A 113394-nucleotide genomic window follows, 5' to 3' on the forward strand; every position below is an offset into this window, starting at 1 on the left:
TCGAATCAGACGAAATTGGCCTGTCAGGAATCAACCCGGTCTAAAACGTCAGGAATCAGCCCGGTTCATACCGTGGCGGCCCCTCACCCCAGCCCTCTCCCCGTAAGAACGGGGAGAGGGAGCGGACCGTCGCTCTGGCAAGAGCGTCGCATTCCACTCGTCGCAGGCGATTTCAGCGCCGTGCTAAAATTTCCGCTGGACCGCAAATAGCAGCGCCGGCCGCGATGCGCCCCCTCTCCCCGTTCTTCACGGGGAGAGGGTCGGGGTGAGGGGCCGCCGCACGGGAAGCGTCAATTCGGGCCCAACTAACTCTCCTGGATCAAGGTGAAGTTGAACAGACAGGAATGGAGTTTAACTACTCGCACCGCCCGTGTGGCTGCCCCTCACCCCAGCCCTCTCCCCGTAAGAACGGGGAGAGGGAGCGGACCGTCGCTCTGGCGAGAGCGTCGCGCCCTATTTGTCGGGACTTACGCCGCCTTCTTCGCCTTCGCATCGCGGATCGCGGCCCACACCTTTTCCGGCGTCAGCGGGGTCTGCAGGTTGGTGATGCCGAGCTCGAAAAGCGCGTCCATGACGCCGTTGGTGACGCAGGGCGGGCCGCCGATGGCGCCGGATTCGCCGCAGCCCTTGGCGCCGAGCGGGTTGGTCTTGCACGGCGCGGAATCGTCGAGCGTGACCACGATCGGCGGCACGTCGTCGGCGCGCGGGATGCAGTAGTCCTGATAAGTCGCGGTCAACAGCTGGCCGTCGGCGTCGTAGGCGACGTTCTCGTACAACGCCTGGCCGATGCCCTGGGCGACGCCGCCGTGGATCTGGCCCGCCACCAGCATCGGATTCACCGCGACGCCGACGTCGTCGACCGTGGTGTAGCGCACGACGCGGCTGATGCCGGTGTCCGGATCGATCTCGACCTCGCAGATATGCGTGCCGTTCGGCCAGCTCGGTCCGTCGACCTCGCCCTCGCTGTCGACCGACAGCTTGGCGCCCTGCTCCTTCCCGGCGATGTCGAACAGGCTGATGCGGCGGTCGGTGCCGACGACGGTGAGGACACCGTCGCGATACTCGATGTCCTCGACGGCCGTCTCCAGCAGGTTCGACGCTTTCTCGCGGGCCTTGGTGATCAGGTCGTTCGACGACACCGCGACCGCCGTGCCGCCGACGAACAGCGAGCGCGAGCCGACGCTGCCGAAGCCGGTGGCCAGGTCCGTGTCGCCCTGCACGACGTCGATCTTGTCCAGGGGAATGCCGAGCGTGTCAGAGATCATCTGCGTGTAGGTGGTCTGCAGCCCCTGCCCCATCGCCATGGTGCCGGAATGCAGGATGACGCGGCCCTCCGACGTCGCATGCAGCGACACCTTCTCGGTGTGGGCGCGGCCGCCGGTCCATTCGATGTAGCTGGTCAGGCCGCGGCCATAGAGCATGCCGCGCTTCCTCGCCTCGCGCTTGCGCGCGTTGAAGCCGTCCCAGTCGGCGAGCTTGGCGGCGCGCTCCAGCATGTGGGCGAAGGCGCCGGAATCATACACCTGGCCGACGGCGTTGGTGTAGGGCAGCTGCGCCGGCTTGATGTAGTTCGCTTTCCGGATGGTGCGCGGATCGATGCCGATCTGGCGCGCGGCGGTGTCGAACAGCCGCTCGACGATGAACACCGCCTCGGGACGGCCGGCGCCGCGATAGGCACCGACCGGCGCCGTATGCGTCATGACGGTCTTCACCTCGAAATGCACCAGCGGCAGGTCGTAGACCCCGGTCTGCACGAACGGTCCGAGCACCAGCGGGATGATGTTGGCTGCGCCCGACGAATAGGCCCCGGTGGCACCGATCGAGCGCACGCGATAGGCCAGCACCTTGCCCTTGGCATCGAGCGCGAACTCCGCGGTCGAGGTGAGGTCGCGGCCATGGGTGCCGCCGACGAACTCATCGGTGCGCTCGGCGCGCCAGCGGATCTTCTTGGACAGCTTGGTCGCGGCATAGGCGACGATGCCGTCCTCGGGATAGAGGTTGGTCTTCTGGCCGAAACCGCCGCCGATGTCGCCGACCAGCACGCGGATGCTCTCCTTCGGCCGCTTCAGCACGGCGTCGGCGAGAACGTCGCGGGTCGAGGCCGGGGTCTGCGACTGCACGTACAACAACAGCCGGCCGGTCTTCTTCTCGATCTCGGCAATGGTCGAGCGCGGCTCCATCGCGGAGGGCACCAGACGCTGGCTGGTGATGTCGAGCGACACTTTGTGCGGGGCGCTGGCGAAGGCCTGCTCGACCTTGGCGGCATCGCCATAGCTCATGGCGGCGACGATGTTGTCGGGTGCCTCGGCCCAGACCGCGGGCGCGCCCGGCTCAATCGCCTTCACGGGATCGGTCACCGCCGGCAGCACCTCGTAGTCGACCACGATCGCCTCAGCCGCCTCCTGCGCGATCACGCGCGACGTGGCGACCACGGCCGCGACGGCCTCGCCGGTGTAGCGCACGATCTCATGCGCGAGCAGGCGGCGCGGCGGCACCGTCATCGGCTTGCCGTCGGGACGCTTGAAGATCGCGAGCGTGGGGATGCTGCCGATGTCGTCGGCGACGAGATCCGCGCCGGTGTAGATCGCCTCGACGCCCGGAATGTCGCGGGCGGCAGCGCTGTCGATCGAGAGGATCTTGGCATGGGCATGCGGCGAGCGCAGCACGTACAGCCAGAGCGCGCCGTCTTCCGGCTTGTCGTCGATGAACTGTCCCTTCCCGGTCAGCAGCCGCTGATCCTCCAGACGTTTCACGGGCTGCCCCGCACCGAAGCGCATGTTGTTGGGAAGAATGTTCATTCGAGAATCCTTGGCCAGTTCAATGTAATTGCATGGGGTTTTAGCGGATTTGCCGGACGACACAACCACCGCCTTGACGCTGCGGGGTCCTCGCAGATGAGGATCCCAGCTTGAGTTCGGCTCTCTCCACACTGTCATGGCCGGGCTCGTCCCGGCCATCCACGTCGTTCGACATGCGCGGAAGGACGTGGATGCCCGGGACAAGCCCGGGCATGACGACGTGGAGGAAGACGGGCAAGAACTCTTCAAACCCGCCTGACGGCGAGGACACGGCGTATGGATTCCGGGCTCAGCCCTTCGGGCTGCCCCGGAATGACGGCGGAGAGAGCGGGGCCGTCATCTGAGTGTCACCCCAGGGCGAGCAGCACCTCTTCGACGACCTTGCGCTGCTCTGATGTCAGCGCCGCCTGCGGCGGCACGGGGTCGCCGACGTCGTAGCCCTGGATCGACAGGCCGGCCTTGATGCAGGCGGCGAGGTTGAAGCGGGCGAAGGCCTCGTTGACGCGCCACAGCCTCTTCTGCAGCGCTAGCGCATCGTCCCAGCACGCCGCCTTGCAGAGATTGTAGAGCTCCACGCTCTGGCGCGGGATGATGCAGGCCGGTCCCGCCATCCAGCCCTTGCCGCCGATCAGCATCACGGCTGCCGGAATGTGGGAGGAGGCCGCGAACACCTTGATGGCATCACCGCAGCGATTGATGATCGACAGCAACCGCCCGGTGTTGGTCGAAGCGTCCTTGATGTAGTTGATGCGCGGATGCTCGGCGAGCCGGGCGATCACGTCGAGCGACAGGTCCGAGCGCTGGAATTGCGGATTGGTGTAGATCACGACGGGAACGTCGACGGCATCGGCGATCGCCCGGAAATAGGCTTCGATGCCGGCATCGCTGACCGGGAAATAGGCTTCCAGCACTGCGAGAATCCCGGTCGCGCCGCGCTTCTGGTAGGCCTTGGCCTGCGCCACCGCATCGGCGATCGCGGTCGAGGCCACGCCGGCGATGACGGGAACGCGCCCCTTGGCTGCCTCGATGGTCGCCTCCACCACCGCCATGCGCTGGGCGCGATCGAGATAGGCAAACTCGCCGGTCGAGCCGAGCGGCGTCAGCCCGTGCACGCCGGCATGGATCAGGTCGTCGCAGAGCCGCCCGAGCACGTCGGTGCGGATCGTGCCCTCGGCATTGATCGGAGAGGCGAGATAGGGAAAGACGCCATGAAATTCGGTCATGCGGAGGGTATAGCGGCCGGGCCGCCGCTTCGGCAAGCAGACCGCCTGCCCCCACCTCGCGCTGGGAAGCCCGATGCGCCTCCGGCGTGATGACGGCCGGTCAGCCAGCGTCGTTGAATCCGGCTTCAAACCTTCTCCTCGGCAGGAGTGAGAGCGGAGGTCGGGAGCCGGTCCGAGCAACACGATTCAATCTCCGATTGCGCTCATCACGACGAGGATGTACGCGCGCGACGGTTCCGAGCTCGGCAGAAATGGCTGCCGAGTTCGCCATTTTCAGTCATTTTTCCGCCGGATTGACCGATCATCATGCCAAGCGGAAACAGTTAGTTCGAGTGCTCCAGCGTAAATTCGCCGTAGGATTTTCGATCGGAGACGAAGGAAGCCTGCAGCGAGTGCGACCATGAAGACGCTTTACGATTTACTCGGAGCTCTTCCGGACGATGACGCTGAGGACATCCGGGCGGCCTTCCGCAAGGCGGTCAAAGAGAGCCATCCTGATATCAATCCCGGCGATCCCGACGCCGCGCTGCGGTTTCGCCAGATCATCCGCGCCAACGACATTCTCGGCGACAAGGAGCAGCGCACGGCCTACGACCGTCTGCTCGGCGCGGCGCGGGACGAGCATCGGCAGGAGTCCAAGCTGGTCGTCGCGGCCAGGGTGCACAAGGTGGCCTCCGGCGTGATGGCGGTGGCCGGCGCCTCCGCCATGGCGCTGACAGGCTATCTGCTCTTCACCCATATGTCGGCGGCGTCCGTCGCGCCCCTCGAGCCGATCGTGGTCGCGACCAACAAGGTCAAGCCGCACGAGGTGCCCGCCAACCCGATCGAAAGCGCATCCGTCGCGCCGACGGCAGGCGAGGCGGCTGCGAATGCCGGCAGCGAGCCGGCGGCCGGCGTCACCACCGGCAGTGCCGCCACCGCAGCCGAGCCGCTGCCAATCCGGGTCAGCAAGGTCGACGCGGTCTCTTCGGCCGAGCAGGAGCATGCGTCCTGCGGCCAGGCAACGACTGCCGCCTGCGTCTCGGACGCAACCCTGCCCGGCGGCACGACGTCCAACGAGGCCCGGGCCTATCGCGACCGCGGCATGGCGTCGTTCCAGAAGGGGGATTTGAACGCCGCTTTGGCTGACCTCGACGCCGCGATTCAGCTCGATCCGCGCTACTACGACGCCTACATCGATCGCGGCATCGTGTTCTACCGCATGCGCAAGTTCGACCGCGCCTTCGCCGATGTGGCCGCGGCCAAGCGGATCGAGAAGACCAACCGCGCCGTCCTGGACGCGATGGCCAAGCGCCAGCCGCTGCGCCCCCTGAAGCTCGACCCGCCCAAGCCCGACATCCGGGCCGACGCCAAGGCGGACATCAAGGCGGACGCCCCGAAGGCGGATACGCCGAGAGTGGCAACGGCGGCGACGATGTCGCCGCGGATGTCGACGGCGACGCCGATCTATGCGACGAGTGACCCCAGCCGCGCTCCGTGAACCGGACCGGAGACGCATTGACGAAGATTTAAGGTAATTGCGAACCTGCGGCGCGGAGAGCGGCCGCGGCCATCAACTGTTAGGAAAGCTGTCTCATGGTGGCGCCATGGGACATGGGCTGCTCGCAAAATTCATCCATCCGAATCCGGCGATCCGGCGCGAGCTCGTCGATCTCCTCTACACGTCCCTGCCGCAGGTGATGTCGATCAACGCGGCCGCGATCACCGGGTCGGTGACGCTCGCGGTCATGCATCGCGACCCCGGCTATATCGCGATCACGTTCGCGATCATCGTCAATGCGATCGGTCGCGTGGTCAGCCTGCTCCGTTACAAGCAGCATGGCGGGCGCCTGTCCGACCCCGACGTGATTCTGTGGGAGAAGGTCTATGCGGCCGGCGCCGCGGCCTTCGGCCTTGCGCTCGGCGCCCTCACCTTCCGCGCCTTTCAGCTGAACGACGCGCCCGGCGCGTGGATCGCCTTCGGTCTGTCGATGTCCTATTGCGTGGGCATGGTGTCCCGCGCGGCGATCCGCCCGTGGGTCGTCCTGACGACGACGGCCGTGCTGTTCGCACCCACGCTGATCGCCGGGCTGATGCGTCCCGAACTGCCCTATCAGCTCGGCGCGGCGATGCTCGTGCTGTTCTGGTTCTCGATCCGCGAGGCATCGCGCCATCTCAGCACCGCCTTCATCGAGCGGCTGGAAGCCAAGCACGCGCTGGCGCGCCAGGCCAACCACGATTTCCTGACCGGGCTGCCGAATCGGGCGGCGTTTCTCACAACGCTCGAACGGACGACTGGCAGCGTCGCCATCGTTGCCATCGATCTCGACGGCTTCAAACCCGTCAATGATCGGCACGGCCATCATGCCGGCGACGAGCTGCTGCGTCAGGTCGCGATCCGGCTGTCGGACTGCGTCGGTTCGGGTGGCCTTGCCGCACGTTTCGGCGGCGACGAGTTCATGCTGCTGCGGCCGGTGGCCGGCGGCGCCCAGGGACGCGACGACGCGCTGGAGCTGGCGCGCGAGGCCGTCCGCGCGCTGTCGATGCCGTTCCTGCTCTCTGATATCCCGGTGCTGATCGGCGCCAGTGCCGGTCTGCTGGTCAGCGATCAGCCGCTGACCGATGAGGCGGTCGACGAGCTGCTGCGGCGGGTCGACGATGCGCTCTACGTGGCCAAGCGCGCCGGCGGCGGCGGGTGCACCTGGGCCGAGGCCGGCGCGACGACGCTGCGCCGGGCGGGCTGAGCACGACCATCCTCTCACGCGGATCTACGACTCCTCCACACCTCGCAGGAGAGCGTCCAGCTCGTCCGCATCGAACTCTCCCTCGCGTCCGATCAGCACGAGCTGCGCCGTGAGCCCGTCGGCCGGCGACACCGGCGAGGGCGCCAGGGTGCCGCGCGTCGCCACCGACTGGAACAGGATCGGCTGAGCGGGATGTTCGGTGAACAGCAGAACGCCCTTGATGCGCAAGGTGCGGGGCGCGATCCTGCCGATGACCTGCTGGAAGCGCGCCAGCGACAGCGGCGCTTGCGACGTCCAGGTGACGGTTGCGAACGCGAGCGGCGAGCTCGGCGCGCGCGGCGGCAGCGTCCGCGGCGCGCGCAGGTCGCGGCTGAACAGCAGGTCCGGCGCAACGTCGCCATGCGCAATGTCGAAGATCGCCGATTGCGGCTTGTAGCGGCCGACGACGGCGCGGACCTCGTCGAGCGCGTCGCGTGCGATGAGATCCGCTTTCGTCAGCAGCACGAAGTCGGCGGCGCGCAGCTGCGAGCGCCACAGCCCATCCTGCTCCAGCGCCGGCTCGTCATGCAGCCGCTGCGGATCGACCAGGGTCACCACGGTCTCGAGCGGCGCGACTTTGAAGATGACGGGGTCCATCAGGTTGCGGATGATCTCGGCCGGATCCGAGATGCCCGACGTCTCGATCGCAATGGCATCGGGCGCCGGATCGCGCTTGATCACCGACGACAGCGTGCGCAGCAGGTCACCCTGCAGCGAGCAGCAGATGCAGCCGTTCTTCAGGCTGATCACCTCCTCGGTCACGGTGCCGAGCAGCTGCGCATCGATGTCGACGGCGCCGAAATCATTGACGATGGCGGCGATGCGCCGGCCGTCCGGATTGGCGAGCAGATGGTTCAGCAACGTGGTCTTGCCGGCGCCGAGCGCGCCGGCGACGAGCAGGACCGGGACGATCATGACAGCACGGGCCGGCGCACCGCGCGTCCCGGCCGCGCATCGCGCACGAGATCACCGTCGCTGATGACGGACGCGCCGTTGACGAGCAGATGCCTGACGCCTTCCGATGCCCGGTTCATGTTGAGGAAGTCGGCGCGGTCGCGCACGCTCTCGAGATCGAGCACGGCGATGTCAGCGTCGCAGCCGGCCTGCAGCCGGCCCTTCCTGCGCATCGCGGGTGTCGATGTCTCCAGGATCTGCGCCGGGATCAGCGTGCACTTGGCGATGCCGTCCATCAGCGACACCGTCTTGCGGTCCAGCACCCATTCGCGCAGGAATTTCGTGAAGGTCGCCGATGAACGCGGATGCGACACGGCGTCGTCAGGCAGCGGCCACGCGTCGCCGGTGTAGTCGGTGCCGTTGGCCAGAATCCACGGCATCGCATCGGAGGCGATGGCGCCGCCCGGGAACAGCACGGAGACGTCGAGCAGATCACGGTGGCGCTGGTTCACGGCGACGTCGAGGAAATGGATCAGCACCAGCGCGCCGGGATCCTCCTGCTGCCGTTGCAACAACTCGTCGCGGCTGCCCAGGCGATGCCGCTCGGCCACCATCTCGATGGCGTCATAGCCGGTGCCCATGCGCTGGCAGAACGCGGGATCGGCGAAGAAGCCGGCGCCGACCACCGTCGAGCCGGTGCCGTAGGGATAGGCCTCCGTCGTGACCTTGAGGCCCTGCCTCTGCGCGGTCTGCACCAGCTCGGCGCAGCGCTCGACGTCCTGCAGGCTGGTGCTGTTGAAGTGACAGATGTGCATGTGCGCGCCGGTCGAGCCGGCCAGGCCGATCAGCCGGGTATAGGCATCGACCGAGCTGCGCGGGTCGACATTCGACATGTAGGCGATGTGGGTGTAGGTCGGTACGTCCTGCTTCGCCGCGAGGCTGCACAGCTCGGACAGCTCCTTCATGCCGGTCCCCGGCGCGTAGGCGTTCGGGAAGGCGATGCCGAGGCCGCCCTGGTCGAGGGCCTGCTTGGTGCGCTCGACGATCTCCGCGGTCTCGGCCGGTGTCGCGACCTCCTCGACCCAGCGCTTGTCGCGCATCGCCTCGCCCATGCCGCCGATGGTCGACGCGGTCTGCTGCGTCGTCATCGTCGCGATGCGCGCGAACACCCAGCCCGCTGCCGCGCCGTAGTTGAGCGTACGGCCGATCGCCGCCTGTTCATCATACCAGCGCGCCACCGGCATCACGCCGACCTCGAGCTCCAGTGTCGTGGTGACGCCGTCGAACGCCTGCATGCGATCCGCCGGCAACGACTGGCCGTGCGCGTGCAGATCGATGAAGCCGGGCACGACCGCGAGGCCCGCCGCGTCGATCACCCGATCGGCCGCACTGCCGACGTCGCCGACCGCGGCGATCGCGCCATCCTTGATGGCGACGTCCGCCGTCGTGTCGAGGTTCGTTTCCGGGTCGAGCACACGCCCGCCGCGAATGATCAGATCGTAATGAGGCATGAAATCAGCTGGGCTCGCGAAGTGGAACTGCTGGAAGCCCTAACATAGATGCGCCGCGATGAGAACGCGGCGGGAGAGATCGATACGCGCCGAGCCATGCGTCGCGCACCTATCAGTTCGTCCCTGCGGCGACGCTCTTCCCCTGACGCAACGGATCGGTCAGGATCGAGTGCGACAGAGGAGACACCGAATGGCTTCGTCCAGCCACCGCATCGCCGACTTCACCTGCGAAAAGCAGCCAGCGACCGGCGCGCGCGGCATGGTGGTGACCAACCATCCGCTGGCTTCCAGCGCCGGCGCCGAGATGCTGATGCGCGACGGCAATGCGATCGATGCCGCGATCGCAGCCCTGTTCGCGCTCACCGTGGTCGAGCCGATGATGGTCGGCATTCTCGGCGGCGGACTGTCGCACATCCGGCTCGCCGACGGCCGCCACATCGTGCTCGACGGCCTCAGCACCGCGCCGCGGCGCGCCAGCGCCGACATGTATGATCCGGTGTCGGACGAGATCGCGCTGGCCCGCGAGACGCGCGACCGCCGCAACGCGGTCGGCGCGTTGGCCGTCGCGGTGCCGGGCGCGCTGAAAGGCTGGTGCGAGGCACTGGCGCGATTCGGCCGGCTGCCGCTGCACGAGGTGATGGCGCCCGCGATCCGGCTCGCCGAGCATGGCTTCGTCGCAAGCGCCTATCTCAACGACTGCGTCCGGCAGGTCGCGAGCGATCTCACCCGAGATCCGAATCTGTCGGCGCTGTTCCTGCCGGGCGGCGAGGCAGTCAAAGCCGGCACGCGCGTGATCCAGAGCGACTACGCCGCGACGCTGCGGCTGATCGCCGGGCACGGACCGGATGCGCTCTATGATGGACCGCTCGGGACCGCGCTCGCCAACTACATGACCGGCCAAGGCGGTCTGATCGATCTCGCAGACCTCAAAGCCTACCGCGTGATCGAACGGGAGCCCATTCGCGGCTCCTATCGCGGTTATGAAATCCTCGGCCCGCCGCCGCCCTCCTCGTCCGGCGTGCACATCGCGCAGATGCTCAACATCCTCGAGGGCTTCGACGTCGGGGCGCTCGGCTTCGGCTCGGCCGACGGAACGCATCTGCTCGCCGAGGCCCTGAAGATCGCCTTCGCCGATCGCGCGGTCGCGACCGCCGATCCGGCCTTCGTCGACGTGCCGGTCGACCGCCTGACGTCGAAGGCCTACGCCGCCGAGCGGCGTGCGCAGATCGATATGGCCCGCGCCCAGAGCTTCACCCCCGGACTGTCGCCGACCGAATCCGCCAACACCACGCATGTCACGGTGGCCGATGCCGAGGGCAATGTCGTCGCGTCCACCCAGACCATCAACGGCCTGTTCGGCGCCTGCGTGCAGATCCCGGGCACCGGCATGACCGCCAACAACTACATGTACAATTTCGATCCGCATCCGGGCCGCGCGCTGTCGATTGCGCCCGGCAAGCGCGTCTTCACCTCGATGGCGCCGATGATGGCGCTGCGCGACGGCAAGCTGCGTTATGCGCTTGGTCTTCCTGGCGGCCTGCGCATCTTCCCCTCGGCGTTCCAGGCGCTGGTCAACCTGATCGACCACGGCATGTCGCTCCAGGAGGCGGTGGAGGCGCCGCGGCTGTGGACGCAGGGCGGCGTGCTGGAGCTGGAGCCGGCCTTTCCCGATGCCGTCGCCGCGGCGCTCGCCGCACGCGGCCACGAGATCAAGCGCGAGCCGGTCGTCGCCGGCGGCATGAATGCGATCGCGTTCGGCGACGACGGCACGATGACGGGCGCCGCGTGCTGGCGCGCCGACGGCACGCCGATCGCGATCTCCGGCGGCCGCGCCCGCGCCGGCCTGCGGTTCGCGATCGCGTGAGGTTCAAGGTCAGCGGCTGCATCACCTGCCACCGGACGCCCTCTCTCCATCGTCATTGCGAGGAGCGCAGCGACGAAGCAATCCAGGGCCACGCATGCGGCCCCTGGATTGCTTCGCTGCGCTCGCAATGACGTCGTGGAGAGACCCCGGCCGCTCCTTCACGGTCCGGTGGGCGGTGCCGCCGGCTTTAGCCCCTCATGGTGAGGAGCGCCGAAGGCGCGTCTCGAACCATGAGGCCCGCGCTGTGGCCTAGCCCTTCGAGACGCCCGCCTTCGGCGTGCTCCTCAGGGTGAGGAGTTCCCATGAAGCTCGTCAGCTCACCTCTGCCGCATCCTCCGGGCGATCGCCTCGCCGATCACGACCGTCGTGAAATGCGTGTTGGCGCGGCAATCGGACGGCATGATCGAGGCGTCGGCGACGCGCAGGCCGGCGATGCCCTTGACGGTGCCGTCCGGATTGACCACGCCGGCATCGTCGTCGAAGCCGCTCATGCGGCAGCTTCCCGCGGCGTGCTGGATGTCGCCGGTGATCTGGCGCAGCAGCGCGTCGAGCTCGGCATCCGGCAGCGCGGCCGCCTGCGGCAAGGTGAGTGGCGTATCGCCGAGGCGGATCCAATCCGCAACGCCCTGCAGCGCCGGCTGTGTCGTGATCACGGCCAGCCGCTTCACCGCATCGCGCATCCGTGCGATGTCCCTGACATCGGCCAGCATGTTCTCCTCGACGATCGGGTCGACGGCCGGGTCGATCGAGGCGAGCTTCAGAGTGCCGCGCGAGAAGGCGTTGAACAGGCCGGCGCCGATCGCGCCGGGCACGCCGATGCCGCGATGGTTGAAGGCAATCAGGATCATGTCGCGCTTGCCGCCGCCGGCCAGGCCCGACGAATAGGTGACGCAGCAATTGGTGTGGCGGGTGTCGCGGTCGGTCGGACGCAGCGCCTCGCGCAGCTGGATGGTGGTGCGGAACAGCGGATGATCGAAGAAGTGCCGGCCGACGGGAAGATCGCGGATGACGCCGACGCCCATCGCCTGCAGATCCGCCGCCGGCCCAATGCCCGAGCGCAGCAGGATGGCCGGGCTGTGAATGGCGCCGGCGCACAGCACGATCTCGCGCGCGGCGATGTCCCTTGTGCCCTCGGCTTCGAGATGGACGCGCACGCCGGTGGCCCTGGAATCGCTGATCAGCAGTCGATCGACCAGCGCGCGGCCGCGGATCTCCAGATTGGCGCGGCTCCGCGCCGGCTCCAGATAGCCCTCGTTGGTGGAGATGCGGCGGCTGTCGCGGCTGTTGATCGGATAGCAGGCGACGCCCTCGCCATCGGGTCCGTTGAGATCGTCGCACCAGGGATAGCCGCTCGCCAGCGCCGCATCGCGCAAGGCCCGATCGATCGGGCCCCATTGCTCCGGCGGCGCGCGATACACCGGCAGCGGACCGCCGCGGCCATGTCCGCCGCGGTCGCCGAAGGCGAGATCATCCTCGATCACCGAGAACAGCGGCATGATCTCCCGCGCCGACCATCCGGAGCAACCATTGGCGGCCCATTCGTCGAACGCATCGGCCACGCCGCGAATCGCGATCTGGCCGTTCATCATCGAGCTGCCGCCGAGGCCCTTGCCGCGCCAATAGAACCGCATGTCCTGCCCGGCCACCCGGCGCGACATCAGCTGCGGCCACTGCCATTTCTCCTGGAATGCGCGGTCATGAATGATCGGAATCGGGTTCGGCGTCGCAATCTCCCAGGGCACGTCGGCCGCGCGCCAGTCCGCTCCCGCCTCGAGCAGCAGAACCCGCCTTTCGGAATCGTCCGACAGGCGCGCAGCGACGGCTGCTCCCGCGGAGCCACCGCCGACGACAATGACGTCATACATGGATCTGCTTCTCGCTGTGCACGGTCACCGTAACCATGACGGCACCTTGCGCCGGATGATCCGATCCGTGAAGTGCTGGAAATGTCAGGCCACCAGCATGCCAACGCAGGGCTGCGCCGCGTCCTCGGCAACCAGGCAGGACGCCACCGCGATCACCTCGCGCGCCGACTTCCACGCGCCGCCGCCACCCGCCGGTCCGTTGGTGTAGAGCGTCTCGACCTCGTTGCCGATCCTGACCGCCTCGGCCATCGTCTCGGTCCGTCCTGCGACACGAACGCGCACCTCGGAGGGCTCGCGGCCTTGCGCGAGCCTCTCTCCATGCAACGCATCGAGCCCGATCAGATCGCAGCGCAGCTCGCTCGTGGCCACGCCCGTCAGCGCCAGACGCGCGCGGACGATATCGAGCGCGAGCCGGCCGCGCGCGACGGCGCCGGGGCCGGCATAGGAGATCTGGCCCTCGCCGACATATGAATCGAGATAGCCGACCGAGGTCTTCAGCAAGCCGGTCTTGGGTTTGCCGCGGCCCCCGACAACCTTGACCCGATCGGAGCCGATCGCCTCGACCGTGACTTGCGAGAAATCCGCCACCACGTCCGGTTGATAGTAGGCCGCGGGATCATGGATCTCATAGAGCAGCTGCTCCTTCACGGTGGCCGGCGTGACACAGCCGCCGGAGCCTGCAACCTTGGTGACGATCAGCTCGCCATCCTCGCGCACCTCTCCGATCGGAAATCCGAGGCGGGCGAGCTCGGGCACATCCTTGAAGCCGGGGTCGGCGAAATAGCCGCCGGTGATCTGGCCGGCGCATTCCAGGAGATGGCCGACGACGGTCCCCTGCCCGAGCCGGTCCCAATCATCCATCGCCCAGCCGAACTCGTGAATCAGCGGGCCGAGGAACAGCGCCGGGTCGGCGGCGCGCCCGGTGATCACGACATCCGCGCCGGCCGCGAGCGCCTCGGCGATGGCGCGCGCGCCGACATAGGCATTGGCGGAGACGATGCGATTGCCGAGACCGGTGATCGTGTCGCCGGTGTCGAGCGTGGCGTCAGCCGCTTTCAATCGCGCCAGCACGTCGTCGCCGGTGACGGCCGCGATTCTGAGCCCTGTCAGTCCGAGCTTGCGCGCGATCGCGCGGGTGGCTTCGGCTGCGGCGACTGGATTGGCCGCGCCCATGTTGGTGACGATGCGGACCTTGTTGGCGCGGCAGAGCGGCAGCACCGCCTGCATGCGCGCAGCCAGCAGCGGATCGTAGCCGGTCTGCGGGTCCTTCAGCCGCGCCTGCTGCGCCAGCGCGATGGTGCGCTCGGCGAGGCATTCGAACACGAGATAGTTCAGCCCGCCTTTGTCGGCGAGCTCGATGGCGGGCTCGATGCGGTCACCGGAATAGCCGGCGCCGGCGCCGATCCTGACGCTTCGCATGAACGCTCCTCCCGCCTGTCATGATCATTGCGTCGAGGATAGCGATCCAGCGACGGCCTCGCCAGTACCGGCCGCGCAATGGCCTTACAGCGCAGGCGCCAGCGCGGGTGCCTCGCGACAGCGCGCCCCTTCGCCGGAAGCCGTTTCGGCATCGGCCCATCGCCACTGATGGCCGCCGGCGCGCTTCGCGGCGTAGAGCGCACGGTCGGCCCGGTCGAGCAGCGCCTCCGTTTCCGCCGCCCGGTGCTCGGCGAGGAAGATGCCGGCGCTGGCGCCGATCTGCACGACGCCCCCCGTCAGCGAGAACGGATGCGCGAGCGACGCCACGACCACCCTGGTCAGCGCGAGCGCCGCATCTCGTCCAGAGGAGCCTGCCGGGACCGGCAGCAGCAGCATGAACTCGTCACCACCGAAGCGGGCCGCAAGGCCGCTCTCACCGAGACAGTCCAGCAGCCGCTCGCCGACCTGGCACAGCAGCGCGTCGCCCGCCTGATGGCCGAAGCGGTCGTTGACCCCCTTGAAGCCATCGAGATCGACCGCGATGATCGCGGCCGGCTGGTCGAGCTGGCGAAGCGCCTCGATGAAGGCTGCACGGTTCGGCAACCCGGTGAGGAAATCCTGATGCGCCTGTCGGCGGAGCGCCTGCTGTGCCGTGATCCGCTCGGTGAAAGCCGCCGTGAGACGATAGGACGTGCCGCGCAAGGTGATCCAGAACAGCACCACCATTCCGGCCCCCATGCGATACACCGGCTCGGGCTGCATCAGGCAGGCGATCACGGTCGGAATCAGCAGCACGGCCGACGAGCTCATCACGATCCAGGGGCTGACCCGCGACACGATGCCGACGCAGAAGGCCATCGACAGGCCGAAGCACATCCAGATCCCGGGACCATCGCCGATCTGAAATGCGCGCGCCGACAGGGCGCCGACGGCAAGACCGAAGGCGGCGGCACCGAGCCCGTAGAGACGCTCCCAATAGATGATGGCATCGTGATCGAGCTGATCGAAGCGCGCCGCGAACATCAGCAGCTTGATGACGCGCAATGCACCGATCACGAGCAGCGCGGCCGTGATCGCGGCGTAGCCAGGATCACGTGCGACCCAGGCCATCACGGTCCCGATCACGACGGCAGCAGCCGAAATCGTCCCGACCAGCGGCATCGAGCTGTACAGCAGATGCGCGAGCTCGCGACGAGTGTCGGGGTCCAATCGTTGCATCGCAATTCCATTGCATGAATTGCGCGCACTATCGTACCCACGCCTTAACGAAATATCGCTGCACCCGCGAAGGTCTGCCATGCACCTGCGATGCTTAAGAGAGTCTCACCTGCAAGACGACAATCCGAAGCGCCTGTACTTCCCGCCGGCGACTAAAGCGCGATGAGATCAGGATGAATCGTCACCGCGCTTTAGATTGTTGTTTGCGCATGATCTTTTCGGAAAACCGCTGCGCACTTTTCCGGATCATGCTTTAGCTCGCCCAGCTGTCGCGGAATTCGCCGAACAGTGTGATGCCGCCGCACGCATAGATCGTCTGCCCGGTGATGTAGCTCGCTTCGGACGAGGCGAGAAAGGCGAACACGCCGGCGATCTCCTCAGCGCTCGCAACCCGCCCCATCGGGATGTGCGACTCCACGACCGCGCGCTTGGCCGGGTCACCGGTCCACGCTGCGTTGATCGGCGTATCCACCGCGCCGGGCCCGACCGAATTGACGCGGATGCCGCGGCCGGCGAATTCGAGCGCCAACGTGCGGGTGAGACCGGCCATCGCGCTCTTGCTGATCGAGTAAGCGAGATAGCCGGGCTTTGGAATGATCTGATGCACGCTCGACGTATTGATGATGTTGCCGGCCCCGCGCACGACGAAATGCGCGAGCGCATGGCGCGCGCACAGCACGGCGCCATTGAGATTGACCTCGAGGATGGCGCGATAGGTGTCGACGTCGAGCCCCTCGCTGGGAGACTCCCGCTGGAAGCCCGCATTGTTGACGAGGCAGTCGAGCCGCGGCCAACGCCGTAGCACCGTCTCGAACATTGCGGCGATGTCGGCTTCCACGCCGATATCGGCTTTCACCGTGAAGTGATCGCGCGCAGCATGGCCGCGCGCGGCCGACGCCGCCTGCGCCAGCGCAAGTGTCTCATCTCCCGAGGGCGAGGGGCCGCCAAAATTGATCGCGACATGCGCCCCTTCCTCGGCAAAGCGCACCGCGATCGCACGGCCGATGCCCTGCGCGGCGCCGGTCACCAGCGCGTATTGTCCAACGAGACGCGCGGCGCGCTCGGTCGATGGAACGGTTGGCTGCATCTCTCGACTCCTCGGAATGATCCCGCTTGGCGCGGATGGCATGTCGCGGCCCGGATGACAAGGCTATCAGGAGTCTGGTATCGCTCCAGTCCTGATCCGTCACGACGCGCGAGCGTGAGGCGCCATGTATCTCGGCATCGATCTCGGCACCTCCGCGGTCAAGACGATCCTGGTCGACGATGCGCAGCGCGTGGTCGCGAGCCGCAGCCACGCGCTGACGATCGATGTGCCGCAGTCCGGCTGGGCGGAGCAGGATCCTGCGGCATGGATCGCCGCCGTGTTCGCAACGCTGGATTCGCTCAAGGCGGATCACCCCCACGAGATGGCCGCAGTCGAAGGCATCGGCCTGTCCGGCCAGATGCACGGCCCGGTGCTGCTCGATGCCGACATGAATCCGCTGCGGCCCTGCATCCTCTGGAACGATGGCCGCTCCGCACGCGAGTGCACGGTGCTGGAACGGCGGTGGCCGGCGTTGCGCGCGACCACCGGCAACAAGGCGATGCCCGGCTTCGCCGCGCCCAAGCTCCTCTGGATCGCGGACCATGAGCCGGAGATCTTCGCGGCCACCCGCCTCGTTCTGCTGACCAAGGCCTATGTCAGGCTGGTGCTCTCCGGCGAGGCGATCGAGGACGTCTCGGACGCATCGGGCTCGCTGTGGCTCGACGTCGTCAGGCGGGACTGGTCCGACGAGGGCCTCGCCGCTACCGGCCTCACGCGCACGCAGATGCCGCGCCTCGTCGAGGGCTGCGCCGAGGCGGGTCGGTTGCGCCACGACCTCACACAGCGCTGGGGCATGTCGAAGCGGCCACTCATCGCGGGCGGCGCCGGCGACAACCCGGCCGGCGCGATCGGTATCGGCGCCGTCCGTCCGGGCGCAACGTTCATTACCCTCGGCACGTCCGGCGCCGTGATCACGCCGGTCGAGTCCGTCACCGCCAATCCCGGCCGGATCGTTCACACCTTCTGTCATGCAATCCCGGCGATGTGGCTGCAGGCCGGCGCGATGCTGTCGGCAGGCTCGTGCCTCGCCTGGATCTCACAATTGCTCGGCGCCTCCGAGGCCGAGCTGCTGGCGCCGCTGGGCTCCCGGCCCGCCGCACCATCGCCGGTGAGCTTCCTGCCCTATCTCGCGGGCGAGCGGACGCCGCATGACGACACCAATGTCCGGGGCCTGCTCGACGGCCTGAGCCACGCCACCGGCCGCAGCGCCATCGTGCAGGCCGTGCTCGAAGGCGTCGCCTTTGCATTGGCTGATTGTCGTGACGTGCTGACGGACACGGGGCTGATCATCGCGGAGGCCGATGCAATCGGCGGCGGCTCGCGCTCCGATCTCTGGCTCGCGATCCTGGCCAATGTCTTGAACATCCCGATCCATCGCCTCGCGGAAGGCGAGACAGGCGCTGCATTCGGCGCCGCCCGCCTGGCGCGACTGGCCGCGACTGGCGAGGCGATCGCCAGCGTGTGCATCGCGCCAGCCCGCACCGCGACGTTCTCGCCGGAGCCTGCGCTGGCGGCAGCCTATGCCGAGCGGCTGCCGCATTGGCGCCGGCTCTATCGTCCCAGCCATTAGATCTGCGCCCGGCGCGCGACGTTCAATCGCGTCGACGTGTTGCAGTTGCGTCTCTTCCATATTGTATTCGGCGACAGCCTCTAGTTTAATGACTTCCCCGCGCCAGCGATCAACGAGCCGCGGAAACGAGACGACGTGCATTGGGAGGCACGATGAGCGGTCCGATCCTCGAGATGCGCGGGGTGTCGAAGTCATTCTTCACCATCAAGGCCCTGCAGAAGGTCGACCTCACCGTCTATGCCGGGGAAGTCCACGCGTTGATGGGCGAAAATGGCGCCGGCAAATCCACGCTGATGAAGATTCTGTCCGGCGCCTATCGCCCCGATCCCGGCGGTGAGATCCGTATCGAAGGCAAGGTGGCGCGCATCGAAGGGCCGATGGGCGGCCGAAACGCCGGCATCTCCATCATCTACCAGGAGTTGTCGCTGGCGCCGAACCTGACGGTCGCCGAAAACATCTATCTCGGGCGCGAGCTGTCGCAGACGGGCCTGCTTTCGCGCAGCGCCATGCGCGAGGGTGTCGGCCCGATCCTGCAAAGACTCGGCGCGGATTTCTCGGCATCGACCTTGGTTGCCGAGTTGTCGATGGGCCAGCGGCAGCTGGTCGAGATCGCCCGCGCGCTGCATGCGCGCTCCAAGATCCTGATCATGGACGAGCCGACGACGTCGCTGTCGGCCGGCGAGAGCGAGAAGCTGTTCGCGCTGATCCGCCAGCTGCGCAGCGAAGGTCTCGCGATCATCTACATCTCGCACCGCATGGACGAGGTCTATGCGCTGGGTGACCGCGTCACCGTGCTGCGCGACGGCAGGCTGGTGGGCTCGCTCGACAGGCCGGAGATCCGCGCCGACAGCATCGTCCGCATGATGGTCGGCCGCGACGTCTCGTCCTTCTACAAGAAGGACCACGACCCGCACGCCAAGCGCGACCGCGCGGTCCTGACGACCGTCGATCTCGGCGACGGCCGCCGTGTCAGGAACTGCTCGCTGACCGTTCATGCCGGCGAGGTGGTCGGCCTCGCCGGACTGATCGGCGCGGGGCGCACCGAGCTCGCGCATCTGATCATCGGGGCTGCGCCGAAGACGACCGGACACATCGAGCTCGACGGCGAGCGCATCGACATCGACACGCCGCGCGACGCGCTCGATGCCGGCATCGCCTATCTCACCGAGGATCGCAAGGCACTCGGCCTGTTCCTCGACATGTCCTGCGCCGACAACATCAACCTCGCCGTGATCGGCCGCGACGCGAAGCTCGGCGGCATTCTCGACCGCGACAAGGCGAAGACACGCGCCGACGAGGCATTCGCGGCGCTGGGCATCCGCGCGCCCAATCCCGGCGTCACGGTCGGCGGCCTGTCGGGCGGCAATCAGCAGAAGGTGCTGCTGTCGCGGCTGCTCGCAACGGCGCCGAAAGTGCTGATCCTGGACGAGCCGACCCGCGGCGTCGACGTCGGCGCCAAGTCCGAGATCTATTCGATCATCGACAATCTCGCCAAGTCCGGCACCGCGATCCTCGTCATCTCGTCCGACCTGCCGGAGATCCTCGGCATCTGCGATCGCGTGCTGGTGATGCGCGAGGGACATCTCGCGGGCGAGCTGCAGCAGAGCGCGACATCGCCCATGACCCAGGAAGACATCATGGCGCTGGCCACGGGGACGGAGCACGTCGATGCCTGACAACAGTCCAGCTCAAGCCGAGACCGCACCTTCATCCGGCCTGCCGTCCGCATCCGACAACAAGCAGCAGCGGCTGCGGCTGATGATCCGCGCTGCCGGCATGCTGCCGGTGCTGCTGATCTTGTGCATCGGCTTCCACATGCTGTCGGAAGGACGCTTCTTCACCGGACAAAATCTCGGAATCGTGCTGCAGCAGGCAGCGGTCAACACCGTGCTCGCTGCCGGCATGACCTTCGTCATCCTGACCGGCGGCATCGATCTTTCGGTCGGCTCGATCCTCGCCGCGGCGGCGATGGCCGGCCTGACATTGTCGAAGATGCCCGAGCTCGGCGCGCTCTGGCTGCCGGCGGCGGTGCTGACGGGGCTGGCCTTCGGTGTCGTCAACGGGGCGCTGATCGCGCTCCTGCGGCTGCCGCCCTTCATCGTCACGCTGGGATCGCTGACCGCGGTGCGCGGCCTCGCCCGGCTGATGGGCGGCGACACCACCGTGTTCAATCCGTCGATCCCCTATGCGTTCATCGGCAACGCCTCGCTGACGATCATCCCCGGCATCGTCTCGATCCCCTGGCTGGCGGTGATCGCGCTGCTGGTGATCGTGGCGTCGTGGCTGATCCTGCGCCGCACCGTGCTCGGCGTTCACATCTATGCCGTCGGCGGCAATGAGAGCGCGGCGCGGCTCGCCGGCATCAAGGTCTGGGCGGTGCTGATCTTCGTCTACGGCATGTCCGGCCTGCTCGCCGGGCTCGGCGGCGGTATGCAGGCGGCGCGGCTGTATGCGGCGAACGGCCTGCAGCTCGGCCAGTCCTATGAGCTCGACGCCATCACCGCCGTGATCCTCGGCGGCACCTCCTTCGTCGGCGGCATCGGCTCGATCTGGGGCACCCTGGTCGGCGCTCTCATCATCGCGGTGTTGTCGAACGGGCTTATCCTGGTGGGCGTGTCCGACATCTGGCAATACGTCATCAAGGGCCTCGTGATCATCGGCGCCGTCGCGCTCGACCGCTACCGGCTGCAGGGCTCGGCGCGCACCTGAGAGACATCGGCGGGCGCCGCAAGCGCCTTGCCGCAACGGATTCTTCCACGGCCACTGGTCCGCCGTGCGTAGACCAACAGAAAGGGCCAGGGAGGAAACAGATGTTCAAGTCGATGTTATCAGCCGGTGCCGCGCTGGCGCTCGTCATGAGCTCCGCGCCGTCATCAGCCAAGGAGCTGAAATCGATCGGCGTGTCCTTGGGCTCGCTCGGCAACCCGTTCTTCGTCGCATTGTCGAAGGGCGCCGAGTTCGAGGCCAAGAAGACCAACCCCAACGTCAAGATCACCGCGGTCGGCTTCGAGTACGACCTCGGCAAGCAGGTCACGCAGATCGACAATTTCATCGCCGCCGGCGTCGACATGATCCTGCTCAACCCCGGCGATCCCAAGGCCATCGGACCCGCGATCAAGAAGGCGCAGGCCGCCGGCATCCTCGTGGTCGCCGTCGACACCGCGGCTGAAGGCGCCGATGCCACGGTCACAACCAACAACGTGCAGGCCGGCGAGATTTCGTGCCAGTACATCGTCGACAAGCTCGGCGGCAAGGGCGACGTGATCATCCAGAACGGTCCGCAAGTCTCCGCCGTCATCGACCGCGTCAACGGCTGCAAGAGCGTGCTCGCCAAGGCTCCTGGCATCAAGCTGCTGTCGAGCGACCAGGACGGCAAGGGCTCGCGCGAGGGTGGCCTCACGGTGACGCAGGGCTATCTGACGCGCTACCCGAAGATCGACGCGATCTTCGCCATCAACGATCCGCAGGCGATCGGCACCGATCTCGCCGCCCGCCAGCAGCAGCGCACCGGCATCATCATCACCGCGGTCGACGGTGCCCCCGACATCGAGGCGGCGCTCAAGGATCCGGCCGCGCAGCAGATCCAGGCCTCGGCCTCGCAGGATCCGTTCTTCATGGCCCGCCGCGCCGTGCAGATCGGCGTCGGTCTGCTGAACGGCCAGAAGCCGGCTTCGACCGTCGAGCTGCTGCCTTCCAAGCTGATCACGCGCGACAATGTCGCCCAGTACAAGGGCTGGACCTCGGAGCGGAAGGAATAGATCCACCCGCTCTTGCAGCCGACGTCTTCAGCAGCGCCGCCCGTCACCGGGCGGCGTTTTGCTGGGGAACTCAGCGTTGCATCGATGCAGGTCAGAATTGAAAGGCGACTGGCGACGGACTCGCGCGTGTGCAGGAGATATGGCAAACAACGCCTTGGACGAAGGAATTTCGATCTGCGGCGGCGAGTTGAAGCCGGCAGTTCCTTTGGGGTGGATGCCGATGGCTACGAAGCTCGACGACCTCTTGCCTGCGATCACCAAGGCCGGCGACGCCGGGCTGAGCCTCTCCCGGATCAAGACCACCTTCCTCGGCAAGGCGGCGGCGAAAAAGGGCTCGCCTGAACTGCGCGACAAGCTCGCCGCACTGACCCGCGACGGTGCGATCTGGGGACCGTTGAAGCAGGGTGTCGCCCAGCTGTACTTCGCAAGAGGCTACGGTCCTTCAATCGAGACGGCGAGCCAGGCGATCGTCAAGCTCATCGCGTCCTCCGGCATCAAGCTGATCTCGAAGCCGAGTTTGCAGAAGAAGATCACCGGGATGAACAAGAAGTTCTTCCCCGACGGTCTCAAGCACGCCATCGCCAGCCAGGCCATCGTCGAGCTGACCTGCGGCAGCTCGAAATATTATCTGCATCGCGACGTCGCCGCGGACTATTTCGGCTTCGATGCGATGGCCTCGGAGCCGGCTTTGACCACGCCCGAGCTGCATGACGGCGCAGCCGCGATCACCGCCTCGCTTACGTTGGACGACCTGCTGCCCGCCTATCGCCGGCTCAAGGCCGAGCAAGGCGGCTTCTCGGCCGTGAAGATCTTCGATCTCATCAGGGCGAGCGGCGAGTCCAAGGAGGAGCTGCATCGCCTGCTGATCGAGGAGACCAAGGCGGGACGCGTCACGATCCATCCGACGACGACCGTCGATCTTCCAAAGGAGGAGATGGACGCCGGCATCAGGCTCGCCGGCTTTCCCGAGCCGTTCGTGACCGTCGTGGTCAAGCACGAGCCATGACCAACCCTTACGCCGACCTCCAGGTCAACCCGTTCGAGGACGCCATCGTCCGCGAACCGCGCGATGTGACGTTTTCGGTCAGCGGTCTCAACGACGCTCCCCTGCAACGTGTTCTGGCGAAGTTCGCCGCGCTCGACGGCGGCGAGCTGCCGCGCAGCAGTCCGATCAAGGCCGACCGTGCCCAGCTCGTGGTGTCGCCGGATCGCGGTTATGGCAAGTCGCATCTGCTCGGCCGGCTGTTCACGGCGCTCGGCCGCAAAGCGACCAAGGTCTATCTCCGTCCGTTCCAGGATCCCTCCAAGGCGTGGCAGTCGATCCTATTGCTGACCTTGCAGGAGCTCGATCGTCCGGACGACGACACGGCGCAGTCGCCGAGCCAGCTGAGCTCTCTGGCCGTGGGGACGTTGGCCCATATCGTTGCCGACTTTGCCCAGAACGGCGCTCCAGAAATCGCCGCAGCAGTGCCGGCGTTGCGACGTCTGGCGAGCGGAACGCTTCCCGCCGCCGAGATGTCCGGAAGGCTCGCATGGTTGAGCGCGCTGTTCGCCGGCAACGGCCCCATCAACCGGCTGTCCAGCCTTCTCGGAAGCCGGCACATCGACCTTCACGGGCGGGAAAAGGCCTGGCTCAAGGTGCTCGTCGCCTGCGCATTCGGCGAGGCCGATGGCGAGCGCCGGCGCGCCGCGCTCAAATGGTTGCGGTCCGAGCCGCTGGAGCCGGAGGAAGTCGAACAATTGCGGCTGGAGCAGGCCGACAATGACGGACGCGGCGACGTCACGCCGCAGGAGATCAACGCCCTCAGCTTTCGCCGCCTGCACGGCCTGTGTCAGCTCGCGTCCTATTACCGTCCGTTCGTGTTCTGCTTCGATCAGACCGAGTGCTATGCCAGCGATCCCCTGCTGATCAAGGCGCTCGGCAACTGCATCGAGCAGCTCTATGCGGAGCTGCGCAATCACCTGACGGTCGTGACCGCGAACCAGCGGAACTGGGTCGACGACATCAAGCCGCATCTCGAGCCGGCCCATCGCGACCGATTCTCGCAGGAGATCGCGCTGGAAGGCATCAACAAGGCCGGCGCACGCGAACTGATCGAGGCGCGCTTGGCCGATTGCGGCATGCCGGCCACGGGCATCGCGCGATTTTTCGCCGACAGCTGGCTCGACGATCTGTTCTCGACGCTGGTCGAGCTCGGCGTACGAGCGCTCCTGATGCGCGCGGAGGACCGGTTCAGGGGGCTGGCGCGTCCCCATGCGGCGGCCCCTCCGCCGCAAACGCTCGACGATCTGTTCCAGGTCGAGCTCAACGGCATCCGCGCGCAGAAGGCGCTGCAGGCCTACAATCAGGATTGCCTGATGTGGTTCGCCAGGGACGTCGGGCAAGCGATGACCGGCGTGAAGGTCGGCCGCACCTCGGGGCGGCGCTACTTCTCGTTCGAATGGCGCTGGCCGGACCGCAGCGTGTACTTCGCCTTCGAGGGCGGCGATCACTGGCGGCGGTGGAAGGCGATCGCGGACGAGGCGATCGCCTTGGCCGGAGGCCAGGCTGGCCGCCGCACGCTCACCTATGTGTTCCGCACGCCCGACCTCGCCCGCGTGCCGCGTGCGTCATGGGCGGTCGCCAAGGCCACGATGGATGCCGCCAGCGGGCACGGCTTTCGCATCGTCGAGCTGACTGCCGATCAGGTCTGCGAGCTGCATGCCGCGCGAGAGCTCTATTCCAACGCGCTCCAGGGCAACATCGCGTTTTCCGGTCCCGCGACTCTGGCCTGGCTGCAGGCGCGGTTCGCCCCGTTCCTCGCCGACATCGCCGCCGCCGGACTGCCGATCCAGGTCCGCAGCGTCGACGCCGGCGGACCTGCCGCGACCGAGCCGCGAACGACGGAACGGAGCACGGCCACGCCCGACATGCTCGATGGCGACAGGCTGCGCGCCGTCCTCGACCTCGTCCGCGAGCAGCGCATCGTCGACATCTCCGTCGTTCTCGCCAAGCTCGGCAGCGCGCAGCTGCGCGATCCGCTCTTGCGCAGTGTCGAGGCGCATCCCAATCTCAAGGCTCATCCCGGACCTCAGACCATCTTCCTGCAATGGCGCATCACAGCATAACGGCGACCGAACTCACCTTCGCCGTTCTCGATCCGGAATGGCGCGCCCGATGGCTCCGCGGCGAGAAGCCCTCGACCAAGAGCTTCGCACCGACAGGAACGGTCCGCGCGATGGGCGTGCAGTTCCACAAGGAGGTGGAAAATCTGGTCGCGTGGCTGACCGGCCGCAACAGCTGGAAAGCTGCAGCGCTGATCAGCTCCGCCGATGCCCTGGTCGATCACGTCTGGCGCACGTCGTTGCAGGATCTCACCGACAGGCTGTTCGCGGCAGGGCGCGGCGAGGACGCCGCCGTCTTCACGGAGCGCATGCGCCACTTCTGCGCGCGGCTGATCGAGCTGAGAAAGCGGACCCGCGATTTCGAGACCTGGCAGGACGTCTTCGTCGGCGCCGAGCAGGATCTGGCGCGCATTCCCGTGCCGCTTGGCGACATCGTCGTCGACATTCGGGGCCGCGTCGACGCCATCCGCATCCATCCCGAGCGTCATCTCGAGGTCGTCGACTACAAGCTCAGCCAGGGCGCGCGCCAGAAGGCCGATCTCGTGCAGCTCGCGATCTACGCGCATCTGCTGCCGATCTGGCGTCCGGGCTGCGCGTTCTCGGGCACGCTGGAATATTATCTGCCCGCATTCCACGAGGTCGCGGTCGCACCGGACGAGCTGAGGGACATCTTCGAAGGCATGGTCGTGCCGGTGCTGCAGGAGATGTTCGGCGACAAGGGCAAGCCGGCGCGCATCGCGGCGCCTCCTGCCGCGGACACCGCGACGGGTGGCGAGAGCCAGACCAATGCCGCAACCGACTCGCACGCACTCGGCAAGGCCGTCACCGAAGCTTTCCGCAGCTTCAATCTCGCGGTCGAATGCGCTGCCGTCATCGAAGGACCGCAGCTGATCCGGCTACGGCTGACGCCGGGCTCGGGCGTGAAGGTATCGTCGCTCGCCAATCGCGCCGCCGACCTGCAGGTCAAGCTCGGCCTCGCCGAGCCGCCGCTGATCAAGGCCGGCAAGGGCTTCGTCATCCTCGACCTGCCGCGGGCTGATCCGAAGCCGTGTCTGCTCAAGGACGCGCTGGCCGGGCCGCTCGCCTCCGCCGTGAAGAGCACGGTGAGCTTTCCGATCGGCATCGACGTCGAGGGCCACATGATCGTTGCCGACTTCGCCGATCCCAACACCTGCCACGCGCTGGTCGCGGGTTCGACCGGCAGCGGCAAGAGCGAATGGCTGAAGGCGATGGTCGCAAGCATGCTGCTGCGCAGCTCGCCGGAGCAGGTCAAGATCGCGCTGATCGATCCGAAGATCCTCACCTTCGCCGGCGTCGAGGGCAGCCCGTATCTGTGGCGCCCGGTCGCCACCACGCTGACCGAGGCGCTGAGAATCCTGCGTGACGCGGTGAAGGAGATGGATGCGCGCTACGCCATTCTCAAGCGTGAAAACGTGGTCAATCTCGGCGAGTACATCCAGGCGGGCAAAACCGACCTGCCGTTCCTGATCCTGATCTTCGACGAATTCGCCGACCTCATCCTGACCGGCAAGGACGACAGGAAGGAGTTCGAGGCGCTCGTCGCGCGCATCGCCGGCAAGGGCCGCGCCGCCGGCATCCATCTCGTGCTGGCCACGCAGCGCCCGGACCGCGCCGTCGTCACCGGCCTGATCAAGTCGAACCTGCCGCTGAAGGTCTGCCTCAAGGTCGCCAATGCCGTGAACGCCCAGATCGTGCTCGACGAGCCCGGCGCCGAGAGCCTGTTCGGCAAGGGCGACCTGCTGTGCGATCTCGGACGCGGCCTGGTCCGTGCGCAAGGCTTGTTCATTCCGCAGCCGGAATTCCTCGCCGCGCTCGGCCGGAAATAGCTCCGCGGCAGCCGTCGCATTGTCGCGTGTCCGACAACGATCGTCGGTTTGTGCGTGTTTTCCGCTGGTCCGGAACTTGCGTGAGCCAGCCTGACGTCACCATTCCCCGGGCGATCCGATGGCTTTCACTGCAGTCTGTCCGACAAGCGCCATATCCGAAGGCGGCATGGGCCTGTTTCAGGTCGGCAAGAAGAGCGTGCTGCTGCTCTGGCCCGCGGGCGGCGAGCTGAAGGCGTTTCGTGGCCGCTGTCCGCATGCCGACGTGCCGCTGACCGAGGCGACCTTCGACGGCAAGACCATCACCTGCCCGCACCATCAATGGGGCTTCGACGGCGTCAGCGGCAAATGCGTCACGCATCTGGTGCGCAACACGCTGCACGCCTATCCGCTGCAGGTCGAGGGCAGCGAGATTCAGGTCGATGTCGGGCCGGTCAAGCCTCTCCGGGCACCGGCCTGACGCAGAGAGGATGGGGGCCGCCGGGGGGCGGCGCCTGCAAGGGCGCCACGGCAGAACGGCAGCATCGACGAGATCAGCAGCATGACCAGCGCCGGCGGATGGGTGATCTGGAACGGATCGATGGGGATCGTCGACGAGGTCCGGCTCGGCCGCATCGTCGACGGCGCAACCGGACGGCTCGCATCGCTCGCGCCGCCGTACGACGTCGTCGGACCGTTCAGCCTCGACGAGCTGGAGACACAGGGCCGCATCACGTTCGGCGCGTGTCTGGTGATGTCACAGCAGCGCTGGCGACAGGATCAGGATGCGCTGCGCATCGCGGCACGGGCCGCGCGTCGCGCTCTGCTGGATCAGTTCGCACGCGGCGAGGATGATGAAGCCTTCCGCGCCGTCCTCGAACTGCCGTTGCAGGGCCGCCTGACGGCGTCCGACATCAAGACCGCGTTCCGTCGGCTGGCCAAATCAGCCCATCCCGACGCGGGCGGCAGCAGCGAGCTGTATCGGCGCATCTCCGAGGCGCGCGAGGCGCTGCTGGCGGAATTGGGCTGAGGTCGCGGCCACCGGCCGACGGGACGCCGTTCGGCGCCCCGTCCCGCCTCGCCCGCCGAGCCGCGCCCTCAGAAGAAGCCGAGCTTCTTCGGGCTGTAGCTGACCAGCATGTTCTTGGTCTGCTGGTAGTGGTCGAGCATCACCTTGTGGGTCTCGCGTCCGACACCCGACTGCTTGTAGCCGCCGAACGCCGCGTGCGCCGGATAGGCATGGTAGCAGTTGGTCCAGACGCGGCCGGCCTGGATGGCGCGGCCGAAGCGGTAGCAGGTGTTGGCGTCGCGGCTCCACACGCCGGCGCCGAGGCCGTAGAGCGTATCGTTGGCGATCGAGAGCGCCTCGTCCTCGGTCTTGAAGGTCGTCACCGACACCACCGGCCCGAAGATCTCCTCCTGGAACACGCGCATCTTGTTGTGTCCCTTGAACACCGTCGGCTTGACGTAGTAGCCGCCGGCGAGATCGCCGCCGAGCAGATTGCGCTCGCCGCCGATCAGGAGCTGCGCGCCTTCGTTCTTGCCGATGTCGATGTAGGACAGGATCTTGGACATCTGCTCGGCGGAGGCCTGGGCGCCGATCATGGTCGCGGGATCGAGCGGACTGCCCTGCACGATCGCGCCGACGCGCTGAAGTGCGCGCTCCATGAAACGCTCATAGATCGATTCGTGGATCAGCGCGCGGCTCGGGCAGGTGCAGACCTCGCCCTGGTTGAGCGCGAACATCACGAAGCCTTCGATCGCCTTGTCGAGGAAGTCGTCGTCCTCGGCGCAGACGTCCTTGAAGAAGATGTTCGGCGACTTGCCGCCGAGCTCGAGCGTGACGGGGATCAGGTTCTGCGAGGCATATTGCATGATCAGCCGCCCCGTCGAGGTCTCGCCGGTGAAGGCGATCTTGGCGATGCGGGGCGAGGACGCCAGCGGCTTGCCGGCCTCGAGGCCGAAGCCGTTGACGACGTTGAGCACGCCGGCCGGCAAGAGATCGCCGATCAGCTCCATCCACACCATGATCGAGGCCGGGGTCTGCTCGGCCGGTTTCATCACCACGCAATTGCCGGCGGCAAGCGCCGGCGCAAGCTTCCACGCCGCCATCAGGATCGGGAAGTTCCAGGGAATGATCTGGCCGACGACGCCGAGCGGCTCGTGGAAGTGATAGGCGATGGTGTCGTGGTCGATCTCGGCGATCGAGCCTTCCTGGGCGCGGATGACGCCGGCGAAATAGCGGAAATGATCGATCGCGAGCGGGATGTCAGCCGCCGTCGTCTCGCGGATCGGCTTGCCGTTGTCCCAGGTCTCGGCGAGCGCAAGCTTGGCGAGATTGGCCTCCATGCGGTCGGCGATCCGGTTGAGGACCATCGCCCGCTCCGTGACGCTGGTGCGCGCCCAACCGTCCTTGGCGGCGTGCGCGGCGTCGAGCGCGGCCTCGATGTCGGCGGCATCGGAGCGCGCGATCTGGCACACCGGCTGACCGGTGATCGGCGAGATGTTGTCGAAGTACTTGCCGGCGCTGGGGGCCTTCCAGCCACCGCCGATGAAGTTGTCGTAACGCGCAGCGAACGGCGGCTTGAGCGCCGCATTGACGTCAACCTTGGTCATCTGTCTCTCCCATTCACGCCGATGCACACGGCGTTGAGGAGAGGCTCGGTCAAACGCGCTCGACAGACCAGAGGCTGGAATGATCTCGTCTTCGGATGTGTCGCAGTTCTGCGACAGGTCGGCTGCGAATAGCCGATTGCGTCGCGGTCATCGCTCGAGGCCGAGCCGCTTCATCTTCCGGTGCAAGGTGGCGCGGGACATGTCGAGCTCCTTCGCCGCCTTCGACACGTTGCCGCCAGCGCGCGCCAGCGCACGTTTCAGCACGGCGCGCTCGGCGGCGTCGATGTCGTCGCCGTGGGCCTGCGCGCCCTTGATCAGGTCGCCGGCCGGAACCGGACGCGCCAGCGCCGATGGGGACAGACCGAGCGCGCGGCGGGCCGCGCGCGTGGCGCCGACCACGAGATCATTGCTGTCGACCGCCAGCATCGAGTTGATGTCGCGCTCGCTGTCCGGCGTCAGAACGATGCGTGCACGCGGAAAGGCCTGGCGGAAATTCTCGGCTTCGATCAGGCGCGCAGCATCCGCCACCGTGGTCGCGATCAGCCGGCCAAAGCCCTCGGTGAGATCGGCACGGCACGATGACACGTCGAGCGCCGCCTTGAGCTGGCCATGCTCGTCGAAGATTGGCGCCGTCGTGCAGAACAGCCGCGCATTGCGCGCCAGATAATGCTGGTCGCGGTCGATGGTCAGCGGCCGCTTTTCGACCAGGCAGGTGCCGATGGCATTGGTCCCCTCGTGCCGCTCGCTCCACACCGCCCCGGTCCACAGGCCCCAGGCGTCGAACGTCGTGTCATCACCGCGCGCGCCGCGGCGGTCGACGACCGTGCCATCGGCATCGGCCAGCAGCACCGAGCAGCCGACGCCGCCGACGGCGAGGAACAGCCGGTCGAGGCTCGCTTGCGCGATCGCGAGCAGCCGCCCGAGCCGCTCACGCGCCGCCGCGATCTCGGTCGCCGTCAGCCGGCAGGATGGCGCATGGGTGGCAGGATCGAGTGCGTGCAGATGTCCGGAACGGCGCCACGACGCGGCCAGCGCAGAAACCGCCGGCGCTCCCTTGGCGACGACGTCGAGCACGCGGTCCGAATGGGAATTTCCGGGCGAACGCCCCATCTCCCTGCTCCGGCTTTCTCCCCTGCCCCTGCGGCTCACAACAACCCCGCGGGTGTTTGTCGTCATATTGCAACGACTACAGCACCCGGCCTTGATCCGCGTCAAGGTGATTGGCCCCCGGCTGGCGGGTCTGCGCCAGGTCGACGGCGCGGGAGCGGCAGCGCGCAGGGGCGCGGCTCGGATGTTGCCAAGCCCGCGATCTTCGTGGCAAGCACTGCCCGCGGCGCTCACGGACGGCAAATTCGGACCTTCGTCGTTGCGCTGCCCCCGAACCGGAGTCTCTTCATGAGCCGCCTCGTCTACGTTCTCAACGGACCCAATCTGAACCTTCTCGGCAAACGCCAGCCGCACATCTACGGCCATGAGACGCTCGCCGACGTGGAGCGGGATTGCAGGGCCCTGGCGGCAGAGCTCGGGCTGGAGATCCGCTTCCACCAGTCGAACCGCGAATACGAGCTGATCGACTGGATCCATGAGGCGCGCGAGACCGCCGGCGGCATCGTCATCAATCCCGGCGCGTTCACGCATACGTCGGTCGCGATCCTCGATGCGCTGAATGCGTTCGACGGAACGGTCATCGAGGTCCACATTTCCAACGTGCACAAGCGCGAGGAATTCCGCCACCACTCGTTCGTCTCCAAGCGCGCCGACGGCGTGATGGCCGGCTTCGGTACGCAGGGCTATCAGCTGGCATTGCGGCGCGTTGCCCGGCTGCTCGACGACAGCAAAGCCAGCTCCTGATGGCCCGCCCCGTCCGGCTCGCGGTCGCCGGGGCAGGTCTCATCGGCCGGCGTCACATCGAGCACATTCGCGCGCGTCCCGAGGCAGTCCTGACGTCGATCATCGACCCGGCGCCGTCGGCCCGGAACCTCGCACAGACGCTCGATTTGGACTGGTTTCCGTCGCTCCACGACATGCCCACCCAGAACCGGCCCGAGGGAGTGGTCATCGCCACCCCGAACCAGATGCATGTTGCCCACGGCCTCGCCTGTGTCGACGCCGGCCTTCCCGCGCTGATCGAGAAGCCGCTGGCCGATGACGTCGCGGCGGCGCAGGTGCTGGTCGAAGCGTTCGAGGGCGCCGGCATCGCATTGCTGACCGGCCATCACCGCCGCCACAATCCGATGATCCAGCGTGCCAAGGCGGAGATCGACGGCGGCCGGCTCGGACGGATCGTCGCGGTCAACGGCATGTTCTGGCTGATCAAGCCGAGCGACTATTTCGACGTTGCCTGGCGCCGCGAGACAGGCGCGGGGCCCGTCCTCGTCAATCTCATCCACGACGTCGATCTGCTGCGCCATCTCTGCGGCGACATCGCCGCGGTGCAGGCGGCGCAATCCAACCAGGTGCGCGGTCATGCCGTTGAGGATACCGCCGCGATCATTCTCCACTTCACCTCCGGCGCACTCGGAACGTTCAGCGTCTCCGATACGATCCAGGCGCCATGGAGCTATGAGTTCACCAGCGGCGAGAACCCGGCCTACAGCCGGACGCCGGAGAGCTGCTACCAGATCGGCGGCACGCAGGCGTCGCTGGCGATTCCGCAGCTCGACCTGTGGCATCACCCGGACGCAGCGAGCTGGTGGGCGCCGATCGCGCGCGAGCGGCTGAGCTACGAGATGCACGACCCGCTCGGCCTGCAGATCGCCAATTTCTGCGCGGTCATCCGCGGCACGGCCGCGCCGGTCGTCAGCGGCCGCGAGGGGCTGAAGACGCTGCGCGTGATCGACGCGATCAAGCGCGCGGCCGAATGCGGGACGCGCGTGCCCGTGTGACCCGCTCCGCAGCGGCTGCCCCCGGATCGCCGGCGCGGTTCAATGATGGGCCTGATCAGTCGCACAACTGCCAAGAGTTACTCCGCCATGTCGGGATTGTCCCGCCATGACGGAGTGGAGACAAGGGCACCAATCGAGAGCGCCCCCGATGCGACCGCCCTGCCCTCGACAGCAAGGGCTTCGTCGGTGTCAGCCGCCGGCGACCACGGCCACGGCCGGCACGGGCTGTTCGGGCGATAGATTCTCGGCCGCATTCAGCTCGCCCTCCCATGTCGCCACCGCCGCCGTGGCGATGCCGTTGCCGATCACGTTGGTCATCGTGCGTCCCATGTCGAGGATCTGGTCGATCCCCATGATCAGGAGGATGCCGCCGATCGGCAGGTTGAACAGCGGCAGCGTGGCGGCGACCACGACCAGCGAGGCGCGCGGCACGCCGGCGATGCCCTTGCTGGTGACCATCATCACCAGCAGCAGCGCGATCTGCTGCATGATGCCGAGCTCGATGCCGTAGGCCTGGGCGATGAACAAGGCGGCGAAGGCCTGATACATCATGGAGCCGTCGAGGTTGAACGAATAGCCGAGCGGCAGCACGAAGCTGGTGATGCGGCCCTTGACGCCGAACTTCGTCAGCTGCTCGATCATCTTGGGATAGGCCGCCTCGCTGCTCGCGGTGGAGAACGCCAGCAGCATCGGCTCGCGCAGCAGCCTGATGAGGCGAAACACCGGTGTTCCCAGCGCAACCAGGCCGGCGAGGATCAGCACCGTCCAGAGCACGAGAAGGCTGAGATAGAACGTGGCGATGAACTTGCCATAGGTCACGAGCACGCCAAGGCCCTGCGTGGTGACGACGGCGGCGATGGCGGCGAAGACGCCGAACGGCGCGAAGCGCATCACGAAGCTGGTGATCTGCAGCATGACGAGGACGAGCTCGTCGATCGAGGTTGCGAGCGTCCGGGCATAGCCGGTCCTGAGCCGGCTCAGCGCGAGGCCGAAGAACACCGAGAAGACCAGGATCTGCAGCACCTCGTTGGTCGCCATTGCCTGCGCGGCGCTGGTCGGCACGACGTGGGTGATGAAGTCCTTCAGGTTGATGCCGACGGTCTGCAGATTGGCCGACGCATCGGCGCGAGGCAGCGGCAGCATCAGATCATGCCCCGGCGCGAACAGGTTCGCGAAGATCATGCCCAGCCCCAGCGAGACCACGGATGCGGAGACGAACCAGCCCATCGACCGCGCGGCGATGCGTCCGACGGCGCGGCCTTCCGCGCCGAGGCTGGTGATGCCGGAGGCGATGGTCGCGAACACCAGCGGCGCAATGATCATCTTGATGAGCCGCAGGAACACGTCGGTGATGATCGAGAAATAGCCGGCGATGGTCTTGGCCATCTCCGGAGTCGCCGCCATGGTATGGCAGACATAGCCCGTCACGATGCCGAGCAGCAGGCTGACGATCAGGGCATGGGTCAGGCGTTTGGAATGCATGGTGGAGCCATCTGCGGCGCTCGTCATGGTCGTCTTCATCTCCCTTGGTTCTTCTTAGTTCAGCTTCGTCGTGAGCGGCCGCAGGCCGTCCATCGCGCAGTCCTTGCGGCGATCCCGGAGGGATGGCCGCATCGCGTCCTCACCGCCGGCAGGAGCGATGATGCTCTGCGGCCGGGTGAGGTTCTCGGGCTTGAGAACCTCGGCGAGCTTCTCGTCCGAGAGCAGGCCGCGCTCGCGCACCAGCTCGGCGACGCCGCGTCCGGTGGCATGGGCCTCGATCGCGACGGCGGTCGCGGCGGCGTAGCCGATATACGGATTGAGCGCGGTGACGAGGCCGATCGAGTTCTCGACACCGGCCAGCAGCCGCTCGCGGTTGGCGGTGATGCCGTTGACGCAGCGCTCTTCCAAGGTGAGGCACGCCTGCCGCAGATGGCTGACACTCTTGAACAGGCTGTGGGCGATGACCGGCTCGAAGGCATTGAGCTGGAGCTGACCGGCTTCCGCCGCCATGGTCACCGTCAGATCGTTGCCGATCACCTCGAACGCGACCTGGTTCACGACCTCCGGAATGACCGGGTTGACCTTGCCCGGCATGATCGAGGAGCCGGCCTGCACCGCCGGCAGATTGATCTCGTTGAAGCCGGCGCGCGGCCCGCTCGACAGCAGCCGAAGGTCGTTGCAGATCTTGGAGATCTTCACCGCGATGCGCTTCAGCACGCCCGACACCTGCACGAAGGCGCCGCAATCCTGCGTCGCCTCGACGAGATCGGGCGCAGTCATCAGCGGCAGGCCGGTGATTGCGATCAGGTGCTTGCAGACGATGCGGGCATAGGCCGGGTGCGACGCGATCCCGGTGCCGATCGCCGTCGCGCCCATGTTGATCTCCTGGATCAGGAGCGCGGCCTCGTGCAGGCGCTCCTGATCCTCGCCGAGCATCACCGCATAGGTGTGGAATTCCTGGCCGAGCGTCATCGGCACCGCATCCTGCAGCTGGGTGCGGCCCATCTTGAGCACGTCCTTGAACTCGTCGGCCTTGCGCGCGAAGGCGAGGCGCAGGATGTCCATCGCCGCGGCGAGGTCGCGCAGGGACCGGCAGGTCGCGATCTTCAACGCCGTGGGATACACGTCGTTGGTCGACTGGCTCATGTTGACGTGCTCGTTGGGATGCAGCCGCGCATAGTCGCCCTTGGCATGGCCGAGCAGCTCCAGCGCGCGGTTGGCGATCACCTCGTTGGCATTCATGTTGGTCGAGGTGCCGGCGCCGCCCTGGATCGCGTCGATCAGGAAGTGCTCATGCAGCTTGCCGGCGCGCACCTCCTTGCAGGCCGCGACGATCGCCTGCCCCCTCGAATCGTCCAGCAGGCCGAGCTCGATGTTGGCCAGCGCAGCCGCCTGCTTGATCGCGGCGAGCGCGTTGATCAGCTGCGGATAGCTCGATATCGCTATGCCGGTGATGCGAAAGTTCTCGGCTGCGCGCAGCGTATGCACGCCATAATAGGCCTCCGCGGGCACCTCGCGGTCCCCCAGCAGATCATGCTCCGTACGCATGGGCTCTCCCTGGTCCTTGTCGTTGCCGGACGCGCGGCGACGGTGCGTCGCAGCTCGCGGCCGGATGCGGCGGATGTTTTGTTCAGGACGTGGCAACGATCCAATGCTATGTGCGCACCCGTCATTCCGAGTTTGCATGAAATCAAGCACTGCAACCGGGCATGCGACCGCCGATGCGCCCGTCCTCTTTCGATCGCGCCCCGGCGCAGGGGGGATGCGAGGTCGGATCATGGAATTGAAATGGCTCGAGGATTTTCTCAGCCTCGCGCGCACCCGCAGCTTCTCGCGATCGGCCGAGGAGCGGCATGTCACGCAATCCGCCTTCAGCCGCCGCATCCAGGCGCTCGAGCTCTGGCTCGGCGTGTCGCTGATCGACCGGAGCAGCTACCCGACGACCCTGACCGCCGAGGGCCGGCTGTTTCTCGAGACCGCCGAGGAGACCGTGCGTATGTTGCATGCCAGCCGCGTGTCGCTCCAGGCCAACATGCGGCCGACCACGCAGATGGTCTCGGTGGCCGCGCTGCATACGCTGTCGCTGCGCTTCTTCCCGCGCTGGTTTCGCAGCATCGAGGCGCAGGTCGGGCAGGTCGGCAGCCGGCTCCTGCCGGACGATTTCCATAGCTGCCTGCAGGCCATCGTCGAGGGCAGCTATGATTTCCTGCTCACCTTCCACCATCCCAACGTGCCGATCCCGCTGGAGCCGGAGCTCTATCCGCATCTCGTGGTCGGCACCGACAGCCTGGTCGCGGCGCGCAGTCCGCAGCTGGCCTGCGGCGAGGACGACACCTCGCCGCTGCCGCTGCTCAGCTATGCCACGAGCTCGTTCCTCGGACGACTCGCGACCTTCGCACAGGCCCAATTCGCCCAGGCCGAGGCCGGCGCGCCGCCGGTGCAGGTCGCGCATACCAATGAGAACGCGATGGCCGACGCGCTCCGATTCATGGCGCTCGAAGGCCATGGCCTCGCCTGGCTGCCGCGCAGCCTGATCGCCCGGGATCTCGACGAGGGCTCGCTAATCCTGCTCGGGCCGGAGATCCCGCTCGACATCCGGCTCTATCGCAGCGTCCGGCGCACCCGCCCGATCGTGGAGCGGGTCTGGAGCGCCGCGCGGCAGCTCGCCGGCGAAACTATGACGAATTGGAATGGCGCTGTCGGTCTCGGCATTGGATCTGGCGAGGCCGATCCCGCATCATGAGCGGGACGGGAGGAAATGAGACGATGATGCTTGGCGTTCTCGGCGGTATGGGCCCGATGGCGACGGTTGATTTCATGGGCAAGGTGATCCGGAACACGCCGGCGGCCTGCGACCAGGACCATATCGAGATGGTGGTCTGCTCGGCTACGTCCGTGCCCGACCGCACCGCGGCGATCCTCGATCAGGGCTGCGATCCCCTCCCCGCGATGCTCGACGCGCTGAAGCGGCTGGAGCGCTCCGGCGCGACCTGCATCGCCATCCCCTGCAACACGGCGCATCATTGGCACGGCGAATTGCAGGCGCGCACCGCCGTGCCGATCCTGCACATCGTCGACGCGCTCGCCGACGCCCTGGCCGAGCGCGGCCTGCAGGGCGCGACGATCGGCGTGCTCGCGACCGACGGCACCGTTCGCGCCGGCGTCTATCAGCGCCGCCTCGCCAAGCGCGGCTTTTCCTGCGCGATGCCCGATGTCAGCGGACAGGCCGAGGTGATGCGCGCCATTCGGCTCGTGAAAGCCGGCGATGTCGACGCTGCGACCACGATCCTGAGCCGGGAGGCGCAGGCGCTGGTGGCCGGCGGCTGCTCGCAGGTGGCGATGGCCTGCACCGAGATTCCGCTGGCGCTGGCCGCGGTCACGGGCGAGTTGAAGCCGCGACTGCTCGATCCGACCGACACGCTGGCGCGGGCCTGCGTCCGAACATGCCTCGCCGTGCCGCAACGCCGGGTGGCCTAGCCTCGCGGGCAGACGACGCCACAAGACGACGAAGGCCGCCTGGATGAACCAGGCGGCCTTGTCGTGATGAACGATGAGTCTCAGCGTCCGCGTGACAGCATCTCGAAGCGGTAGTTGATGCCGACCAGCGCGGTGTGGATCTGGGTCTTCTGGCTCACGACGTTGGGTCCGCCGGTGATCGCGGCGGCGCCGGGCACGACGCCGGTCGCGGTGCCGAAATCGGCGTAGTCGTATTCCGCGAAGGCCGACCAGTTGCGCGCGAACATCCACTCGACGCCGGCGCCGACCGTCCATCCGGTGCGGTTGAACGCCGCGCTCGCCGATTGGCCGGTGGCATTGCTGACCACCGCGACGCGAGTCCGCGTCCAGGCCGCACCGGCCCTCGCATAGAGCAGGATCTCCGGCGTCACCAGATAGCCCGCGCGCAGCGTGGCGGTGTAGAGGTTGCTCGTCCGCGTATCCAGCGTCAGCGACGGCCCGAGCGGGGACGACGCGTTGATGATGCCGAGATCGGCCATCGCCTGGACGCCCAGCACGAGGCGGTCGATCTGGTAGTCGCAGCCGACCTGGATGCCGCCGATCGCATCGCTGCCGTTGGTGGAGACCGCCGCCGGGAGCTGCAGCGCCACGTTGGGCAACGGCGCCACGCCGCCGCCGCCGCCGACGACGGGCGGGTTCTGCGGCTGGCCGCCGCCATTATTGCCCTGCGGCGGCGGGTTCGGCTGGCCCCCGCCATTGTTCGGCGGCGGATTCTTCGGCGGCCAGCCGGGCTTCACCGGCGGCTTGTAGCCGCCATGATGGTCGTGCTTGCCGTCGTGCTTCTTCCAGTCGTCCTTGTCCTTCTGCCAGCCGTCCTTCTTCCAATCGTCGTTGTCGTGCTTGTCGTAGCCGGTCTGCTTCTGCCAGCCGTCGCCGCCGTGCTTGTCGTTGTGGTTCTTGTCGTCGTCCTTGTCCGGCTTCAGCCAGGCATAACGATCGTACTCGCCCTTCGACGGCTGCTTCGACCAGCCGAAGACCTGCTTGTCGTGGTCGCCGTCCTTGTCCTTCTTGCCCCAGCCGCCGCCGTGCTTGCCGTCGTCATCGTGACGCAGCCAGCCGTAGCGGTCCGAGTAGCCGTTCGAATGCAGCTGCGACCAGCCGCCGGCGACGTGCTTGTCGTCTTTATACTTGTCGTCCTTGTCCGGCTTGGTCTGCCACGGCCAATCATGATCGGCGTGCTTGTTGTAGCCATCCTTTGCCCCGAACTTCGGCCAATGATAGCCATCATCATGGCCGGGCTTGTCGTGCTTCTGGTCGTGCTCGGTCCATTTGTGGTCTTTGTAGTTGTTGTCGTGCTGATACTTGCCCGGCTGCCACCAGCCCTTGTCGCCGTGATGGCCGTAGACCGGCGGCTTATAGGGGGGCTTGTACGGCGGCTTGCCGCCGCCATTGTTCCCGCCGGGGTTGTTCGGCTGCGGCGGCTTCGGGACGGGGTTCGCGACCACCGGCGGCGGGTTGACGACCGGCGGATTGGCAACGGGCGGATTCGCGCCGGGCGCATTGCCGACAGGCGCAGCGCCCACCGGCTGCACGGCCCCGCCGGCATTGGCGACCTGGCTCCAGGTCTGCTGCTGGCGCGACCACGCCATGCCGCCATTGGCGCCGGCATGGCAGCCACTCCACCTGTAGGCGAACACGTCGGGCGGCGGGAGCGGTGGGGGCAGGGCGAGATCAGTCGCCCAGACCGATGACGTACTTCCTGCGAAAGTCGATAGACAAAGACACACGCCAAATACGCGACGCATCGAACTCATAACTCCTGAACACGTGCCGCAACAAACGACGGCCGCATCAGGAGGGTCAGAATGTGTCGCGAACTGAATTGAAAAATGTCATTCGGAAGGAATGCAGATCGCGACGCCAGCGCGATGAAAATTCACTGTTGAGTGTTGCACGCAAGATGCAGGATTCTGGCGAAAACAAGCAGGCCGCAAAGCGGGAGCGCGGCGCCGCCGTCGCGCGATGCCGTTGCCGTCGACGTTCGTGCACGAACATGCGCGGCGCGATGTCGTGCGGCGCCTTGCCAGAAGGGGTTTGACGACATCGCGCTCACGCCGCGCGCGAGCGCCTTGCGTGCCGCGCGATCCGTTGCACGCGTTGATTGCACGCCTTGTGGTGTCGATGCGTCGTGCCGTCCGCCGCATTTCGATGGCGCCTCGCACCGTCACGGCCGTTGACCGGCGTAGCGCGTCCGCCCATCGGCGCGGCGCTCCCACACATGCGGCGCCATCGATCGGGAGAAAACACGGCGCGCCTTGCCGCAATCAGCGCGAATGCGGCGACAAGCAGCCGCCGCAGCGGCAACTCATCAGCAATGAAGGCGTGGTGACGTCGAAAATCCGGCTGACACAGCATGGGTCGCCGGAGCGCGGTGCGCGTGGGCGGCCGCGGAGGTCGCGGCTGGCCACGCGCACCGCATGAGGCTCAGGGATTGCGCCGCGAGAACGAGATGGCGTAGGCGCCGTTGCGGATGTCGATCATCGGATCGTCCGACGTTTCGATGCCGTCGGTGAGCTGGCCCGGCAGGAACAACAACGTCTTCTGTGCCGCGTCGCTGTCGGCGACCGCCTTGTCGATCGTGAGCGTGCCGAGCTCGACCAGCTTGCGGTCATCCGGCCACGGCTTCGACGGATCCTTCGTGGAATCGCCTTCGGCCGCCAGCTGCGCCTTGAAGCGGAACACGACCGGCCCCTGCTTCAGCCGCGCCGGCAGCTCGGCCATCAGGAAGTCCGGCGCGCGCTTGGCGGCCTCGGCCTTGTCGAGATGCACGACCTTCTCCGGCAGCATCTGCCAGCGCACCGCCTGTTTCTCGCCGGCCTTGTTGACGAGCACGAAGGCGTTGACGCCGAAATACGCCTCGCTGGCCAGGCTCTCGGGCGTCGCGATGGTGCCGAGCGCCGCCGGCACGGACGGGTGGCCGGCCACGAACTGATCGAGCCTGGTCGGCTTGGCCGCGCCCGGCCCGCTGTCGGCGATCGCCAGGAACAGATCGCGCAGCTCCTCCGCGGTCGCCACCGGAAAGAACTTCAGCGAGTTGATCACGATGTCCATGTCGCTGCCGCCGGGGAGATGAAACTTCACCGCCATGCCGTGCGGATTGGCGTCGTCGGAGCCGTCCGGCAGGTTCGGCACGCCGGTGGAATTTGAGAACCGCACCGTCACCGGGATCTCGCCGCCGCTGAACAGCACCGCCTTGCTCAGGCCCGCCGCCTCGGCGGACGGCTTGAACTTGCCTTCGACCACCACGCCCTTGGCGTGATTGGCGCGAAAGCCGGCGTGGACGCCGAACACCTTGTTCATGGCATTGACGAGCTGCTCCTCGACCGGCGCGTCCTGGGCGTAGGTCACGTGAGGCAAAGCGAAGGCCAGCGCGGCAACCAGCATGCGTATCTTCATCGCGACATCTCCTGTATGAGGCGATGCAACATAGCAGTGTCGCATGATCTCAGAGCGACTTTCGGCGGGTGATCGACAATCGCCCGATCGCCGCCAACTTGGGAACTCCGAGCCCACCACATAGCACGTCGTCATTCCGGGGCGCGCGCAGCGCGCCCCGGAATGACGGAGTGCGGACGAGAGAGCGGCGCCCAACACACCGCCGCCAGGCGGCTTGCGATGCGCGGCGGAATGTCCCTATTGTATCCTCGCGTGCCCGCCTCCGTATCGGCGATCGCAACTGTCCGACCGCCGCATCACGCCCGCGCACGCAAGACGGAGTATCGCCAGTGTCCGCCCCGGAAAGCTTCCCCATCGACAAGATCCACGTTCCCGACAAGAAGCGCAAAGCGCTCAAGCAGGACGTGGTCGACGCGCTGGCCGAGAGCATCCTGGAGTCCGGCCAGCGCGAGCCGATCCTCGTCCGCCGTGACAAGGACCATTTTGTCCTGGTCGAAGGCCTGCACCGCCTCGAAGCCTGCAAGGCGCTCGGCGAAGCCGCCGTCAAGGCGCTGCTGATCTCGGCCGAGGAGGCCCGCCAGCGCGAGCTGCCGCCGCCGCCGCCCGATCCGGAACGCGAGAAGATGGAGCGGCTGCGCAAGCTGCGGCTGGAGAAGGAGGAGGCGGACAAGCTGGCCGCGGCCTCGCGCGGCAGCCCCGGTGCCCATGCAGCGATGCGTCCGCATGCGGGGTCGACCGGCGGAGGCGGCCGCTCCGGCGCGGCAAAGCCACAGCGCCCCGCCGCGGGAGCAGCCCCCAAGCAGACCTTGTCGGATTGGATCAAGCAGCAGGAACGCAGCGGCGGCCGCTACTGACGATCAAGCCCGCGAGCGCGCCACCGAAGCTTCATCCGAGCGACAGTCCGTAGGGCGGATCAGCGCAGCGTGATCCGCCGCCGCGCCCACCGTTCCTCACCATCACCATCATCGCTCCGCCGAGCCGGCGCAAGACGTTTGGCAAGCCTGTTCGAGCAGGACAGTTTGACGCGCCTGCGCGGCTCGCCCCGCCGGGAACGGCCGCTGTGCCCAACCGTTGCCCTCACACACGACGCGGAAGCCGGAACGACAGCGCCTCGCTGCCGCGGCGCCGAATCCCTGCGCGCCTCCCCGGCGACCGCCTCACCTCTTCCCCACAATGAACTGGAGTTCCCCATGCGAGCCACCATCGCGACCCTCTCCGCCATCCTTCTCGTCGGCACCGTCGGTGCCTCAGCAGCGCCGATGGCCGCCGCCACGACGCAAAGCGAAACGGCGGCGTCGCCGATGCGCCTTGCGCAGCGCGATCACCGCGACCGCGACGGCCGCTGGCAGCACGAGCAGCGCCGCCACCATCATCGCGGCTACGAGCGGCGTCATGGCCCGCCGTCCGGCTGGCATCGCTACCGCTACCGCCCGCACGACCATCACCGCCGCGGCTGCATGCAGATCGGCCCGGCCTGGTTCTGCCCGTAGGCCCGCGCGAGTCCGTCGACGGCTCCGTCTCGCATGCGCCTCCGCGGAGGCGCGTGCGCGACGAACCGCCGGGCGCCCCAGCTCAGGCCGCTCCGCCGCGACGCGGCACGACGGCTCCGGCCAGCAGCACGGCCATGCCGACCGCTGCGGCGCGCCTCCGCCCAGGATTGCACGGTCGCGCCGCTGCCACTATCCTCACATGAGATCCGCGCTGGCCCGCATCCCAAACAGGAGCGCCCCATGCCGACCGCGACTCAAACTCTGGCGCCCCTGGACGAGACCATCACCATCGCGGAGCTCGCGCGCGATCCCTACCCGATCTATCAGCGGCTGCGGCGCGAGGCGCCGGTGCTGCGGGTCAAGTCGGTGGGCCGGACGTTCCTCACCAAGGCGGCCGACACCAAATATGTGAAGGACAATGCGGCGCTGTTCTCGTCCGACGATCCGAACACGCCGATGAAGCGCGCCTTCCTCGCGCATACCCTGATGCGCAAGGATCACGACGAGCACCGCGCCGAGCGCATGGCGATGATGCCGGCCTTGATGCCGAAGACGATCGAAGCCGTCTGGGAGCCGCTCTACACCAAATTCGCCACTGATTATCTCGACCGGCTGCCGCGCGGCGAGATCGTCGATCTGTTCCCCGCCCTCGCAGGCCCCTTGGCCGCGCGCATCCTCGCTGAAGTGATGGGCATCCCGGACGCCAGCGATGCCGACATGCAGCGCTGGTCCCAGGCGCTGATCGACGGCGCCGGCAATTTCGGCTGGACGCCGGGGCCGTTCGACGCGACCGACGTCGCCAATGCCGAGATGGACCGCTGCATCCGCGCCAACATGGCGCGCGTGAAGGCCGCGCCGGATTCCTCCGCGCTGTCCTTCATGGTCAACGCCAAGAACCCGATCCCCGAGAGCCAGATCATCGCCAACATCAAGATCGCGATCGGCGGCGGCATCAACGAGCCGCGCGACGCGCTGCTGACGATCCTCTACGGCCTGCTGACCAACCCGGACCAGTTGGAGGCCGTGCGCGCGCAGGACAAATGGCGCTCCGCCTTCGAGGAAGGCGTGCGCTGGGTGGCGCCGATCCAGGCGAGCTCACGCCTGGTGATGGAGGACACCGAGATCCGCGGCTGCCTGATCCCGAAGGGCGACACCGTGATGACCATCCAGGCCTCCGCCAACCGCGACGAGGAGCTGTTCACCGACGGCGAGCACTACAACGCCCTGCGCGACCCCAACCCCCACCAGGCCTTCGGCAACGGCCCCCACCACTGCGCCGGCGCCCACCTCTCCCGCCGCACCGTCGGCGCCATCCTGCTGCCGATGCTGTTCGAGCGGTTTGCACGGATGGAGCTGGTGGATGCGGCGAGCGTGCGGTGGCACGGGTTCGGGTTTCGGGGGCCGCTCAATTTGCCGGTGCGGCTGTAGTAGGATCGGGACGAGCGCGCAAGCTGCATCCCCTGAGATCGCCCCCTCCTGCACGCTCCTCGCGTGCCAGGCCATCGCAACCGGGGCCGCGGTCTCGCCCGTCGCTTTCGCCGTCTGCTTGGCCAGCGCCTTGACCTCCGATGGACAGCACCATGACGCGCGACGAGTCGTTGGGCACAGGAATGAAGTTGCAGTGAATGGATTTACAACCTTACGATATTTGTGTCTGAAAGTTACCTTGAAGTCACAGTCACGGGTAACACCGTACGTTAGGCTATCTGACGTTCTCCGTGCACTGAGTTGAGCACGAGCCTCCGGGTGCAAGGGACGAACCGGCGCGCTGCTGCCTTTCCGGCGCATCATTTGGCGACGCATGTCCCGGCTGATCCGGATGGAGGTTCAGGTTCGTATGATCCAGGTTCGTATCATGTTGGACGATCGTGCGGCCGATGCGCGCCGATTGCGGCGGCGGTGTCGTCGCCTGCCGGCCGGCAGACCGCTCGCCTCGCGGCTTGCAGCATGGAGCGTCCACCCGCAAGCGGGCTTTGCATGCTGCGCCGCCATTGCGATCGCCGCGCTGATGACGGCGCCTGCTCAGGCACAAACGGCGACCGGCCTCAGCAGCACGGCCACCGGCATCGGCAGCACGGCGAGCGGCGACTACAGCACGGCGACCGGCAAAAGCAGCACGGCGAGCGGCTACGCCAGCACGGCCACCGGCTTTTCCAGCGTTGCGAGCGGCCTCCAGAGCACGGCCAACGGCGTCGCCAGCGCGGCCACAGATGACGGAAGCACGGCGATCGGAGACCACAGCACGGCGAGCGGCTTTGTGAGCACGTCGATCGGGCAGGCCAGCAGGGCGATCGGCTTGGCGAGCACGGCGCTCGGCGCGGGCACCAGGGCGGACGGCGAATACAGCACGGCGCTCGGCATCGGCGCCAGGGCGACCGTGAACGAAAGCACGGCGATCGGCTCCTACTCCGTCGCGATCGCCACCAATTCGGTTGCGCTCGGCGCGAACTCCGTGGCGGATATCGCCGACACCGTGTCGGTCGGAAGCGTCGGCAGCGAGCGCAGGATCGTCAACCTCGCCGCGGGAACGATCGCCGCCAACAGCACCGACGCGATCAACGGCGGCCAATTGATGACGGCGAACCAGCGCGTCGCCGCGGCCTTCGGCGGCAACGCCGGGGTGGACGCCAACGGGCAGTTGACGATGCCGAGCTACATCATCCAGAGCGTCGCCTACGACAATGTCGGGGGGGCGCTGGGCGCGGTCGACAGCGCGCTGACCGCCAACGCGGCCAGCATCGCCAACCTGCAGACCCAGCTCAACAGCGGCGCGATCGGCCTGGTGCAGCAGAATGCCGCGACCCGGATCATCAGCGTCGGTGGCGCGACGGACGGCACGACGGTGAGCGTCGCCGGCAGCTCCGGCAATCGCACCGTCACCGGCGTCGCCGCCGGCGCGCTGAATGCGACCAGCACCGACGCGGTCAACGGCAGCCAGCTCTATGCCACCAACCAGCAGATCGCGTCGCTGTCCGGCCAGGTCGCCACCAACACCACCGACATTGCCGCGCTCAGCGCGACCATCAGCGGCATCTCGCAGGCCGGACGCTACACCAAGATCAACAGCACGGCTGCGGCGGCAACGGCCTCGGGCGCCGATGCGATCGCGATCGGCGGCAACGCCCAGGCGACGCAATCGGGATCGATCGCGGTCGGGCTCGACGCGGCGTCGACCGGCGTCAATGCCATCGCGATCGGCACCGGCGCCGTGGCCACCGGCTCGGTCGCGGTCGGCGCTGCCGCCTCGGCGGCCAATGGCGGCGCAGCCTATGGCGACGGCGCCGTGGCGACCGGCTCGCTGGCCACCGCCATCGGTCCGAATGCGTCCGCCACGGCAGCGAATGCCGTCGCCATCGGATCGGGATCAACCAACACGGTGGCCAACACGGTGTCGTTCGGCTCTGCGGGAAACGAGCGCCGGCTGACCAATGTCGCCGCCGGCATCAGCCAGACCGACGCCGTCAACGTCGGGCAGCTGCAGTCGGTCGCGGCGGGCCTGCAGAACGAGATCACCGACACGCGCCGCGAGGCGCGGCGCGGCATCGTCGCCGCCGTCGCGGTGGCACCGGTGCTGATGCCGTCGGCGCCGGGCAAGACGTCGGTCGCCGTGGGGACCGGCTACTACCGTGGCGAGACCGGCGTCAGCGTCGGCGTGTCGCATCGGCTGAACCTCGGCATTCCCACACTGATTTATGGCAGCTATTCCAATGGCGGCGGCAACGAGCATGTCGGCCGCGGCGGCGTGGCGGTGGAGTTCTGATGCCGACGAGGCCGACCGACCGCCGCGACCGGGAGCGCCTTCGATCCCGCACCACGCTGGCCGCCTTGTGCCGCTGGTTCATGCGAACCGCGGCAGGTCCGCTCGTCATCGCCGCCCTGCCGCAGCCCGCGACCGCCCAGCAACAGCCGGCTCCCATGCAGGCCCAGGTCCCTGCCCAACCACCGCAACCGGCCGCACCTCAATTCCAGCCATCGCTGCAATGGACCAACCTGCCGAAAATGGTTCTCGAACGGCAGTTCTCCGGCCCGCTGCAGGACACCGTGATCCAGCGGCTGCGCGATCCCGTCGATGGCACCGTGTGCTACGTCTATCTGCCGATCTCGGCGCCGCATTCGCCGACCACGGCGACCGGCTTCGTCCAGTACGGCCCCAACACCGTCGGCAACATATCGTGCATGCCGGGCCGCTCCGGGCCTCCCGTTTCCTCCGTGAATGGAGCGCCGGCGCAAAGGAGATAGAGGGGAATCGGGGATTGATCTGGAGACTGTCCTCGCCCGCGGCTCGCAGGTTTCGCGCACCGTCACCCGTCAAGGTGCCGGACAAGTGGCGCGCCGCCTTCGAGGACCGCGTGCGCTGGGTGGCGCCGATCCAGGCGAGCTCACGCCTGGTGATGGAGGACACCGAGATCCGCGGCTGCCTGATCGCGAAGGGTGACACCGTGATGAGGATCCAGGCCTCGGCCAACCGGGGCCGATGACCTGTTCGGCGACGGCGAAACCACCAGCGCGCCGCACGCCCCCAACCCCACCAGGCCTTCGGCAACGACCCCCACCCCAGCGCCGGCGCCCACCTCTCCCGCCGCACCGTCTGCGCGATCCTGCTGCCGATGCTGTTCGAGCGGTTTCCGCGGATGGAGCTGGTGGATGCGGCGAGCGTGCGGTGGCACGGGTTCGGATTTCGGGGGCCGCTGGGGTTGGCGGTGAGGGTGGGATAAATGGGCGTGGAGCGTTGTTACAGGTACTGCTCGAGATGGAGAGTATCAAAAAACCGCTGCTCTCGCACTGAAGCACGCAACAAGAGCAGCGCGGGGAGTCGCATCTCCGTCATATCGCGACTGAGCGGCGCGTAGGTGAGTGAAGACGCGGACAGAAGCTAAGCATGAGACCAGCTAAGATACGCTCGTTTTCGATCATCGTCGGACAGACATTCGCGCTCCTGTCGAAACACCAACGCTTCCCGAATTGTCAGATTCTCCCAAATGTCAAAATAGAAATTCTCAAGGATAAATTTGATGAAGGTATCAAAAGTTAATGGCGACTTTGCCGGCACTCTGCAGGAAGGGTCATTCAATGTAATGTGGGACGCGGGGTGAATGGCTGCCGTTTGGTCTGGCGCAAAATCAAACCTGATCGGTGTACGCATTAGAACGCTGTCTTCCAGACGATCCATAAAGGAATTCTGGATAAGCTCCAGTAATCCACCTTCGAAATCGCGAATGTCGCGAAAGGTTAGCGCAAACGGACACGGATGATAACATAGACGATGACGTTCAATCTCCGCCCCGTCAAACACATACGATATCTGAAATACCCCTCCATCTCGCATCAAATAGGAGTACTCTTGATTTTCCAAGATGGTCAGGTAGTCAGCTAATCGTGCTGGATTTCCGCTCATTAGCGAATTTAGAGGGTCTCTGACCCACATAAGCGTCTTTCGACTTCCCGAGAGACGCTCCACCTTATGTTGACGAGCATCCAGCGCAAAATCATTAGCCAGCAGTCGGAAACCAAAATCGGTTACGCGCCGACAAAGCGCTTCGACACTCATTTTTTGCCCTTGCTACCCTTGGTGTCAGCACCGCGCCGAGTTACCGCAACAAGGCTTTTCTGAAGATCAGGAGGCAATGCCTCCAGTGGCAAATCGCCGTCAATTACGGCGCGGAAAAGTTCTCCCGCATCACTTATCTTGCGCTCCCAATCTTTCCGCTCCTCGTCAGTCATGTCCCGGTGAACGCGCGCGAGCTTCTTCAGCTCCTCTTCAGTAGGGTATTTAAACTCAAGCGCAAATTGTCGCTTACGAACCTCATCAACTTCCTGCTTCAGCGCAACCATGAGAGAGCCAACGCCAAATAAACGGACCCAGCATCTAGAACGCGTTATCCCCGTGAAAAGAATATTTCGCTTTCGACTAAGCTCAAATCCTACTTGGCAAAACTCAGCGTTTACGATGTAGACCATGGGCGCTTCGTTTCCCTTGGCACGAAAAATGTGTGTCACCGCGACGGAGTTAGGGGAAAACACCTCATCTCTACTAGTCGTCACCCCCACCAAGTGGGCATTGACTTTCCGAGAAGCTAGAGCCGCCATGACACTGGCGCCGGTTTTGCGAGAGGTATATGCACTAGGGAGCACAACCAAAATATCGGTAGCATCCAATTCGTCTTCATGGATGTTGGTCCAAATTGCATCAGCTAGAGCATTGTATTGTTCTTCTGCGGTACTAAACGCCTCGCATCTAATGGCGTCATCAGCTTTCAAAAGCTCCACGAAGTAGCTCGGATACGACTCGGAACTTCTTCGCACGGAAACCGACTGACCGAGCTGCAACCGGCCCTTCACTACCTCGTAGCCAATCCGAGGCCAGATCGAGGGCTCCTCAAACATCTGAACCAAACCCTGCGGCCTATACAGCCCAAAGCCAAGCGCATGAGCAGTTGCTAGCGTCCACGGCGTATTTCTATAGCAGACAGGAAGCACAATATCTTCCTTTGGACGATCAGCCTCGTTCCGCAGCGTGACCAAGGGGCGCCCCGCAGAATCTGACCCGAACAACTCGTGCTCAGAGCGCATCTCGTAGTCACCCAAATTCTGAAGGTCGTCATAGGCCCACATAATGCGATGCGGATCCGGGACAACGTTATAGATCATCCGAAAAAACGACGTTGGAAAGTCTTGAGCCTCATCGATAAGAACCGCATCAAATAACTTCTTAGGTCCCGCTTGGTTGATGACGGCGTTTAGCTCATCACAAGCACCCTCGAACGCTCGACTACCGTACTTCGCGTCCGCCGTCCTCCAGTCCATGGCACCAACATCATACAGATTACATATAGACGAATAGACTCCTTGATCTCGACTACTACCCCATGCATGCATGACCCGCAGACTTGCCCAATCCGGCTCATCTTCAATCTGATCGAACATGAACCTACGTATCAAGTCTCGAAATTGTTGATAGAGAGACCTCGACTGAAATGTTACAGCAATCTTCCATTCCGGGTGCCGGGCGTGCAGATACGCCGCCTTCAATGCCAATACGACGGTCTTGCCCGACCCGGCCAGCCCGCGAATACGTTGCGGACCATTTGCATATTCGATTGCCCCGCGATTTTGCCATTGATCGAGATTGGCAATCTCCTTCTCGATCCTCTTTAGAATAGCGCCACGCGAGTCAGATTTGGTGACATTTTCCCTGCGCTTCAGCGGTCGAAGAGTCGAAACGCGCTGCACCGCCGCGTTAAGCGGAGGCAGGAGAGCGGCGTCGATCGGCTCAAATCCCTCGAACACCGCCTCAAGTTCGCTGGGCGGACATATGACAACGTCTTCTTCCTGAATAGTCCGCTCTAGGGAGGGATGGCAGGTAAGGACATTGATTGTAACGCCCAGATTCCTTCCTTTGCGAAGGTCGCGGTGTGTATTCAGCTTGTTGTAAATTGAGGCGTAAATTTGATTTTGGCGCTCGGTAATTTCCGCGATCTGATCATCACTCGGATGAGGATTCACGTGCGACGAGAGATCAAAAGCGACGAGACCGTGCGACCGACTCACAAGCAATGCATCAACAAAAACTTTCGAATCAGCAGTCGAAAGGACTGGATAACCCAGGTAGAGTGTGCCCGATATCTCAAGCCTCTTCAGTGCGTCTCGCAATGAGTGCGCGGCAATAGTGTTAGAGTTCTCGCCAAAAATGATATCCACGAATCTTGATCCCGGGCCGGAGGGGTTACTCTGCGTTCGCTTCAAGCTGCAATTGCCAGGAGAGCATGTCAAATGACGAAGCTAAGATGCAGCAGTCGCACCCTTCACTTGAGATGACCCAAAACAGCGACGGCAGCAGAATTATCAGTTGAGGAGCCGAGAACTTCAGTTCTTCGAGCATTATCGGGCGGCACGACTATTAAGATCTCGCAGGACACGCCCGAAGCACTCTTGATAGTGATCGTGCTGTTTCCACCCCCTAAAGTCTCCAATATTCCGGTCCGCCCTCAGCTTTGACGCCCACGCTTCCTTTGTGTCCATGACGGCGTCGTCTAAGCGGAGCGGAAATAGCACCGTCTGCCTCCGCCGACGCTCCTCCTCGTAGGCTGTTTTAACTTCATCTTCAACCCAATCGCTCGCAATAGAATGCTCGGACAGAATAAGGACCACCTTGTCGCGCAATCTGATAGCCGCATCTATCTCGTCGAGCATTCTCGCTCCAATAGGCAAATCGTGAGGCGCGAACCAGCATCGAACACCATTGTTCTGCAAATCCGCATGAAGCCGCTTAGCAAAATCGTCGTCTTTAGTTGAATAACTGATAAAGCATGAGAAGTACTCAATAGGCTGCGTGAGCATTGAAGGGAGATACTCTATAACAGCATCGGGCAGACCGACTCCCCGGAGAAATGCTAGCGGTAAAGGACCCGATCTCTCCAGGGTCTTGAAGTCGACAATACTCGGACCACTATGTATACACATGTCCAATCCAGACGCGCTTCCTAGATTTGAGTTAGAAAAAACGGTGTCTATGAAGTGGGCGGCAGCCAAATCTGCACGATCCAAAACTACGTTGCTCAGGTTAGCTCCAACAAACCTAACGTTGGTCAGAATAGCGTCGCTGAGATTCGCCCCTCTCAGATTTGCCTCACTTAGATTCGAGTCGCAAAGCCTAGCTTGACTTAAGTCGACACCGATAAGGATTGCATTGCTCAAGTCGGATTTTTCCAGAATGCTGCCCGTCATGCGAGCGCGCGTGAAGTTCGCACGACTAAGATTGGCTCCTTGCAGCTGAGCGCCACAGAGGTCAACTTCATTCAGATTGGCGTCATGCAAGTCGACGCGACTCATTTCAGCGCCCGCAAAACTTGAGCCGTCGAAGTTCACGGCACCAAGACTGGCTCCGCTAAGATTGCTATTAGTTAGTCGCACACCTTTTGCTATGCTTGAAAACAAACAAGCACCGCGCAGGTCGGCGTTACTCAAGTGAGCGCCCGTCAAGTCCGCGCCCCTTAGATCAGCAACACTAAGTGATGCATAATTCAGATTGGCACACGTTAGATTGGCAGATCGCAGGTTCGCCCCCTCCAAGTTGGCTCGCCGGAGGTCGGCGAAAGCTAGGTTCACATTGCTAAGATCGGCCCCCTTTAGTGTCTCGCCTTCAAGTTGAGCATAGCTCAAATCTATCGGCGTTTCGCAGCTAGACCGCCAGTGGCTCCAGTCCGAGTTCCGAAGATGCTCTAGATGAGTTTCGTTGACCACGACCCCTTACCACCTCTAGCTGAATCGAAGGCGTAGCTATCATATGCGTTGGGGAGCTTTGTTTAAACAGCATTAGCTACCATGCGTGCTTGCGGCTTCATGGGCGGAAATATTGTGCGGCGCACACAGCGATTTCTCACCCAGCTGGACAAGCTAATAACCTCGAACCTCTGCACTCGATGGCCTTGAAACCGGTTGGATTGCGACCGATCACCATAACCGTCCCCAAACTGCCCGTCGTGCCAGTTTGCCGCATTCCGTCGGGCAAATCCGGCCTTGTGTCGTCGGGCAAATCAGATCGATCCTCCCCGCGTCTTCCGCTCACTGAAGGGGCGTTTCGCGATCGTCACGGACCGTGGAGCGGGAGATGCGGTGGCCGCCCGGGGTCGCAGTGCGCGTTTCGCGTGCGGACGAACGAACCCCGGACGGACGGTCAAGCCGTGTGGTCCCGACACCCCGACGCTGGTGTCTTGGTCGGCGACGATGTCGATGACGGGGGCAAGCAAGCCCGGTCCCCTGGGAGAGCACGGAGCAGCCGTTCAAACCATCGCGCAGGGAAGGCCGGTTGTTCGGCCAATCCTGTGGTGACTGCCGCCTGCTTTTCTTTCTGCAGGCGGGCCATGGGTGCGGCCTGCACCCGGCCTTCCCTGCGCCCTTCTCTTAAGAGGGCGTGCCTGAGAGCAAAGCTCGGACGCGGAAACGCGCCGCGAGGCTGAGGAGCCGCGCGTACAGATCAGAGTTAAAAGGTTGAGCGCCGGGAATGGCGCTCCCTAGGGGAATCGAACCCCTGTTTCAGCCTTGAGAGGGCCGCGTCCTAACCGCTAGACGAAGGGAGCGTGAGGTGAACCGCATAGCCTCGAAATCGCCGCGCCGCAAGACGGCAGATGCAATTTTCGCATGCGACGTTGCGGACGGGTTGTCGGCGCCGGCCTCACGGCGCCTGGAGCTGGGCCATCAGCGCGGCGCCCGAGGCGGGATCCATGCGATACAGCACGGTGCCGGACATCGCGCCGGACAGACCCGACCTCGGGGGCATCAAGGCGCCGCTGCCGCCGGCATAGGCCTGGTTCAGCAGCACTTGGCCGGGCGGGCCATAGGGCGTCGCGCCGAGGCACAGATAATAGACCTGCCCGGCCTCGACCTGAATCTCGGTCTCATAGGGCAGCGAAATGCCGGAATTGACCGACAGCTCGTAGGTGCCGGCCGGACGATCGACGAACAGATAATAGCCGTTGCGCAGCGCGCCGACGGCCTTGCCCGCGACCTTGACGTCGGCGGTGCCCGCCGTGGTGCCCATGGCGCCGACCAGGCCCTTCTCGCGCAGGAAATAGATCCGCGCCATCCGGCCGTCGCGCTGCTTGGTCTGCGATTCCAGCGCCGACGTGGCGGCGCAGGCGGTCAGCAGCAGCGCCACGGCGAGCAGGCTCAGCGCGCGCGAGAGATGTCCGGTCATTCCACCCCACTCCAGAGTTCCCCGGAGGGGTTTAGAGCAGAGATGGAACCGGGGGACAATCATACCGGCAGTTGCGGAGCGGCTCCGTGCGCGGGATGGTCGATTCGCGGCAGGAAGCCGAGGCGGCAGAGGCCTCATGGTTCGAGACGCGCCGCTTGCGGCGCTCCTCACCATCAGCCGTCAGTGGCGGAGCGGCCGCTGCACACTGGAGCCTACGCTGTCAGCGTAGTCATAGAGAGCAACCTTGTGGAGAAGCAGGAAGCCAATCGACCTCGCCGCGGGCGCGATGGCCGTGACTGCGCCCTCGCCCCTTGTGGGAGAGGGCATGGATGATCGCGCAACGATCTCGGTCGGGTGAGGGGTCTGCCTCAACGAGTTGCAATCGCGGAGAGAACCGCTCACCCGACCGAGCCTGCGGATCGGCCGGCGCTGCCCTCTCCCACAAGGGGCGAGGGCGCTGCATCGCGCAGCGATGCGGAGGTTGCAGGCCGGTTCGAACGATATCATCAGAGGAGACCGCCGCAGGCAGTCGTCTCGAAGGCGGCGGCGGGAGGATGGGCTCCGCCCCTACCCTTACGGCTCGACCGCGAAGCGGAGGCGACCGGTGGGTTTGAGGGTTTTGGCGTCGAAGGTGCGGATCTCGGTGGTGCCCCCCACATCCAGAGTGACGGCCAGGCGGTCGCCGGCGGTGCCGGTGGAGACGATGCGGGCGCCCTTCGGGAGCATGGCGGTGAGGTCCGGGCCTGAAGCTGTGCTTCCCTCGCCGCGGAAAAGGCGGTAGCCGATGGCGACCAGAAGCACTGCGATCGCGATCGAGGTGGTCACGCCCGCGATCATCATCATGCGCCGCAGCCGCGCCATCAGCTGGGCCTGCTCGGGCGAGGACGGCTCGGGCGCAACGGTAGTATTCATGGACATCTCGACTTCACAATCCCACGGTCTGATGACGGTCATTGTCGCCGGCGACGAAGGCTCGCCGCGGCTCGATCGCGTGCTGGCAGCCAGGCTGCCGGAGCTGTCGCGATCCCGGCTGAAGGCGCTGATCCTGGCCGGACAGGTGTCGCTTATTAAAGGTAGCCTTGGCGCGGCGGCGGTGCGGGACCCCGCTTATCACGTCACGGCCGGCGACACGATCACAATCGACGTGCCGGAGGCGGTCCCGGCCGAGCCCGCCGCCGAGGCGATCCCGCTCACAATCGTCTACGAGGACGACGACATCGTCGTCATCGACAAGCCCGCGGGCCTCGTGGTGCACCCCGCTGCCGGGCACGAGACGGGAACGCTGGTGAACGCGCTGATCGCGCATTGCGGCGCCAGTCTTTCGGGGATCGGCGGCGTCAAGCGGCCGGGCATCGTGCACCGGCTGGACAAGGACACCACGGGGCTGATGGTGGTCGCCAAGAACGATCACGCCCACGCCTCCTTGAGCGCGCAGTTCGCCGATCACGGCCGCACCGGCGCGATGGAGCGCGGCTATTTCGCCTTCGCCTGGGGCCTGCCGCACCGGCCGCATGGCACCATCAACGCCGCCATCGACCGGCATCCGCATGCCCGCGACAAGATGGCGGTGCGCCCGCGGGGGCGCGAGGCCATCACCCATTACGAGGTGATGGAGAGTTTTACCGGCCGCGACGGCAAGCCGGTGGCGTCGCTGATCGCCTGCCATCTCGAGACCGGGCGCACCCACCAGATCCGCGTGCATCTGGCCCATCTCGGACATCCGCTGATGGGCGACGCCGTCTATGGCCCGCATTTCAAGACCAAGGCGAACCAGCTGGCGCCGGGCGCGCGGGCGGCGCTCGACCAGTTGGGGCGGCAGGCGCTGCACGCCTATCTGCTGGTGATCGAGCACCCGCGCACCGGAGAAATCATGCGCTGGGAATCGGAGCTTCCGGAGGATCTTTCTCTCTTGGGCGAGGCCCTCCGAGCGGCGCTATGACGCAGGACGTTCAGAAAAACGCAATCATGTCAAAATCTTAATGCGGCCACACGGGGTCGTGACCCCCGGAATCCTTCCACGGAGGACGAATTTTGGTGTATGTTGCGCCTGCGTCGAATGGTCGACGCATGGAACGTCGCAAACCGGCCGGCTTTAACCAAGCGACCGCTTTGCCTGGCCCGCCGCTATCGGGGGCCTGAACCAACTGGAGGGCGCTCGATGGCCCGTACAGCTACACTACCGGTTCTCAACGGAGAATCCGGCCTTGCTCGCTACCTCTCCGAGATCCGCAAGTTCCCGATGCTGGAACCGCAGGAGGAGTACATGCTCGCCAAGCGTTGGCGCGAGCATGACGACAGCGACGCAGCACATAAACTCGTGACCAGCCACCTCAGGCTCGTGGCCAAGATCGCCATGGGCTATCGCGGCTACGGCCTGCCGATATCCGAAGTGGTGTCGGAAGGCAATGTCGGCCTGATGCAGGCGGTGAAGAGGTTCGAGCCCGAGAAGGGCTTTCGCCTCGCCACCTACGCCATGTGGTGGATCAAGGCGTCGATACAAGAGTACATCCTGCGTTCGTGGTCGCTCGTGAAGATGGGCACCACCGCGAACCAGAAGAAGCTGTTCTTCAACCTGCGCAAGGCCAAGAGCAAGATCTCGGCGCTGGATGAAGGCGATCTGCATCCGGATCAGGTCAAGCTGATCGCGAAGCGCCTCGGCGTGACCGATCAGGACGTGGTCGACATGAACCGCCGCCTCGGCGGCGACGCCTCGCTGAACGCGCCGATCCGCGACGACGGCGAAGCGGGCGAATGGCAGGACTGGCTGGTCGATAACACGCCCAACCAGGAAGCCATCATGGCCGAGCACGAGGAGTACGACCACCGAAGGCAGGCGCTCAACGGCGCGATCGGCGTGCTCAACGCCAGGGAGCGCCGCATCTTCGAGGCGCGGCGCCTGGCCGACGAGCCGATGACGCTCGAGGACTTGGCGGCCGAGTTCGGCGTGTCGCGCGAACGCGTCCGCCAGATCGAGGTGCGCGCGTTCGAGAAGGTGCAGTCCGCCGTCAAGGGCGCCATCGCCAAGCAGGAGGCGGCGGCGCTGGAGGCCGCGCATTAACGGCGCGGCTTGCTTGAAGGTGGTTTTGATGCGATCGGAGCCGGCGGAGACGCCGGCTTCTTGTTATGATCAGTCCGCCATGGCGCGCGCGAGCTCGGCGAGCGCACAGCCCTCGCAATAGCGGGCGTCCTTGTAGTCGATCCAGTTGTGCGCATAGATCCGCTCCCGCGGGATCTGATAGCGCAGCCGGAGCAGCTTCGAGAGAATGCGCCACGCGGCGATCTGGGCTTGCGTCGGGGGCGCAGTGACGTCGGGATAGTTGCCGGCGAACTCGACGCCGATGGAATTGTCGCGCACGACCTTGCGGTAGGTCGGGCCGTTGTCGATATAGCGGTTGTCGTTGCGATTGGCGCCGTCGCCATGCAGCGTCACCAGGGTTTCCGGTACCGCCCAATACACCGTGCCGTCGGTTTCCACCCACAGGGTGACGCCGCGCCTCTTCGGGTTCTTGGCCTGCGCCAGCGCGCCGGCCTTCGCCGATCCGGCCGGACCCTCGGTCTGGTGGACGATGATGTTGGTCCAGGGATGCGCCTTGGCCGGATCGCCCCACGGCGCCAGCCAGACCATCTTCAGGCCGGGAACGTCCGGCGTGCCCGACGAGCGGGCGAGCGTAGCGAGGTCCTCGGCCATCGCCGGCTGGGAGAGAAGGAGACGCAGCGCGAGCGCTGCCTGGAGAGAGTTCGAGACCGGCCTCATGGCCGAACGATAGCACCGACTACTCCGCCGCGGCATCCTGCCGGGGCTGGGATGTGACGATCGCCTCGACCTGATCCGGCGCCAGCGCCGGCGTGTCGTGCTGATAGACCGCAAAGCCGTTCTTGCCGTCCTTCTTGGCCGCATAGAGCGCCTGATCCGCCCGCGCCATCACCCGGTCCGGGAACGCGCCGACATCCGGCGTCCACTCGGCGACGCCGATGGAGACCTCGATCGGAACGTCCGCGCCGGCACAGGCTTCGGCGTCGTCGCGGCAGACCTGCAGAATGCGCCGCGCGATCATCGCGCCCTCGCGCAGCGACGAGGACGGCAGCAGGATGCAGAACTCGTCGCCGCCGGTGCGGGCCAGCATGTCGCCGGGCCGCAGCCGGGTCTGCGCCATCAGCGTGAAGTGCTGCAGGCAGGCGTCGCCGGCCGCATGGCCATGGGTGTCGTTGATGAGCTTGAAGCCGTCGAGATCGATCACCAGCAGCGCAAACGGCTGTCCCGACCGCTCCGCCCGTGCGCATTCCTCGGTGAGCCTCTGCATCAGGTGACGACGGTTGGCGACGCCGGTGAGATCGTCAAGCAGCGCGAGATCGGCGACCTCGTTGCGCAGCCGGTCCACCGCCATCAGCAGAAATCCGAAATTCAGCGACATCGACAGGAAGATCAGCAGCAGCACTGCAGCCGCCTGGCCGATGGTGGAATGGCTGAAATTGAAATCGGCGCCCATCAGGGTCGCGATGGGCCGGGCGGCGAAGACGGCGATGATCAGGAGCGACAGCAGGCCGGCCAGCCGGGCGCCCGGATTGACCGGCCCATGGCGCGAGTCCAGCACCAGCCGCGCGATCATGGCCATCGGAACGGCCTGCCCGAGCGAGTAGCACAGGATGCGCAGCGGGCTGCTGTCGTAGGCGTAGAAGAAGAACGCGATCGACGCACAGGTCAGACCGACGACGATAAGGCTCAGCCGCCAGGAGGCCTTCCGGCCATAGAAGCGCTCCACTCCCATTGCCGCAAGGCAGATCGCAAACGTCATCAGCGAGCCGCCGGCGAGCAGCGGCGCGAACGAGCCGAAATAGAACCGGCCCAGCGCGAACAGCGCGGCCGGCGCACACATGAAGGCTGAGGCCGTCCAATAGCGGGCCGAAACCAGGTTGGGATAGCTGCGCATCACATAGGCCCAGATCAGGCCCAGTGCGAGGAAGTTGACCACGAAGGCCGTCCACAGCGTCGGAACGTTCAACATCCCGGCCGCAGGACGTCACGAGTCCTGTCCTCAATGATCAATAACGCAGCGCTCATGACCTTCCCTGTGGTTCGCGGTAACATGAGCGCCGCGCACTTAATGCTTCCTCAATTGCGCAACCAAGATTGCGCCTTGGTTTTGAATCAATGAAGACATCATTTGCCCGGCGTTAACCGCGCCGCACCGCGCGTCGGGGCCCGCGTGGCGCTGCTGAGTGCAGCGAGCTGTGGATAAGCGCAGGTGCCCTGGTGACGGCGTAAGGCAGAGCTTCGCGAATCTGCTGGGATTGCGTCCCGAGGCTGATGCATGGCTGGCCTGCGCCAGCGAGCCTCGAAGTCGCGTTGCAATCCATCAACTCCTGACGAGGATTCCATGGCGAAGAAGGCGAAGAAGGCCGCGAAGGCGACCAAGAAAGCGGCGAAGAAGACCAAGAAGGCCGCCAAGAAGAAGTAGTTGCACTCCCCGGGTGGGAGCGCGGCTTCCACCCGGTCTCTGCTGATGCCGCGTCCTCCGCCTCACCCCGCGATTCCCCGCTCTTCGCGCTTTCAGAAATGGGATCAGCGACCCAGGCCGTCAAGGAGTGACGACCTTCCTATTCCCCGAGCCTCCGCTGCAGCTCCGGCGCACGCTCCAGCGTCACCTCGGCCTCGCGCAGCACGTCGAGCGGCGCCCATGGCTTGCTCCAGAACTTGGCATTGCCGGGCAAGGGTTGCGACAGCGGCCGTCCCGAGGTGACCACGATGTTGATGTGGGGGTGACGCGCACGGGCGATGTGCGCCAGCTCGACGCCGCTCATGCGGCCGGCGAGATTGACGTCCGTCATCAGCAGCACGACGCGATGGCCCGGCTTGTTCAGGACCAGCTCGGCCGCCTCGGCGCTCTCGCACGCGATGACATCGTAGTCGCTCTCCTCGAGCAACAAAGCGATCATCTCGCGCTGGGCCGGATCGTCCTCCACGATCAGCGCCGTTGCGCGAAAGGGCTGCGACTGTCCCATGCAAATACCTCCAAGAATCTGTCTTCCCAAAAAGCCACGTGGGTTAAAAGCAAAGCCGCCGGATGGTTCGGTTCCAATGCGAAAAAGTGACGCAATACGCACAAGACTTTTGGAACCGGCCCACGCGAGCAAAACCATCAGGGGGAGGACACCACGATGACGGCACTTCACGGAGCGGCGGCGGTGACGGGCGCGGCCGGCGGCATCGGCCGGGCGCTGGCGCTGGAACTGGCGGGGCGCGGCTGCGACCTCGCGCTCGCCGACCGCGACGAAGCGGGGCTGGCCAGTGTCGCGGCCGAGCTCGCATCCCGCGGCCGCAAGGTCACCACCCACCGGCTCGACGTCAGCGATCCCCTGGCCATCGCGCAATTCGCCGATGCCGCGACGGCCGCGCATCCCTCCCTCAACATCGTCATCAACAATGCCGGCGTCGCGCTGTTCGGCGGGTTCACCGAGATCGACCAGGCCGAGATGGAGTGGCTGTTCAACATCAATTTCTGGGGCGTCGTGCACGGCACCCGCGCCTTCCTGCCGCATCTGTCGCGCCAACGCGAGGCGCATGTCGTCAACCTGTCCTCGATCTTCGGCATCATCGCGCCGCCCGGCCAGTCGGCCTATGCGGCGGCGAAGTTCGCGGTGCGCGGATTCTCCGAGAGCCTGCGTCATGAGCTTGCGATGGCCAACAGCCCGGTGAAGCTGTCGGTGGTGCATCCCGGCGGCGTCGCGACTGCGATCGCGCGCAATGCCCGCGCAGGCCACGGAATGACCGACAATGCGCGCCGCGTGCAGGCGATCGAACGCTTCGAGCGGCTTGCGAAAACCAGCCCGCGCGACGCGGCGCTGCGCATCATCGCGGGCATCGAGCGCAACGAGCCGCGCATCCTGATCGGCGGCGATGCGCGCTTCATGGATCTGTTGCAGCGGTTCATGCCCGGCACCTATTGGAAGGTGATGGCGAAGCGGCTGGAGAAGGCGGCCGCCAAGGACGCGTGAACCTGCGGTGGAGCGAAGAAAGCCTCGCGGCGCGTGAAGCGTCCGAGTTGTGCCATTCGCCGCCCTCGTTAAGAGGGAGGGCGCAGGGAGAGCCAGGCCTCGGCTGAGGCCTGCGGCCCGCGTGCGAAAGAAAATGCACGCGGCGGTTACCACAGGTTCAGCCGGACAGACCCGGCCCTCCCTGCGCGATGGTCTGACGCCTTATACGTGGTCTCCCTGGTGCGCCGGGCTTGTTGGCCACCATGCGCGACAACGCGCTTGCGCGCGTTGCGCGGGACACCAGCGTCGGGGTGTCGGGACGCCACGATTTCGGCGTGCGCATCGCTCCGTTCGTCGGCGCGGCCTTGGCCACGCTGCGGAGCTCTACGCCCATCGCATCCAACGGCCCACGCCTCGTGACGATCGCGAAACGCCCCTCCGGCGGGCCAGGACATCAGGAAATGTGCGGCTGATTTGCCCGACGTGGCAAGGGCGGATGCTGCGACAAACTAACACGACGGGCAGTTTGCGCAGGGCCGGTATGTGCCCCTCTCTCCCCGTTCGTCATTCCGGGGCGTGCGCGAGCCACGAACCCGGAATCCATAACCACCACCGGCTGTACTGAGAGAAGGCTGTCGCTCCAGCATTCGCCTAACAACGTTTCATGGCCATGGATTCCGGGGCTCGCGCTGCGCGCGCTCCGGAATGACGTGCTAAAAACACCATCCCCGGTGAGGCGATCGAGAGATGCCCCCTATCGTCCCACCAACTGATCGGCGTAGTAGCCGATGGTCTTGCGGTAGATCACCGCCCTGTTCCACTCGCGCATTGCGTCGAAGTTCGCCGAGCCCTCGTCATAGGGCTGGCCCATCTTGAAGCCGTTGGTCTTCAGCAGGTTGGCGGTGGAGGCCAGCACGTCGGCGGTGGAATGGCGGAGATCGACGCGGCCGTCGCCGTCGAAGTCGACGCCGTATTTGATGTAGGAGGACGGCAGGAACTGGGTCTGGCCGATTTCGCCGGCGAATGCGCCCACGAGGTCGCGCAGGGTGAGATCGCCGCGCTGGACGATCTTCAGCGCCGCCATCAGTTCGCCCTGGAACAGTTCGGTGCGACGGCAATCATGCGCCAGCGTCGCAAGCGTGCGGATCACGGGCAGCTTGCCCATGTCGCCCTTGCCGAAATCGGTCTCCAGCCCCCAGATCGCGACCAGGATCTGCCGCGGCACGCCGTATTGCTGCTCGATCTTCGACAGCAGCGCCGCGTGCCGCTGCAGCATCGCCCGGCCGCCATTGATGCGTCCGGCGCCGACGCGGGTCGAGACGTACTGCTCGAAACTCTTGTTGAAGGTGTAGCGCTGGCGGCGATCGAAGGCGAGCACGGCCGGATCGAGCGTCACGCCCGACAACGCCTGGCTGATCACGCCGCCCGACACGCCGGCGCTCTGCGCCTCCGCGGAGAAGCTCGCGATGAAGGTGTTGAAGTCGCCGCCGCAACGCGCAGCGAAGGCAGGCGAGGCAAAGAAGAGGATGGCGGCAATGACGAGAGATCGAAAACACAGCATGAGGAGAGAGATCCCTGCATGAGAGCATGATGATGGCAGGACGGCGCCGAGACGCAGGCACAATGCCCGATTTGGCGGTGGCAGGCCAGCCGGCAAGGATCGCCATCGCGCGACGCGGGTCCGTCATCCTGTTTGAACGCAACGCGTCCTCGCCGGCACTCATGCAAGGCGCCCCGTCTTCAGCGGCGCGTTGCGCGCCGTACCCGTCGACGTCCCGCGCCTCAACCATGCCGGCGTTGGCCAGCCATCTGTCAGAGGTCCCCATGAGAATGACGTTCCGGCTCGGTGCACTGGTGCAAGCGGTCCTCCTCACCGCTCTCGTCTTCCACACGCCCGCAACCGCCCAGCCCGGCGATGTCCCGGGCGCACGGGATGTTCCGGGCATCGGCCGTTTCGCCGGCAGCGTGATCACCGGCTATGTCGCCAAGGATTTCGATGCGGTGCGCGTGCAGGCAGCGCCGTTCAAGGCCGACAAGGCGACCGATGAGCGGCGCTTGGAAGGCCGCATCACCCGCATTGCCTATCGCACCGCGCCCGGTCCCTCGATCCTGGAAGTGTCGCGCAATTTCGAGAGCCAGCTCGCCAAGGCGGGTTTCGAGACGCTCATCGCCTGCGACACCGATGCCTGCGGCGGCATTCCCTTTACCGAGGCGATCGACCTGCTGCCGGTGCCGCAGATGTGGGTCGACGGCTTCGACTACCGCTACTTTGCCGGCCGCAAGACCGCCGGCGGGCGCGAGACCTATGCCAGCCTCCTGGTCAGCCAGAACAATCAGCAGATCACCGCGCAGCTCACCATCGCCGAGCTCGGCGCGATGGAGAACAAGATGGTCAGCGCCGCCGAGATGGCGAAGGGCCTCGGCGACAAGGGCCACATCGCGCTCTACGGCATCTATTTCGATACCGACAAGGCGACCCTGAAGCCGGAGAGCCGGCCGACCCTGGAGCAGATCGCGCAACTGCTCGGCGGCCAGCCGCAGCTCAACGTTTTCATCGTCGGCCACACCGACAACCAGGGCAGCTACGACTACAATCTCGATCTGTCGCGGCGCCGCGCCGAGGCCGTCGCCGCGGAGCTGTCGCGCAGCTACCGGGTTGCGCCGGCGCGGCTGCGCACCGCGGGCGTCGGCCTGCTCGCCCCGGTCGGCAGCAATGCCACCGATGCGGGCCGCGCGCTCAACCGCCGGGTCGAGCTGGTGGCGCCCTGAGACGGTGGCGCGCAGTCGCGGCCGCTTGATCCTCGTCAAGACGGTGCCATCACGGCTCCCTAAGCTCCGCTGCCAAAAAAGGAGACGACGCCATGATCGGGATTACGCTGACCGCCGACCAGATCCGCTCGGCGCCACCGGAGGTGCGACGCTGGATCGAGCATCAGGTGTTATCGGGGCTCGGGCTCGGCCCGGAGACGCCGCCGGCGCCCAGCCTGCCGGTGCAGGGCGCGCATCTCGTCGCCTGCACCAATGACGATGCGGCCAAGATCCTGGCGCAGATCCAGGGCGTGCTGCCGGCGATGAACGTGTTCTTCGAGTTCAGCCGCCCGGGCATCGCGCTGGGCCAGCCGCCCGTGATGATCTACCGGCTGATCGACATCCTGCATCACACCCGACTGCAGAACATCGGCCAGGTGATGGCCTCGCTGGAGATGATCAACAAGGCGCTGATCGAGACCCGGCACGATCCGTCGGCGCGCTTCTGCGGCTTCGACCACGAGGGCCATTGCCTGATCGCGCCGGAAACGCAGCGCGCCATCGCCAGCGTGTGGCAGGGCGTGATCGCCAAGCAGCACGGCGTCGCCGAGGGCGAAGCGGCGTGAGGGCTGAGGCGGGGCCGAGGCCGCTGGTCGGTGCAAGTCCTTCATTGAACGGCGAGCGCTCTCGCCTTGCTTCGTCATTCCGGGGCGCCCGAAGGGCGAGCCCGGAATCCATAGCCTCAAGCGGCCGTGATGAGACGCGGCTGCCGCTCCAGCATTCGCCAAACACACAGTCGTGGTTATGGATTCCGGGCTCGCGCTGCGCGCCCCGGAATGACGAAAGGAGAGTGCATCGCAGGGCATCATGCGCACAGTTGGGGATGACAGCTCTTCCGAGATGAGGGACTCAGACGACGACCCGCCGCCTTGCGCCGACCACTCATGCCCGCTGTCCCAAAACGATCCGCCTTCACCGCGCCACAGCCATGTCCGCTCCGGGCGGCTCCGGCCTTGAGCGGCGCGTGATCGGTGCTACGATTCAACTGTCGTTCACGATCCCAGTGGAGATCGCCGATGCCGCCCCACCGCCAGCGCCGACTGCTCCAGGTCCCCCTGTTCCGCCTGCTCGCGATCAACCTCGCGCTCGGGCTCGGCATGGCCGTGGTGCTGGTCGGCGGCCTGCTCGTGCTCGATCCCTGGGGCCTGCGCCACCTGATCTTCGCCGACCATTCGCCCGGCGTCGCCATCGGCCTGCTGCTCGGCTCGTTCTTCGTCACCTTCGGCTCGACCGCGATGGGCACCGCGATCATGGCGCTCGGCCGCAGCGACGATGACGATGCGCCGCGCGGCGGCACGCGGGCGCCCGCGCGGGTGACGGTGCGGAGGCGGTAGGGCCTAAGCGTGCACACGCCTCACCAATGCCCTTTCCACTTGTTCCAGGCGAACAGCCCGTCCGCGAAGCGGTCGTAGCCGAACCGCGTCAGTGGCCGCGTCAGGCGGTTGCCGAACAGCGTGGCGAGCCAGCTTTCGCCCGGCGTCAGCTTCCACAGCAGCAGCGCGACGTCGGCGCCGGTGATCAGCTGTCCCTCCTCGTCGGTCGCATGCAGGCGGCGGCGGACGTCGTCGACGTCGGCGCCGAACGCGGCCAGCGCCTCCGGCTGCTCGTTGATGTCCTTGAAGGCGACGCGGCCCGACTTGACCAGCGCCAGCAGCTTGTTGCGCTGCCAGTCGATGCCGGCGTCGCAGACCGGGCAGCGCGTGTTGTACCAGATGGTGAGTTGCGGCATCGACATGGGCTGGATGACGGGCTGGATGATAGGCTGCATTCGCGGCGGCGTGAGACGTCCGCGATGAACGCACTTTCATCCGGCAAAATCGAGGAGTTTCGGACGCCGCTGGCCGGCCCCTGCTCGCTTGGCCAGCTTGCCGATTCCACGAAAACCATATGACGAAAAAGTCAAATTCGGGCAGCGGATAAGCATTTTCCGGCATTGACCGGACCGCCTCCGCCGCCGTAAAGCGCCCTCATGGCGAAAAAACCCGGCTCCAATCCCAAAGGCGAATTCGCCTTCTTCAACGTCACCTATGAGGACGGCTCGCAGCGCTCCAACCGCCGCGTCCCGGCCGAGCTGCTCGGCGGCCTCGACGGCGACGAACCCGCGCGCGGCTTCATCATGGAGCAGGACCGCGACATCGCCGAGAAGTCCGGCCGCCCGCCGCTGGCGATCAAGTCGCTGGAACGGGTTGGCGCGAAGAAGAAGTAGGTCAGCTGCCGTAGGTGGGCAAAGCGCGCAGCGCGTGCCCGCCATCAGGTCCCGCCGCGAAACAGGATGGGCACGGCGCGCGACACCGCCGCCAGCCTCAACACTGTGCAGGCGCCTTTGCAACCGCCACGTGGCGAGCATGAGCGCCACCGCCATGCCGCTGAACAGGCAGGCCCAACCCTGCTACACTCCGAAGCGAATGAACTCGTAGAGGAACGCGGTCCACGGCGCGTAGGCCGCGCGCGCCGCGAGGCGGGCCTCTGCGCTGCGCCAGATGGAAACTCGTCGTCGTGCATGGGAGTCCGCGTCCGGTGAGACCGCCAATCCCTGGCAATCGATCGCCCGACGCCGTCTGCGCAAAGTTCGGCCCCTTGCGGCAACGACATGGACATTTGCGGACAAGCGGCCTTGTTGGCCAACTCCGGCACCTCGGCGCCGTCTTCCCAAACCTTCCTGCAGCCTCCCCACTGCCGCACGATGCGGTGCCCTCGCCCCTTGTGGGAGAGGGCAGCGCTGGCGGAGCCGCGGGCTCGGTTGGGTGAGGGGTTCTGTCCGCGAGCGCGACTTGGGGAGATAGACCCCTCACCCGACCGAGGTCTTTGCACTGTCCTACATGCCCTCTCCCACAAGGGGCGAGGGCGCAGTCACAGCCGCTGCGTCTGCGGCACGATCGATTGGCTCCCCGCTTCTCGATGAGCGCTCCTTATTGGACCTGTCGACCGCTGCAATACGCCTGCCACATCGTGCGATAGGCCGCTTCGACGGCCCTGGTGTAGATAGCAGGACCACAGCGTGCGGCGATCAGGTCGGGAAGCTGGTGGCGGAGCGTGCTGAGCCGTTCCGGCGTCGACCGTAACGCGATCTCCACATACTCATCATCAGTCGTGGCGACCCAGTCGGCCAGGCCGATCGCCGACAGGATCGCACCGCCGGCCCGGCTGCACATCCCGTTGCCGAGCTTCGACACGACCGGCACCCCCATGTGCAGGGCTTCCCAGGCCGAGACGCCGCCGCCATTGGGAAATGGATCGAGCCAAATGTCGATGAGCCGGTGGGCGGCCAGATGCTCGTCGCGCGAGGTCGGGCCGAGCAGGTCGATGCGATCCGGCGTGATGCCGCGCGCGGCGAAGTCGGCCAGCAGCCTGGCCTGGATCGCAGCATCGCTGAGCAGATAATCCTTGACCAGCAATCGGGCGCTGACGTCGGCACGCAGGATGCGGGCCCAGACGTCGATGACGGCGCTGGACAATCGGTTCGCCCTGGTGAACGCGCCGTAAGTCACATGACCATTGGACGTCACCGGCGCCTCGGGACTGCGCAGCCCAGAAGGAGGCGGCTCGATGATGATCAGGCACGGCAGATCATAGACCTGCTCCGTGAACAGGTGACGCACCTCGAGCGGCGCCATGACCGGATCGCCAAACAGGTAGTCCATCGTCGCCAAGCCTGTGCTGGTCGCATGGCCCCAGGCGGTGACCTGGATGGGGGCCGGCTTGCGCGCGAAGGTGCCCAGCCGATTGCCGCGAGAGTGTCCCGACAGGTCGACGAGAATGTCGACCTGGTCGGCCCGGATGCACTCCGTGAGCTGATCGTCGGACCATTGCATCACGTCGCGCCATCGATCGGCAACCGCCCGGAACGTCTCCGTGATCTCGTCCTGGACCGGTGAGTTCGAATAGCAGATCACCTCGACCCGAGATTTGTCGTGGTTCTGCAGCACGGGCCGGATCGTGCGGGCGGCAGAATGCTCCTTGAAGTCGCCCGACACGTATCCCACGATGATCCGTCTGTGAGGGTCGAGATCATTGGTGTGACAAGGCGGATGCATCTCTGCGATCCTGGATCCGATCCGGCGCCACCACTCCGCTCGGGCCGCCTGGTGCTCGGCATAGCCGACATCGCAGAAGTCCAACGAGAAGATGCGGTTCGCCAGCGCGATTTCGTCGGCCGGGTCGATCGCGAGCGCGCGATCGAAAAACGCGACCGCGGCCTCCGCATCGCCCAGCAACGCATGACATTGACCGATCTGGCTCAGCGCTTTCGCGGAGTTCGGCTCGATCGCAACCGCGCGCCGGCAGGCGTCCAGCGCCTCGCTCACCCGCTTGTTCAGCATCAAGACGTTGGCGCGGCCGAGCCAGCCCAGTGCAAATTGCGGATCGAGCGCGATCACCCGGTCGAAATCAGAAAGCGCGTCGTCGTTGCGCTTGAGCGTGAGGAACGTCTCGCCGCGATTGATCAGCGCCGTCGTGTCGTCGGGCGAAAGCGCCAGCGCCCGGTTGAATTCGGCGATCGCATCATCGGATCGACGCAGATCCTTGAACGCGCAGCCCCGATTGATCAGGGCGGCCAGATGCATGGGATTCGCCGCGAGAATCCGATCGTAGCACGCGATCGCGTCGGCGAACCGGCCGAGATAGTGCAGCGCCTCGCCCTGGTTCATCAACACGTCCAGTCGCTGCGGCTCGATCCGGATGGCGTTGTCGAAACTGACGACCGCTTCCGCGAAACGCTGGAGTCGTGACAACAGTTTGCCGCGTTCCAGATGCGCATCGAAGAATTCCGGCTTCAAGGCGAGAAGGCCGTCGAAGCCGGCCAGGGCCTCGCCGTCCCGCTGCAGCGCGGACAGGACGACCGCCCGCGCATAGCGCGCCTCGACGGATTGCGGCTCGACCAGCAGCGCCCGCTTCAGAAGACGCTCGGCCGCGACCGAATTGTTGCTCTGGTGTTCGGACAGTCCAAACATATAGAGCGCGCCGAAATGGTTCGGCCGCTTCTTGAGGATCTTCGTGTACCCGGCCTTGGCCTTGACCAGATCGCCGGAGCGGTGAAACGCACTCGCTTGGGCGAACAAATCGGCGATCTCATCGCCTTTCCGCAAGGCTGGCTGCATGCTGAAAACGTCCAGGGATCAGCCACCATCGCCATGTTCTGTCACGACGGAGCAGAGTGCCGGAATGCGAGCGTCATTCGGTCGCCCGCCGGAGCTTCGATGAGAAGCGTAAACAATTCATTGACCATGTTTCTGCGGGATTTGCGGGGGCAATACGATCATGCGCCCTTCCGCAGCGCAGTCGGCTCCACGTCGGTCGCCGTCATGGGACCAGCTCCAGTGCGCAGGCTGGGCCCCCCCTGGCCTTCACGAGCCGCAAGCAAAAACGGCGAACTTTTCGGTCCGCCGTCCTGGTCTGATGGATTGCCGGGTCAAGCCCGGCAATGACAACTGGGGGTAAGCGATCAGTTGTCCAGGAACGACCGCAGCTTCCGCGACCGCGACGGATGCTTCAGCTTGCGCAGCGCCTTCGCCTCGATCTGACGGATGCGTTCGCGCGTGACCGAGAACTGCTGGCCGACCTCTTCCAGCGTATGATCGGTGTTCATGCCGATGCCGAAGCGCATGCGGAGCACGCGCTCTTCGCGCGGGGTGAGCGAGGCCAGCACACGCGTCGTCGTCTCGCGCAGGTTCGACTGGATGGCGGCGTCGATCGGCAGAATCGCGTTCTTGTCCTCGATGAAGTCGCCGAGATGGCTGTCCTCTTCGTCGCCCACCGGCGTCTCGAGCGACAGCGGCTCCTTGGCGATCTTGAGGACCTTGCGCACCTTCTCCAGAGGCATGCCGAGCTTCTCGGCGAGCTCCTCGGGCGTCGGCTCGCGGCCGATCTCGTTCAGCATCTGGCGCGAGGTGCGGACGATCTTGTTGATCGTCTCGATCATGTGCACGGGGATGCGGATGGTGCGGGCCTGGTCGGCGATCGAGCGGGTGATCGCCTGCCGGATCCACCAGGTGGCGTAGGTCGAGAACTTGTAGCCGCGGCGGTACTCGAACTTGTCGACCGCCTTCATCAGGCCGATGTTGCCTTCCTGGATCAGGTCGAGGAACTGCAGGCCGCGGTTGGTGTACTTCTTGGCGATCGAGATCACGAGCCGGAGGTTGGCTTCCACCATCTCCTTCTTGGCCTGACGGGCCTCTCGCTCGCCCTTCTGCACCGAGTGCACGATCTTGCGGAATTCGCCGATCTCGAGACCGGTGAGGGCGGCCAGCGACTGCACCTCCTGGCGCAGGTCCTTGATGCGGTCCTTCTCGTAATGGACGAAGTTCTTCCAGCCCTTGGCCGACAGCTTGGAGACGCGGTTCAGCCAGCGCGGATCGAGCTCCGAGCCCTGGTAGTTGCGCAGGAAATCCTCACGGGCAACGCCGTGGGAGTCGGCGAGACGCATCAAGCGGCTCTCGAACGAGACCAGCTTCTTGTTGATGTCGTAGAGCTGCTCGACCAGTGAATCGATGCGGGCCTGGTTGAGGCGCAGCGACTTCACCTCGACGATGATCTCGTCCTTGAGCTTCTTGTACTTGCGCTCCTGCGACGGCGACAGCGACTCGCTCTGCAGCTGGTTGGCGATGTCCTGCTCCTGCAGGCGGCGCAGCTTCTTGTACTCGGACGCGATCTTGTCGAAGGTCTCGACCACCTTCGGCTTCAGCTCGGCCTCGATGGCCGCGAGCGACATCTGGTTCTCGAACTCGTCGTCGTCCATGTCGGCTTCGGCCGCCGCCTCGCCCGGATCCTTCTCTTCGGCCGGCGCGCCGTTCGGCGCGGCACGGAACGGCGTCGCCTGCTGCGGCGCTGCCGGCGGCGCGACCGCCGCCTGGATCTCGCCGCCCTCGGCCGCGGCACCTTCGCCATTGGCGGGCGCTGCGATCTGCGGGTTCATGCCGCCCTTGGCCTCCGGGCCGGCATAGGTGGCTTCGAGATCGATGATGTCGCGAAGGAAGATCTTGCCTTCGTTGAGCTCGTCGCGCCAGATGATGATGGCCTGGAAGGTCAGCGGGCTTTCGCAGAGCCCTGCGATCATCGCCTCGCGGCCGGCCTCGATGCGCTTGGCGATCGCGATCTCGCCCTCGCGCGAGAGCAGCTCGACGGTGCCCATCTCGCGCAGATACATGCGCACGGGATCGTCGGTGCGCTCGCCGGGCTCCGACTTCTTGACCTCGGTGACGGCCTTCTGGGTGATCTCGACGAGCTCGTTGTCGGTCTCGTCCTCGCCGTCGTCCTTCTCCTCGGACTCGTCGGCCTCCTCGGCCTCGGTCACGTTGATGCCCATGTCTGACAGCATCGACATGATGTCTTCGATCTGTTCCGGCGAGGTGGTGTCGGAAGGCAGCACTTCGTTGAGCTGATCAAAGGTCACGAAGCCGCGCTTCTTGGCCTGCTTGATCATCTTCTTGACGGCGGCGTCCGACAGGTCGAGCAACGGCGAAGGCGCGTCGGCGGAGTCCTTTTCGGGAGCGTCCGCGGCCTTGTCGTCCTTTTCCTTGTCCTTCACCTGCAGCGTCTTTGCCTTCGTGGCCATTCATTGCTCCCGAAACGCGCCCGCTTCGCCCGTGGCATCGTAGCCCTTGGCATCGCGGCGCCCGCCTGCTCTACTCAAACTGTTCTCGACGCGGAAAGGGCGGCGCACACTGACGTCGCCACCCCAAAGGTCTGTCGCTGGTGTCGTCCCGTTTTGGACCGGCGCGCGTTTCTTGCAAAAGCGATACCGGTTTTGCAATCGAATCCGGCGCCCAATTACCGGCGTGGTATCCGACAGCGAAACCAACCCATCACTTGCAGAAAATGCCCCGGACCTCTTAAACTTCGATTAACCCTGTTTTTGCAGCCAAACCATGGATTTGGCGAGTCTTTTCGCGCGGACCTGATCCCGCTCGGGGAGACCGGGCCGAAATGTGCTCGTCCATGACAGGGCGCCGGGCCCGATTTTCACACGTTGCGATTGGTACGCCCGGACAGTTCCCCGAAGCCTTCGATCAGCGCCTCGGTGCCGTCCATCTCGGCCATCCTGGCCTTCACGTCCCTCAACCAGCCCATGTTCGGCTCGCTCGGCTCCTCGCCCAAGGCCAGCTCGGCATCCTTCAATTCCCTAAGTAAGGAGTGCCATTGCCGATGCAAGGCGACGAGCTGGTGCCAGGTCGCAAGAACGTCATCGCGGGCGGCGCCGGGCTTGGCGGCCCACACGGCCGCGGTCGTGATCGCCCGCTCAACCCTTTGAAGAAGCTCGGAAAAGCCTCCCTTCTCCAGGTCGGAGCGCATCTTCTCCGCCTGCTCGTCCGGGTCAGGCGAATGATGGTGGTCGTGGGCGAAGGCGGCGATGATCGCGGCGCGCAGCTTATGCGCCTCGGGATGGGCGAGTTCCAGCGCTGCGACCTCCTCGAGGTGGTCGTGCAGGATCCAGGGATGGTTGATCAGGCACTGCAGGATCAGCGCCTCGCGGCGCGAGATCGCCGAGCGCTGGCCGCGCATGATCGGGCTCATCGCGAGCTGCGGGCTCGCCACCTGGTAGGGCCCGCGGGACATCGCCAGGCCTGTGGATGGCGGCCCGCCGCGACGGCCGCCGCCTGTGGATAACCGTCCCTGCTGTCCGGAACCGGGACCGCGGGGGGCAAACCGGCGTCCTGATTCGGCACCGTTGCCGCGGCCGAAGCCCCTCCCGCCGTCGGGGGCGAAGGCCCGGTACAGCCGGTCGCTGAGGTCCTGCTTGTAGTAACGACGTACCACCTCGTCGGCGATGCCGCCGGTGAGCTGGCCGATCCGCGCCTCCAGCGCGGCGCGCCGCTCCGGGGTGGTGAAGCTGCCGCCCTCGATCTCGCGCGACCAGATCACCTCGGCGAGCGGTTTTGCGATCTTGAGCACCTCCTCGACGGCGCCGCGGCCGCCGGTGCGGACGAGGTCGTCGGGGTCCTGGCCCTCGGGCAGCAGGGCGAAGCGCAGGCTCTTGCCGGGCTTGAGCAGCGGCAGGGCGATATCGGCGGCGCGATGGGCCGCCTTCTGGCCGGCGCGGTCGCCGTCGAAACAGAGGATCGGCTCGTCGACCATCTTCCAGATCAGCGCGAGCTGGCTCTCGGTCAGCGCGGTGCCGAGCGGCGCCACGGCGCCAGCAAAGCCGGCCGCGACGAGGGCGATGACGTCGACATAGCCCTCGACCACGATCATTGGCGCGCCATTGTGCGCGGCCTGGCGGGCGTTCGGCAGATTGTAGAGGTTGTCGCCCTTGTGGAAGAGCGGCGTCTCCGGCGAATTGAGATATTTCGCCGGCACGTCCTTCTGCATCGCGCGGCCGCCGAAGGCGATGACGCGGTTGCGGAGATCGGTGATCGGGAACATCACGCGGTCGCGGAAGCGATCGTACGGCACCGGGATGTCGTCGCCGCCGACCAGCAAACCGGCCTCGACCATGTCGTTCACTGGCACGCCCTGGGCACCGAGATATTCCTTCAGCGCGAAGCGATCCGGCGGCGCGTAGCCAAGCCGGAACTGCAGCTGCGTCTGCGGCAGGATCGCGCGATCGGCGAGATAGCCGCGGGCGCGGGCACCATGCCTGGAAGCCAGCGTGTCGGCGAAGAATTTCGCCGCCAGCTCCATGACGTCATACAGCGTCTTGCGCTGCCGCTCCTGGCGCGCCGCATCGGGCGTGACCGCCGGCAGCGCCAAGCCGGCAATCCCCGCCAGCCGCTCAACAGCTTCGGGAAAGCTGCAGCCCTCGGTCTCCATCACGAAGTCGAAGATGTTGCCGTGCTTGCCGGAGGAGAAGTCGTGATAAAACCCCTTCTGGTCGTTGACGTAGAAGGACGGCGTCTTCTCCTGCTGGAACGGCGACAGCCCCTTCCACTCCCGCCCGGCCTTCTTGAGCTTCACGCGCTTGCCGACGACATCCGACACCGGAAGCCGGGCGCGCAGCTCATCGAGGAATTCGGGCGTGAAGCGAGCCATGGGCGGCGGGGTGGTCCTGTTCTGGTGGACTTACGCATATAGGCAGCCGGGTACGAAATGTGAACTTCCTCGGCCTTGTCCGGGCTATTCACAGCCCCCGTTCTCCTCTCGTCATTCCGGGGCGCCCGCAGGGCGAGCCCGGAATCCATAGCCACCAACAGCTAAGAGGCGCGACGGCCGCGCCGCCTGCGTGCCTCCGTGCGGTTCGTGGTTATGGATTCCGGGCCCATCGCTACGCGATGTCCCGGAATGACGGCGGAGAGGCCTACGGCGCCAGGAAGCGTCCGGAAGTGATGCGGGCGGCTTCGTCCACCGGCCAGTTGTAGACATAGGTCCAGGCCTCGAGGACCGAACCGTCCGCCAGCGTCACGCCGAGATGCTGGCGCAGATATTCGGTCGGCTGTTCGAACCCCTCGCCGCAAGCCTCGTACATGTCGAACTCGCGCAGCATCGGCGCGGGCTGGTGCAGCCGGAACAGCTCGCCGTGAACCACATCGTTTGCATCCTCCGACAGCACGAGGCCGGGATAATGCTGGATGCGGTAGAGCCGGCCGCGGCAGTGCGCCTCAGCGACGAAATCGGCATTGGCCGACAGCAGCCGCGCCATCGGATGGTCGAAGCCGCGCATCAAGGTGCCGTAGACGAACAGGAGATCGGCGGTCGGATCGGAGCTCATGGCCCTGCATAACCGTCCCGGCGCGGCAAGGCCAGCTACGCCGCGCCGCGGGCGGGCACGATCTCGTCGCTGACGACGTGGAATTTGGTCAAGGTCATCCGGCCGAACGAGGTCGACAGCGCGACGTCGGCGGCGTCGCGCCCGGTCGCCATCAGGATGCGGCCCATGCGCGGCACGTTGTGGCGGGCATCGAAGGTGTACCACTGGCCGGAGAGATAGACCTGAAACCAGCCGGAGAAGTCCATCGGATAAGGCTCCGGCGGAATGCCGATGTCGCCCATGTATCCGGTGCAGTAGCGCGCCGGAATCCCCATGCAGCGGCACAGGGTCAGCGCCAGATGCGCGAAGTCGCGGCAGACGCCGGTGCGCTGCTGATAGACGTCATGTGCCGATTTCATGTGATGGGCGTGCTCGTAGCCGAAGCTGACATGCTTGTGGACGAAGTCGCAGATCGCCTGCACACGCGCCCAGCCCGCCGGCGCATTGCCGAACAGCGACCAGGCAATGTCGGTGAGCTTGTCGGTCTCGCAGTAGCGGCTCGGCATCAGGTAGAGCAGCAGCTCGTCCGGCAGTTGATCGATCGGCATCTGCTGCGCGGAGGGATCGACGATATCGGGCAATCCGGAATCGCGCACGATGGCGCTGCCGTGGAAGGTGACGCCGCCGGCCGGCGCCACCAGCCGTCCGCACAGATTGCCGAAGCTGTCATTGTAGAACTTGATCGGCACGCTGGGCTCGGTCGTGATCGTCTCGGTACCGACGATGTCGGGAAGACGCGACGGATGGATCGACAGCATGATCACCATGGGCGTCGCCGCAGGCGCTGTGTAGGCGATCTCGAACCCGACCTTGATCTCCATCGATTCCCCCTTGCGCCTGTCTGCCTCGCGGCGTGTTCATCGGTTTCAGCAGATCGGCCGCGCCGGCACCATGCGGCGCTTCCCACAGAAGCGGCCGGATCCGGCGATTTCAGGCCTTGTGATCGCCTCTCAGGATCGGCATCGTCATCGAATCATCATCGCGGTTTTCGGCCATGCAATCCAGATTCACCTCTGCTCAATTGCAGTTCGTCATGCCGCCTGAATGAGCAGCAATTGATCATGAAGCTTCCCGACGCGACCGATACAGCAAGACTCCTTCAAGGCGACGAAGTTCCGCCGGTCTACGAGCAGAACGCCGATGGCGCCTCGGCACTGGTCTTCACCTGCGACCATTACGGCAGGCTGCTGCCGCGCGCGCTCGGCGATCTTGGCCTCGACGAGAGCGAGCTGGAGCGGCACATCGCCTGGGACATCGGCATCGCCGCCGTCGCCGAGCAAGTGTCGCGCGCGCTCGATGCGCATCTGCTGGCGCAGCGCTATTCACGCCTCGTGATCGACTGCAACCGCTGGCCGCAGGCGCCGAACGCGATTCCGATGATCAGCGAACGGACCACGATTCCCGGCAACGAGGGCCTGACGCACGAGGACGCCGAGCTGCGGCGCCGCGCGATCTTCGCTCCCTATCACGACCGCATTACCGCCGTGCTCGATGCGCGCAAGCAAGCGGGACGCCCGACCATCCTCGTTTCGCTGCACAGCTTCACGCCTGTGTATGCGGGGATTGCGCGGCCCTGGCACATCGGCACGCTGTATCAGCACGACAAGGTGCTGCCGCCGCTGCTGTTGAAGGCGTTGCGCGCAGAGCCGGACCTCGTCGTCGGCGACAACCAGCCCTACGCCGTCGGTGACAACACCGACTACACCATTCCGGTGCACGGCGAGGGCCGCGGCCTGATCAATTCCGGCATCGAGATCCGGCAGAACGAGATCGCAGAGCCCGAGGGCCAGCAACGCTGGGCCGAGCGGCTGATCCGCATCCTCGGCGAGATCGAAGTCGAGCTGCGCGGCAAGGGGCTCGCTTAGCAGCCTATTCCGTCATGTCCGACGCGTCGTGATGCGACAGCAGGCCGGCGAGCCGCCACAGCGCCGTACGCAGGTCGTCGTGGCTGGGCAGGCCGAGCGCGAGCCTGACAGCATTGGGTGAATGGCCATGCGCCACCGCGAAGGCGCTCGCCGGCGTGATCGCGATGCCCGCGCGCGCGGCCGCGGCCGTCAGCGCCTCGGCGCGCCAGCCCTCCGGCAGATGCAGCCAGACGTGATAGGAGCGTGGGTCGGCGTCGATGCGATGGCCCGCGAGACATTCGGCGACGATCGCCTGCCGCACCACGGCATCGGCGCGCTTGCGCCGGGTGATCTCGGCCGCCGTGCCGTCGGCGAGCAGCCCCATGCCGGCTGCCAATGCGAGCGAGGTCACCGACCATGCGCCGGTGCGCACGGTTGCGGCGAATTTCTCGCGCAGATGCGAGGGCACATAGAGAAAGCCGACGGCAATGCCCGGCGCAAGGCGCTTGGCGAGGCTGTCGACGATGATGACGCGCTCCTCGGCCTGCGCAGCCAGCGAGACCTGATCGCTGAGGAAGCCGTAGACGAGATCCTCGATGATCATCAGATCGTGCTTGCGCACGAGCCGCACGATCTCTTCCCGCCGCGCTTCGCTCATGGTCAGTCCCAGCGGGTTCTGCATGACCGGCTGGATGTAGATCGCGTTCAACGCGCTGGTGCGATGCGCCTTGGTCAGCGCGTCCGGGCGAATGCCCTCGGCGTCCATCGCCAGCGGCACCAAGGTGACGCCGAGCCGCGCGGCGATGCCCTTGATCATCGGATAGGTCACGGCCTCGACGCCGAGTCGGCCACCGACCGGCACCAGGGCCGAGATCGCCGCCGCCAGCGATTGCCGGCCGCTGCCGGCGAACACGAAGTTCTCCGCACGCGGACGCCAGCGCTCCCCGGCGAAGAACGCCGCGGCGGTGCGCCCGGCCTCGATCAGGCGGCGCTGCGTGATCGGGGCCAGCACCGGCGCGAGCTTCTCGGGCCGCTGCCAGACCGTCATCGATTTCGCGATCATGGCCGCCTGATCGGGCAGCGTCGGAAAATTGAACTCGAGGTCGATGCGGCCGTCGAACGGCTCGAGCCGCAACGAGGACGGCACCGGCACCGGCTCACCGGCGACGAAGGTGCCACGGCCGACCTCGCCGACCACGAGACCCCTGCGCAATAATTCGGCATAGACGCGGGCTGCCGTGGATGCGGCAATTCCCCGCTCATAGGCGAACTGGCGCTGCGGCGGCAGCCGGTCGCCGGCCTTCAGCCGGCCCTGCGCGATGTCCTCGGCGATGTCGTCCACCAGGGTCGTATACGAAGCATTCATGCTATATTGCACCGAGAGCAATGTTTCGATTGCACCGAGATATGTACTGCGCGATTGCTCTTCGAACAACGCAATCGAAGACCAATAGGTGATTCATGGCATATTCCCTGGCGCAGCGTTGGGCAACTCCGCAAGTTGCCCACGGAAAGAGCAATTTGCTCCAGGTCCCCCAGCTGTGGCTGCAGCGTCTGTTCTGGCGTTCGGAGCTCGCGCTGCTCGACTCCGAGCAGATGCGCGACTGCGGGCTCGATCCGACCGTCGTTCATGAGGAAGCCAACAAGCCGTTCTGGCGCGACTGAGCAGGACCTCCAGGAGAACACCGCAATGCCGACGCTTCCGTTTCAACAAGTCGACGTGTTCTCCGCGGTCCCGTTCAAGGGCAACCCGCTTGCCGTGATCGCCGAGGCCGACGGCCTCGACGAGGCGGCGATGCAAGCGATCGCCAACTGGACCAACCTGTCCGAGACGACCTTCCTGTCGCGTGCCCAGGATCCGGGCGCTGATTACCGCGTGCGCATCTTCACGCCCCAGCGCGAGCTGCCTTTTGCGGGCCATCCGACGCTCGGCTCGGCCCACGTCTGGCTGGCGCTCGGCGGCCGGCCGAAAGGCGAGCATGTGGTGCAGGAATGCGGCGCGGGCCTCGTGCGCATCAAGCGTGACGGCGATCGCCTCGCTTTCGCAGCGCCGCCGCTGCGCCGCTCCGGCCCCGTCGATGCCGAACTCACAGCCAAGATCGCGGCCGCGCTCGGCATCAAGCCAGAGGCAATGCGCGCCGTGCAGTGGGCCGACAATGGTCCGGGCTGGATCGGCGTGCTGATCGAGTCGCGCCAGGATCTGCTCAACATCCGTTTCAATATGTCGGCCCTGTCGCAGCAGCCGATCGGCGTGGTCGCGCCGTGGGACGCTGCGCGCGATGGACACGACGCCCAGTTCGAGGTCCGTGCCTTCACCTGGAGCGGCGTCGAGGACCCCGTCACGGGCAGCCTCAATGCAAGTCTGGCGCAATGGCTGATCGGTGCCGGAATTGCTCCGAAGCAATATGTCGCCGCTCAGGGCACCGTCCTCGGCCGCGCCGGCCGCGTTCATGTCGCGCAGGACGGCGACACGATCTGGATCGGCGGTGACGTCGCCCCGGTGGTGAAGGGCGCGATCGGCCTGTAGGTCCCGAGCAGCGTGTTCGGCAAGGCGGACGGATGGCGAGCCGTGCTTCCGCCAGCCGACGGGCTCGCCTATACTTCGACCGAGCAGGCGCTCTCGCATGAACATCAAGGTCGATCCGGCGGCGGTCACGCCCGAACAGTTCTTCTCCTGGGTGACGGCGCAGGACGAGCGCTATGAGCTCGTCGACGGCGAGGTCGTCATGATGGCCGGCGCCGGCCGGCGGCACGACGCGATCGTCGTCAACCTGACGGCGGCACTGCACGCGCAGACTCGCGGCGGTCCGTGCCAGACCTTCACGGGCGATACCTATGTGATCACGTCGCCTTCGACCCGGCGCATACCCGATCTCGGTGTGGATTGCGGCAAGCCCGACGAGGACTCGCTGGTGGCCGACCGACCGGCTCTTCTGGTCGAGGTACTATCGCCGACCACCGGCGGCTTCGATGTGACGGTGAAACTCGCGCAGTATCAGTCCCTGCGCTGTCTCGACTACATTCTGTTCGTCGACACCGACAGCCCCAACGTCCATCTCTACTCACGCGGTGCAAACGGCGCCTGGACGGACGTCGTGCTCAGGGGGATTGAGGCGGTCATTCAGTTGTCGAAGCTGAACGTCACGCTCGAGCTTCGCGACGTCTACGCCGGCTTGGAGTTTCGGCCGCGGCCGCGGCTCGTCGAGTAAGCGCCATATCCACCGCTGGTGGAGTGGAGCCTCACCGCGCCCGCGTCAGCGCCAACCAGACGCCGCCGCCGATCATGAAGCCGCCGGAGATTCGCGACACCAGGCGGGTGCGCCTGGCCGAGAACAGCTTTCGCGCGCGCCCGGCGAGCAGTGCGTAGACCGCATCGGTCAGGCCCGCGACCACCATGAAGGTGACGCCGAGCAGCGCGACCTGCGGCACGTGATCCCGGCTCATGTCCATGAACTGCGGCAGGAAGGCGCCGAAGAACACCATCACCTTCGGGTTGGACAGCAGCACCAGCAGGCCCTGCAGGAAGAAGCCGCCGCGCGGCGGCGGAGGCGGCGCCTCGCCTTCGGCGATGCCTTCGACCGGCGAGCGGATCAGCTGGATGCCGAGCCACACCAGATAGGCGGCACCGATCAGGCGCACCCATTCGAACCAGTAGCCCATCGTGGCCATCAGCGTCGTCAGGCCCATCGCGACGATGCCGATAGCAATCGCGAGCCCCGTCTGGACGCCGGCGATATTGATCAGCGCGGCGCGCGTTCCATGGCGCAACCCGTTGGCGATCAGGAGCGTGACGACGGGGCCAGGCAGCAGCGCGAGGCCGATGCAGGCGGCGATGAAGGCGAGATAGACTTGCAGGGACATGAGGCGCCTCTATGCGAGTGACGTGACGACTAATGCATGACGCGCCGGCCGATGGAAGCGCGGTATGGCGATCGCGCCGGACATCGCAGGAGTTGACATGCAACCATTTAGTTGCGTATCGTCGCCCCATGGACGAGGTCTTCAAGGCGCTGGCGGATACGTCGCGGCGGGCGCTGCTCGACCGGCTGCATGCGCGGAACGGCCAGACCCTGACCGAACTCTGCGACGGCCTCGCCATGACGCGGCAGGCCGTGACCAAGCATCTGACGATCCTGGAGACGGCCAACCTGGTGACGACGCGCCGGCACGGCCGCGAGAAGCTGCATTTCCTCAATCCGGTGCCGATTCATCAGATCGGCGAACGTTGGATCAGGAAATTCGAGCGGGCGAAGCTGGTCGCGCTCGACGAATTGAAGAAGCGATTGGAGGAAGGCGATGACTGAGACGAGCCGCGCGGTCGACATCTCCAAGTTCAAGCCGGAGACCGTCTACACCATCTACATCGCCGCCAGCCCGGAGAAGGTTTGGGAGGCGCTGACCTCGGCGGAGTACAGCCGGCGATATTTTTTCGGATTCGCCGTCGAGGCGGACCTACGCGCCGGCGGCGCCTTCATCGTCCGTGCGCCCGACGGGTCCGAGCACATCAGCGGCGAGGTGATCGTCTGCGAGCCGCCGCATCGGCTGACCATCACCTGGGACGTCAACTGGCCCGGCCTCGTGGAGGCGCTCGGCCGCACGCTGGTCACCTACGAGATCGAAGCAGCCGGCGAGGCCGTCCGTCTCACGATGACCGAAGCGCATGAGCGGCCGCTGTCGGACGACGTTCTATCCGGCGGGCGCCAAGGCTGGCCGACGATCCTGTCGAGCCTCAAGAGCCTGCTGGAAACAGGGAAGCCACTCGCCGTGAAAACGTCGCCGCCGGCGCGCATGCTTGCGGCCTTGAAGCTGCTGGGCGTCGCGTTGCCCGGTTAGCCGAGCCTAAGACACCGCAGCGATCTGCGGGATGCATGCCAGCACGCCGCCGACCTGGACCGCGTTGCTGAACATGCCGGCCCAGTGCAGCCAGCGCAGCCGGCGAATGGCCTTCGCGTCTCCGGCGTCGCGGTCGCGGATGCGCGCATCCATCCGCTCCAGGAACCAGCGGCGCGATAGCAGCGCGAAGCCGGCAATCAGCCCGATGCCGAACGCCAGACCGGGTCGTCCGTCGGCCAGCACGGCGAGCATACCGATGCCGCCGGCGATGGCCAAAGCCACAAAGTAGGAGTCGAACATGCCGCGCAGCAGCCGCGTCACCGGCACGATGTCGAGCCGCACCAGCAGAAAAGCCGGCGCGGCCAGCAGCAGATAGAACATCGGCAGCAGCAGGATGATGGTCGCGAACAAGGCGATGTTGTCTGGCATCATCCTTCCCCGGTGGATTGCACTGGCGGGACCGCTGACGGCCCGCCGCGCTTTGCACCAAGTCTACGCGGCGGCGCGTTCGTCGGCCATGCAACCTTCGTCCGACCTGCTGTTCCGTCAGGCCGGCGCAACGATCCGGCGATAGAGATGCCATGTCGCGTGGCCGAGCACAGGGACGGTTACCAGCAGGCCGAGAAAGTACGGCAGCGCCGAAACGATCAGCAGCACGGTGATGACCGCAGCCCAGCCGATCATCGGCCCTGGACTGGTCACAACCGCGCGCACACTGGTGATCATCGCGGTCACGAAATCGACGTCGCGGTCGAGCAGCAGCGGAAACGACACCACCGTCAGCGAGAACAGCACCAGCGACAGCGCCGCGCCGTCGAGATTGCCGATCGCGAGAAACAGCAGACCCTCATTGGTGGTCAGCACCACCGTCATGAATTCCTTGATGCTGGAGAAGGAGGCGTTGAGCCCGAGCAGGAGCGCAATCAGCAGCCTGATCTGGTACATCCAGAGCACGAAGAAGAACACGGTGACGAACGCCATCCAGCCGATCTCGCCGCGCGAGGTGACCGTGCGCAGAATGGCGCCATAGGAGATCGGCTGCCCCAGCTCGCGGCGGCGGCTGACTTCGTAGAGGCCGATCGCGACAAACGGGCCGATCAGCGCGAAACCTGCGGCGAGCGGATAGGCAAGATAGACCATGCCGAAAGCGGTCACGCACAGCACGATGCTGATGCCGCCGAGCACGTAGAGCAGGCCGAAAGCAAGGCCAAACAGCGGCTGCGCCTGGAAGTCCCGCAAGCCCTGCGTCAGGGCTTCGGCAATGTCGGCCGTGGTGATGCGGCGCACCACGGGATCGGTTCGTCCCGAGACGGATGCAGTCATCGGCGGTCCCTCCAAATTGTCTTTGTTGGGGGGATGCTAACAGCGGGAGGCCGGGGATTTCAATTTCAACTTGTAGGCAGGGGCGTGAAGGCGATTGCGCCTGACGATCGCCGTGCGCTCGCCTGCCTTCACACCGTCATGGCCGAGACTCAAGCGGAGATTGTTACCCCCTACCCCCGCGCCCGCAACTCCCGCCGCAACACCTTGCCGGTCGCCGTCATCGGCAGGCTGTCGGTGAATTCGACGTGTCTTGGATATTCATGGGCCGCCAGCTTCACCTTGACGAAGTCCTGGATCTCTCGCGATAGCGTGTCATTTGCAACGAAGCCCGGCCGCAGCACGATCCATGCCTTCACGGCTTCGGTGCGCACCGGGTCGGGAATACCGACCACGGCCGCGAGCGCCACCGCGGGATGCTTGAGCAGCGTGTCCTCGATCTCGGCCGGGCCGATGCGGTAGCCGGCGGAGGTGATGACGTCGTCCTCGCGGCTCGCGTACCAGAAATAGCCATCCTCATCCTGAGTGCCGAGATCGCCGGTGAGCAGCACGTCACGTGCGAACTTCTTGGCCGTCGCCTCGGGATTGCGCCAATATTCGATCATGGTGCAGGGATTGGGCTGACGCACGCCGATGATGCCTCTCTCGCCGCGCGGCAGCTCCTCGCCGCTGTCGTTGACGATCAGCACCTCGAAGCCCGGCGTCGCCTTGCCCATCGAGCCCGGGCGGATCGGGAACAGCTTAGCGTTGTTGCCGACGACGAGATTGCATTCGGTCTGGCCGTAGATCTCGTGCGCGTCGATGCCGAAGGTGGCACGCACCCAGTCGAGCAGCTCGGCGCCGAGCGACTCGCCGCCGGTGAGGATGCTGCGCAGCTTGACGCCGTCGTGCTTGACGTTCGCCTGCCGCATCAGCTTGAGCGCGGTGGGCGGCAGGAACACGTTGCGCACCTGATAGTCCGCCATCAGCTGCATCGCAGCCTGCGGCACGAATTTCCTGGCGCGATAGCCCACCACGGGTACGGCGTGATACCAGGCCGGAAACAGCGCATCGAACAGCCCGCCGATCCAGGCCCAGTCCGCCGGCGTCCACATCACGTCGCCGGGCTTCGGCAGGAAGCCGTGCACCATCTCGACATTCGGTAAGTGCCCGAGCAGCACGCGATGGGCGTGCAGCGCCCCCTTGGGGTTTCCGGTCGTGCCCGAGGTGTAGATGATGATCGCTGGATCGTCGCTCGACGTCGCCACGGTCGGGAATTGGTCGGAGGCGCGCTCCAGCGTCGGCCAGAACGGCCGCCCGCCGGTGCCGCCGCCATCGGTGACATAGATCGTCTTCAACTCCGGCAGCCGGTCCCGAATGCGCGCGAGCTTCGCGAGGCCCACGGCGTCGGTGACCACGACCTTGGCGCCGGAGTTCTGCAGGCGGAATTGCAGCGCGTCCTCGCCGAACAGCGTGAACAGCGGCACGGAGACCAGCCCGGCGCGGAAGGCGGCGAGATGGACGATCGGGAGTTCCAGGGATTGCGACAGGAACACCGCGACGCGGTCGCCCTGCGCGAGGCCATCGGCCTTCAGCACATTGGCGAACCGGCAGGAGGCCTCGCGCAGCTCGTCGAACGACACGCGCCGCGCGTCGCCATCCTCCTCGACGACGATCAGCGCCAGACGATCCGAGCCGTCGGCGTGGCGATCGCAGGTCGCGACGGCGATGTTGAACTGCGCCGGGATGTCCCAGCGGAAGTCGCGATAGAGCTGATTGTAGTCGGACGTTTCCTTGAGCACTGTTTTTCTCCGTCATGGCCGGGCTTGTCCCGGCCATCCACGTCTTTCTGCTCGTGCAGTCTTAAAGACGTGGATGCCCGGGACAAGCCCGGGCATGGCGATGTGGCGGTCGTGGTTCTCAAATCGGCGGCAACAGGCTCAGCCTGTCAACGCCGCCTTCACCAGGGCGCTCGCCTTGGCGAAATCCATCTGTCCCGTGTACTTCGCCTTCAGCACGGCGATCACCTTGCCCATGTCCTTCATGCCGGCCGCGCCGGTCTCGACCACCGCGGCTGAAATCGCCGACTTCATCTCGTCCTCGCTCATCTGCTTCGGCAGGTAGGCCGAGATGACCGCGATCTCCTCGCGCTCGCCGGCGGCGAGCTCGGCACGGCCGCCCTTCTCGTACAGCTCGACCGATTCCTGGCGCTGCTTGATCATCTTCTGCAGCACCGCGAGCACATCGGCGTCGGTCAGCGGCGGCTTGCCCTCGCCGCGCGCGGCGATGTCGGCGTTCTTCAGGGTCGAGTTGACCATGCGAAGGGTGGAGAGCTTGCGCTCGTCCTTGGCCTTCATCGCCTCCTTGACCGCATTGTTGATGTCGTCGCGCAGCATGATCTCGCCCTCGTCAATTCCGTTGGCGGCTGGTCTAGGCGGTTCGTCCCCGCGAAACAACTCGGTTCCGCATCCGTTCCGGTCGCCGATGCTGAAAATGGGCCATTCTCCGCGCAAATTGACCGAAATCGCGTGTGAATCGGCCGCTTCCCGCTTTGACGCCGGGCGCTTGCCCCACTATGTAGGGGCCTCATGACACACATCGATAATGACGCCGCCTGGCCGGACCATAAACCGACCGCGCTCCTCGTGCTCGCCGATGGAACGGTGCTGGAAGGCTACGGCCTCGGCGCCGAAGGCCACGCCGTGGGCGAGGTCTGCTTCAACACCGCGATGACCGGCTATGAGGAGATCCTGACCGATCCCTCCTATGCCGGCCAGCTCATCACCTTCACCTTCCCGCATATCGGCAATGTCGGCACCAACGACGAGGATATCGAGACGGTGAACATGGCGGCGACGCCGGGCGCGCGCGGTGTGATCCTGCGCACCGCGATCACCGATCCCTCGAACTACCGCGCCACCCGCGATCTCGACCAGTGGCTGCGCGCCCGCGGCATCATCGGCCTGTCGGGCATCGATACGCGCGCCTTGACGGCGCTGATCCGCTCCAAGGGGATGCCGAATGCGGTGATCGCGCATTCGAAGACCGGCACATTCGATCTCGACGCCCTGAAGAAGGAAGCGCGGGAGTGGCCGGGGCTGGAAGGCATGGACCTCGTGCCGATGGTCACCTCGGCGCAGCGCTTCACCTGGGACGAGACCCCCTGGGTCTGGAACGAGGGCTTTGGCCAGCAGGCGAAGCCGGAGTTCAACGTCGTCGCCATCGACTACGGCATCAAGCGCAACATCCTGCGGCTGCTCGCGGGCGTCGGCTGCAAGGTGACGGTGGTGCCGGCGACGACTTCGGCCGAGGACATCATGGCGATGAAGCCGGACGGCGTGTTCCTGTCGAACGGCCCGGGCGATCCCGCCGCGACCGGCAAATATGCCGTGCCCGTCATCCAGCAGGTGATCGCCTCGGGCACGCCGACCTTCGGCATCTGCCTCGGCCACCAGATGCTCGGCCTGGCGGTCGGCGCCAAGACCAAGAAGATGCATCAGGGCCATCACGGCGCCAACCATCCGGTCAAGGACGAGACCACCGGCAAGGTCGAGATCACCTCGATGAACCACGGTTTCGCGGTCGATCAGGACACGTTGCCGTCGGGTGCGACGCAGACCCACATCTCGCTGTTCGACGGCTCGAACTGCGGCATCGCGCTGGAGGGCAAGCCGGTATTCTCGGTGCAGTATCACCCGGAAGCCTCGCCCGGCCCGCGCGACTCGCACTATCTGTTCCAGCGCTTCGCCGAGCTCATGCGCGAGAAGAAGCGTAGCGCGGCGTGACGCCGCGCTGACTGAGGGATATCGAATGCCCGGGCCGCTCCCGGGCATTTTTTTCGCCCCTGGCATCGTGATGGCGCCGCATCGTTTTGCGCTCGCGCTGCGGCTGCCTTCTTTGTATGATGGTCATCATTTATATGGAGAACATGACATGAGCGAAGCGGTCGTACCTGGGATTGAGTTCAGCGTGGTACCGGTTAAGGTGCTGGCCTCGATGCCCGGGCTCGATTTCGTGCGCGGCGTCTTTGCGGGGACGCTGCCGCAGCCGCCGATCATGCAGACGGTCGAACCGTTCGACTGCACCGCGGAGCCGGGCCACGTCGTGATGCACAGCGTGCCCGGCTTGCGGCACTACAATCCGATCGGCTCGGTGCACGGCGGCTATGCCGCGATCCTGCTGGATTCGGCGATGGGGCTTGCCGTGCAGACGCGCTGTCCGCAGGGCAGCGGCTACACCACGCTCGAATTCAAGATCTCCTTCGTCAAGGCGATGACCGAAGCGACGGGCGTGGTGCGGACGGAGGGCAAGACGCTGTCCTTCGGCCGCCGCGCCGCCACGGCCGAAGCGCGCATCGTCGACACGCAGGGGCGGCTGCTCGCGCACGCCACCACCACCTGCCTGGTGTTCGAGCTGCCGAAGGGCTAGCCCACCGTCTCATTTGCGGGACACGTTCCAGTACACCGGCGCCGGCGGATTGAGGATGCCGGTGAGATCCGAGCGGGCTGCGCGGAACTGATAGGCCACCGCGATCGGGATATACGGCACGGTCTGCACGGCGCGCTGCTGGATCTGCTCGGCCAGCGCCTTGCGCTCGGCGATGTCGGCGGAGTCGCCGAACGCGGCGCGCAGCTTCTCGATCTCGGCATCGCACGGCCAGCCGAACCAGGCCTTGTCGCAGTTCGAGCGCAGGCCGAGATGGCTGATCGGCAGCATCATGTCGAGGCCGCCGGGACCGGAGATGAAGATCGACCAGCCGCCCTGCCCGACCGGCTCCTTCTTGGCGCGGCGGCTGACGACGGTCGCCCAGTCCATCGCCTGCACGTCCACCTTGAAGCCGGCCGCCTTGAGCTGCTGCTCGGCGACCAGGCTCGCCGGGTGGATCTGCGCATTCTCCGAGGCATCGAGGATCACGACCGGCGTGCCGTCATAGCCGCTCTCGCGCAGCAGCGTCTTCGCCTTCTCCAGATCGAACGAGGGGAAGCCGGCCTCCGTGTAGTAGGGCGAGGCGCAGATGTAGAACGACCTGCAGGCCTTGATGAGCCCGCCGTCGCCGCCGCCCCAGGCCTCGATGTAGTCCTGCGGATTCACGGCGAGCAGCGCAGCGCGGCGGATGGCGGGATTGTCGAATGGCGGCTGGATCGAGTTCAGCCGGATCTGCTGCGCCACGCCGATCTCGTCCTGGTTGGACACGACCACGTTCTTGCCGGCCTTCGCCACCGGAACGAGATCGGTCGGAATGTCCTCGGCGATATCCAGCTCGCCCTTCTTCAACGCGTCGAGCGCGGTCTGCTGGTCCGGAATGATCAGCCATTCGACGCGATCGAACTTGACGACCTTGCCGCCTGAAAGCCCCGCCGCCGGCTCGGTGCGCGGCACGTAATGCGGGTTCTTGACGAAGACGAGCTTCGAGCCGGGCACCCACTCATCCTTCTTGAAGACGAATGGGCCCGAGCCGGTCTGGTCCGCAAGCGGCTGGCCCGCAGCGGTTGCGGCGATGACCCGGGCCGGGACGATGAAGGGCACGGGAGCGCCGGGCTTGGCGAGCGCATCGAGCACGAAGCCCCAGGGCTCCTTCAGCGTCAGGCTGAACGTCCTGGCGTCGACGACCTCCCACGAGGCGCCGTGGGCATTGAGCATCTGCCCCATCGCATCGGCCTGGCTCCAGCGCTTGAGCGAGGCGACGACGTCCTCCGACGTCACGCTCGCACCGTCGCCGAACTTCAGCCCGTCGCGCAGCTTGAAGGTCCAGATCTTGCGGTCATCGGAGTTGGTCCAGCTGTCGACCATCTGCGGCTTGACCTGGAGCTTGTCGTCGACGGTGAACAGCGTGTCGTAGATCATGTAGCCGAAATTGCGCGCGATCGAATCCGCGGCAATGGTCGGGTCGAGCACCTTGAGGTCGCCCGAGGGCTTGACCTTCAGGACGGTATCGGCACGTCCGGAGGTCGCCGGCAACGTGGCGGCCAGGCAGAGAACGGCGCCTGCCAGAACCTGGCGCAGCAAAGCTCGATGTCGTTTCATCATCATTCCCTCCCGTGATCGTCGGACGTGCGCTGCCGACGTGTGTTAGCTTGAGATCAAGTGCCGATCCTGCGCGCGACGCTCGCCGCTGCGCCGGATGAAGGAGAAGGCGGCCAGCGCCATCCCGGAGACCGGCTCGCGCCCCAGGCTCGCAGGGGAGAAGGTGAGCGCGGTGCCTTGCAGGCCGCCCAGGCGTGACTGGCCGATGGATTCCAGGACGTTGGCGCGATCCTCCGCCGGCAGAGACCCCGGCCATCCGGCGATGACGACGTTCCGCTGCCGATTGAGATTGAGCGCGTTACCGATCGCGAGGCCCAGCCGTCCCAGGCGGGCCCTGATCTCGGCCCGCGCCGGCGCGGAGATGCGGTAGTCGTGAGGCCAACGGTCGCCGCGGTTGATCAGTTCGCTTTCCTGCACCACGAGAATGTCCGCCAGCGCGACGGTAGACACATAGGTTTCGAGACAGCCGGCGTGCCCGCATCGGCAGAGAGCCCCGCCTGGATCGATCACGACATGGCCGATTTCGCAGGTTTCGACATCGCCGCTCTCGGCCAGTTCGTCGACGATGGCCGCGCCGACGCCATGGCCGACGAACACGAAGAAATACGAGCCGCCGAGAACGCCCGTTCCCATCTCCAGCCGATGCCCGACGGCACGCGCGACCATCGAATTGGTCAACCGTGCCGGCGTCTCCGGAAGCTCGCGCTGCAGGAGGTCGTCGAGCCGCGCGACGTCCACTGCAACGATGGGACTGGTGCGCAGATCGGGATCATAGCCCGGGATCGAGACGGCGAGTTGCTCCAGGGCGATGCCGCGCTGCTTGGCCCAGCCGGCGAGATCGCAGACGGCCCGGGTCATCGTCGCCGCGACATCGGCGGCGCCGAGGCCGTCGGGAAGATCGTATCGCTGAGAGTACAGCGTTTCGCCGGCCAGCGTGCCGACGGCGGAGTACAGACTGTTGTTGGAGATCTCGATCGCTGCGACGCGAATCTGATTGCTCAATGTGACGAACTGGCTCGGGCCGCCGCGGTAGGGCGCCGGGCGCCGCGTCTCCTCAATGACGCCCTCGGCCTTCAGATCGCCGATGATGCGCGAGATGCTGGCTTCGGTGAGCGCGACCCCCTGCGCCAGATCCGGCCGGAACGAGCCACCGGAGCACCAGAGGTAACCAAGGACTGCAGATCGCGTATCACGCCGACTGCGGATGAGCCGCACCCCGCTTCCCCATCATTCTTACTTATTGTAAGAATGCTATTCAGCGGGCATGACGCTGTCAATCGGCACGACATCCAGACGAGCCGGCGGACCGGATGACGGGCCTCTCGGCGACCATCTGCCTCCAACCAGAGTGCGCGGGCTGGGACGCACGGCCGGCGCGCCGATCAGGCGCAATACAGGCGGTACAGCGTCTGCAGGATCTCACGGACCTCATGGCTCGCCAGCCGGTAATAGATCGTCTGGCCCTCGCGCCGCGTCGCGACCAGGTCGAGCGCGCGCATCATGGCGAGATGTTGCGACAGCGCCGCCTGGCGCAAGCCCACTTGTTCGGCCAGTTCCCCGACCGCCCGTTCGCCCTCGATCAGGTTGCACAGCACCATGAGCCGCTTCGGGTTCGCCATGGCCGTGAGCAGGCGCGCGGCCTCTTCGGCTTTTTCTTCAAGGCCCGCTACCAGGGCGACCCCGGACTTGCGAGCGACACGCGTTGTCATGATTGTTACTTCTCTATTTTCGCATATAAGCAATAATGCACATAATATCCAATTGCAATGTGTAGACTGCCGGGGAGCCCGAGAACGATGATCAGCGAGTATACATTCATAGCGGCGCTCACGGGTGGCGCTCTGATTGGCGCTTCCGCCGTGATGATGATGGGTCTGACCGGCCGAATCGCCGGCGTCAGCGGGATCGCCGCACGCCTGCTGCCGCCCTGGAACGGCGCGATCGCCGGCCGCTTTGCCTTCATTCTGGGCCTGATCGCAGCCGCCCTGATCGTCCGGCTGGTGGCCGGCGGCCTGCCGCCCCTCAATCTCGAGGCCGGCACGGTCGATCTGGTGGCGGCCGGGCTGCTGGTCGGCTTTGGCGCGGTGCTGGGCAACGGCTGTACCTCCGGCCACGGGGTGTGCGGATTGGCCAGCCTGTCGCCGCGGTCGATGGTGGCCACGCTGGTGTTCATGGTGACTGCGGTCGCGACCACGTTCCTTGCACGTCACGTGATGTGAGGTTGACATGACCGTTCTCACCCAGTTCGTCGTCGGACTCGTTTTTGGACTTGGCCTGCTGCTGTCGGGAATGTCCAATCCTCAGAAGGTGCTGGACTTTCTCGACCTTGCCGCGCTCCGCTCCGGCGGCTGGGATCCTAGTCTCATCTTCGTCATGGCGGGCGCCGTGGCGGTGACTTTCGTCGGCTTCCGGCTCGTCTTCAGGCGCCAGCGGCCTGTCCTCGACGATCGCTTCCATCTGCCGCCCTCGCAGACGCTGGATTGGCGGATCGCGATCGGCCCCGCCATCTTCGGCATCGGCTGGGGCCTCGCCGGCATCTGCCCGGGCCCCGCCTTCGTGGCGCTCGGCTACGGCTCACCTGCGATCGTGCTGTTCGTGGTCGCCATGCTGATCGGGATGGCCGCGGCGCGCCTGCTCGCGAGCCGCCAGCCGCAGCTCTCCACTGCTGCTTCAGAATGAACAAGAAACGGTCTTCGACGGAGGTTCAAATGTCCAGCATTCCGCATCCGGTCGATCTGTCGGTGAAGCCCGACATCACGCCGTTCTTCGATCCGGCCACCAACACCGTCAGCTATGTGGTGAAGGACTCGAACTCGTCCGCCTGCGCCGTGATCGATTCCGTGATGGACATCGATTATGCGTCCGGCCGCATCGCGCCGCTCTCGGCGGACAAGATCATCAGCCTGATTAAGGAGCGCGGATGGCATCTGGAATGGCTGATCGAGACGCATGTTCATGCCGATCATCTGTCGGCGGCGCCGTACATCCAGTCAAAGCTGGGCGGCAAGATCGGCATCGGCGACAATATCAGGGTCGTGCAGCAGACCTTCGGCAAGATCTTCAACGAGGGCACTGAATTCCAGCGCGACGGCAGCCAGTTCGACCGGCTGTTCCAGGATGGCGACACCTACCAGATCGGCGGCATGACCGCGTTCGCCATGCATACGCCGGGACACACGCCGGCCTGCATGACCCATGTGATCGGCGACGCCGCATTCGTCGGCGACACCCTGTTCATGCCGGACGGCGGCTCGGCGCGCGCCGATTTCCCCGGCGGCGATGCGCGCACGCTGTATCGCTCGATCCGCCGGGTGCTGGAGTTGCCCGCTGCGACACGGCTCTTCATGTGCCACGATTATGGCCCCAACGGCCGCGACATCCGCTGGGAGACGACCGTCGCCGAACAGCGCGCGCATAACATCCATGCGCGCGATGGCATCACCGAGGATGAGTTCGTCGCGGCGCGGGAGGCACGCGACCGCACACTGGACATGCCCAAGCTGATCATTCCCTCGCTGCAGGTGAACATGAAGGCGGGGCAATTGCCGAGCGCCGACGAGAGCGGACGCCGCTTCCTGAAGGTACCGCTCAACGCGCTTTGACGACGCGCACCGATCTTCGCACGGGGCCCTCCACCGGGCCCGCAGCCCCCTCCATCGAGCGCCGGACACGTTCCGGCGGAGCATTCCTTCCATGACCTTTTCCGGTGCCGAGCTTGCGCTCGGCTCGCTATCCGGCTCGCTGGTCGGGTTCACGCTCGGCCTCATCGGGGGCGGCGGATCCGTCCTTGCCGTGCCGCTGATGGTCTATCTGGTCGGCGTCGCCAATCCGCATGTCGCAATCGGCACCAGCGCGGTCGCGGTAGCGATCAACGCGGCCGCCAACCTCGCCAATCATGCCCGTTCCGGCAACGTCAAATGGCCGTGCGCGCTGGTGTTCGCGGCCACTGGTGTGGTCGGCGCCTTCGCAGGGTCGACCCTGGGCAAAATGGTCGACGGCCAGAAGCTGCTGCTGCTGTTCGCCCTGGTGATGATCGTCATCGGGCTCCTGATGCTGCGCAAACGCGGCGGCGACGGCCATCTGGACGTCAAGCTCTCACGCGACAATTTGTGGCCGCTGCTGGCATTCGGCTTCGGCACGGGAACGTTGTCCGGCTTCTTCGGGATTGGCGGTGGCTTCCTGATCGTGCCGGCCCTGATGTTCGCGACGGGCATGCCGATCCTCTATGCGATCGGCTCGTCGCTCGTCTCCGTCACCGCCTTCGGCCTGACGACGGCCACCAATTACGCGTTGTCGGGACTGGTCGACTGGGCCCTGGCGGCGATCTTTCTGGTCGCCGGCATCGCCGGCGGCCTTGCCGGCGCGAGGCTTGCAGCTCGCCTGTCAGGAACGCGCGGCACCTTGAACAAGGTTTTCGCCACGATGGTCTTTGCGGTGGCAGCCTACATGATCTACCGCAGCGTGATCGCAGTGAGCGGGGCCGGCTAGCACCGCACCCAATCGACGACGCCCAGGCGAACACGTGGGCCAAACCGAAAAGAGACGCGCCACGTCGTCGCAGCGCGTCGCTCAGATCTCATCCTGCGGTCAGTTCACGCCGCGTTGCTGCCTTCCTGGCGGCTCGCTTCGAACAAGAACCAGGTGCGTCGCTCGGTCTCGTCGATGAAGTTTTCCAGCAATCCCGCGGTCGCCGGGTCGTCATTGTCGTCGCACACCTCATGCGCCTTCCGCATCGAGGCCGCGATGTGCTTGTTGTCCTCCATCAACTCCCGCAGCATCTCGCGCGGCGGCACATACTCCTCGTTGTTGTCCTTGATGGTCTGCAGCTTGCTGATCTGGCTGATCGATTTGATCGTGGTACCGCCGAGCTTGCGCACCCGCTCGGCCAGTTGGTCCGTGGTGGCGAAGATCGCATCCGACTGCTCGTCGAGCATCTTGTGATAGTCGTGAAAGTGCCGGCCGCTGACGTGCCAATGGAAATTCTTGGTCTTCAGATACAGCGCGAAGGCGTCGGCAAGCAGCGTGTTCAAAGCTGTCGAAATCTTGTTCACGGCGTCGGGCGACAGATCGGTCGGCGTATCGAGCTCGGGGGCGGTCTTGTCTGTCTTTGCTTTACTCACGGCTTAACCTTCCTGTTAGAACCAGCAATGGACACGGGTGATCGGACCCGTTAACGCTCGCTGACCCTTCAAGTTCCCATCAAGGAACTGTGTTTGCCGGAACCCGCCGCCATGGACGATTGGATCGATTATTACGATTCCACGCACACGATCTATGCGAGCAAGCTGCATCGCGACCTGCACTTCCAGGGGATCGCGCGCGACATCGTCGGCTATATTCCGTCGGCTGATGCCGTCGTGCTCGATTATTCCTGCGGCGAGGCCTTGTCGGCCGCCAAGGTCGCGGACGCCTGCATGACGCTGATCCTGGCCGAACCGGCACCGGGCGTGCGTGGCCGGCTGATCGCCCGCTTCGCCCCTAACACCAAGATCCGCGTGCGCTCGCTGGATGAGCTGCGCAACATGCCGGAAGGCTCGATCGACCTCATCGTCATGAACTCGGTCGCGCAATACATGAGCGAGGCCGACTTCGATGCCGCGCTGGCGGTGATCCGGCGGCTGCTGAAGCCGTCGGGACAATTCGTGCTCGGCGACGTGCTGCGCCCGGACGTCGGGATGGGGCGAGACGTGCTTGCATTGCTGAGGTTCGCCGCGCGGGACGGATTTCTCAAGGATGCGCTGGTCGGCCTGGTCGCCACCGCGCTGTCCGATTACCGGCAGCTGCGGACCAAGGTCGGCCTGCAGCGCTACAGCGAGGCCGACATCCTGGCGCGGCTGAAGAGGGCCGGTCTGAGTGCCGTCCGCGCGCCCAAGAACATCGGCCACAATCCGTGGCGGATGACCTTCGTGGCACGTCCGGCGACGGGAACCGCCTGACCTCCCGCCCGCTGGAACCGAACATCCGGCAATTGGATTAGGGTTAACTGAAACACGGGCTGGCTCACGCCGCCGTGAGAGGTAAGATCGCCCCCGGCCCGGTGGCGGAAGCTACGACGCGAAGAGCGGTGCAACGCTCTTGAACCTGGTTCAAGTCCAGGCCGGGCCTCCAGCCTTCGCTGCTTTCGCAGCTTCGGCTCGGCAAGCCAGCCAAGATCGGCCGTCCTTGCGCCCTGCCCGCACCAATTTGGCCGTTGATTTCGGCCCAAAACCCTTTTCGCTCAGAGGAAACTGGTCTAAAGACCGCTCGCGCGCGAGCACTGGTCGCGCCTTGGCCTTCCCTGGGCCTGTGGGGGACGCGCGGCACGCGCGCCCTTTTTTTGTGCCCAATTCTCTGCCGTTTCTTGCCCGTGAGCTTGAATGCCGAAACGCACTGACATCTCGACCATCCTGATCATTGGCGCCGGTCCGATCGTGATCGGCCAGGCCTGCGAATTCGACTATTCGGGCACGCAGGCGGTAAAGGCGCTCAAGGAGGAGGGCTACCGCGTCGTCCTCGTCAATTCAAATCCGGCCACGATCATGACCGATCCGGAATTGGCGGACGCGACCTATATCGAGCCGATCACGCCCGAGATCGTCGCCAAGATCATCGAGAAGGAACGTCACGTCATCCCCGGCGGCTTCGCGCTGCTGCCGACCATGGGCGGGCAGACCGCGCTGAACTGCGCGCTGTCGCTGCGCCGGCAGGGCACGCTGGAGAAGTTCGACGTCGAGATGATCGGCGCCACGGCTGACGCGATCGACAAGGCCGAGGACCGCCAGCTGTTCCGCAACGCCATGGAGAAGATCGGGCTGCAGACGCCGAAGTCGCGGCTCGCCAACGCCTCCGCGCTGAAGAAGCAATACCGCGACAAGTACTACGCCGAGCGCGAGAAGCTGTCGGGCGCCGAGCGCGACGAGCTCGACCGGCAATGGACGCTCGGCGAGAACGAGCGCCGCAAGCGGTACCAGGAGCACGCACTCGGCCAGGCGCTGATGGCGCTGTCCGAGATCGGCCTGCCCGCGATCATTCGCCCGTCCTTCACGATGGGCGGCACCGGCGGCGGCATCGCCTACAACAAGGAAGAATATCTCGACATCATCGAGCGCGGGCTCGACGCTTCCCCCACCAACGAAGTGCTGATCGAAGAGTCGGTGCTCGGGTGGAAGGAGTACGAGATGGAGGTCGTCCGCGACAAGAAGGACAACTGCATCATCGTCTGCTCGATCGAGAACCTCGATCCGATGGGCGTGCACACCGGCGACTCGATCACCGTCGCGCCGGCGCTGACGCTCACCGACAAGGAATATCAGATCATGCGCGACGCCTCGCTGGCGGTGCTGCGCGAGATCGGCGTCGAGACCGGCGGCTCCAACGTGCAGTTCGGCGTCAACCCCGCCGACGGCCGCATGGTCGTGATCGAGATGAATCCGCGCGTGTCGCGCTCCTCGGCGCTGGCGTCGAAGGCGACCGGCTTCCCGATCGCCAAGGTCGCCGCCAAGCTCGCGGTCGGCTACACGCTGGACGAGATCGCCAACGACATCACCGGCGGCGCGACGCCGGCCTCGTTCGAGCCGACCATCGACTACGTCGTGACCAAGATCCCGCGCTTCGCCTTCGAGAAATTCCCGGGCGCCTCGACCACCTTGACGACATCGATGAAGTCGGTCGGCGAGGTCATGGCGATCGGCCGCACCTTCCAGGAGAGCCTGCAGAAAGCGCTGCGCGGCCTGGAGACGGGTCTCACCGGCCTGGACGAGATCGACATCGAAGGTCTCGGCCGCGGCGACGACAAGAACGCAATCCGCGCCGCCCTGGGCACGCCGACGCCGAACCGCCTGCTGCAGGTGGCGCAGGCGATGCGGCTCGGCTGGACGGACGAGGACATCTTCAACTCCTGCAAGATCGATCCCTGGTTCCTGGCGCAGATGCGCGGCATCGTCGAGATGGAGGACAAGGTCCGCCGTCACGGCCTGCCGCCGAATGCGAGCGGAATGCGCACGCTGAAGGCGATGGGCTTCTCGGACGCGCGGCTCGCGGTGCTCGCCAACAGCACCGAAGCCGAGGTCGCCGCCAAACGGCACGCGCTCGATGTCCGTCCGGCGTTCAAGCGCATCGACACCTGCGCGGCGGAGTTCGCCTCGCCCACCGCCTACATGTATTCGAGCTATGAGACGCCGTTTGCCGGCGCACTCGGCGACGAGAGCGCCCCGTCCGACAAGAAGAAAGTGATCATTCTCGGCGGCGGCCCGAACCGGATCGGCCAGGGCATCGAGTTCGACTATTGCTGCTGCCATGCCTGTTTCGCGCTGGCCGATGCCGGCTACGAGACCATCATGGTCAACTGCAATCCGGAGACGGTGTCGACCGACTACGACACCGCCGACCGGCTGTATTTCGAGCCGCTCACCGCGGAGGACGTGCTCGAGATCATCGCCACCGAGCGCAAGAACGGCACCGTCCACGGCGTCATCGTGCAGTTCGGCGGCCAGACGCCGCTGAAGCTCGCGCGCGCACTGGAAGCCGCAGAGGTGCCGATTCTCGGCACCTCGCCGGAAGCCATCGACCTCGCCGAGGACCGCGACCGCTTCAAGCGCATCCTCGACAAGCTGCATCTGAAGCAGCCGAAGAACGGAATCGCCTATTCGGTCGAGCAGGCGCGCCTGGTGGCGGCCGATCTCGGCCTGCCGCTGGTGGTGCGTCCGTCCTACGTGCTGGGCGGCCGCGCGATGCAGATCATCCGCGAGGACAACCAGCTCAGCGACTACCTGCTCGGTACCCTGCCCGAGCTGGTGCCGGCCGACGTCAAGGCGCGCTATCCGAACGACAAGACCGGCCAGATCAACACGGTGCTCGGCAAGAACCCGCTGCTGTTCGACCGCTATCTGTCGGATGCCACCGAGATCGACGTCGACTGTCTTTCCGACGGCAAGGACACCTTCATCGTCGGCATCATGGAGCACATCGAGGAAGCCGGCATCCACTCGGGTGATTCGGCTTGCTCGCTGCCGCCGCACTCGCTCGACGAGGCCACCATTGCCGAGCTGGAGCGGCAGACCCGCGAGCTCGCGCTCGGGCTCGATGTCGTCGGCCTGATGAACGTGCAATATGCGATCAAGGACGGGGCCATCTACGTGCTGGAGGTCAATCCGCGCGCCTCGCGTACGGTGCCCTTCGTCGCCAAGGTGGTCGGCACGCCGGTCGCCAAGATCGCGGCCCGAATCATGGCGGGCGAAAAGCTCGCTGATTTCGGCCTGACCAAGCGCGCGCTCAAGCACGTCGGTGTCAAGGAGTCGGTCTTCCCGTTCGCCCGCTTCCCCGGCGTCGACACGGTGCTCGGCCCGGAGATGCGCTCGACCGGCGAGGTGATGGGCATCGACCGCTCCTTCGCGGTCGCCTTCGCCAAGAGCCAGCTCGGCGGCGGCACACGCGTGCCGCGCAAGGGTACGGTGTTCGTCTCGGTGCGCGAGAGCGACAAGGCCCGAATCACCGAGGTGGTGCGGATGCTGCACGAGCACGGCTTCAAGGTGGTCGCGACCTCCGGCACTCAGCGCTTCCTGGTCGATCAGGGCGTCCCGGCCGAGAAGATCAACAAGGTGCTGGAAGGCAGGCCGCACATCGTGGACGCCATCACCAATGGCGACATCCAGCTGGTCTTCAACACCACTGAAGGTCCGCAGGCCCTGGCCGACAGCCGCTCGCTGCGGCGCGCTGCCCTCTTGCATAAAGTGCCGTATTACACCACTCTTTCGGGTGCCGTGGCGGCTGCGCAAGGTATCCGTGCCTATCTCGGGGGAGACCTTGAGGTCCGCACCTTGCAGAGTTACTTTTCCGAAAACTAATCGCGTCGCGCGGGCGAGAGCCCGCTAAGCGGTTGGCAACAATCGGCAATAAGCCATCTCGGCAGGAACTCGCCGCCTTGTTCGATGTTGGTCCGGCCTTTGACGGGTCGGCATGGCCCGGCTTTTCGGCTTTGCTTTGAGCCGCGAAGGCCTATTCTGAAGATGCTGATCGTGCGCACGCTTTGTCCGCACGACTGAAGGACGAGAAGAGATGGTCGAAAAGGTTCCTATGACCGCGGGCGGCTACGCCGCGCTCGAGAACGAGCTGAAGCAGCGCCAGTCGGTGGACCGCCCGCGCATCATCGAGCACATCGCCGAGGCGCGCTCGCATGGCGACCTGTCGGAGAACGCGGAATATCACGCCGCCAAGGAAGAGCAGTCGCACAATGAGGGCCGCATCGCCGAGCTCGAGGACAAGCTCGCCCGCGCCGACATCATCGATGTCGCCAAGCTCTCCGGCGATACGATCAAGTTTGGCGCGACGGTGACCCTGATCGACGAGGACACCGAGAAGAAGACGGTCTGGCAGATCGTCGGCGAGGTCGAGGCCGATGCCAAGAAGGGCCGGATCTCGATCACGTCGCCGCTGGCGCGCGCCTTGATCGGCAAGAAGATGGGCACCACCGTAGAGGTCATGGCGCCCGGCGGCGCCAAGTCCTACGAGATCGCCAAGGTGGAATGGCGCTGAGGCGCTGACGTTAGATTGTCTACCAGAGGCCGAGCAACAGGGCTGCGCGAAGGCGCGGCCCTTCCTCGTTTTGGACGATCCCGAGGGCGAGGGCCGTTCGGCAGCATGCGGTCAATTCCTCGGGACCGGAAGATTCATTGCGGTGACGGGGTTTAGGTAATGAGCTAGTGCAGGATGGGCGAGCAGTGCCGCTCGGATCGGCGCGGCGTTCGCTTACATCATGATGTTTTCATTGGGGGATGATCAGACATGGAGCAGATGCTCTCGAAATGGCAACCGGCTGCGCTCAGCCTGTTTCGCTTCATCACCGGCCTGCTGCTGTTTCAGTATGGCGTGGCCAAGATCTTCAAGTTTCCGGTGATTCCGTATTTCGCGAACGTCCCGCCGCTGATCTACACGGCCGGCATGATCGAGCTGGTGCTCGGCGCGTTGCTGATGGTCGGTCTGCTCACGCGGCCCGTCGCGTTCATCCTCTCGGGCCAGATGGCCTTCGCCTACTTCCTCGGCCACATGTTCAAGACCGGCGAGCCGGTCTGGCTGCCGCTGCTGAACAACGGCACCGCGGCGATCGCGTTCTGCTTCTCGTGCCTGTATCTGGCGACAGCCGGCGGCGGGCCGATCAGCCTGGACGCGCTGCTGCGCAAGAAGTCCTAATCTCACGTCGTCATTCCCGGGCGATGCGCCAGCATCGAACCCGGAATCCCGAATTGAGTGTGCGATCTCGAGATTTCGGGTTCAGCCCCTTATGGGGCTGCCCCGGAATGACAGCGGGCTTAGCCGCGTCCCTTGACCTCGAGCGGCACCGCCGCCTCGTACTTCGAATTGTGCAGCACCAGCGACGTCCGCACGTTGCGCACGTGCGGCGCCGCCGTCAGATGCGTGACGAATTCCTGGAAGGTCGCCATGTCAGGCGCGACGCATTTCAGGATGAAGTCCACCTCGCCCGACAGCATCCAGCATTCCCGCACCAGCGGCTCGGCGCGGACGAACTCCTCGAACGCCTTCAGGTCGGCATCCGCTTGGCTCGACAGGTGGACCGCGGCAAACACGGTGACGTCGAAGCCGAGCTTGCGCGGGTCGAGCAGGCCGCGATAGCCGGTGATGTAGCCTTCCTCCTCCAAGGTGCGAACGCGGCGCAGGCAGGGCGGCGGCGAGATGCCGACCCGCTTGGCCAATTCGACATTGGTGATCCGGCCATCGGCCTGGATCTCGCTCAGGATTTTGAGATCGATCTCGTCAAGATTCTTGGACACAGGGGGAGCGGGGTCTGGCGGGAACTTGCGGGAGGCACGGCCCCCGGGCGGATGGCAACTCTCTTAGCGCACACCGGTCAATTTGCGCAATTTTATTACTCTAGATTTCCCCTGTTGACCGGGTCGTGAAGGGAAAATTCGCCGAGATGCGTTGCAATTCTTGCATAGCTTGCCAGATGGCTTAGACTTGGATTTGACATTTTCGATGGGGCTTCGGGGCGTTTGGTCCACGCATTCCGCTCGCTGCGTCGTTAATCCTCCCTTTTCCAGCGAGTCATCGACCCCATGCAAGCACCGATCCATGCCAAAGTCGTCATCATCGGTTCCGGCCCTGCCGGCTACACGGCGGCGATCTACGCGGCACGAGCGATGCTGGAGCCGATCCTGATTCAGGGCATCCAACCGGGCGGACAGCTCACCATCACCACCGACGTCGAGAACTATCCGGGCTTTGCCGACGTCATCCAGGGCCCCTGGCTGATGGAGCAGATGGAGAAGCAGGCGACGCATGTCGGCGCCCAGATCAAGACGGACCTCGTGACCAAGCTCGAGCTGGGACAGCGCCCGTTCCGACTGACCTGCGATTCCGGCGACGTCTATCTGGCGGAGACCGTCATCCTCGCCACCGGCGCCCAGGCGCGCTGGCTGGGGTTGCCGTCGGAGGAGACGTTCAAGGGCTTCGGCGTGTCGGCCTGCGCCACCTGCGACGGCTTCTTCTATCGCGGCAAGGAGGTCATCGTGGTCGGCGGCGGCAATACCGCGGTCGAGGAGGCGCTGTTCCTGACCAATTTCGCCTCCACCGTCACGGTCGTGCACCGGCGCGATCATTTCCGCGCCGAGCGCATCCTGCAGGAGCGCCTGTTCAAGCATCCCAAGATCAAGGTCGTGTGGGACAGCGCGCTCGACGAAATCTGCGGCGCCAGCGCGCCGTCGAAGGTGACCCATGTCCGGCTGAAGAACGTCAAGACCGGCGCGCTGACCGAGCTGCCTGCCGACGGCGTGTTCGTGGCGATCGGCCATGCGCCGGCCACGGAGCTGGTGGCAGGTCAGTTGAAGCTGAAGCCGTCCGGCTATGTCGAGGTGGTGCCTGGCTCGACCGCGACCTCGGTCCCCGGCGTGTTCGCCGCCGGCGACGTCGCCGACGAAACCTATCGGCAGGCGATCACCGCCGCCGGCATGGGCTGCATGGCGGCCCTCGAAGCCGAACGCTTCCTCGCCCATGCCGCGAGCGAACGCGCCGCTGCGGAATGAACTGACGATGCCACGATCACGGGATGGATTTAAGGACATGGATTGGGACAAGCTGAAGGTGTTTCACGCAGCGGCGGAAGCTGGCAGCTTCACGCATGCCGGGGAGCAGCTCGGGCTGTCGCAATCGGCAGTCTCGCGCCAAGTCAGCGCGCTGGAGCAGGAGCTCGCGGTCTCGCTGTTCCATCGCCATGCACGCGGCCTGATCCTCACCGAGCAGGGCGACCTGCTGTTCCGGACGGCGCACGACGTCTTCATGCAGTTGCAGGCGGCGCGCGCCAAGCTCACCGACAGCCGTGAGCGTCCCAGCGGCGACCTCAAGATCACGACCACACCCGGCGTCGGCATCAACTGGCTGATTCCGCGGCTCGGCGAATTCACTGCCATGTATCCCGAGATCCGGATCTCGCTGATCGTCACCGACGAAGAGCTGGATCTGTCGATGCGCGAGGCTGACGTCGCGATCCGCACGCGGAAGCCGACACAGCCGGACCTGATCCAGCGCAAGCTGTTCGCGATCAGCTTCCACGCCTATTGCTCGCCGGAATATGTGAAGCGTTTCGGGACGCCCCGCACCCTCGACGAGCTCGACGATCATCGCATCATCATGCTCGCCGACGGCCAGGTCGCTCCGCACCTGCAGAACCGCAGCTGGCTGGTCGATGCCGGCCGCAACGGCTCCGGTCCGCGCGAGGCCTATTTCCGCGTCAACAACATCCTCGGTCTCGTACGTGCCTGTCAGCAGGGCCTCGGCATCGCCGCGCTGCCCGACTATCTCGTCGAAGAGAACAGTCGCCTCGTGCAGCTGTTCGGCGAGTCCGACTCGATCCAGCTCGACACCTACTTCGTCTATCCCGAGGAATTGAAAACGGTCGCGCGGGTTCAGGTGTTCCGTGACTTTGTCGTGAGCAAAGCACAGCGCTGGCCAGCCTGATATTGTGCATGTCTGACATGCGGCACCCCTGCTTGCTGCAGGGCCGCGACGAAGACCATACTGTTTCTGTGCTGAGCGTCGGCGTTGCGCATTGTCCCCCTCCTCCAGTGGCGCGGACGCTCAGAAATCCCTCTTGGAAGGTGATTGTGTCGGCCGCGTTGGCCAATACCTCCAGCCGGGCTCATTGGGCCCGGCTATTTTTTTGCTCGGTTTTTCCCTTTGTATCCGCCTCGCTGATGTTGCGACGTTGACAGTCTGAGCGGCGCCGCGCATGTAGGACGCATGTCCGCATTTTCGTACGCCAAGCTGTCGTCGAAAAAAGCTCCCCTTCCGGGGAGCCGTGGACGCGCGCGCTAGAACCTCTCGAGAGTTCACCGCCGCCTCACCAAGCCCCGCCGCAAGGACGGGGTTTTTTCATGTCCCGTCTCCGGCTCACGACATCCAAGGAGATGGACCATGACCGCCCCCAGAACGCGACTGCAAGGACTCTGGCTGCCGCTGATCACGCCCTTTTGCGACGGCGCGCTCGACGAAGGATCGTTGCGTCATCTGATCCGACACTACGCCGCCAAGCCCATCGATGGCCTCGTGCTCGGTGCGACCTCCGGCGAAGGATTGGCGCTGTCATGGGACGAGCGCGCGCGTCTCGTCAGCGTGGTCCGCGATGAGCTGGACGCCATCGGCCGGCCGCTACCGATCTGCCTCGGCATCGGGGGCGTGGCGACGGCCGATCTGATCGAGGCGCTCGATCGAACGGCGTCGTGGTCGATCGACTTCTATCTGATCTCGAGCCCGCCTTACGTGCGCCCGTCACAGCGCGGACTGCTGGCGCACTTCACCGCCTTGGCCGATCGCGCCGCCCATCCGATCGTGCTCTACAACATTCCCTATCGCTCGGCGGTGGGACTCGACAATGCGACGCTGCTCCAGCTCGCTGCGCATCCGGCCATCGCGGGGCTGAAGGATTGCTGCGCCAACCGGATGCAGACCCGCGACCTGATCGCGCGCCGGCCTGCCGGCTTTCAAATTCTGACCGGGGAGGACGCCCAGAGCTTCGACGCCTTGCAGGCCGGCGCCGACGGCGCCATCCTGCTCTCCGCGCATCTGGAGACGACCAATTTTGCGGCCATTCTCGATCACGTGAAGGCCGGCCGCCATGACGCCGCGGCAGCATGCTGGGCGCAGGTGGAGGATCTCACGCGCCTGCTGTTCACCGAGCCGAGCCCGGCCCCGGCAAAGTACTGGCTGGCGCGGACCGGCCTGATCGCCAGCGCCGAGATGCGACTGCCGATGGTGGAGGTGGGAGACGAGCTCGCCGCTCGGCTCGATCTGGAGATCGAACGCCGCCGGTCCGCCACGCAAGGCCGCGTCGCCTGAGCCGTCGCGACCAGGGTCATTCCGGGGCGGCCCGCAGGCTCGAACCCGGAATGACGGCGCCTGCGTGAGGCAGCAGAGTTAATCCGAACTAACAGAGGCGATCAAAAGCCGCGCAGTCCGCAACCTGCTGTTTAAAGATGTTCCGCTATGAATGTTGAAAACCAAAGAGCGCGGGGGCGTCGTGGCTTTTCAGGATCATGCATTCCCTGAACGTCAGGGATTTAGCGTCGAGGACATTATCTGGGCGGTCGGGATCTGGTCGGTGATCCTGACTTTGACGCCGGCGATTGCATTTTATCTGCTGATGGTCGCCTGACCTTGCGTCCCGCTCAGGCGTGGCCGCCTCGCGGCCTGCCCGATCGCTGCGATCACAACGATCGGATCCGGCGCAAAAAACGCGCGGAAGACCGCGCGTCGATGCCTCATTGGAACGATTGCGATCAGGCGGCCTGCTTGTGCATGGCCCCATTCGCCGAGACGGTCCCGCGAATCGCCCTCACCGAACGCTCGATCGCCGCCCACAGCCGCGCGATCTCGGCCGCAGCACGACCCTCCGCATAATACTCGCGCACGCCCTCGCCCTGGCCCAGCGCCATCAAGAGATCGGCGCGGTTGGTGATCTGTCCGCCCCACACCGGCGCCTTGAACTTGGCCAGCGCCTCGCGGGCAATGGTCACGATCGGGCTCTCGGCGTCGTCGCGGCGCGCCGGAGCGCCGTTGAGGACGACCGCATACGGCTTACGCGCGGCGCGGCAGGTCTGGATCGTCTCCTGCACCGCGTTGACGTCGAACACGCCCGGGCGGGCAGGGATGATCACCATGGTCGCGTTCTTGATCGCATCCTCGACCACGGCCGAGATCGTCGGCGGCGTATCGATCAGCACCCACTCGACGCCGTCACGGCGGGCCGCGGACACGATCGCGCTCACCGAGTTCACGGCGGTCTTGATCGGCGGCTCGTTGGTGCCCCGCAGCTTGTGCCAAAGCGTCAGCGACCCCTGAGGGTCGGCATCGATGAGCAGGCAAGACTTGCTCGCCTTGATCTGCGCAGCGAGATGGGCGGCCAGGGTGCTCTTGCCTGAACCGCCCTTACGCGATGCGAAAACAATAACGTTCATACCTTGGCCTCCAGATTGACCCCGGTCGCGAAAATGAATCAGCGGACTGATTCGCGGAAGATAAATTTAGCGATTGACGAGGCGTAACTCCTGATTGCTGAAACGCATTGGTTTTTGAGTCACACCGTCAGCAGAAAATGCAGTCGATGGTGTCGCTTTCTTCGGCAACATCCGGTCTTCACCGCATGTGATTGCAGGCTGAAGCTGCACGACGCGGTGCGCATCGGCGCGTCAGGTTTCATCCGGCCGCGTTTTCTTCGTCTTGCCCGCGCGCGCATCGACCGGCTTCTTGGTTGCCGGCGGGCGAATGCTCATCGGCCTATCGGCACGCGCTGCCGCCTGGCGCGGCGGCGGTCCGAACTGGGCGCGGCATGGCGGCGACAGCTCGGCCTTGCGCCGGACCATGCAGGCGGTGACGCGGTCGACGTTGGGAATGTCGGAACTACACAGCCGAAAGGCGTCGCCGGTGCACGCCTGCTCCTGCTCGGCGGTATACGCATACGCGGAAACTGGAACCATCGTCAGGACCGGCAGCGCCGCTCCGACCAGTGCCAACAGGACGCCCCTCATCGTGCCCTCCTCCGGTTCAGCGACACTAGTTGCAACACCCACGAATCCGCAAGCCGCGTGCGTGCGGCTTCACGCCCCTGACGCCGAACCGGCGACGCCCGGTTGGACCGCTGATGGATTGATCTCCAGCGCGTCCTCGATGCTGCTGCTCCTCCGGCCGATGCGTGACGACAGGGGACGCAAACCGGCCGAGACACCATCCGTACATCACAATGCGTACATCACACCTTCACCGGCAGCACGGACACGCGCTCGCGGCCTCGCGGCGCCATCCGCCCGAGTTTTTCGTCGACGGCCCCCGACCAACGCGAGGGCGCAGGGAATGCCGGGTGAAGGCCTCACCCATGGCCCGCCTGCAACAAGAAAAGCAGGCGGCAGTCACCACAGGTTCAGCCGAGCATCCGGCATTCCCTGCGCGATGGGCTTACGACTTATACGTGATCTCCCTGGGGATCGGCGTTCTTGCCCCCATCGCCCGCGCGCGCCGTCAGGCAACGCTGCCGGACTTGACCTCAGCGACGAGAGGCCAGGACCACACGACTTCATCGTCCGCAATCGATCAGTCGTCGCGCAACAGCGCCTGATCCACCACGGCCACCGCATCCCCGCCCCACGTATCGTGACGACCGCGCGTACGCCCCTTCGCATCGGGACGGGATGCACGGATAAGACCACTGATTTGGGGGCGGCGTCAAGAATTATTCTGAAAACCGGAAAATGACGCGGAGTCCGGTCTTTGAGGTTAGCGAACAAGCAAGCGGCCCAAACAGGCAGATTGCCTTCGGCCCCACGCGGATACTAATCAGAGATCGAGATCAACGACTTCAAAGCGAGGCGGTGCTTTGGAGAGCACGTCCATGCATCCCCATCCCGTGATGAAGCGATAGTGGCTGGCAGGATGAAAATTCAACTTCCAAGCTTCCGATTGCGTCTCCGCAAACACGGAGCCCTCGACACGATAGGCGAAATGGCGTGAGGCCAGCCCCTCCGGCTTTGTGTCCGCCTCGGTGCTGAGCGGAAATCGTCGAGGAGACGGACGATGGTGGCGTCGTTGAAGTGAACGCGGAGCGCGCGCTTCTCCGCGCCCGGAAGGATGAAATCTGCCGAGAGATGATCCCGTTGCCAGTTCACGGCGAGAAGATCGCTGTCATCGCACGCAAAGCTCACGCCCGCATCGATTGGAAAATACGTCGGCACGTTGGCTCCGGTCTCTTGGCGAAGATCGGCATCCTAATACGATGGCCTCAAATGCGTCAGCGCGTAGGGCGGATCAGCGCGGCGTGATCCGCCGTTTCATCGTCAAGACCGTGAGATGGATGGGGCAGAGGCTGCTCAAGGGCGCTGGCAGGAACAACGGTCGTCGCGAATATCTTGCTCGAGATGGCGGATTACGCTGGCGCTAGTACTACTGCGTCAGAAACACTGCCCGCTATCCGTCGTCATTCCGGGGCGCCCGAAGGGCGAGCCCGGAATCCATAGCCACAGACAGATGTTTGGCGACAAAGTGCCCACAACCAGCCTGCCTTACACTATTGCCTGTGGGTATGGGTTCCGGGCTCGCCCTTCGGGCGCCCCGGAACGACACGGAGGGAGCAAAGCCCTTTTCTGACGCAGTAGTACTAATCCGCCCTACGACATTGAAGCATGGCGTCCAGCCGAGCAATGACATCGCCGACTGTCCCCTTCAGTCTCAGAAATTCTTGGTCTTCACAGGCTTCTTCGGCAAGCGTGAGCGCGAGCGACAATTGCTCTATGGACCGCTCGACATGCTGCTTGAATACTGCGGCCGACTTCGAATCCATCATGCATCCTCGGGATCAGAGATCGCTTGGCGCCCATTTGCACCGCGCCAGCCACGGAGCTCATCGGCAGCCCCCGACGTTCGTTGCGTCGCAAGATCGGACGAACCTAGTGGTGATGCAAACGATGGATATGTCGGGATTTGGTACAGTTGGGTGGGCTCGAACCACCGACCTCCTGTTCCACAGACAGGCGCTCTAACCAACTGAGCTACAACTGCATCCGAAACGGGCAGAGCCCCGCGAGAGGGGGCGCCCGAACGGGCCGGAAACTAGGTGCAACGGGGGGATTTGGCAAGTCCGAGAACGGATAAAGTCGCCCGCCTCCCCGGCGTTTTTTGCCGCCTTTGTGAGCGGATTCGGAGCCTGCCCGAAATGCGGGCTCTCATAGGATCGAGCCCGGACGCGTAGCGCGCCAGGCTCGGGATTCGCGGCCATCCGCTGGCGCCTCAGGACGCCAAGCGGGGCTCAGGCCGTGGACTTTAGGCCGCCGGCTTGAACAGCTTGGTGGCGCTTTCCTTGATCGGCTCGACCGTCTCGGTGGCGACCTTCTGGCCGAGCTCGCCGAGCTCCTTGGCCTGGGCGGTGAAGGCCTCGAACTGCTTGCGGGCGAAGCCGGTCCACAGCTCCATCGCCTCGGTCGGCGACTTCACGCCGAACAACTCCTGGGCGAAGTCGAGCGAGGCCGTCGTGTTGGCCTTGGTGAACTCCATCACCTTGGAGGAGTAGGCGCCGGCGCCCTTGCTGGCATTGGCGAAGAAGGCCTCGATGGCCGAATTGTGGGTCTCTGCGGCGTCCTTGAACTTGGCGTAGTTCTCGCGGGCCTGCGACACGCCTTTTTCGGCGAATGCGCGCACCTGTTCGGGAACCTCGAACGGGATGATCGACGCGGAGAAAGGATCGGTGGCATTGGTCATGGCATGCATCCTTCGAAACATTGAGACTGGACCGCCCCGGCAATCGGGAAGTCACTTCGGATCACGCAGAGGAACCGCCCCTGGGAGGTGAGTAACAACCTCGCGTAGAGCTATATCGTGTCGAATTTGTGCAACGCAACGGAAATTCCACTATCAGGAACTGTTTGTCGCGCCCGGGGGCGAGCCGAATGCCATCTCCACCGGTGCGTGTGAGGAGCCACAACGCAACAGCACCTGCAAAACCTCACGCTTTCGGCTTGGTGGCGTCGAGGGCCGCCTTGCTGAACGCTTGGCCGATGTCGCCGGCCTGCTCGGCCAATGAGCGCATCTGGCCCTGGACGAACTGGCTGTGCAGCTTGAGCACCTCGGGGAGATCCTTGGCGTGAACCAGCGACTGGGCATAGTCCAGCGACGACTGCACGTTCTTCTCAGCGTATTGCAGCACCCTCGCCCCGATGTCCTTCGCGCCCGCACGCACGGTTGCGCCGCGCTCTTCGAGCGAGCCGGCGGTCGCTTCAGCGCCGGCCAGGAACTTCTCGAACGTCTGGCGCGCCTGGTCGAAGCCGGCTTCGGCCATGGCCCGCATGTCCTTCGGAATTTCGAATCGGCGCCCGTCCTCGGTCATGAATCCCTCCATCCGATGCCTGTAACGGCCCTGGCATCGCCCCGGCCTGGATCGGGCCGGGCGACTGCGGCTTCGGCCCATCCGCCCATCATTCCTGACCGCCCGGCCGCGCTTCCAACGTCCAACCCGGACTTTCGCCGCCGGTTCGGCGCCTCCTGAGCGCCCGAGGAACACATTAAGGTTATCCAAGCTTTAGCAGGACCACAGCCCGGCCCGGCCGTGGACCTCTGCCCTCAAAACGCGCGATAGTAACGAATTCTTAACGCTGCCACCTCCGGCAGCCGATCAACGCCACAAGAGCCGTTCGCCGTCGTCGCCATGACCCACGCCGATCTCGAATTGCACGCCCTCAGCGATCCCCGGCTGGCCGTCCATGCCGCGGGCGCGCTGCCGGCGTGGCTCTGGTCGGCCGATGGGAGCCGCGTGCTCTGGGCCAATGCGGTCGGCGCCCGCGCCCTCGGAGCGACCAATGTGCCGGCGCTGATCGCCAAGACGTTCGGTCCCGCCGATCAGCATCGCCGCCAGATCGCGCAATTGGGCCGGCGGCTGCCCGAGAACGGCGCGCTGCGGCTCGAACGTCTGCGCGGCTTCGGCGCGCCGCTCGGCACGCTGGCGACCTGCGGCTGCGCCCGAATCGAACTGCCCGACGGCAGGCACGCGGTGCTGATCACCAGCACCGACAGCGGCGGCCGCAGCTTCCCGCTGACGGATCGGCTGAAACGGCTGGTGGACGGCAGCGCGCATGCGCTGATCGCGTTTACCCAGGACGGTCAGTTCGCCGGCATCAGCACGGCCGGCCGCGACCTGTTCGGCATGCACGATCTGAGCGATCCGCGATTCGCCGCGATCCGCAACGCGGCGCTGGCCGATGGAGCCGCCGAGGTTTTGCTCGGCAGCGCGCGCGCAACCCTCTACCGGATCGGCAGTGGCAGTCAGACCGGACTGGTCGCCGTGCCGCTACCGGCCCCGCCCGATGAGTTGGACGCGCCGAGCCCGGTGCCGACGCCTGATGCAGAGCTCACCGCAGATGCCGCCCCGGCATCAGCGTCCGCGGATCTCGCGGATACGGCCGAGACTCTGCCTGCTCCTTCGATGGATGAAATGACCGAACGCCAGACCGACTACGAAGCCCCTGCGCTGTCCAACGAAGCTCCGGCCGAGTTCCTGCTGATCGACGACCCCGCCGAAGCCGAGTTGTTCGAGCCGCTCGCATCGCAGACGACGACCGACATGCATCCGTCCGACTTCGGACCAGCACCGCTCTCCTCCAGCGAAGCGCAGGTCGCTTCGACTGCCGCGGAGAGCGAGCTTGCCTGTGCTCCCGACGTTGCCGGAACGGCTGCGTCCTCGATGCAGCACGCCCCGGAGGACAGCGTCGGCGGCGCGGCCGGCGATCCGTCCGGACGCGGCCGCCGTCATCCGCTGCGGTTTTCGTGGCAGATGGATGCCGAGGGACGGTTCTCGCTCGGCTCCGACGAGTTCGCCCGCCTGATCGGCGCATCCGGCGCCGCGCAACTGGGCCGGCCCTGGCACGACCTTGCGGCGGCGCTCGGGCTCGATCCGAATGGGCGTGTCGCCGCGGCCATCGCGACCCGGGAAACCTGGAGCGGGCTCGTCATCACCTGGCCTGCGGGGCATGGCGAGCGGCTGGCCGTGGAGCTGTCGGGCCTTCCCGTCCTCGCCGAGGACAAGAGCCATGCGGGCTATCGCGGCTTCGGCGTCTGCCGCGACCTCGACGTGCTGGACCGGTTGGAAACGCGGTGGGCGGCTGCGGCCGAGATGAACATGGCCGATGCCGGGCAAGCGGACGGAGCCGATGTCGCCTCCGCCGCCGAGGCTCTCCCGGACGATGCCCAATCCGACCATGCGCCGGCCGCAGATGCGCCGCCGCACCAGGACAACATCACCGTGTCGGCGCGTGATGCTTCCGCTGTCACGGACGCCTCCCACGTCGATGGCGTCGGCTTGGAGGCGGCGGGGAACGTCGTGCCGTTCCGCGCCCCGGGCGAGGCCAAGCTTCCGGCGCTGACGCCGGTGGAGAACAATGCGTTTCATGAACTTGCGCGCCAGTTGTCGGCCCGGCTCGAAGGTGAAATCCGCAGCATGCCGGCCGACGTTCCCGGCTCCACGTTCGAAGCGGCCCCGCGCATGAGTGATCCGTTTGGTCCAGCACAGCATCCGGATGCGCCGCCGGCGAGCGACGTCGCGACCGAGCACGGCGCCGCCCTCCAGACGGACTGGCTGACGCCCGAAGCGCCGCCGGCCCAGGGCGACAGCCAGCGCGACCGGATCCTGCTCGATCTGCTGCCGACCGGCATGCTGATCTATCGGCTCGACCGGCTGCTCTACGCCAATCCGGCCTTCTTCAAGCAGATGGGCTATGCGGACCTGCCGACGCTGGAGCAGGCCGGCGGGCTCGATGCCCTCTATGTCGAGCCCGGCGCGCCATCCGCCACGGGCAGATCCGAAGCAGGCACGCCGGTGACGATCTCGGCCGCCGACGGCTCCTCCAGCGAGGAGATCAAGGCCGAGGCGCGGCTGTTCACGATCACCTGGGACGGCGACAGCGCGCATGCGCTGATCTTCGCACCGGCGCCGGGCCCGGCGGCAGCTCTTCCTTCTGCCGCCGAAGCCGCGCCAGCGCCGGCTCCGCCGCCGTCCGCGCCGCCCGCACTCGTGGTCGCCCCGCCTCCGGCCGTCGGTCATGCCGAAGCCGAAGACCTGGCCGCCATCCTCGACGTCACGGCCGAAGGCATCCTGATGTTCGATGCCGGCGGCAACATCCACGCCTGCAATCGCAGCGCCGAGGCCCTGTTCGGCTACGACGGAGCGGAGCTGGTCCGCCGCAATCTGATCGAGCTGTTCGCGCCGGAGAGCGCGCGGCTGGTGGTGGACTATCTCGACTGCGTGCAGCAGTCCGGCGCCGCCAGCATGCTGGATCAGGGCCGCGAGGTGCTCGGCAAGGTCGCCCAGGGCGGCGCGATCCCGCTCTCGATGACGATCGGCCGGACCCGGACCGACGGTCCGAACTTCTTCGCCGTGTTCCGCGATCTGTCGCAGCTGCGCCGCGGCGAAAGCGAGCTGCTGCAGGCCCGGCGCGTCGCCGACCGGGCGGCCAATGCCAAGGCCGACATGCTGGCGCGGATCAGCCACGAGGTGCGCGCGCCGCTGAACGCCATCATCGGCTTTGCCGAGGTCATGATCGGCGAGCGCTTCGGCACGCTCGGCAACGCGCGCTACGCCGAATACATGAAGGACATCCGCACCTCCGGCGAACGCGTGGTGTCCCTGATCGACGATCTGCTCGAGCTGTCGCGCATCGAGACCGGAAAGCTCGAGCTGGCCTTCACCACGCAGAATCTGAACGAGCTGGTCGAGAGCTGCGTTGCGGTGATGCAGCCGCAGGCCAACCGCGCCCGCATCATCATCCGCACCTCGCTGTCGCAGACGGTTCCGCCCGTCATCGCCGACACCAGGGCGCTGCGCCAGATCGCCATGAACCTGATCTCGGCCTCGATCTCGCTGGCCAATGCCGGCGGCCAGGTCATCGTCTCGACCGCGCTGTCGGATTTCGGCGAGGTGGTGCTGCGCGTGCGCGACACCGGTCATGGGTTGAATGATCAGGCCGTCGCTGCGGCGCTCGAGCCGTTCCGTGCGACGGCCGGCGCCGAGCTGAGCTCCGAGGCCGCGGGTCTCAGCCTGTCGCTGACCAAGGCGCTGGTCGAAGCCAACCGGGCGCAGTTTCACGTCAAGGCGGCGCCGAAATCCGGCACGCTCATGGAGGTGGTGTTCTCGCGCGCGGTCGCCCGCAATCAGAGCACCGGCTGAGCCGATCCCGTCGAGCGGACCGCGAGCGCACGCAGCCTGAGACCCAGCAGCAGCGGACCGAACGCCAGGGCAAAGCCGGAGAAGGCGATGATCCAGGCGAAGGCCGCAACGTGCAGCAGCGCTCCCGCATGCGCCGGCACCAGCACGGCACAGACCCGCGTGACCGCCGCCGCGATGATCCCGAGATAGATCACCTGCGTGGCGGCCGAGGCGGTCAGCGCCTGGCCGGTGTGGCCGAGCGTGGCGCGGGTCATCACCGCGAGCGTCATGATTCCGGCGGCGCCGACCATCCAGGCATGCAGCCCGGCGCTCGGCAGCACCCATCCGAAGCTCGCCGCCGCATTGATCAGGAAGCCGAGCGGCACGAAGGCGTAGCCGACATGCAGGATCACCAGCAGCCGTTCACGCAGCGTGCGATCGCCGGCCCAGCGCGCCAGCCGCACCGCATGCAGCATGCCGGCCGCGGCCAGTGCGAGCCCGGTCGCGGCGCTGTCGGGCACGACGATCCAGCTCAACAAGCTCAGCGCACTGATGACCACGACGGCCATGTCGAAGCGGCCGAACGGGGCCGGAAGCCGGCCGGGATTGTGCTTGACCAGCCAGTTGCGCGTGAAGCTCGGCGTGATGCGGCCGCCGATCAAGGCGAGCAGCAGCACGATGACGGCGACGCCGACGCGGATCGCATCATCGGCCGAGCCGCGCAGATGCACCTCAAGGTGAAACGCGACGTTGCCGGCGCACAGCACGCCGACGACCGCGACGACCGGCAGATTGCGCCAATTTCGCCCCGCCACGATCTCGCGTGCCGCGGCAAGGACGACCAGCAGCAGGAAGCTTGCATCGATCAGCAGCGCCGCCCACCACGGAGCGAAGGCAGACAGCGTCACGGCAATCCGCCCCGCCAGCCACACGGTGACGAGCGTCAGCAGCGGCAGGCCGCGGATCGGCAGCCGTCCGGTCCAGTTCGGAATCGCCGTGAACAGAAAGCCGGTGACGATGGCCGGCAGATAGCCATAGAGCATCTCATGCACGTGCCAGTCGCGCGGCGTGAACGCCGAGCTCAGCGTCAGCTCGCCGTAATAGGCCGGCAGCCAGACCAGGATCGCCAGCGCGGCCTGGATCGCACCGAGCAGGAAGAACGGACGGAACCCGTTGGCGAGAACGGTCAAACCCTGATAGTTGCGCGGAATGGCCATGTGCATGCTCGCTCGATGCTCGACGGGAACCGCGCCGATGACGGCGCCTCCCACACGTAGTTGCGGACGGCTCGCGGCGGATTGCGCCAGCACAAACTTCCGACGGATCGCGAAAACGTGTTATTGAGCGGCGCGAATGTCGCCGCGCCCGGCCCGGAGAACATCATGGCTTCCATCGACCGCTCGCTGGTCGCGCATCTGCCGCTGTTTGCGGGGCTCTCCAACGAGGATCTTACCGAGGTGCTGCGGGAGGCCCGTTCGATTCGCGTGCCCCGCAACGCCGCGGTGTTCGAGCAGGGCGCGGATGCGAGCTCGTTCTTCCTGCTGCTGCACGGCCATGTCCGCGCCACCAAGACCACGCCGACCGGCGACCAGATCGTGGTCCGCTATGTCGTGCCCGGCGACACCTTCGGCGTCGCCCCCGCGATCGGCCTGCAGCATTATCCGGCGACGGCCACCGCCGTCGACGACAGCATCGTGCTGGCCTGGCCCTCCGCCGCCTGGCCGCGGCTGGTCGCGCGGTTCCCGTCGCTGGCGGCAAATACGCTGCAGACCGTCGGCCAGCGGCTGCAGGAAACCCATGCGCG

At 65.8% G+C, this 113394-nt stretch carries 99 protein-coding genes, 3 tRNA genes and 2 pseudogenes (1 of these 104 only partly in view); 56 read left to right on the top strand and 48 right to left on the bottom strand.

The features are described 5' to 3' along the window. Nucleotides 1-467: 467 nt before the first annotated feature. Entirely contained in the window at nt 468-2798 is a 2331-nt protein-coding gene (locus QX108_RS30570; protein ID WP_315724940.1) for a xanthine dehydrogenase family protein molybdopterin-binding subunit, read from the bottom strand. Nucleotides 2799-3145: 347 nt separating this feature from the next. Further along, the gene (locus tag QX108_RS30575) at nt 3146-4021 is read right to left on the bottom strand and encodes a dihydrodipicolinate synthase family protein (protein ID WP_315786034.1); all 876 of its coding nucleotides are present in this window, start codon (nt 4019-4021) and stop codon (nt 3146-3148) included. Nucleotides 4022-4421: 400 nt separating this feature from the next. On the opposite strand from QX108_RS30575, the gene QX108_RS30580 reads away from it, so the two are divergent. Together QX108_RS30580 and QX108_RS30585 are read left to right on the top strand one after the other, a co-directional pair. Continuing rightward, a complete protein-coding gene (locus QX108_RS30580) occupies nt 4422-5501 on the top strand; it encodes a DnaJ domain-containing protein (protein ID WP_315786037.1) in 1080 nt (359 codons plus the stop codon). A gap of 106 nt (nt 5502-5607) precedes the next feature. After that, nucleotides 5608-6744, top strand: a complete 1137-nt coding sequence (locus QX108_RS30585; RefSeq protein ID WP_315786040.1) for a GGDEF domain-containing protein — start codon at nt 5608-5610, stop codon at nt 6742-6744. A gap of 24 nt (nt 6745-6768) precedes the next feature. On the opposite strand, the gene QX108_RS30590 is transcribed toward QX108_RS30585, so the two are convergent. Further along, complete coding sequence (locus QX108_RS30590; protein ID WP_315724932.1) at nt 6769-7698, bottom strand: GTP-binding protein; 930 nt, start codon at nt 7696-7698, stop codon at nt 6769-6771. Continuing rightward, complete coding sequence (locus QX108_RS30595) at nt 7695-9188, bottom strand: amidohydrolase family protein (protein WP_409998572.1); 1494 nt, start codon at nt 9186-9188, stop codon at nt 7695-7697. The genes QX108_RS30590 and QX108_RS30595 overlap by 4 nt, the downstream gene beginning before the upstream one ends. Nucleotides 9189-9378: 190 nt before the next feature. Between QX108_RS30595 and ggt the strand changes: the two genes are divergently transcribed. Continuing rightward, complete coding sequence (gene ggt / locus QX108_RS30600) at nt 9379-11052, top strand: gamma-glutamyltransferase (protein WP_315786045.1); 1674 nt, start codon at nt 9379-9381, stop codon at nt 11050-11052. Nucleotides 11053-11369: 317 nt separating this feature from the next. Here ggt and QX108_RS30605 read toward each other — a convergent pair whose 3' ends face one another. From QX108_RS30605 to QX108_RS30620, 4 genes are all read right to left on the bottom strand, one after another. After that, a complete protein-coding gene (locus QX108_RS30605) occupies nt 11370-12917 on the bottom strand; it encodes a GMC family oxidoreductase (protein WP_315786048.1) in 1548 nt (515 codons plus the stop codon). Nucleotides 12918-13001: 84 nt separating this feature from the next. Beyond that, the gene (locus QX108_RS30610; RefSeq protein WP_315786050.1) at nt 13002-14336 is read right to left on the bottom strand and encodes an acyclic terpene utilization AtuA family protein; all 1335 of its coding nucleotides are present in this window, start codon (nt 14334-14336) and stop codon (nt 13002-13004) included. A gap of 84 nt (nt 14337-14420) precedes the next feature. After that, nucleotides 14421-15554: a GGDEF domain-containing protein gene (locus QX108_RS30615; protein WP_315786053.1), complete on the bottom strand. Its 1134-nt coding sequence runs from the start codon at nt 15552-15554 to the stop codon at nt 14421-14423. 253 nt (nt 15555-15807) lie between these two features. After that, nucleotides 15808-16641 carry an SDR family oxidoreductase gene (locus QX108_RS30620; protein WP_315786055.1) on the bottom strand — a complete coding sequence of 278 codons (834 nt, stop codon included), beginning with the start codon at nt 16639-16641 and terminating at the stop codon, nt 15808-15810. 124 nt (nt 16642-16765) lie between these two features. On the opposite strand from QX108_RS30620, the gene xylB reads away from it, so the two are divergent. The 9 genes from xylB to QX108_RS30665 all read left to right on the top strand — a co-directional run bounded on the left by xylB (nt 16766) and on the right by QX108_RS30665 (nt 27927). After that, complete coding sequence (gene xylB / locus QX108_RS30625) at nt 16766-18211, top strand: xylulokinase (protein WP_315786058.1); 1446 nt, start codon at nt 16766-16768, stop codon at nt 18209-18211. 152 nt (nt 18212-18363) lie between these two features. Next, on the top strand, nt 18364-19887 hold the full coding sequence (locus tag QX108_RS30630) for a sugar ABC transporter ATP-binding protein (protein ID WP_315786061.1): 1524 nt from the start codon (nt 18364-18366) through the stop codon (nt 19885-19887). Then, nucleotides 19880-20920 carry an ABC transporter permease subunit gene (locus QX108_RS30635; protein WP_172115292.1) on the top strand — a complete coding sequence of 347 codons (1041 nt, stop codon included), beginning with the start codon at nt 19880-19882 and terminating at the stop codon, nt 20918-20920. The genes QX108_RS30630 and QX108_RS30635 overlap by 8 nt, the downstream gene beginning before the upstream one ends. A 101-nt stretch (nt 20921-21021) precedes the next feature. Continuing rightward, nucleotides 21022-21969 (top strand): ABC transporter substrate-binding protein, encoded by a 948-nt coding sequence (locus QX108_RS30640; RefSeq protein ID WP_172185292.1) that lies wholly within the window; start codon nt 21022-21024, stop codon nt 21967-21969. Between the two features lie 220 nt (nt 21970-22189). Beyond that, nucleotides 22190-22975, top strand: coding sequence for a hypothetical protein (locus tag QX108_RS30645; protein ID WP_315786066.1), 786 nt, complete (start codon nt 22190-22192; stop codon nt 22973-22975). After that, nucleotides 22972-25077 (top strand): hypothetical protein, encoded by a 2106-nt coding sequence (locus QX108_RS30650; protein ID WP_315786069.1) that lies wholly within the window; start codon nt 22972-22974, stop codon nt 25075-25077. The genes QX108_RS30645 and QX108_RS30650 overlap by 4 nt, the downstream gene beginning before the upstream one ends. After that, nucleotides 25059-26921, top strand: a complete 1863-nt coding sequence (locus QX108_RS30655; RefSeq protein ID WP_315724911.1) for a DNA translocase FtsK — start codon at nt 25059-25061, stop codon at nt 26919-26921. Before QX108_RS30650 ends, QX108_RS30655 begins: the two co-directional genes overlap by 19 nt. 118 nt (nt 26922-27039) lie before the next feature. After that, nucleotides 27040-27378 carry a Rieske 2Fe-2S domain-containing protein gene (locus QX108_RS30660; RefSeq protein WP_172115288.1) on the top strand — a complete coding sequence of 113 codons (339 nt, stop codon included), beginning with the start codon at nt 27040-27042 and terminating at the stop codon, nt 27376-27378. Nucleotides 27379-27459: 81 nt separating this feature from the next. Next, nucleotides 27460-27927, top strand: coding sequence for a J domain-containing protein (locus QX108_RS30665; RefSeq protein ID WP_172115286.1), 468 nt, complete (start codon nt 27460-27462; stop codon nt 27925-27927). A gap of 68 nt (nt 27928-27995) precedes the next feature. On the opposite strand, the gene adh is transcribed toward QX108_RS30665, so the two are convergent. Together adh and QX108_RS30675 are read right to left on the bottom strand one after the other, a co-directional pair. Continuing rightward, nucleotides 27996-29513, bottom strand: a complete 1518-nt coding sequence (adh, locus tag QX108_RS30670; protein ID WP_172133979.1) for an aldehyde dehydrogenase — start codon at nt 29511-29513, stop codon at nt 27996-27998. Between the two features lie 147 nt (nt 29514-29660). Beyond that, nucleotides 29661-30623: a helix-turn-helix domain-containing protein gene (locus QX108_RS30675; protein WP_315786074.1), complete on the bottom strand. Its 963-nt coding sequence runs from the start codon at nt 30621-30623 to the stop codon at nt 29661-29663. A gap of 285 nt (nt 30624-30908) precedes the next feature. Here QX108_RS30675 and aroQ point away from each other — a divergent pair, with 285 nt between their 5' ends. Both aroQ and QX108_RS30685 read left to right on the top strand, forming a co-directional pair. After that, nucleotides 30909-31364, top strand: coding sequence for a type II 3-dehydroquinate dehydratase (aroQ, locus tag QX108_RS30680; RefSeq protein ID WP_172133977.1), 456 nt, complete (start codon nt 30909-30911; stop codon nt 31362-31364). Then, nucleotides 31364-32398, top strand: a complete 1035-nt coding sequence (locus QX108_RS30685) for a Gfo/Idh/MocA family oxidoreductase (RefSeq protein WP_315786077.1) — start codon at nt 31364-31366, stop codon at nt 32396-32398. Before aroQ ends, QX108_RS30685 begins: the two co-directional genes overlap by 1 nt. Before the next feature lie 189 nt (nt 32399-32587). Here the strand turns inward: QX108_RS30685 and QX108_RS30690 are convergent, their stop codons facing one another. After that, nucleotides 32588-33907, bottom strand: a complete 1320-nt coding sequence (locus QX108_RS30690; protein WP_315786080.1) for a dicarboxylate/amino acid:cation symporter — start codon at nt 33905-33907, stop codon at nt 32588-32590. A 27-nt stretch (nt 33908-33934) separates the two neighbouring features. Further along, complete coding sequence (gene aspA / locus QX108_RS30695; RefSeq protein ID WP_315786083.1) at nt 33935-35428, bottom strand: aspartate ammonia-lyase; 1494 nt, start codon at nt 35426-35428, stop codon at nt 33935-33937. A 229-nt stretch (nt 35429-35657) separates the two neighbouring features. Here aspA and QX108_RS30700 point away from each other — a divergent pair, with 229 nt between their 5' ends. Together QX108_RS30700 and QX108_RS30705 are read left to right on the top strand one after the other, a co-directional pair. Then, complete coding sequence (locus tag QX108_RS30700; RefSeq protein WP_315786086.1) at nt 35658-36623, top strand: LysR family transcriptional regulator; 966 nt, start codon at nt 35658-35660, stop codon at nt 36621-36623. A gap of 23 nt (nt 36624-36646) precedes the next feature. Next, nucleotides 36647-37357 carry an aspartate/glutamate racemase family protein gene (locus QX108_RS30705; RefSeq protein ID WP_315799630.1) on the top strand — a complete coding sequence of 237 codons (711 nt, stop codon included), beginning with the start codon at nt 36647-36649 and terminating at the stop codon, nt 37355-37357. Between the two features lie 80 nt (nt 37358-37437). Here QX108_RS30705 and QX108_RS30710 read toward each other — a convergent pair whose 3' ends face one another. Together QX108_RS30710 and QX108_RS30715 are read right to left on the bottom strand one after the other, a co-directional pair. Beyond that, nucleotides 37438-39033, bottom strand: coding sequence for an outer membrane protein (locus QX108_RS30710; RefSeq protein ID WP_315786092.1), 1596 nt, complete (start codon nt 39031-39033; stop codon nt 37438-37440). A 787-nt stretch (nt 39034-39820) separates the two neighbouring features. Next, nucleotides 39821-40792: a catalase family peroxidase gene (locus QX108_RS30715; RefSeq protein WP_315786095.1), complete on the bottom strand. Its 972-nt coding sequence runs from the start codon at nt 40790-40792 to the stop codon at nt 39821-39823. A gap of 329 nt (nt 40793-41121) precedes the next feature. Between QX108_RS30715 and QX108_RS30720 the strand changes: the two genes are divergently transcribed. The 7 genes and pseudogenes from QX108_RS30720 to QX108_RS33540 form a co-directional block, all read left to right on the top strand. Beyond that, a complete protein-coding gene (locus tag QX108_RS30720; protein WP_315724889.1) occupies nt 41122-41646 on the top strand; it encodes a ParB N-terminal domain-containing protein in 525 nt (174 codons plus the stop codon). Nucleotides 41647-41982: 336 nt separating this feature from the next. Next, the gene (locus tag QX108_RS30725) at nt 41983-42282 is read left to right on the top strand and encodes a hypothetical protein (RefSeq protein ID WP_315786099.1); all 300 of its coding nucleotides are present in this window, start codon (nt 41983-41985) and stop codon (nt 42280-42282) included. 240 nt (nt 42283-42522) lie between these two features. Further along, the gene (locus QX108_RS30730) at nt 42523-43710 is read left to right on the top strand and encodes a cytochrome P450 (RefSeq protein WP_315786102.1); all 1188 of its coding nucleotides are present in this window, start codon (nt 42523-42525) and stop codon (nt 43708-43710) included. A 580-nt stretch (nt 43711-44290) separates the two neighbouring features. Further along, nucleotides 44291-44656: pseudogene (locus QX108_RS33535) on the top strand (hypothetical protein); the annotation flags it as partial. Nucleotides 44657-44659: 3 nt separating this feature from the next. Continuing rightward, nucleotides 44660-46042: a YadA family autotransporter adhesin gene (locus QX108_RS30740; RefSeq protein ID WP_409998574.1), complete on the top strand. Its 1383-nt coding sequence runs from the start codon at nt 44660-44662 to the stop codon at nt 46040-46042. After that, nucleotides 46042-46521 (top strand): hypothetical protein, encoded by a 480-nt coding sequence (locus QX108_RS30745; protein WP_315786107.1) that lies wholly within the window; start codon nt 46042-46044, stop codon nt 46519-46521. Before QX108_RS30740 ends, QX108_RS30745 begins: the two co-directional genes overlap by 1 nt. Nucleotides 46522-46589: 68 nt before the next feature. Beyond that, nucleotides 46590-46997: pseudogene (locus QX108_RS33540) on the top strand (cytochrome P450); the annotation flags it as partial. 158 nt (nt 46998-47155) lie between these two features. Here QX108_RS33540 and QX108_RS30755 read toward each other — a convergent pair. The 6 genes from QX108_RS30755 to QX108_RS30780 all read right to left on the bottom strand — a co-directional run bounded on the left by QX108_RS30755 (nt 47156) and on the right by QX108_RS30780 (nt 53887). Next, nucleotides 47156-47830 carry a DUF2290 domain-containing protein gene (locus QX108_RS30755; protein ID WP_315786113.1) on the bottom strand — a complete coding sequence of 225 codons (675 nt, stop codon included), beginning with the start codon at nt 47828-47830 and terminating at the stop codon, nt 47156-47158. Next, on the bottom strand, nt 47827-49980 hold the full coding sequence (locus tag QX108_RS30760; RefSeq protein ID WP_315786115.1) for a DEAD/DEAH box helicase: 2154 nt from the start codon (nt 49978-49980) through the stop codon (nt 47827-47829). Before QX108_RS30760 ends, QX108_RS30755 begins: the two co-directional genes overlap by 4 nt. Nucleotides 49981-50160: 180 nt before the next feature. Then, the gene (locus QX108_RS30765; RefSeq protein ID WP_315786117.1) at nt 50161-51522 is read right to left on the bottom strand and encodes a pentapeptide repeat-containing protein; all 1362 of its coding nucleotides are present in this window, start codon (nt 51520-51522) and stop codon (nt 50161-50163) included. A gap of 761 nt (nt 51523-52283) precedes the next feature. Then, nucleotides 52284-52358 (bottom strand) — tRNA-Glu (locus QX108_RS30770). Nucleotides 52359-52453: 95 nt separating this feature from the next. Beyond that, nucleotides 52454-52975: a DUF2846 domain-containing protein gene (locus tag QX108_RS30775; RefSeq protein WP_315786120.1), complete on the bottom strand. Its 522-nt coding sequence runs from the start codon at nt 52973-52975 to the stop codon at nt 52454-52456. A gap of 573 nt (nt 52976-53548) precedes the next feature. Further along, nucleotides 53549-53887 carry a hypothetical protein gene (locus QX108_RS30780; protein WP_172109863.1) on the bottom strand — a complete coding sequence of 113 codons (339 nt, stop codon included), beginning with the start codon at nt 53885-53887 and terminating at the stop codon, nt 53549-53551. Between the two features lie 31 nt (nt 53888-53918). On the opposite strand from QX108_RS30780, the gene QX108_RS30785 reads away from it, so the two are divergent. After that, nucleotides 53919-54914, top strand: coding sequence for an RluA family pseudouridine synthase (locus QX108_RS30785; protein ID WP_315786123.1), 996 nt, complete (start codon nt 53919-53921; stop codon nt 54912-54914). 219 nt (nt 54915-55133) lie between these two features. Beyond that, nucleotides 55134-56033 (top strand): RNA polymerase sigma factor RpoH, encoded by a 900-nt coding sequence (rpoH, locus tag QX108_RS30790; protein WP_172110542.1) that lies wholly within the window; start codon nt 55134-55136, stop codon nt 56031-56033. A gap of 69 nt (nt 56034-56102) precedes the next feature. Here rpoH and QX108_RS30795 read toward each other — a convergent pair whose 3' ends face one another. Both QX108_RS30795 and QX108_RS30800 read right to left on the bottom strand, forming a co-directional pair. After that, entirely contained in the window at nt 56103-56729 is a 627-nt protein-coding gene (locus QX108_RS30795; RefSeq protein ID WP_315786125.1) for a peptidoglycan recognition family protein, read from the bottom strand. Between the two features lie 19 nt (nt 56730-56748). Further along, nucleotides 56749-57978 (bottom strand): diguanylate cyclase, encoded by a 1230-nt coding sequence (locus QX108_RS30800; RefSeq protein WP_315786130.1) that lies wholly within the window; start codon nt 57976-57978, stop codon nt 56749-56751. Between the two features lie 306 nt (nt 57979-58284). Between QX108_RS30800 and QX108_RS30805 the strand changes: the two genes are divergently transcribed. Beyond that, complete coding sequence (locus QX108_RS30805) at nt 58285-58431, top strand: hypothetical protein (RefSeq protein WP_315724770.1); 147 nt, start codon at nt 58285-58287, stop codon at nt 58429-58431. Nucleotides 58432-58570: 139 nt separating this feature from the next. Here QX108_RS30805 and QX108_RS30810 read toward each other — a convergent pair whose 3' ends face one another. Beyond that, nucleotides 58571-58975, bottom strand: coding sequence for a response regulator (locus QX108_RS30810; RefSeq protein WP_315724768.1), 405 nt, complete (start codon nt 58973-58975; stop codon nt 58571-58573). Between the two features lie 156 nt (nt 58976-59131). Here QX108_RS30810 and QX108_RS30815 point away from each other — a divergent pair, with 156 nt between their 5' ends. After that, a complete protein-coding gene (locus tag QX108_RS30815; RefSeq protein WP_315786135.1) occupies nt 59132-59968 on the top strand; it encodes an SDR family NAD(P)-dependent oxidoreductase in 837 nt (278 codons plus the stop codon). Between the two features lie 733 nt (nt 59969-60701). Here the strand turns inward: QX108_RS30815 and QX108_RS30820 are convergent. Next, a complete protein-coding gene (locus tag QX108_RS30820; protein ID WP_315724764.1) occupies nt 60702-61508 on the bottom strand; it encodes a lytic murein transglycosylase in 807 nt (268 codons plus the stop codon). Nucleotides 61509-61777: 269 nt separating this feature from the next. Here QX108_RS30820 and QX108_RS30825 point away from each other — a divergent pair, with 269 nt between their 5' ends. From QX108_RS30825 to QX108_RS30835, 3 genes are all read left to right on the top strand, one after another. Then, nucleotides 61778-62716 (top strand): OmpA family protein, encoded by a 939-nt coding sequence (locus QX108_RS30825; protein ID WP_315786320.1) that lies wholly within the window; start codon nt 61778-61780, stop codon nt 62714-62716. Between the two features lie 92 nt (nt 62717-62808). After that, nucleotides 62809-63321, top strand: coding sequence for a hypothetical protein (locus tag QX108_RS30830; protein ID WP_315786140.1), 513 nt, complete (start codon nt 62809-62811; stop codon nt 63319-63321). Between the two features lie 450 nt (nt 63322-63771). Further along, a complete protein-coding gene (locus tag QX108_RS30835) occupies nt 63772-64089 on the top strand; it encodes a hypothetical protein (protein WP_315786142.1) in 318 nt (105 codons plus the stop codon). Nucleotides 64090-64109: 20 nt separating this feature from the next. On the opposite strand, the gene QX108_RS30840 is transcribed toward QX108_RS30835, so the two are convergent. Then, entirely contained in the window at nt 64110-64484 is a 375-nt protein-coding gene (locus tag QX108_RS30840) for a thiol-disulfide oxidoreductase DCC family protein (RefSeq protein ID WP_315726633.1), read from the bottom strand. Between the two features lie 240 nt (nt 64485-64724). On the opposite strand from QX108_RS30840, the gene QX108_RS30845 reads away from it, so the two are divergent. Continuing rightward, nucleotides 64725-64961, top strand: a complete 237-nt coding sequence (locus QX108_RS30845) for a hypothetical protein (protein ID WP_006613601.1) — start codon at nt 64725-64727, stop codon at nt 64959-64961. A gap of 703 nt (nt 64962-65664) precedes the next feature. On the opposite strand, the gene QX108_RS30850 is transcribed toward QX108_RS30845, so the two are convergent. From QX108_RS30850 to QX108_RS30870, 5 genes are all read right to left on the bottom strand, one after another. Continuing rightward, on the bottom strand, nt 65665-67851 hold the full coding sequence (locus tag QX108_RS30850) for a tetratricopeptide repeat protein (RefSeq protein WP_315786145.1): 2187 nt from the start codon (nt 67849-67851) through the stop codon (nt 65665-65667). A 344-nt stretch (nt 67852-68195) separates the two neighbouring features. Beyond that, the gene (gene rpoD / locus QX108_RS30855; RefSeq protein ID WP_315724756.1) at nt 68196-70304 is read right to left on the bottom strand and encodes an RNA polymerase sigma factor RpoD; all 2109 of its coding nucleotides are present in this window, start codon (nt 70302-70304) and stop codon (nt 68196-68198) included. 407 nt (nt 70305-70711) lie between these two features. Then, nucleotides 70712-72718 (bottom strand): DNA primase, encoded by a 2007-nt coding sequence (gene dnaG / locus QX108_RS30860; protein ID WP_315786149.1) that lies wholly within the window; start codon nt 72716-72718, stop codon nt 70712-70714. A gap of 265 nt (nt 72719-72983) precedes the next feature. Continuing rightward, the gene (locus QX108_RS30865) at nt 72984-73394 is read right to left on the bottom strand and encodes a gamma-glutamylcyclotransferase family protein (RefSeq protein WP_315786151.1); all 411 of its coding nucleotides are present in this window, start codon (nt 73392-73394) and stop codon (nt 72984-72986) included. A gap of 35 nt (nt 73395-73429) precedes the next feature. Beyond that, on the bottom strand, nt 73430-74254 hold the full coding sequence (locus QX108_RS30870) for a transglutaminase-like domain-containing protein (RefSeq protein ID WP_172109878.1): 825 nt from the start codon (nt 74252-74254) through the stop codon (nt 73430-73432). Here QX108_RS30870 and QX108_RS30875 point away from each other — a divergent pair. Further along, the gene (locus tag QX108_RS30875) at nt 74244-74477 is read left to right on the top strand and encodes a hypothetical protein (RefSeq protein ID WP_315724748.1); all 234 of its coding nucleotides are present in this window, start codon (nt 74244-74246) and stop codon (nt 74475-74477) included. The genes QX108_RS30870 and QX108_RS30875 overlap by 11 nt on opposite strands. 17 nt (nt 74478-74494) lie before the next feature. Beyond that, nucleotides 74495-75298 carry an N-formylglutamate amidohydrolase gene (locus tag QX108_RS30880; protein WP_315786154.1) on the top strand — a complete coding sequence of 268 codons (804 nt, stop codon included), beginning with the start codon at nt 74495-74497 and terminating at the stop codon, nt 75296-75298. Between the two features lie 4 nt (nt 75299-75302). On the opposite strand, the gene QX108_RS30885 is transcribed toward QX108_RS30880, so the two are convergent. Continuing rightward, complete coding sequence (locus QX108_RS30885; RefSeq protein ID WP_315724745.1) at nt 75303-76712, bottom strand: PLP-dependent aminotransferase family protein; 1410 nt, start codon at nt 76710-76712, stop codon at nt 75303-75305. 86 nt (nt 76713-76798) lie between these two features. Between QX108_RS30885 and QX108_RS30890 the strand changes: the two genes are divergently transcribed. The 3 genes from QX108_RS30890 to QX108_RS30900 all read left to right on the top strand — a co-directional run bounded on the left by QX108_RS30890 (nt 76799) and on the right by QX108_RS30900 (nt 78486). Further along, the gene (locus QX108_RS30890) at nt 76799-76942 is read left to right on the top strand and encodes a DUF1127 domain-containing protein (RefSeq protein WP_172109882.1); all 144 of its coding nucleotides are present in this window, start codon (nt 76799-76801) and stop codon (nt 76940-76942) included. A gap of 25 nt (nt 76943-76967) precedes the next feature. Next, on the top strand, nt 76968-77804 hold the full coding sequence (locus tag QX108_RS30895; RefSeq protein ID WP_315786158.1) for a PhzF family phenazine biosynthesis protein: 837 nt from the start codon (nt 76968-76970) through the stop codon (nt 77802-77804). Nucleotides 77805-77901: 97 nt separating this feature from the next. Continuing rightward, entirely contained in the window at nt 77902-78486 is a 585-nt protein-coding gene (locus QX108_RS30900) for a Uma2 family endonuclease (protein WP_315786161.1), read from the top strand. A 31-nt stretch (nt 78487-78517) separates the two neighbouring features. Here QX108_RS30900 and QX108_RS30905 read toward each other — a convergent pair whose 3' ends face one another. Further along, on the bottom strand, nt 78518-79138 hold the full coding sequence (locus QX108_RS30905) for a LysE family translocator (RefSeq protein ID WP_172109885.1): 621 nt from the start codon (nt 79136-79138) through the stop codon (nt 78518-78520). Nucleotides 79139-79266: 128 nt separating this feature from the next. On the opposite strand from QX108_RS30905, the gene QX108_RS30910 reads away from it, so the two are divergent. After that, nucleotides 79267-79581, top strand: a complete 315-nt coding sequence (locus QX108_RS30910) for a metalloregulator ArsR/SmtB family transcription factor (protein WP_315724739.1) — start codon at nt 79267-79269, stop codon at nt 79579-79581. Further along, on the top strand, nt 79574-80110 hold the full coding sequence (locus QX108_RS30915; RefSeq protein WP_315786166.1) for an SRPBCC family protein: 537 nt from the start codon (nt 79574-79576) through the stop codon (nt 80108-80110). Before QX108_RS30910 ends, QX108_RS30915 begins: the two co-directional genes overlap by 8 nt. A gap of 6 nt (nt 80111-80116) precedes the next feature. Here the strand turns inward: QX108_RS30915 and QX108_RS30920 are convergent, their stop codons facing one another. From QX108_RS30920 to QX108_RS30935, 4 genes are all read right to left on the bottom strand, one after another. Beyond that, nucleotides 80117-80539, bottom strand: a complete 423-nt coding sequence (locus tag QX108_RS30920) for a hypothetical protein (protein ID WP_315724735.1) — start codon at nt 80537-80539, stop codon at nt 80117-80119. Nucleotides 80540-80656: 117 nt separating this feature from the next. Next, nucleotides 80657-81433, bottom strand: coding sequence for a DUF2189 domain-containing protein (locus QX108_RS30925; protein WP_315724733.1), 777 nt, complete (start codon nt 81431-81433; stop codon nt 80657-80659). 170 nt (nt 81434-81603) lie between these two features. Further along, nucleotides 81604-83211 carry an acyl-CoA synthetase gene (locus tag QX108_RS30930; RefSeq protein WP_315786169.1) on the bottom strand — a complete coding sequence of 536 codons (1608 nt, stop codon included), beginning with the start codon at nt 83209-83211 and terminating at the stop codon, nt 81604-81606. 138 nt (nt 83212-83349) lie between these two features. Beyond that, a complete protein-coding gene (locus QX108_RS30935; protein WP_315786171.1) occupies nt 83350-83805 on the bottom strand; it encodes a GatB/YqeY domain-containing protein in 456 nt (151 codons plus the stop codon). Nucleotides 83806-83997: 192 nt separating this feature from the next. Here QX108_RS30935 and carA point away from each other — a divergent pair, with 192 nt between their 5' ends. Beyond that, nucleotides 83998-85194, top strand: a complete 1197-nt coding sequence (gene carA, locus QX108_RS30940; RefSeq protein WP_315724727.1) for a glutamine-hydrolyzing carbamoyl-phosphate synthase small subunit — start codon at nt 83998-84000, stop codon at nt 85192-85194. A gap of 148 nt (nt 85195-85342) precedes the next feature. Continuing rightward, on the top strand, nt 85343-85837 hold the full coding sequence (locus QX108_RS30945) for a PaaI family thioesterase (protein ID WP_315786173.1): 495 nt from the start codon (nt 85343-85345) through the stop codon (nt 85835-85837). A 9-nt stretch (nt 85838-85846) separates the two neighbouring features. On the opposite strand, the gene QX108_RS30950 is transcribed toward QX108_RS30945, so the two are convergent. The 3 genes from QX108_RS30950 to QX108_RS30960 all read right to left on the bottom strand — a co-directional run bounded on the left by QX108_RS30950 (nt 85847) and on the right by QX108_RS30960 (nt 89142). Further along, on the bottom strand, nt 85847-87433 hold the full coding sequence (locus QX108_RS30950) for an ABC transporter substrate-binding protein (protein WP_315724723.1): 1587 nt from the start codon (nt 87431-87433) through the stop codon (nt 85847-85849). Nucleotides 87434-87478: 45 nt separating this feature from the next. Next, a complete protein-coding gene (locus QX108_RS30955) occupies nt 87479-88648 on the bottom strand; it encodes an ROK family transcriptional regulator (protein WP_315724721.1) in 1170 nt (389 codons plus the stop codon). Nucleotides 88649-88815: 167 nt separating this feature from the next. Next, nucleotides 88816-89142 (bottom strand): metalloregulator ArsR/SmtB family transcription factor, encoded by a 327-nt coding sequence (locus QX108_RS30960; protein WP_315724718.1) that lies wholly within the window; start codon nt 89140-89142, stop codon nt 88816-88818. 87 nt (nt 89143-89229) lie between these two features. On the opposite strand from QX108_RS30960, the gene QX108_RS30965 reads away from it, so the two are divergent. From QX108_RS30965 to QX108_RS30980, 4 genes are all read left to right on the top strand, one after another. Then, nucleotides 89230-89652, top strand: coding sequence for a YeeE/YedE family protein (locus QX108_RS30965; RefSeq protein ID WP_315786176.1), 423 nt, complete (start codon nt 89230-89232; stop codon nt 89650-89652). Nucleotides 89653-89659: 7 nt separating this feature from the next. Beyond that, nucleotides 89660-90112, top strand: coding sequence for a DUF6691 family protein (locus QX108_RS30970; RefSeq protein WP_315786177.1), 453 nt, complete (start codon nt 89660-89662; stop codon nt 90110-90112). A 29-nt stretch (nt 90113-90141) separates the two neighbouring features. After that, nucleotides 90142-91035 (top strand): MBL fold metallo-hydrolase, encoded by an 894-nt coding sequence (locus QX108_RS30975; RefSeq protein WP_315786178.1) that lies wholly within the window; start codon nt 90142-90144, stop codon nt 91033-91035. Between the two features lie 91 nt (nt 91036-91126). Further along, entirely contained in the window at nt 91127-91921 is a 795-nt protein-coding gene (locus tag QX108_RS30980; RefSeq protein ID WP_315786180.1) for a sulfite exporter TauE/SafE family protein, read from the top strand. A 104-nt stretch (nt 91922-92025) separates the two neighbouring features. Here QX108_RS30980 and QX108_RS30985 read toward each other — a convergent pair whose 3' ends face one another. Further along, nucleotides 92026-92553 carry a DNA starvation/stationary phase protection protein gene (locus QX108_RS30985; protein ID WP_315786182.1) on the bottom strand — a complete coding sequence of 176 codons (528 nt, stop codon included), beginning with the start codon at nt 92551-92553 and terminating at the stop codon, nt 92026-92028. A gap of 111 nt (nt 92554-92664) precedes the next feature. On the opposite strand from QX108_RS30985, the gene QX108_RS30990 reads away from it, so the two are divergent. From QX108_RS30990 to QX108_RS31010, 5 genes are all read left to right on the top strand, one after another. Then, nucleotides 92665-93369, top strand: coding sequence for a class I SAM-dependent methyltransferase (locus QX108_RS30990; RefSeq protein WP_315786184.1), 705 nt, complete (start codon nt 92665-92667; stop codon nt 93367-93369). A 95-nt stretch (nt 93370-93464) separates the two neighbouring features. Next, a tRNA-OTHER gene (locus QX108_RS30995) sits at nt 93465-93541 on the top strand. 248 nt (nt 93542-93789) lie between these two features. After that, on the top strand, nt 93790-97254 hold the full coding sequence (carB, locus tag QX108_RS31000; protein ID WP_315724704.1) for a carbamoyl-phosphate synthase large subunit: 3465 nt from the start codon (nt 93790-93792) through the stop codon (nt 97252-97254). Between the two features lie 211 nt (nt 97255-97465). After that, nucleotides 97466-97942 carry a transcription elongation factor GreA gene (gene greA / locus QX108_RS31005; protein WP_172109902.1) on the top strand — a complete coding sequence of 159 codons (477 nt, stop codon included), beginning with the start codon at nt 97466-97468 and terminating at the stop codon, nt 97940-97942. Between the two features lie 249 nt (nt 97943-98191). Then, complete coding sequence (locus tag QX108_RS31010; RefSeq protein WP_315724701.1) at nt 98192-98596, top strand: DoxX family protein; 405 nt, start codon at nt 98192-98194, stop codon at nt 98594-98596. Nucleotides 98597-98715: 119 nt separating this feature from the next. Here QX108_RS31010 and QX108_RS31015 read toward each other — a convergent pair whose 3' ends face one another. Next, on the bottom strand, nt 98716-99195 hold the full coding sequence (locus QX108_RS31015) for an Lrp/AsnC family transcriptional regulator (RefSeq protein ID WP_315724700.1): 480 nt from the start codon (nt 99193-99195) through the stop codon (nt 98716-98718). Between the two features lie 285 nt (nt 99196-99480). Here QX108_RS31015 and trxB point away from each other — a divergent pair, with 285 nt between their 5' ends. From trxB to QX108_RS31035, 4 genes are all read left to right on the top strand, one after another. Continuing rightward, the gene (gene trxB / locus QX108_RS31020) at nt 99481-100446 is read left to right on the top strand and encodes a thioredoxin-disulfide reductase (RefSeq protein WP_315786187.1); all 966 of its coding nucleotides are present in this window, start codon (nt 99481-99483) and stop codon (nt 100444-100446) included. Between the two features lie 7 nt (nt 100447-100453). After that, nucleotides 100454-101377 carry a LysR family transcriptional regulator gene (locus QX108_RS31025; RefSeq protein WP_315724695.1) on the top strand — a complete coding sequence of 308 codons (924 nt, stop codon included), beginning with the start codon at nt 100454-100456 and terminating at the stop codon, nt 101375-101377. A gap of 456 nt (nt 101378-101833) precedes the next feature. Then, nucleotides 101834-102754: a 4-hydroxy-tetrahydrodipicolinate synthase gene (locus QX108_RS31030; RefSeq protein WP_315786189.1), complete on the top strand. Its 921-nt coding sequence runs from the start codon at nt 101834-101836 to the stop codon at nt 102752-102754. A gap of 151 nt (nt 102755-102905) precedes the next feature. Further along, nucleotides 102906-103070, top strand: a complete 165-nt coding sequence (locus QX108_RS31035) for a hypothetical protein (protein WP_172109837.1) — start codon at nt 102906-102908, stop codon at nt 103068-103070. A 124-nt stretch (nt 103071-103194) separates the two neighbouring features. Here QX108_RS31035 and QX108_RS31040 read toward each other — a convergent pair whose 3' ends face one another. Next, nucleotides 103195-103872, bottom strand: coding sequence for a ParA family protein (locus tag QX108_RS31040; RefSeq protein ID WP_172109907.1), 678 nt, complete (start codon nt 103870-103872; stop codon nt 103195-103197). A 231-nt stretch (nt 103873-104103) separates the two neighbouring features. Next, entirely contained in the window at nt 104104-104442 is a 339-nt protein-coding gene (locus QX108_RS31045; protein ID WP_315724688.1) for a hypothetical protein, read from the bottom strand. Between the two features lie 344 nt (nt 104443-104786). Between QX108_RS31045 and QX108_RS31050 the strand changes: the two genes are divergently transcribed. Next, the gene (locus tag QX108_RS31050) at nt 104787-105026 is read left to right on the top strand and encodes a hypothetical protein (protein WP_315724686.1); all 240 of its coding nucleotides are present in this window, start codon (nt 104787-104789) and stop codon (nt 105024-105026) included. Between the two features lie 1035 nt (nt 105027-106061). Here the strand turns inward: QX108_RS31050 and QX108_RS31055 are convergent. The 4 genes from QX108_RS31055 to QX108_RS31070 form a co-directional block, all read right to left on the bottom strand. Beyond that, nucleotides 106062-106247 (bottom strand): hypothetical protein, encoded by a 186-nt coding sequence (locus QX108_RS31055; RefSeq protein ID WP_315799631.1) that lies wholly within the window; start codon nt 106245-106247, stop codon nt 106062-106064. A gap of 138 nt (nt 106248-106385) precedes the next feature. Next, nucleotides 106386-106462 (bottom strand) — tRNA-His (locus tag QX108_RS31060). Nucleotides 106463-106723: 261 nt separating this feature from the next. Further along, nucleotides 106724-107158, bottom strand: a complete 435-nt coding sequence (locus tag QX108_RS31065; protein WP_172133884.1) for a phasin — start codon at nt 107156-107158, stop codon at nt 106724-106726. A 244-nt stretch (nt 107159-107402) separates the two neighbouring features. Further along, nucleotides 107403-107783 (bottom strand): phasin, encoded by a 381-nt coding sequence (locus QX108_RS31070; RefSeq protein ID WP_315724680.1) that lies wholly within the window; start codon nt 107781-107783, stop codon nt 107403-107405. Between the two features lie 318 nt (nt 107784-108101). Here QX108_RS31070 and QX108_RS31075 point away from each other — a divergent pair, with 318 nt between their 5' ends. Then, the gene (locus QX108_RS31075) at nt 108102-111611 is read left to right on the top strand and encodes a PAS domain S-box protein (RefSeq protein ID WP_315786194.1); all 3510 of its coding nucleotides are present in this window, start codon (nt 108102-108104) and stop codon (nt 111609-111611) included. Here QX108_RS31075 and QX108_RS31080 read toward each other — a convergent pair. After that, nucleotides 111596-112807 (bottom strand): NnrS family protein, encoded by a 1212-nt coding sequence (locus QX108_RS31080; protein WP_315786195.1) that lies wholly within the window; start codon nt 112805-112807, stop codon nt 111596-111598. The two genes, QX108_RS31075 and QX108_RS31080, sit on opposite strands and share 16 nt — an antisense overlap. Before the next feature lie 165 nt (nt 112808-112972). Between QX108_RS31080 and QX108_RS31085 the strand changes: the two genes are divergently transcribed. Next, on the top strand, nt 112973-113394 hold the 5' portion of the coding sequence (locus QX108_RS31085; RefSeq protein WP_315786197.1) for a Crp/Fnr family transcriptional regulator. It continues 298 nt past the right edge of the window; the window shows 422 of its 720 coding nt (coding positions 1-422); its start codon is at nt 112973-112975; its stop codon lies off the right edge, out of view.

It is taken from the genome of Bradyrhizobium sp. SZCCHNR1002 (assembly GCF_032381435.1).
GTDB lineage: Bacteria > Pseudomonadota > Alphaproteobacteria > Rhizobiales > Xanthobacteraceae > Bradyrhizobium > Bradyrhizobium aeschynomenes.

What these genes read in the sequence shown, in the direction of transcription:
- QX108_RS30570 (WP_315724940.1), bottom strand. Translation starts at nt 2,798, where the DNA reads ATGAACATTCTTCCCAACAACATGCGCTTCGGTGCGGGGCAGCCCGTG.
- QX108_RS30575 (WP_315786034.1), bottom strand. Translation starts at nt 4,021, where the DNA reads ATGACCGAATTTCATGGCGTCTTTCCCTATCTCGCCTCTCCGATCAAT.
- QX108_RS30580 (WP_315786037.1), top strand. Translation starts at nt 4,422, where the DNA reads ATGAAGACGCTTTACGATTTACTCGGAGCTCTTCCGGACGATGACGCT.
- QX108_RS30585 (WP_315786040.1), top strand. Translation starts at nt 5,608, where the DNA reads ATGGGACATGGGCTGCTCGCAAAATTCATCCATCCGAATCCGGCGATC.
- QX108_RS30590 (WP_315724932.1), bottom strand. Translation starts at nt 7,698, where the DNA reads ATGATCGTCCCGGTCCTGCTCGTCGCCGGCGCGCTCGGCGCCGGCAAG.
- QX108_RS30595 (WP_409998572.1), bottom strand. Translation starts at nt 9,188, where the DNA reads ATGCCTCATTACGATCTGATCATTCGCGGCGGGCGTGTGCTCGACCCG.
- ggt (WP_315786045.1), top strand. Translation starts at nt 9,379, where the DNA reads ATGGCTTCGTCCAGCCACCGCATCGCCGACTTCACCTGCGAAAAGCAG.
- QX108_RS30605 (WP_315786048.1), bottom strand. Translation starts at nt 12,917, where the DNA reads ATGTATGACGTCATTGTCGTCGGCGGTGGCTCCGCGGGAGCAGCCGTC.
- QX108_RS30610 (WP_315786050.1), bottom strand. Translation starts at nt 14,336, where the DNA reads ATGCGAAGCGTCAGGATCGGCGCCGGCGCCGGCTATTCCGGTGACCGC.
- QX108_RS30615 (WP_315786053.1), bottom strand. Translation starts at nt 15,554, where the DNA reads ATGCAACGATTGGACCCCGACACTCGTCGCGAGCTCGCGCATCTGCTG.
- QX108_RS30620 (WP_315786055.1), bottom strand. Translation starts at nt 16,641, where the DNA reads ATGCAGCCAACCGTTCCATCGACCGAGCGCGCCGCGCGTCTCGTTGGA.
- xylB (WP_315786058.1), top strand. Translation starts at nt 16,766, where the DNA reads ATGTATCTCGGCATCGATCTCGGCACCTCCGCGGTCAAGACGATCCTG.
- QX108_RS30630 (WP_315786061.1), top strand. Translation starts at nt 18,364, where the DNA reads ATGAGCGGTCCGATCCTCGAGATGCGCGGGGTGTCGAAGTCATTCTTC.
- QX108_RS30635 (WP_172115292.1), top strand. Translation starts at nt 19,880, where the DNA reads ATGCCTGACAACAGTCCAGCTCAAGCCGAGACCGCACCTTCATCCGGC.
- QX108_RS30640 (WP_172185292.1), top strand. Translation starts at nt 21,022, where the DNA reads ATGTTCAAGTCGATGTTATCAGCCGGTGCCGCGCTGGCGCTCGTCATG.
- QX108_RS30645 (WP_315786066.1), top strand. Translation starts at nt 22,190, where the DNA reads ATGGCTACGAAGCTCGACGACCTCTTGCCTGCGATCACCAAGGCCGGC.
- QX108_RS30650 (WP_315786069.1), top strand. Translation starts at nt 22,972, where the DNA reads ATGACCAACCCTTACGCCGACCTCCAGGTCAACCCGTTCGAGGACGCC.
- QX108_RS30655 (WP_315724911.1), top strand. Translation starts at nt 25,059, where the DNA reads ATGGCGCATCACAGCATAACGGCGACCGAACTCACCTTCGCCGTTCTC.
- QX108_RS30660 (WP_172115288.1), top strand. Translation starts at nt 27,040, where the DNA reads ATGGCTTTCACTGCAGTCTGTCCGACAAGCGCCATATCCGAAGGCGGC.
- QX108_RS30665 (WP_172115286.1), top strand. Translation starts at nt 27,460, where the DNA reads ATGACCAGCGCCGGCGGATGGGTGATCTGGAACGGATCGATGGGGATC.
- adh (WP_172133979.1), bottom strand. Translation starts at nt 29,513, where the DNA reads ATGACCAAGGTTGACGTCAATGCGGCGCTCAAGCCGCCGTTCGCTGCG.
- QX108_RS30675 (WP_315786074.1), bottom strand. Translation starts at nt 30,623, where the DNA reads ATGGGGCGTTCGCCCGGAAATTCCCATTCGGACCGCGTGCTCGACGTC.
- aroQ (WP_172133977.1), top strand. Translation starts at nt 30,909, where the DNA reads ATGAGCCGCCTCGTCTACGTTCTCAACGGACCCAATCTGAACCTTCTC.
- QX108_RS30685 (WP_315786077.1), top strand. Translation starts at nt 31,364, where the DNA reads ATGGCCCGCCCCGTCCGGCTCGCGGTCGCCGGGGCAGGTCTCATCGGC.
- QX108_RS30690 (WP_315786080.1), bottom strand. Translation starts at nt 33,907, where the DNA reads ATGACGAGCGCCGCAGATGGCTCCACCATGCATTCCAAACGCCTGACC.
- aspA (WP_315786083.1), bottom strand. Translation starts at nt 35,428, where the DNA reads ATGCGTACGGAGCATGATCTGCTGGGGGACCGCGAGGTGCCCGCGGAG.
- QX108_RS30700 (WP_315786086.1), top strand. Translation starts at nt 35,658, where the DNA reads ATGGAATTGAAATGGCTCGAGGATTTTCTCAGCCTCGCGCGCACCCGC.
- QX108_RS30705 (WP_315799630.1), top strand. Translation starts at nt 36,647, where the DNA reads ATGATGCTTGGCGTTCTCGGCGGTATGGGCCCGATGGCGACGGTTGAT.
- QX108_RS30715 (WP_315786095.1), bottom strand. Translation starts at nt 40,792, where the DNA reads ATGAAGATACGCATGCTGGTTGCCGCGCTGGCCTTCGCTTTGCCTCAC.
- QX108_RS30725 (WP_315786099.1), top strand. Translation starts at nt 41,983, where the DNA reads ATGCGAGCCACCATCGCGACCCTCTCCGCCATCCTTCTCGTCGGCACC.
- QX108_RS30730 (WP_315786102.1), top strand. Translation starts at nt 42,523, where the DNA reads ATGCCGACCGCGACTCAAACTCTGGCGCCCCTGGACGAGACCATCACC.
- QX108_RS30745 (WP_315786107.1), top strand. Translation starts at nt 46,042, where the DNA reads ATGCCGACGAGGCCGACCGACCGCCGCGACCGGGAGCGCCTTCGATCC.
- QX108_RS30755 (WP_315786113.1), bottom strand. Translation starts at nt 47,830, where the DNA reads ATGAGTGTCGAAGCGCTTTGTCGGCGCGTAACCGATTTTGGTTTCCGA.
- QX108_RS30775 (WP_315786120.1), bottom strand. Translation starts at nt 52,975, where the DNA reads ATGACCGGACATCTCTCGCGCGCGCTGAGCCTGCTCGCCGTGGCGCTG.
- QX108_RS30780 (WP_172109863.1), bottom strand. Translation starts at nt 53,887, where the DNA reads ATGAATACTACCGTTGCGCCCGAGCCGTCCTCGCCCGAGCAGGCCCAG.
- QX108_RS30785 (WP_315786123.1), top strand. Translation starts at nt 53,919, where the DNA reads ATGACGGTCATTGTCGCCGGCGACGAAGGCTCGCCGCGGCTCGATCGC.
- rpoH (WP_172110542.1), top strand. Translation starts at nt 55,134, where the DNA reads ATGGCCCGTACAGCTACACTACCGGTTCTCAACGGAGAATCCGGCCTT.
- QX108_RS30795 (WP_315786125.1), bottom strand. Translation starts at nt 56,729, where the DNA reads ATGAGGCCGGTCTCGAACTCTCTCCAGGCAGCGCTCGCGCTGCGTCTC.
- QX108_RS30800 (WP_315786130.1), bottom strand. Translation starts at nt 57,978, where the DNA reads ATGTTGAACGTTCCGACGCTGTGGACGGCCTTCGTGGTCAACTTCCTC.
- QX108_RS30805 (WP_315724770.1), top strand. Translation starts at nt 58,285, where the DNA reads ATGGCTGGCCTGCGCCAGCGAGCCTCGAAGTCGCGTTGCAATCCATCA.
- QX108_RS30810 (WP_315724768.1), bottom strand. Translation starts at nt 58,975, where the DNA reads ATGGGACAGTCGCAGCCCTTTCGCGCAACGGCGCTGATCGTGGAGGAC.
- QX108_RS30815 (WP_315786135.1), top strand. Translation starts at nt 59,132, where the DNA reads ATGACGGCACTTCACGGAGCGGCGGCGGTGACGGGCGCGGCCGGCGGC.
- QX108_RS30820 (WP_315724764.1), bottom strand. Translation starts at nt 61,508, where the DNA reads ATGCTGTGTTTTCGATCTCTCGTCATTGCCGCCATCCTCTTCTTTGCC.
- QX108_RS30825 (WP_315786320.1), top strand. Translation starts at nt 61,778, where the DNA reads ATGACGTTCCGGCTCGGTGCACTGGTGCAAGCGGTCCTCCTCACCGCT.
- QX108_RS30830 (WP_315786140.1), top strand. Translation starts at nt 62,809, where the DNA reads ATGATCGGGATTACGCTGACCGCCGACCAGATCCGCTCGGCGCCACCG.
- QX108_RS30835 (WP_315786142.1), top strand. Translation starts at nt 63,772, where the DNA reads ATGCCGCCCCACCGCCAGCGCCGACTGCTCCAGGTCCCCCTGTTCCGC.
- QX108_RS30840 (WP_315726633.1), bottom strand. Translation starts at nt 64,484, where the DNA reads ATGCCGCAACTCACCATCTGGTACAACACGCGCTGCCCGGTCTGCGAC.
- QX108_RS30845 (WP_006613601.1), top strand. Translation starts at nt 64,725, where the DNA reads ATGGCGAAAAAACCCGGCTCCAATCCCAAAGGCGAATTCGCCTTCTTC.
- QX108_RS30850 (WP_315786145.1), bottom strand. Translation starts at nt 67,851, where the DNA reads ATGCAGCCAGCCTTGCGGAAAGGCGATGAGATCGCCGATTTGTTCGCC.
- rpoD (WP_315724756.1), bottom strand. Translation starts at nt 70,304, where the DNA reads ATGGCCACGAAGGCAAAGACGCTGCAGGTGAAGGACAAGGAAAAGGAC.
- dnaG (WP_315786149.1), bottom strand. Translation starts at nt 72,718, where the DNA reads ATGGCTCGCTTCACGCCCGAATTCCTCGATGAGCTGCGCGCCCGGCTT.
- QX108_RS30865 (WP_315786151.1), bottom strand. Translation starts at nt 73,394, where the DNA reads ATGAGCTCCGATCCGACCGCCGATCTCCTGTTCGTCTACGGCACCTTG.
- QX108_RS30870 (WP_172109878.1), bottom strand. Translation starts at nt 74,254, where the DNA reads ATGGAGATCAAGGTCGGGTTCGAGATCGCCTACACAGCGCCTGCGGCG.
- QX108_RS30880 (WP_315786154.1), top strand. Translation starts at nt 74,495, where the DNA reads ATGAAGCTTCCCGACGCGACCGATACAGCAAGACTCCTTCAAGGCGAC.
- QX108_RS30895 (WP_315786158.1), top strand. Translation starts at nt 76,968, where the DNA reads ATGCCGACGCTTCCGTTTCAACAAGTCGACGTGTTCTCCGCGGTCCCG.
- QX108_RS30900 (WP_315786161.1), top strand. Translation starts at nt 77,902, where the DNA reads ATGAACATCAAGGTCGATCCGGCGGCGGTCACGCCCGAACAGTTCTTC.
- QX108_RS30905 (WP_172109885.1), bottom strand. Translation starts at nt 79,138, where the DNA reads ATGTCCCTGCAAGTCTATCTCGCCTTCATCGCCGCCTGCATCGGCCTC.
- QX108_RS30910 (WP_315724739.1), top strand. Translation starts at nt 79,267, where the DNA reads ATGGACGAGGTCTTCAAGGCGCTGGCGGATACGTCGCGGCGGGCGCTG.
- QX108_RS30915 (WP_315786166.1), top strand. Translation starts at nt 79,574, where the DNA reads ATGACTGAGACGAGCCGCGCGGTCGACATCTCCAAGTTCAAGCCGGAG.
- QX108_RS30920 (WP_315724735.1), bottom strand. Translation starts at nt 80,539, where the DNA reads ATGCCAGACAACATCGCCTTGTTCGCGACCATCATCCTGCTGCTGCCG.
- QX108_RS30925 (WP_315724733.1), bottom strand. Translation starts at nt 81,433, where the DNA reads ATGACTGCATCCGTCTCGGGACGAACCGATCCCGTGGTGCGCCGCATC.
- QX108_RS30935 (WP_315786171.1), bottom strand. Translation starts at nt 83,805, where the DNA reads ATGCTGCGCGACGACATCAACAATGCGGTCAAGGAGGCGATGAAGGCC.
- carA (WP_315724727.1), top strand. Translation starts at nt 83,998, where the DNA reads ATGACACACATCGATAATGACGCCGCCTGGCCGGACCATAAACCGACC.
- QX108_RS30945 (WP_315786173.1), top strand. Translation starts at nt 85,343, where the DNA reads ATGAGCGAAGCGGTCGTACCTGGGATTGAGTTCAGCGTGGTACCGGTT.
- QX108_RS30950 (WP_315724723.1), bottom strand. Translation starts at nt 87,433, where the DNA reads ATGAAACGACATCGAGCTTTGCTGCGCCAGGTTCTGGCAGGCGCCGTT.
- QX108_RS30960 (WP_315724718.1), bottom strand. Translation starts at nt 89,142, where the DNA reads ATGACAACGCGTGTCGCTCGCAAGTCCGGGGTCGCCCTGGTAGCGGGC.
- QX108_RS30965 (WP_315786176.1), top strand. Translation starts at nt 89,230, where the DNA reads ATGATCAGCGAGTATACATTCATAGCGGCGCTCACGGGTGGCGCTCTG.
- QX108_RS30970 (WP_315786177.1), top strand. Translation starts at nt 89,660, where the DNA reads ATGACCGTTCTCACCCAGTTCGTCGTCGGACTCGTTTTTGGACTTGGC.
- QX108_RS30975 (WP_315786178.1), top strand. Translation starts at nt 90,142, where the DNA reads ATGTCCAGCATTCCGCATCCGGTCGATCTGTCGGTGAAGCCCGACATC.
- QX108_RS30980 (WP_315786180.1), top strand. Translation starts at nt 91,127, where the DNA reads ATGACCTTTTCCGGTGCCGAGCTTGCGCTCGGCTCGCTATCCGGCTCG.
- QX108_RS30990 (WP_315786184.1), top strand. Translation starts at nt 92,665, where the DNA reads ATGGACGATTGGATCGATTATTACGATTCCACGCACACGATCTATGCG.
- carB (WP_315724704.1), top strand. Translation starts at nt 93,790, where the DNA reads ATGCCGAAACGCACTGACATCTCGACCATCCTGATCATTGGCGCCGGT.
- greA (WP_172109902.1), top strand. Translation starts at nt 97,466, where the DNA reads ATGGTCGAAAAGGTTCCTATGACCGCGGGCGGCTACGCCGCGCTCGAG.
- QX108_RS31010 (WP_315724701.1), top strand. Translation starts at nt 98,192, where the DNA reads ATGGAGCAGATGCTCTCGAAATGGCAACCGGCTGCGCTCAGCCTGTTT.
- trxB (WP_315786187.1), top strand. Translation starts at nt 99,481, where the DNA reads ATGCAAGCACCGATCCATGCCAAAGTCGTCATCATCGGTTCCGGCCCT.
- QX108_RS31025 (WP_315724695.1), top strand. Translation starts at nt 100,454, where the DNA reads ATGCCACGATCACGGGATGGATTTAAGGACATGGATTGGGACAAGCTG.
- QX108_RS31030 (WP_315786189.1), top strand. Translation starts at nt 101,834, where the DNA reads ATGACCGCCCCCAGAACGCGACTGCAAGGACTCTGGCTGCCGCTGATC.
- QX108_RS31035 (WP_172109837.1), top strand. Translation starts at nt 102,906, where the DNA reads ATGTTGAAAACCAAAGAGCGCGGGGGCGTCGTGGCTTTTCAGGATCAT.
- QX108_RS31040 (WP_172109907.1), bottom strand. Translation starts at nt 103,872, where the DNA reads ATGAACGTTATTGTTTTCGCATCGCGTAAGGGCGGTTCAGGCAAGAGC.
- QX108_RS31045 (WP_315724688.1), bottom strand. Translation starts at nt 104,442, where the DNA reads ATGAGGGGCGTCCTGTTGGCACTGGTCGGAGCGGCGCTGCCGGTCCTG.
- QX108_RS31050 (WP_315724686.1), top strand. Translation starts at nt 104,787, where the DNA reads ATGGCCCGCCTGCAACAAGAAAAGCAGGCGGCAGTCACCACAGGTTCA.
- QX108_RS31055 (WP_315799631.1), bottom strand. Translation starts at nt 106,247, where the DNA reads ATGATGGATTCGAAGTCGGCCGCAGTATTCAAGCAGCATGTCGAGCGG.
- QX108_RS31065 (WP_172133884.1), bottom strand. Translation starts at nt 107,158, where the DNA reads ATGACCAATGCCACCGATCCTTTCTCCGCGTCGATCATCCCGTTCGAG.
- QX108_RS31070 (WP_315724680.1), bottom strand. Translation starts at nt 107,783, where the DNA reads ATGACCGAGGACGGGCGCCGATTCGAAATTCCGAAGGACATGCGGGCC.
- QX108_RS31075 (WP_315786194.1), top strand. Translation starts at nt 108,102, where the DNA reads ATGACCCACGCCGATCTCGAATTGCACGCCCTCAGCGATCCCCGGCTG.
- QX108_RS31080 (WP_315786195.1), bottom strand. Translation starts at nt 112,807, where the DNA reads ATGGCCATTCCGCGCAACTATCAGGGTTTGACCGTTCTCGCCAACGGG.